Consider the following 111832-nt stretch of genomic DNA (forward strand, 5'->3'; position numbering starts at 1 on the left):
CGTGCTCGACGGCGGCCGCATCGTGGCCGAGGGCACGCCCGACGAGCTCAAGCGCCGCATCCCGGGCGGCCACCTCGAACTGCGATTCGCGGATGCTGCGCTGCTCGACGCCGGAGCCCGCCTGCTCGAGACGGCCGGCCGCGACGACGCCGCGCTCGCGCTGACCGTGCCCTCCGACGGGGGCGTCGCCGGGCTGCGTGGCGTGCTCAACCGCCTCGCCGACGCCGACGTCCCCGTGCTCGACGTCAGCATCCACACGCCCGATCTCGACGACGTGTTCTTCGCGCTCACCGGCAGCACGGCCACCGCAGGCCGAGCCGCCTCCCCCGCCGATCAGGAAGGAACCGCATCATGACCGCTCTCAGCGACACCCGACCACCGGCCCCGGGCCCGGCATCGCTCCCGCCGACCGCTCCGCGCTCCTCGCACGTGCTGGCCGACTCGGCCACGATGCTGCGGCGCAACCTGCTGCACCTCATCCGCTACCCCGGGCTGTCGGTCTTCACGATCCTCGGCCCGGTGGTGATGCTGCTGCTGTTCGTCTTCGTGTTCGGCGGCACGCTCGGAGCCGGCCTGCCGGGAGCCGCGCCGTCGGCAGGAGGGCCGGCCGACGGCCGCGAGGCCTACCTCGCCTACGTGATGCCCGGCATCCTCGCCATCACGATCGCGGGCAGCGCCGGCGGGATCGCCACCACGGTCGCCATGGACATGACCGAGGGCATCACCGCACGCTTCCGCTCCATGGCCATCTCGCGGGCGGCCGTACTGGCCGGCCACGTGCTCGGCAACACCGTCCAGGCGCTGATCGCCGTGGTGCTCGTACTGGGCGTGGGCCTGGCCATCGGGTTCCGGCCCACCGCCGGCCCGGCCGAGTGGCTCGCCGCCGCCGGCATCCTGACCCTGATCGCCTTCGCGATCAGCTGGCTCGGCGTGGCGATGGGCATGCAGGCCCGGTCGGTGGAGACGGCGAGCAACCTGCCCCTGGTGCTGCTGTTCCTGCCGTTCCTCGGCAGCGGCTTCGTGCCGACGGAGTCGATGCCCGGCTGGCTGCAGGGCTTCGCGCAGTACCAGCCGTTCACGCCGTTCATCGAGACGATCCGCGCGCTGCTGCTCGGCACGCCGCTCGGCTCGAGCGCCCTCTGGGGGATCGGCTGGTGCGTGCTGCTGACCGTCGCCGGCTACGCCTGGGCCCGCGCCCTGTACGAGCGCCGCTCGGTGCGCTGAGCCCGGACGGTTCAGCCGGCGCGACCGGCCAGCGCCGGATACAGCGCCTCGAGCGGACCCGAGAGCGCGCTCTTCACGTCGCGGCTCACCTGGTCGGCGAGCACCTCGTGGGCACCGGCCGCCACCGCGTCCCAGATGGCCGCCACGATGAGGGCGGGGTCGTTCTTCTCGGTGTCGAGGTGCGCGGTCATCGGCGTGTCGGTGTAGCCGAGGTGAGCGCCCACCACGAGCGTGCCCTGGGGAGCCAGCTCGAGCCGCAGCGAGTTGGTGATCGACCACAGCGCCGCCTTCGATGCCGAGTAGCCGCCCGCCAGGGCCAGCCAGCTGAGCACGGAGTGCACATCCACCAGTGCCCCGCCGCCGTTCGCGGCCAGCGCCGGCGCGAAGGCCTTGGCCACCCGCAGCGCACCGAAGACGTTGGTCGCGAACACGGCCTCCACCTCCTCGACCGGGGAGGCGAGCAAGGCGCCCGCTCCCCCGACCCCGGCGTTGTTGACCACGATCGAGACGTCGCCGGCCGCAGCCAGCGCGGCCCGCACGCTCGTCTCGTCGGTCACGTCCAGCGCCAGCGGAACCACCCGCGCATCAGCCCACTCCCGCGGGCTCCGCGCACTGGCGTACACCTTCGCCGCGCCGCGCTCGAGCGCCTGGCGCACGAACTCGCCGCCGAGCCCCCCGTTCGCTCCGGTGACGAGAACGGTGCTGCCGTCGATCTGCATGATGTCTCCTGGTGAGTCGTGGCCCGCTGCACGGCGGGCATTCTGAATTCGTGTTCCGAACCTAGCATGCTGGATCTGAGAACTGAACTCAGGTAGGATGAACGGATGCTCGGCATCCTCGGCGGCGACGACCGCTGCCCCATCGCCCGTTCCCTCGACGTGCTCGGCGAGAAGTGGAGCCTGATGATCGTGCGCGACTGCCTGGCCGGATCGACGCGGTTCAGTCGTCTGCAGGCCTCACTCGGCATTCCGCGCGAGGTGCTCACGGCGAGGCTGGCGTCGCTGGTCGAGGGCGGAGTGCTCCAACGGCACACCTACAAGCCCGAGTCGGGCCGGTCCCGCGAGGAGTACCTGCTCACCGAGGCGGGCCGCGATCTGGCGGTGGTGCTGCTGGCGCTCGGCGACTGGGCGGACCGGTATCGCCCCGCGACGCGCGAGCCTCTGCTGCGCTTCGTCGACAAGAGCGACGGTGAGGTGATCGGAGCCGCCGCCGTGCATCGCGACGGCCGCCTCGTGCCGCGCGAGCGCATCCGGGCCGAACTCACGCCCACCGCTCCCGCCTGACGAACGCGGCTCCGTCGGGTCAGTGCCGCCGGCCTATCTGGGCGAGCCGATTCATCCAGCGGAGCAACCGCCGGGTGCCGCGCCGGCCGACCACGCCCTCGCTCACCGTGGGGAACATCCGGAACGTCAGCTGCGCCACCACGTCCCCCGCAGCCGCATCGACCTCGTCGCCTGCGGGCGCGCCGAGCGTCTTCACGGCCTGCTTGCGGATGTAGGCGAACAGGATGCGGCCCACGGCCGACCGCTGCATCTCGCTGATCGCCGTGTCCAGCGTGTACGCCCCCGGCACCGCGGCCAGGTTCGGTGGCAGCACCCGGCCGAGCAGTCGTGCGAAGTCGTCGGCGGGAAATCCGCGCTCGACCGAGGGCGAGACGTACGCGGCGATCCCGCCATCGGCCTGCACGGCGACCGTCGCGTCCGCGTCCGCCCCGGCCGTCGGCACATCCAGTGCATCGGTGTCGCCGGCACCCGCCCCGGCATCCACCGTCTCGAGCGTGATCGTGCGCCGCCAGAGGATGTCCCGCGACGACCTCCCGAGACGCAGCTCGAAGGCTCCGGGCTCGAACTCCCACCCGTGCGTGGCCGTGTTCCAGAACGAGAAGTCCCGTGGCGTCAGCTGCAGCACCACGTCGTCGGTCTCCCCGGGTTCGAGCCGCACCTTGGCGAATCCGCGCAGCTCCTGCTCGGGCCGGAAGACAGAGCTGACCGGGTCGTGCACGTACAGCTGCACCACCTCCGATCCGGCGCGATCGCCGGTGTTGGTGACCGTCAGCCGCACCTCGATCCCCGCCGCGTCGTCGCTCTCGACCGCCGGCTCCGACCAGTCGAAGCTCGTGTACGAGAGTCCATGCCCGAACGGGAATGCGACCCGCTCGCCGGCCGAGTCGAAATACCGGTACCCCACGTACAGGCTCTCGCGGTACTCGACGGTCGCCGGCCCGTTGTGCAGCTGCGAGGCCGGATGCTCGGAGTACCGCACCGGGAAGGTCTCGGCCAGCCGGCCGCCCGGTTCCGTCGCGCCGAGCAGCACCTCCGCCATCGCGCTGCCCCCCGCCTGACCACCCAGGTACCCCTCGACGATCGCCGGCACCCGGTCGCTCCAGGGCAGCTCGACGGGCGATCCGTTCTGCAGCACCACCACGGTGTTCGGGTTCACGGCGGCGACGGCCTCGACGAGCCGGTCGTGCGCCTCGGGGAGTCGCAGATGCTCGCGATCGACACCCTCGGTCTCGAACGTCTCGGGCAGACCCACCACCACGATCGCGGCCGCCGCACCGCGGGCGAGTTCGACCGCCTCCGCGAGCTGCTCCGCGCTCGAGTCGTGCCGCACGCGGTCGTACCCGGGCGCGTAGGCCACCGTCGAGCCCGACGTCTCCCGCAGCGACTCGAGCAACGTGTCCACGCGCGTCGCCACCACGTGCGAGCTGCCCGCTCCCTGGAACCGCGGCTCCTCGGCCAGGGCGCCGATCAGCGCGAGGCGCGCGCCGGCCGGCGGCGGCGTGAGCGGCAGCACTCCCCCGTCGTTCTTCAGCAGAACCGTGCCGGCGGCCGCGGCCCGCCGTGCCAGCGCGTGATGCGCGTCGAGGTCGGCCTCGGCGGCCCCACCCGACGCCGCCGGCCCGTGCCGGTGCACGAGTTCCACGATCCGCCGCGCCGCGGCATCAAGCGCCGCGTGCGGCAGCCGGCCCGAGCGGGTGGCGTCGAGCACGTACCGGTCGTCGCCACGGCCGAGGCCGGGCATCGCGAGGTCGCTGCCCGCCGGGATCGACACCGTGCGGTCCCAGGTGGCTCCCCAATCCGACACCACCACGCCATCGAAGCCCCACTCCTCGCGCAGAACGCCCCTCAGCAGCCAGGCGTTCTCGGTGCAGTGCTCGCCGTTCAGGCGGTTGTAGGCGGCCATCACGGTGGCCGGATGCTCGTTCCGCACGATCGGCTCGAAACTCGCCAGGTAGACCTCCCGCAGTGCCCGCTCGTCCACGATCACATCGACCCCGTACCGCCGCGACTCGGTGTTGTTCGCCGCGAAGTGCTTGAGCGAGGCGCCGATCCCGGTGCTCTGCACACCGCGCACCCAGGCGGCACCCATCCGCGACGACAGCAGAGGGTCTTCGGCGAAGTACTCGAAGTTGCGCCCGCCGATCGGCGTGCGCTTGAGGTTCACACCGGGGCCGAGCAGCACCGCCACACCGTGGGCCGCGGCCTCGTGGCCGAGGGCCACTCCGATCTCGCGCACCAGCTCCGGGTCCCAACTCGAGCCGAGCGCCGCGGCGGTCGGGAAGCAGGTGGCCGGATGCGAGTCGAACATCGACATGCCCGAGCCGTCGTGGGGCTTGCGCACCCCGTGCGGCCCGTCACCCAGGCGGATCGACGGGAGGCCGACGCGGGGCACGGCGGTGGTGGTCCAGGCATCCGCCCCGGCCGTGAGCGCCACCTTCTCGGCGTCGGTCAACTGCGCGACGATTTCGGCGGGGGTCATCTCGGTCATGTCCGTCCATCGTAGAACTGCGAACCTCTGCAAGACTGACACCGTGACCGACACCCCCACCCTCCCCACCGTCTCGATCGTCATCCCCGCCTACAACGAGGAGGCCGGCATCCGGCACTGCCTGGTGGCGGCCATCGAGCAGACGGTGCCCGCGCACGAGATCATCGTGGTCGACAACAAGTCCACCGACGGCACCCGGGCGGCGGTTGAGGCGATGCAGGCGGCGTTCCCCGAGTCGAACATCCGCATCGTGGTGCAGGATGCCGAGCAGGGCATCACCCCCACCCGCAACGCGGGCTTCGACGCGGCGACGGGTACGGTGATCGGCCGCATCGACGCCGACTCGGCGCTGTCGCCGAACTGGGTCGAGCAGGTGCAGCTCGCCTTCGCCACGGGGGACTTCGTGGCGGCCAGCGGCCCGGTCGAGTACTACGACATGCCGATGCGCGCCTTCGGCCACCACGCCGACGACACCTTCCGGAAGCTCCAGGTGAAGCTGGCCGGCAAGTACGTGTTCCTGTTCGGCACCAACATGGCCCTCACCAGAGAGGCCTGGCTGGCCGTGCGCGACGAGGTCTGCCCCGACCGCGAAGACCTCATGCACGAAGACATCGACCTCGCCGTGCACCTCGCCCTGAAGGGCCTGAAGATCGGCTACGTCTCGGCGATGGTGGTGGGCATGTCGGCCCGGCGCCTCGACTCCGCCCCGAAGGACTACCTCTACTACGTCGAGCGCTTCAAGCGCACCTACGACGCCCACGGCATCCGGGATCTGCGCCTGCTCGCCCCGATGGCGGTGTTCCTCGGCATCTACCCCGCCCTGCACGCCGGACGCCGACTCACCGAGCGCCGCACCGCCCAGCAGTGGGGCGGCGCACCGAAGCCGGTCGCGGCCTCCGACGCCGACTGATCGAACACCGGGCACCTGGACCGGGAGCGGACCCGCACAGCATCGGGGTTTGCGCAATGGGGTGCGTATGCCGTATCCGGGTCCAGACTGGGGGACGGGCCATCGGGTCCGGGCCATCGAGGGGACAGCACGCATGCACTCTGATCGCCGCATCCTCTCGCGCGGTCGCGCGTTCCGGGCCATCACCTCGCTGCTCCCGGATGCCCCGACGATCGTGCTGCTGCACGGCATCGGGGCCTCGCACCGCTACCTGAGCCACCTGCACGACGAGCTGGCCCGCACGAACACCCTCCACTCCATCGATCTCCCGGGCTTCGCCGGCCTGCCCAAGCCCGATGAGGCTCCGGATGTGCCGGTCATGGCGGCGGCGCTGGCTCGCGTGCTCGACCGGCTCGGCGTGCGCCAGGCGGTCGTCGTCGGCCACTCGATGGGCGCCCAGTGGGCGGTCGAGCTCGCCGTGCAGCGGCCCGACCTCGCCCGGGCGGTGGTCGCGATCGGGCCGGTGTCCGATCGCGACCACCGCTCGCTCCTCGCGCAAGCGGCCGCCCTGGCCCGGGACATCCTCGGCGAGCCCCTCCGGGTGAACGCAGTGGTGTTCGCCGACTATCTGCGCTGCGGGCCGGTCTACTTCCTGCGCGAATCCGGCCCCATGATCCGCTATCCGATCGAGGACCGCGCGCGCGAACTCGAGGCCCCGCTGCTGGTCGTGCGGGGCGGGAACGATCCGATCGCCTCGACCGCCTGGTGCACACTCCTGAGCGATCGCGCCGCACAGGGCTCCGTTGTCGAGGTGCCCGGCCACCGGCACGTCGTGCAGCACACGGCCCCGCTCGAGGTCGCGGCGGCGATCCGCGCACTGATGGCCTCGATCCCCACCGCATCCGTCCCACCGAGGAGTGAACCATGAGCCACAAGAAGCCGGGCCAGAAGAACTCTGAGCGCAAGAGATACCGGAACGCGAACGCGCATCCGCACGACCGGATGCCCAAGCGCGCCTACGAGAAGGAGCTCCGCCGCCTGCAGATCGAGCTGGTGAGCCTGCAGCAGTGGGTGACGGCATCGGGAGCCCGCGTGCTGGTCATCTTCGAGGGCCGCGACGCCGCCGGCAAGGGCGGCGCGATCAAGCGGATCATGCAATATCTCAACCCGAGGACAGCGCGGGTCGTGGCGCTGCCGCAGCCGAGCGAGCGCGAGAAGGGGCAGTGGTACTTCCAGCGGTACATCGAGCGGCTGCCGGCCGCCGGGGAGATCGTGCTGATGGACCGCTCCTGGTACAACCGCGCCGGCGTCGAGCGGGTGATGGGCTACTGCACCGACGAGCAGTACGAACGCTTCCTGCGCCAGGTGCCGGTGGTCGAGCGGATGCTGGTCGACGACGGCGTGATCGTGCTGAAGTACTGGTACTCGGTGAGCGACACGGAGCAGGAGAAGCGCTTCCGCCGGCGCCTGAACGACCCGATGCGCCGCTGGAAGCTCTCCTCCACCGATCTGCTCTCGATCACCAAGTGGGAGGACTACTCCCGCGCGAAGGACGCCATGTTCGAGCGCACCGACATCGACGAGGCCCCGTGGTGGACGATCGAGAGCGACGACAAGCGCTCCTCCCGCATCAACACCATCCACCACCTGCTGAGCCGCATCCCCTACGACCACCTCGATCCCGAGCCCGTCGACTTCCCGGCGCGCCCCGACGCCGTCGACGCCGACCGCCCGCCGCAGGACGGCCATCGCTTCGTCCCCGACCACGCCGCGTCCGTGGCCTGAACCCCGACCATCGAGATACAGCGCCGCCAACGGGATCGGGCTGGTCCGGTCGTCACCGATATCGCCGCGGCACGGTCCAATGCCGCCCGAACTCCACGTCGAAGCTCGGCGGCTCGAACGGGCTGTCGCCACCGGCCGGGTAGCTGGTGAGCTCGCCGAACACGATGCGGTCGGGGAGCAGGTAGAGATCGACCCGCACGAAATCGGTCCCGTCGCCCAGGCTCTCCGCCACGGCGATCATCTCGCGCAGTCGCGCGGGCATCGGCCGCGGCGGGTCGGCCCACGCCGGCCCTCCGCTCATCGGAAGGTGCTGCCAGTCCGGCAGGTAGAAGTCCTGGGTGCGATTGGCGAAGCGGCCGGAGTCCGCCGTACGCCCACTCCCGGTTCGGCCCCTGACCGTAGAGCTGCGACACCCAGTGCCGAGCGATCGCGATCAGCTGGGCTCGGCCGGCCGCCTCGGGCCGGACGTGGCGGTACACCCAGCTCGCCTCGGCGGCCGGCAGCGTGGCGTCGCCCGGGGCCGTCGAGAACACCGTACGCCTGCGGGAGGTAGTGGGCGCCCACGCGAGCGGCGACGTGGTCCCGCACGGCCGCCTTGTCCGCGAAGGTGACCAGCACGGGCCGCCGGTCGCGCAGCATCTTGTAGCGCACCTTCTCGGTGAAGGTTCGAGGATGGCGGGTTCTGAGCAGGCGAATGGCTCTGACCAGCCGGCTCCGTTCGCGCAGCCGAGCGGCAATCACGTGCTTCTCCTCTCGTGGGCCGCGAGGTCGTGCAGCCGGCGGGGCGTCAGCTGGGCAGCACGACGATCCAGACGAACCAGACGATCATCGCGAGCCAGACGAGGGTGGCGGCGGCGGCGAGGGCCGCCGAGCCGCGACCGCCGAGGCGCCACACCGGGATCAGGCCGAAGAAGCCGACACCCAGCAGGATGCCCAGCCACGGCGTGATCGTCGGCACGCCGACGAGCGTGAAGCCGGGATAGCCGCCGAGCGTCGTGCTGATCAGGATCCAGATCGCCCCGAGGAACACCGCCCCGGTGACCGGCGCGATCCCGCTGGCCAGCAGCAGCCCGAAGGGCTCACGGCGCAGGGCCTGCACGAGCACCGCGATGATCCAGCCGATCAGCCACAGCGCCACGAACACCCCGAAGATCAGCGGGACCGTCAGCTCGAACGCGTTCTTCTGGTCGACGGCCGTCACCACCGAGGCGAAGCGGGACGTCGGATGCACCGAATCGGCGCTCACCAGCGGATACGCCGCGGCGGCATCCGCGCACGCCGGCTGCACCGCCGTGCCGGGGGCGGCCAGCCAGGTCGCCAGCTGGTCCATCGCGCAGGCATCCGCGGTGGCGCCGGCCCGGCCGTTGGCCCCGACGACCACGAGCTGGTTGGACGGGAAGGCCGCCTGGCCCGCCTGTGCCGCGCCGACCGAGATCAGCGGGTCGCTGTCGGAGGCGAAGATCAGCGCGGGCTGGGGCGCCGGTGCGGTGGCCCGGGTCTCGGTGGGCGAGGGCGGCAGCCCGAGCGATCCGCAGATCGCGTCGGCCGCCGTGAGGTAGGTGAGCACCGGCAGCGGCACCGGGTCGGTGCTCTCGGAGCCCTCCGGCGGCGCCACGGTGGGGTCGGCCGACCAGAACGGCTGCTCGTCGCGGCACGTCTCCAGCCAGTAGAGCCCGAGGCTCGTGTCGGCGAGGTGCTGCAGGGCGATGGGGATGAAGGGGTTCAGCGCACCGGTGTCGCCGTCGGCCAGGCGGGACAGCAGGTACGGCACCGCAGCGGCGGTACCCGGGTCGTACAGGGCCTGCTGCACGATCGTCACGACGTCCGAACCGGTGAGCGAGTAGTAGCGCTGCTTGCCGGTGATCGGGTTCGTCATCAGCCCGTTGACCGGCTCGTCGCTGAACAGCGCCGCGGCGGCCGCGAGATCGGCGTTGAGGTCGGGGTACTCCCCGCCGGATCGGGCCGACAGGGCCGTGAGCGTGTCGCTCAGAGCGAGGTAGGCGTCGCCCTTGAGGTCACGGTCGACGGGGCTGAATGCGTTCAGCACCACCGCATCCACTCCACCCGAGTCACGGGCGGCGACGAGCTGCATCACCTTGGTCGACCATGAGTCGCCGTACAGGGTCCAGGTGGGGTAGGCCAGAACCTGGCGCAGGTCGATCACGTCGGCCGCGGCATCCGCCTTCGTGTAGGCCGTGGGGTCACCGCCGGCCGTCGAGAACTCGGTCAGGCAGTCCTTGAGCGCGAGCCCGACGTCGGCCATCTCCGTCGACGGCGCGTCGTCGGTCGTGAAGGTGTTCACGTACGCCGAGGAGGCCGCGGGGCAGTCCAGCGGGTTGCTGGAGTCGACGCCGCCGCGCTGCCCCAGCACCACGATGTCGCGGGTTCCGCCGATCCGCGGGTCGGCCGCCAGAGCCAGCGCCGCATCCGTCGACGTCTGACCGGGGCCTCCCGCCATCGTGACGACGGGCGAGCCGGTGGCCGGCTGCGTCGAGGCCGGGATGACCACGTACGGCAGCTCGATGGCGCGACTGGAGGGGTTCGCCCGGGTCTCGGGAACGGCCAGGGTCGCGCACACCGCGGTGGACGGGAGTCCGGGATCGCAGGATCGCTCTGTGCTCGTGGCGGCGCCGGCGCCGGACACCGGACCGGCGACCAGAACGGCAGCTACGGCGGCACCCAACGCGAGCTGCGCAATAATTCGACGGCCCACGTCTCCCTTTCGACCTCGGGTCACGATTCACGCATTCGGGTTACGTGGTAGCCAACCTAACGCATCCGCGGAGCAACTCCGGGGAGGCCGGGCACCGGAGCACCGGAACCGGCCGGGATCACCGGAACTAGACTGGGCCCATGCCTGAGCAGACGACGCCGTCGGACAAGCCCGTCCCCAAGAGGGTTCGCACCCGTCACTTCCAGAACGCGAAGGAGACCGGGGTGAAGATCACCGGCCTCACCAGTTACGACATGCTCTCGGCGCAGATCTTCGACGAGGCGGGCATCGACTTCCTGCTCGTCGGCGACTCGGCCGGCAACAACGTGCTGGGCTACGACACGACCGTTCCCGTGACGGTCGACGAGTTGATCCCGCTGGCCCGCGGCGTGGCGGGCGCCGTCACGCGCGCCTTCGTGGTGGCCGACATGCCCTTCGGCTCGTACGAGAACAGCGCCGAGGAGGCCCTGCACACGGCCGTGCGGTTCATGAAGGAGTCCCGCGCGCACGCCGTGAAGCTCGAGGGCGGGGTACGCAGTGCCGACAAGATCCGCCGCATCGTCGACGCCGGCATCCCGGTGATGGCCCACATCGGCTTCACCCCGCAGAGCGAGCACGGCCTCGGCGGCCACATCATCCAGGGCCGGGGCGAGGGCGAAGAGCAGCTGCTGGCCGACGCGCTGGCCGTGGAGGAGGCCGGCGCCTTCGCCGTGGTGCTCGAGATGGTGCCCGCGAAGGCCGCCCAGCGGGTCACCGAGGCGATCGGCATCCCCACCATCGGGGTCGGTGCCGGGCCGCACGTCGACGGCCAGCTCCTGGTCTGGACCGACTTCGCCGGCTTCTCCACCGGCCGCATCCCCAAATTCGTCAAGCAGTACGCCGACCTGCGGGGTGCGCTGACGGATGCCGTGACCCGGTTCCGCGGCGACGTCGCCGATGCCCGATATCCTGGCCCCGAGCACAGCTACGAATGACCGAGGCGCTCCCGAAGACAGCAGCGCCACGATTGACGAAGGAACGATTGACATGAGCGAAGACCCGTCGACCCAGTACTGGTACAACACGAAGACCGGCGAGGTCGAGAAGGGGTACGTCACGAACTCCGCCGATCGTGTCGGGCCCTTCCCCACGCACGAGGAGGCCGAGCACGCCCTCGAGAAGCTCCGCGCCAACAGCGCGAAGTGGGCCGAGGAAGACGCGCGCGATGACCGCTGACGCCGCGCCCGAGGCTGTCGCCGTGGGCAAAGACGTGACCGGGGCCGACACGCACGAGCAGCCGAAGGAGCCGGGCACCGTCGCGGTGGGCATCGACATCGGCGGAACGGGCATCAAGGGCGCGATCGTCGACGTGGGCACCGGCGAGCTGCTCACCGAACGCAAGAAGATCGCCACGCCCGAGGGCGGTGAGCCGGATGCGATCGCCCAGACGGTGCTCGACCTGGTCGACTCGCTCGGCGAGATCCCCGCCTCCGCCTCGGTGGGCATCTGCTTCCCCGCCGTCGTGCGCCGTGGCGTCACCATGTCGGCGGCGAACGTCTCGAAGAAGTGGATCGGCTTCGAGGCCGAGAAGCTGTTCGAGAAGACCCTCGGCCGCGACATCACCTTCGTCAACGACGCGGATGCCGCCGGCTTCGGCGAGGTGCGCTACGGGGCGGCCGTGGGCCGTCAGGGCCTGGTGCTGATGACCACGCTCGGTACCGGCATCGGCACGGCCATCATCTACGACGGCGTGCTCATCCCGAACGCCGAGCTCGGGCACCTCGAGATCGGCGGGGTCGACTACGAGACGAAGGCCTCGTTCGCGGCGAAGGAGCGCGAAGACCTGAGCTGGAAGAAGTGGGCGCACCGCCTGCAGAAGTACTACGACCAGCTCGAGAAGCTCTTCTCCCCCGACCTGTTCATCGTGGGCGGTGGCGTCTCCAAGAGCTTCGAGGAGTTCATCCCGCTGCTGGAGCTGCAGACCGAGATCGTCCCGGCCACCCTGCGCAACAATGCGGGCATCCTCGGGGCGGCGTGCCTGTCGACGATGCGCACGAGCTTCCTGGAGTAGCCGTGCCGTAAGCTGGGCGCAGTGAATGGGCCGGCAGACGGTCGCGTCGTCGCATCCGGGGCTCCGGTCCCGGTGCGGCGCCGAGGAACGTCCGGGCTCCACAAAGCAGGGCGGTGGGTAACACCCACCCGGGGTAACCCGCGAGACAGTGCCACAGAAAGTAGACCGCCCCAGGCCGCAAGGCCTGGGGTAAGGGTGAAACGGTGGTGTAAGAGACCACCAGAGGCCGCGGTGACGCGGTCGGCTCGGTAAACCTCGCCCGGAGCAAGGTCAGACAGGATGCGCTAACGCTGCTCGCTCAGCATCCGGGTAGACCGCTCGAGGGTTGCGGCAACGCAACTCCTAGATAGATGGCCGTCAGGGAGCTCGCTCCCCCACAGAACCCGGCGTATCGCCGGCCCATTCACCTCAAATAATCGGACAGTTTGATCACTAGCGAATCGGCAACGGTGTCCTCACCACCTAAGACGACGATGCGAGACGGCTTCAAGCGCTCCAATTCGGCGCCTACTACGTCGGGGATCTCATGGCCGGTGACGAGCAGCACCGGCGAGTAAGTGAGGATAGCTGCGGCTGAACCGGACAGGGCATCGGGAAAGACGAGACCGGAAGCTACGTACACGGTCTCGGCACCGGTCCGATTTCTCCACGAATTCCGCGAGACGGCTGCGGACACGGCGAACCGGTCAGGCCCCTCGATCCGTGTCACGCGAGTCGCGGACGGCGCGTAAGCGGCGATTGCAGCGAAGGTGGAGTCACTGATCGAGTCTGTTCCGCCCAGAACGATGATCTCGAAGGTGTCCAGACGCTCCAGTTCCGCAGCCACAGGGCTAGGGATGGAGTCTCGAGTGACGAGCAGCATAGGGCCGCTCTCCGCACCGACGATGGCTGAGCCCGATAGGGCATCCGGGAAATGTTCTCCCGAGGAGACGTACACGGAGGGGACGAAATCCCCGGCGTACATTGTCGCTGAGACTGCCGCCGACACGGAGTAGCGATCAGCACCACCGACGCGCGTGATTGGTGCGAAACGAGCCAAAGCAGACTCGACGGCCGAACCAATGGAGTCGATGCCCCCCAGGATGAAGATCCGAGCCGGCTTAAGGCGTACCAGTTCCGCAGCCACGACTGCGGGAACGGTGTCGCGCGTGACGAGGAGTACAGGCCCGTGTCCACCTGCGCCGGCGGAGCCGGAGAGGGCGTCGGGAAACTTCTCACCCGAGGCTATATAGACGTTCGCCGCCCCGGATGCGAACCCCACCTCGGAGACGCCAGCGGAGACGGAATAGCGATCAGGGCCGCCGATCCGCGACACACCGGCGGGAACACCCGTTACAGGTCCGTCTTTCGCATCAGCCGCAGCGGCCGCGAGCGTGCCCGCAGTGCTCACAGAGCTGGCCAATAAAACTACCGCCGAAATTCGAAGACGCTGATGCATTCTCATTTAGTGATCTTATGAGATTTACGAACATTCCTCAATGGAGCTGGTGCTGACCCGTCGACGGGCGAGGTGGCCCATCGGCGATACTCGTCACAGCCCCGATTCGTCGGTGCGCACGAGGATGCAGGTGCCCTCGGGGTCGATCAACACCTCGTCGGGGTCGGCGGCGCGGATCGCGGCCAGATCGGTGCCGGTGAGCGCCACGTTGCTGCCCTTGGAGACGCCGTGCTGCAGCAGGGCGGCCCCGATGCCGTAGCGGCTGCGGATGCGCTCGTAGAGCTCCACGAGATCGGCCTGGATGCCGCCGGCGACGGCCGACCGCTCCGATTCCGCAACGGTGAGCTGGGAGGCGATGCGGCCCTTCTGCTCGTCGCGCTGGGCCACCAGGAGGCGCTCCTCGGTAGCGATGTCGTCGCGGCGCGCGGTGATCGCGGCCAGGCGCTCCTCGATCTCCTCCATCCGCTCCATCACGCCGAGCTCGATGTCCTCGAGGTTCGAGCGGCGCACGCGGAGCGATTCGAGCTCGTGCTCGAGACCCTGGATGTCCTTCGACGACGACGAGGCCTGAAGCCGCTCCCGGTCGCGCTTCTCGCGCGCGGCGACCGTCTGGATGTCGCCCTCGACGCGGCCGATCTCGGCCTTGGCGTCCTCCAGCTCGCCCGAGACACCGCCGAACTCCTGCCGGGCGGCGATCGAGTCGCGCTGCAGCTCGGCGAGCCGGGCCTCTTGCGGCAGCGTGCGCAGGGAGTGCTGCAGCTGCGCGATGCGGTTGTCGGCCGCCTGAAGGTCGAGCAGCTTCTTCTGTTCCAGGGCCGGAGCCTTCATCTGGTTCCTTCGTGTTCGATGCGGGCGCACGCCGGGTGCGCGGGAATGAGGTCGAGCGGGCGGTGACCGTGGTGCAGGTCGGCGCGGTGACGGTGGGCGCTCACTGCGTGACGGTGAAATCCCACGGATCGGTGCGCAGTTCGCTCACCACGAACTCCACCTCGGGCAGCAGCTCGGCGAGCTGCCGGGCCGCGGTGTCGAGCCAGAGCCATTCACTCGCCCAGTGTGACACGTCGACGAGGGCGGGCCCGCCGCCCAGCCGCGACTGCTCGCGGGATTCCGAGGCCGGGTGGTGCCGGAGGTCGGAGGTGATGTAGACATCGGATGCCCGCACGGCGGCGTCGCCGAGCAGCGAGTCCCCGGCCCCGCCGCAGAGGGCGACCGTCGACACCTCCTGCTCGAACTCCCCCGCCGCGCGGATGCCGGTGGCCGTGGCGGGCAGGATCTCACCGAGCGCGAGCGCCAGGCGTCCGAGCGTGGTGGGTTCGGGCAGCTGTCCGACCCGGCCGAGGCCGGTGCCGGGCCGCGTGCCCTGGACGATCGGCCGCTGCTCGATCAGGCCCAGCCGGCGGGCGATCACCGCCGAGGTCCCGTCGTCGACGATGTCGGCATTCGTGTGGGCCGCGATGAGCGCGCAGCGCGAGCGGATCAGCTTCGCGAGCAGCGCCCCCTTGTAGCCGGTCTCGGCCACGGTGGTGACGCCGCGCAGCAGCAGCGGATGGTGCACGAGCAGAACGTCCGCCCCGGTGGCGACGGCCTGGTCGATCGTCTCGGCCACGGCGTCGACCGCCAGCAGCACGCGGGAGACCTCGTCGTCCGGCGCACCGCTCAGAAGGCCGGGGGCATCCCAGCCCTCGGCGAACTCGGTCGGCCAGAGGTTCTCGACGGCGGCGTTGAATTCTGCGAGCGTGATGGGCACCCGTTCAGACTACTGGGCTCCTCGCCGGCGAACCCGGGCTCTTGCTCCGTCGACCTTCGGCGACCGTCGCGCCGAGGTCACGACCGGTCACGACAGCTCGGCCGGCAGTCCGGTGAGCTCGGCGCAGCGCTCCCAGAGCCGGCGCTGGAGATCGGTATCGGTCCCCTGCGAGGCGGTACGGCCCGCGGCGCGCATCCGGTCGAAGTACGTGCCGCTGGGTGCGGGGACCGGCGAGGCGGAGGCGAGGGCGATCAGCGGCGCGGCGCCCACCTCGGCGCTCACGCCCCACCGGCTGCCGGTGAGGGCGTTGCCGAGCCGGATGAGCGGCGAACTCGCGCCGAAGCTGGTGTTCACCGCGCCCGGATGCACCGAGTAGGCCTCCACGGCCGGAACACGCCGGGCCAGCTCGCGGGTGAACAGGATGACGGCGAGCTTCGCGGTGCCGTAGGCGCGCCAGCCGCCGAGCCAGCGATGACGGTCGAAGTCGAGGTCGTCGATGTCGAGCCGCCCGACCCGGTTGGCCACGCTGGAGGTGGTGATCACGCGGCCGTGCCCGGGCGTGTCCTCGGTGGCGGCGCGCTGCACGGTGGGCAGCACCAGGCGCGTGAGGAGGTAGTGCGAGAGGAGGTTGGTCTGGATCGTGGCCTCGTGGCCGTCGACCGTACGCATCCGCTTCGAGATCAGACCCCCGGCGTTGTTCAGCAGCACGTCGATGCGCTCGTGCCGTTCGGTGAGCACGGCGGCCAGGGCGCGCACGTCGTCGAAGCGGGCGAAGTCGGCGAGGTGGTACTCCGCTCCGAGCCGTCGGGCGATGCCCTTGGTGCGTTCGGGATCGCGCCCCACCACGACGACGGTGTCGCCCTGCTGGGCGAAGTGGGTGGCGGTGACGGCGCCGATTCCGGAGCTGGCGCCGGTGATCACGATCGTGCGGGGAGTGGTGGTCATGGTGTTCATCGTGGCATGGCCGGCTGCCGGGCACCCGGGGCGGGCGGGGATTCCCACCCGGCCCCGGGCATCCGTCGGCGGAGCCGGGCCCTACTGCTCGAGCTCGGCGTCGAGCGTGATGGTGACACCGGTGAGCGCCTTGCTCACGGGGCAGCTCGCCTTGGCCGCGTCGGCGGCCTCGGCGAACGCGGCGGCGTCGAGGCCGGAGACCTCTCCGCGCACGGTCAGCGCGATGCCGGAGAGGCGGAAGCCGCCGTCCGGGTCGGGCCCGAGGGTCACGTCGGCCTTCACGTCGAGGGCCTCGACCGTGCCGCCGGCCGCTCCGAGCAGGGCGGAGAACTGCATGGCGTAACAGGCGGAGTGCGCGGCCGCGAGCAGCTCTTCGGGGCTGGTCGATCCGTTGGCCTCGTCGGCGGCGCGCTTCGGGAACGAGACGTCGAAGGTGGCGAGCTTCGAGCTGGTGAGCTCGACCTGGCCTTCGCCGGTCTCCAGGCTGCCGTTCCAGGCGGTGCGGGCGGTGCGAGTGGGCATGATTCTCCTTGGGTTGAGGTGGATGGAAGGACGGATGGTCGTCAGCGGCTCGCAGGGTCGAGCGAGCCGCGCACGTTCTGGTTCAGCCGCGACACCTGCTCCCGCAGGGCGGCGATGTCGCCGAGCTCGAGCCCGGTGGCGGCGCAGAGGCGTTCGGGGATGTCGGCGGCCTGCTCGCGGAGCGCCCGGCCGGGCGCGGTGAGGTGCACGAGCACCGTCCGCTCGTCGGCGGTGGAGCGGCGGCGTTCGAGCAGCCCGGCCTTCTCCAGCCGGCGCAGCAGGGGCGACACGGTTCCGGTGTCGAGCTCGAGTCTTTCGCCCAGGGCGCCGACCGTGCTCGGTTCGCCCTGCCAGAGCAGCTGCATCACGAGGTACTGCGGATAGGTGAGGCCGAGGGGCGCCAGCAGGTCGCGGTAGAGCGCGGTGAGCGAGCGCGAGGCGCTGTACAGCGCGAAGCAGATCTGCTGATCGACGGGGATCGATCCGGATGTCGTGGTCTGCATGAGGTGAGCGTAGCACTGTTGTGCTCAATTAAGTTGTGCACAATGAAAAAGAGGATGCCCGTCCTGAAAGAAGGGGGCGCGGCATTATGGACGCACACCCCGACCGCAAAGATCGGAGCACATCATGACCGAGCTCCGGTCAGGCCGACGTCAAAGACGTACCGGCCGGTTCACACCCGGCCTTCCGGCGTCATCCTGAAACGCGGCGGTCGTGAGACGAGCGCGATCAGCCGCTCGAGGGGCCCTTGGCCGAGGGTGAGCCGCCAGACGGTGGCGAACACCAGGCTGCAGAGCGTGAGCACCACGAAGGGTTGCCAGGAGTCGTAGCCGGGGGCGCCGTAACTGTGCCACACGGTCAGGGCGAGCACGTGGCCGGTGTAGATCGTGAGCGGCATGGAGCCGACGGCCCGGAGCGGCCACAGCACGATGCCGAGCACCCGGGCGAGGGCATTCCGGCCGGAGGTGAGCAGCAGCAGCACGCCCACCACCAGGAGCGCGGCGCCGATCGCGGCGACGTGGCGCAGCAGCTCCTGCGGGAACGTCTGCGGAGCGGCCTGATCGGAGAGCAGGGCCGCCACCACGGCGATCGAGAGCACCGCGCCGGTGCCCGCGACGAGCGATTGGGTGCGCCGATCCGTCAGATCGAACCTCGACACCGCGTAACCGACGGCGAGGAAGGCCGCCCAGATCAGCACCGGGTAGCTGCCGGTCGTGAACCAGTCCGACACCTGCGCCAGCTCCGAGTGCTCGAGCACGAACGCGCTCGCGCGCCCCGACACGGCCACCCGGATGGCGGAGCCGGCCACCAGCAGCAGGATCGCGCCGATCAGCAGGGTGCGCGACTTCGTCACCAGGAACGGCAGCGCGATCAGGAAGAGCAGTCCCCAGGTGTCGAGCACGATCGACACCCCAGAGGACATGGTCTGCAGGAACAGCCCCAGCGCCAGCAGGAAGATGCCCCGGATGGCGACCGTGCGCCGCACCTCGCCCAGCAGCTGCCCCTCGCGCAGCCGGGAGGCCACGAAGAGCCCGAGCGCGATGCCGCCCGTGACGGCGAACAGGGTGCGCGGTCGCTCGCCTCCCCCGGCGACGGCCAGCAGCTTGCCGAGGAACCCGCCCTCGTCGTCGGGCTGGGTGTGCGCGATGAACATGGTCAGCACCGCCCAGCCGCGCGCGATGTCGATCGCCGGGATGCGGTGCGCCTGGATCGCTCTCATCGTCCCCATCCGAATCGGCCGTCACTGCGGTGTCCGGCTCAATCCTACGAGTCGTCTGCACGAACCCGTCCGGGGCAAGGGGTTGCCGCGATCCGGATCGGTCGTAGCGTCGGAGCATGGCAGTTCAGAGCGGTAACGACGAGGGGACGGTCCGCAAGGACGAGTCCTACAGCCCGGCCAGCGGCCGCGAGACCGAGCGGGCGCAGGAGGATCCGCGCGGTTCCGCGCACCTCGACGACCCCGACATCGACCAGGCGGCGGTGAAATCCGTTCCCGGCGAGGGCGGCCCCGACGACGCGGGCGACATCGAGGTCGACGACGAGGCCATCCGCGAGTCGATCGCGCAGCGGGCCCGAGACGTGGGCGACGTCCGCGACTGAGGCTACCGAGCGGATTCGGCGGGCCCGGTGAACTCGTCGGTCAGTTCGTCTCGCCCACGGACGCCGAGCTTCCGGTAGACCCGCTGGAGGTGCGTCTCGACCGTACGGACGGAGAGCACCAGGCGCTCTGCGATCTCGCGGTTGGACAGTCCCGACGCCGCCAATCCGGCCAGTTCGAGTTCACGAGCCGAGAGCAACGCCGACTGCCCGGGCCGCACCAGGGGCAACGAGGTCACCCCGCAGGCCGCGATCCGGGCGTCGCGTCGTCGCGCGGAGGCCGCTGCCGCGCGGGCAGCGCCGGCTCGGCGGTGGAGCTCGGCCGCCCGGTCGAAGGCCTCCGCCGCCACGATGTGCAGATCGATGCCCTGAGCGTCGTGCCCGACCCCGTCGAACTCGTCCGCGAGGAGTGACAGCGACTCCTCGTCCTCGCCCACCGCAGCCTCCCCGGCCGCGAGAGCGCGGACCAGGCGCAGCGTGACCACGACGTACTCGCCGTCCATGCCGACGGCGAGTCGCTCGATCCGGCCGACCAGGGCGGCGGCCGCACCCATCCTCGCGGCTTCCGCCAGAGCCGCCAGGGCGGGAAGCAGAAAACCGGCTGCCTCATGCGTGTCGGCCGAGCGGATGAGCGACGCCCGGGCCGGCTCCCGCTGCCCCGAGCTCGCGTGGATCCATCCCTGCACCTGCAGGAACTTGCCCGAGACACCGGCGCCGGCACCGTGGTCGTCCGGGCCCTCCCACGGAAGCCACGCGCGAGCTCCCTCGGGATCACCGGCCAACGCCGAGGCCAGGGCGAGATCGAGCTTCACCAGGGCCAGGGTGCGCCCCACGCCGGCGAGCTCCAGCACGACGGTCGTGGCGCGCAGTTCGTCCTGCGCCTCGCGCAGTCGGCCGGCGGAGAGCAGGAGGGTTCCGACGGCCCAGCCGAGCATCCCCTGCGGGACCGGTTGGCCGAAGGTCGCCACCAGGTCGCGCAGCGCGCGCACCTCGGGCAGCGAGTCGTCGACGCGACCGCGCGTCGCATTCAGATTCGCCCGGACCATGTGCACGTTCGAGGCATCCGCCCCGACGTCCGCGTAGGCGGCCTCGGCACGGTCCAGCGCCTCGGCGGCGAGTGCGAGGCGACCCCTGAAGAGATGGGCGGTGCCGACGAGGAAGAAGCCTTCGGCGCGTTCGAGTCCCTCGGCATCCGGCAGTGCCGTCTCGATGAGTTCCCTGCCCGCCTCGACCTCACCCAGATTGAAGAGCATGAAACCCCGCAGCATGTTCCGCCGGAGGTCGCTCAGAGCCAGTCGCTCCAGCGAGACCTCGTCGATGAGCTCCACCGACTGCACGGCGCTCTCACGCACGTGACGGGCCATCGCCTCGAGTGCGGCCATCCGCTGCACGTCGTCGGAGGCATCCTGCGCACTCCGGGCCAGCCGATCCAGAGCGTCGTCCGGTCGCCCCGCCTGCGACTCGGCGGCCGCCAAGGTCATCGCCGCGTCGAATCCCCCGCCGTTCGCCACAGCCGCCTCGGCGAGACGCACGGAGAGGTTCGCCTGCGCGGTGCCCAAGGAGACGCGCGCGGCCCTGATCAGGGTCTCCGGCGCGATCCACTCACCGAGGTCCAGCCCGAACCGGCCGAGGGCGAGCGCTTCGGCGCCGGTGAGCTCGGTCGGTGCCAGGTGTCCCAAGACGTCCACGAGGGCGGTCGCGAGCCGGCGGCGCCGCACGGCGCCGACCGCGAGAGCCGTCGTCGTCTCGTCGATGCCGTCGTGGATGCGCAGGGACGGGGCACCTGATCCGCCCTGCTCGTCGATCGCGATGACCTCTTCGCCCTCGAGCCACTCGAGCACGTCGAGGACGTCCTTCTCCGCCAGGCCCACCGCCTCCAGCACGGCGGTCACCACCGCGAGACCGAGCGACGGGGCGAGACTCAGCAGATCGAGCACGATCCCGGTGTCCGGATGCTCCGCGCGCACCCCGTGCCCGGCCCGGGTCGAGACCGCCGCGTCGAGCGCCGGCATGCTCGGCAGCGGGCTGATCGGGCGCCAGGTCCCGTCGTCGAGGGTCAACGCGCCGGCGGAGACCGAGTGGGAGAGCGCCCGGAGGAACGGGGCGATCTGCCGGCCCCCACGCGCGGGAACGAATTCCGGCACGGCGGACGGATGCAGGGGCGCGCCGAGGTGGGCCGTCGCCAGCGCGGTCAGCTCGCGAGCGGTCAGCGGGCCGAGGTCGACCTGCGTCAGCGTGCCCCGACGCACCAGACGCTCGATCCGTCGGGACGGCCCGGCGGCACCCACCGACGCGACGGGCAGGATCTCCCGTGCGGCGACCGCGCGCGTCCACCGCTCGGCGGCGTCGTCGTCGAGCCGCTCGAGATCGTGGCCCACCCACAGTCTCGACCGGCAACCGTCGTCCAGGCTGCCGACCAGTTCACGGATGAAGCGAGATCGCCCCGAGCCGGGACGCCCCGACACCAGCACTCCGACGCCGGCCAGCAGAGACCCACGCGCGCGGCCGAGATCCCTCTGCCGCCCCGTGTACGGGGTGGAGTCGTCCTCCGGATGGTCCATCCCCGCTCCCACCGCTGATCCGCCCGTGCGGTCGATCAGCCCTCCGGGCCGGGCGCCCCGACGGCTTCGTCGAGTGGGCCCTACCGGGCTCGAACCGATGACATCCACGGTGTAAACGTGGCGCTCTACCAACTGAGCTAAAGGCCCGTCGCGGTGGCGACGCGTGAAAAGCATACAGGCCGGCGAGGGGCGCCCGGGGAATCCCGGCCTAGACTTCGGACGTGACACAGGATGACGCGGCGACGAGCGGCGCGGCCCGGCAGGACGCGCCCGAGGACGACTCCCCGTCGGTGAAGAAGGAACGCGCCGAGGCCGAGCACCGCTGGCCGGCCGCGATCGGCGTGCTGGTCATCCTGGTGAGCTATGCCACGCTGCCGCCGGAGTTCTTCGGGTCGGTGCGCTACGGCGTGGTCGCGGTGTGCCTGGTGCTGCTGGTGCCGGTGATCGTGATCAACCCGCACCGCCTGCGCCGGCAGACCACCTGGTCGCGCCGGGTGAGCGTGGCGCTCGTGCTGCTGATCGGCATCACCAACCAGGTGCTGCTCGTGACGCTCGTGCAGCTCCTGGTGGCCAACACCTCGGACGGTCCGAGCGTGCTGCTGGCGGCGCTGCAGGTGTGGATCACCAACGTCATCGGCTTCGCCCTGCTCTACTGGGAGCTCGATCGCGGCGGCCCCGTGGTGCGCACGCAGCGCACGCGGCACACCCTGCCACCCGCCGACTTCCGCTTCCCGCAGGACGAGGACCACGACGCCTCCCCCGAGGTCGCCGCCCACTCCTCGCGCACCAGCAACTGGCTCCCGGGCTTCGTCGACTACTTCTACTTCTCGCTGTCCGACTCGATGGCGTTCAGCCCCACCGACGTCATGCCGCTGACCCACCGCGCCAAGCTGCTGATGGGCCTGGAGGCCTTCGCCGGCTTCGTGCTGCTCGCCCTGGTCATAGCCCGGGGCGTCAGCCTCCTCGGCTGAGCCCGGCTGCGCGATGCCCGGCCGCGCGATGCCCGTCTGCGCGGTGACCGCTCAGACGCGGGCGGGCACCAGGTCTTCGAGGGCGGCGCGGTAGGCGGCGATCGAGCGCGCCTCACCGGGGGCCGTGATGAACGAGGCGCGGATGATGCGGTTCTCGTCGATCAGGAAGGTGGCGCGGTTCGCGAAGCCCTTCTCGTCGAGGAACACCCCGTAGTCCTTCGCCACGTCGCCGTGCGGCCAGAAGTCGGCCACGAGCGTGAAGTCGTAACCCTCCTTCTCGGCCCAGGCGCGCAGGGTGGCCTTCGAGTCGACCGAGATGCCGATGAGTTCGACGTTCGCATCCTTGAACAGGGCGAGGTTGTCCTCGAGCGTGCAGAGCTCGCTCGTGCACACGCCCGAGAAGGCGAGCGGGAAGAAGACGAGTGCGACGGGCTTCTTGCCCTGGAACTGACTCAGGCGGATCCGCTCCCCGTACTGGTTGGGAAGATCGAAGTCGGGTGCCAGAGTGTCGTTCTCCAAAGCCATGGAGGCTTCCTTTCCACTGCCGGGACGTCTTTCCGGCAAACGCCCCGCAATCATAGACCTGATACGACCCTGCACCAAGCGTGGGGCCGCCGACGCACAGCCGGCGCCCAGCGGAAACCTCCAGCGAGCTGGCGCGTTCGTGGTGGAAATAGTCACTAGGCTTGACTGTGGCGTTCGCCACCCCATCCCCGGTGCCGGCGCCTGACATCCAACGATCTGTGTACAACAGACAACAGAATGAGAGGTCGCCGGTGACTGTCAACGACCAGGACCCGTACTCGGCTGGACACGTGGATTCCGATCCGGAGGAGACCGCCGAGTGGAATGAATCACTCGACGCCCTCGTCGCCGCTCAGGGCCACGGCCGCGCGCGCGACATCATGTTGAGCCTGCTCAAGCGCTCGAAAGAACTGCACCTGAACGTGCCGATGGTTCCGACGACGGACTACCTCAACACGATCGCCCCCGAGAACGAGCCCGAGTTCCCGGGCGACGAGAACCTCGAGCGCAAGTACCGTGCCTGGATCCGCTGGAACGCGGCCATGCTCGTGCACCGCGCCCAGCGCCCCGGCATCGCGGTCGGTGGCCACATCAGCACCTACGCCTCCAGCGCCGCCCTCTACGAGGTGGGCTTCAACCACTTCTTCCGCGGCCAGGACCACCCGGGCGGCGGCGACCAGATCTTCATCCAGGGCCACGCCTCCCCCGGCACCTACGCCCGTGCCTTCCTCGAGGGCCGCCTGAGCGCCAACCAGCTCGACGGCTTCCGTCAGGAGAAGTCGCACATCGGCGGCGGCCTGAGCTCCTACCCGCACCCGCGGCTCATGCCCGAGTTCTGGCAGTTCCCCACGGTGTCGATGGGTCTCGGCCCGATCAACGCGATCTACCAGGCCCAGCTCAACAAGTACCTCACCAACCGCGGCATCAAGGATGCGTCCGACCAGCAGGTCTGGGCCTTCCTCGGCGACGGCGAGATGGACGAGGTGGAGAGCCGCGGCCAGCTGCAGGTGGCCGCGAACGACGGCCTCGACAACCTCAACTTCGTCATCAACTGCAACCTGCAGCGCCTCGACGGCCCGGTGCGCGGCAACGGCAAGATCATCCAGGAGCTCGAGAGCTTCTTCCGCGGCGCCGGCTGGAACGTCATCAAGGTGGTCTGGGGCCGCGAGTGGGACGACCTGCTCTCCCGCGACACCGAGGGCGCCCTGCTGAACCTGATGAACACGGTTCCGGATGGCGACTTCCAGACGTACAAGGCCGAGTCGGGCGCGTACGTGCGCGAGAACTTCTTCGGCCGCGATCCGCGTGCCCTGGAGCTGGTGAAGGATTACACCGACGACCAGATCTGGAACCTCAAGCGCGGCGGCCACGACTACCGCAAGGTCTACGCGGCCTTCAAGGCGGCCAGCGAGCACAAGGGCCAGCCCACTGTCATCCTGGCGCACACCATCAAGGGCTACGGGCTCGGCCCGTCGTTCGAGGGCCGCAACGCGACCCACCAGATGAAGAAGATGACGCTGGACAACCTCAAGACGTTCCGCGACGAGATGCACATCCCCATCACGGATGCCCAGCTCGAGGAGAACCCGTACCTCCCGCCGTACTACAACCCCGGCGAGAACGACGAGGCCATCCAGTACCTCCACGAGCGCCGCCGCGCGCTCGGCGGCTACGTGCCGGAGCGCCGCACGAAGCACACGGCCTTCACGCTGCCCGACGACTCCAGCTACCAGACCCTGAAGAAGGGCTCCGGCACGCAGGAGATCGCCACCACCATGGCCTTCGTGCGTCTGCTGAAAGACCTCACGCGCGCCAAGGACTTCGGCAACCGCGTGGTGCCGATCATCCCCGACGAGGCGCGCACCTTCGGCATGGACGCCTTCTTCCCGTCGAACAAGATCTACAACCCCAAGGGCCAGACCTACACCAGTGTCGACCGCGAGCTGCTGCTGGCCTACAAGGAGAGCCCTCAGGGGCAGATCATCCACGTGGGCATCAACGAGGCGGGCGCCCTCGCGGCGTTCACCGCGGTGGGCACGAGCTACTCCACGCAGGGCGAGCCGCTCATCCCGATCTACGTGTTCTACTCGATGTTCGGCTTCCAGCGCACGGGCGACGCCCTGTGGGCGGCGGGCGACCAGATGGCGCGCGGCTTCGTGATCGGTGCCACCGCCGGCCGCACCACCCTCACGGGTGAGGGCCTGCAGCACGCCGACGGCCACTCGCACCTGCTCGCGGCCACCAACCCCGCGGTCGTCTCCTACGACCCGGCCTACGGCTACGAGCTCAACCACATCGTGCGCGACGGCCTCGAGCGGATGTACGGCGGATCGCACAGCGACCCGAACGTCATGTACTACCTCACGGTGTACAACGAGCCGCACGTGCAGCCGGCCGAGCCCGAGGGTCTCGACGTCGACGGCCTGGTCAAGGGCATCTACAAGCTCAAGTCGGGCTGGACCGAGGGCCCCAAGGCCCAGATCCTCTCCTCCGGCGTCGCCGTGCCGTGGGCCCTCGAGGCCCAGGAGCTGCTGGCGAACGACTGGGGCGTCTCGGCAGACGTCTGGTCGGTCACCTCGTGGACCGAGCTCCGCCGCGACGGCCTGCGCGCCGAGGAGCACAACTTCCTGCACCCGACCGAGGAGCGCCACGTGCCCTACCTCACCTCGAAGCTGCAGGATGCTCCCGGCCCGTTCATCGCGGTCTCCGACTACATGCACGCGGTCACCGACCAGATCCGTCAGTTCGTGCCCGGTGAGTACGCCACGCTCGGCGCCGACGACTTCGGCTTCTCGGACACCCGCGCCGCGGCCCGTCGATTCTTCAAGATCGATGGCCCCTCCGTGGTGGTGCGCGTGCTCGAGCAGCTCGCCGCCCGTGGCGAGGTCGACCAGAACGCCCCCTCCTGGGCGATCGAGAAGTACCGCCTCTACGACGTGACGGCCGGCACCTCCGGTTCGGCGGGCGGCGAGAGCTGACGCCGACGCGCGGGAACACATCGATGATCGTGGTCGGGGCGGCGTCGCTCCGGAGGCCGGGCCCTCGGAGGTCGTTCTGATGGCTGCCAAGACGAAGGCGCAGACCCTCGCCTGGTTGCGCACCATCCAGGGCGAGCTCTCCACGGCCACGATCAAGCGTCTCGACGCGACGCTGCCCTGGTACGGCGACATGCCACCGGGGCGGCGTTCGGCGGTCGGCCTGGTGGCGCAGGCCGGCATCAAGTCGTTCATCCAGTGGTACGACGACCCGACCACCACCACCTGGATCGCCGCCGACGTGTTCGGCTCGGCGCCCCGGGAGCTGTTGCGCTCGGTCAGCCTGCAGCAGACGCTGCAGCTGATCCGCGTGGTCGTCGAGGTGGTCGAAGACCGCGTGGCGGGGTCCGACCCCTCGCTGCGGGAAGCGATGCTGCTGTACTCCCGCGAGATCGCCTTCGCGGCCGCCGACGTGTACGCCCGCGCCGCCGAGGCCCGCGGTCTCTGGGACGCCCGGCTCGAGGCCCTCGTGGTCGACAGCATCCTGAGCGGGGAGTACGACGACGAGCTGCCGAGCCGGATCGCGGCCCTGGGCTGGCACGGGCACGGCGAGGTGAGCGTGCTGGTGGGCACGACGCCCCGCCAGGTCGACGTCGACCAGCTGCGCCGCACGGCGCGGCACCTCAACGCCGACCTGCTGATCGGCGTGCAGGGTGGCCGGCTGGTGCTCGTGATCGGCCGGGCGCAGCCCGCCAACGGCCTGAACCCGCTCGATGCCGCCGTGCCTGAGGAGGAGACCTCCACGGTCGCGGCCGAGCCGGCCCTGTCGTTCCTGGACATCGCCACGCAGCTGGAGCCGGGGTTCGGTCCCGGCTACCTCGTGCTCGGCCACGAGGTGCCGAGCCTCGTCGACGCCTCACGCAGCGCGAAGGCCGCCCTCGCGGGCTTCGCCGTGGCGCGCGCCTGGCGCAACGCCCCGCGCCCGATGCTCGCCGACGACCTCCTGCCCGAGCGCGCCCTGGCAGGAGATCCGCTGGCGCGCTCCACCCTCGTCAACCGGGTGTACCGGCCGCTGCAAGACCAGTCCCCCGAGCTGATGACGACGCTGTGGTGCTACCTCGACAACGGCCGCTCGCTCGAGGCGACGGCCCGCGAACTGTTCGTGCATCCGAACACCGTGCGCTATCGCCTGAAGCGGGTCACGCAGGTGATCGGCTGGGATGCGACGGGCGCCCGGGAGGCCCTCATCCTGCAGTCGGCGCTCATCCTCGGGTCGATGAACGACCACGACTCGCCGGGCCATCGCCGATGACCTGCACCCCATCCGCTTGTCGCATTCCTCCAGTGTCTTTCGAGATCTCTTGGTCACGCTCGACACAGCACCCGTCCGAACTCTTGGGAGACTGAAGTCATGATCGTCGTCGTATGCCCCGGCCAGGGGTCGCAGACCCCGGGCTTCCTCGAACCCTGGATCGCTGAAGCCTCGTTCCGCGACACGCTCGTCGAGCTCGGCGACAGCGCCGGTGTCGACCTGGTGGCGCACGGCACCACGAGCGACGCCGACACCATCCGCGACACCAAGGTGGCGCAGCCGCTGATCGTGGCGGCCGGCATCCTCACCCTCGACGCGCTGTTCGCCGAGGGTCGTCGCGATCGCGTCGGCGGCATCGCCGGCCACTCGGTGGGCGAGATCGCCGCGGCCGCCGGAGCCGGAATCCTCACCAACCCGGATGCGATGCGCCTCGTGGGCGAACGCGGCCGGGCGATGGCGGATGCCGCGGCCCTCACCTCCACCGGCATGAGCGCGGTCGTCGGCGGCGACCAGACCGAGCTGCTGGCCCTCTTCGAGGAGCACGGCGTGCTGCCCGCGAACTACAACGGCGGCGGGCAGACCGTGGTGGCCGGTGCTCCGGATGCGCTGGCCCGGCTCGCCGAGGCCGCCCCGCGCGGCGTGCGGGTCATCCCGTTGCAGGTCGCCGGCGCGTTCCACACGCACTACATGGCCCCCGCGGTCGACCGGCTCGCGGCCGTCGCCGAGACGCTGCACCCGAGCGACCCGACGCTGCCGATCTGGACCAACCGCGACGGATCACTCGTCAGCAGCGGCGCCGAGTTCGTTCAGCTGCTCGTCGGCCAGGTCTCCAACCCGGTTCGCTGGGACCTCTGCATGGAGTCCTTCGCCGCCGCGGGCGTGACCGGCCTGATCGAGGTCGCCCCCGCGGGCGCCCTCACCGGTCTCGCCAAGCGCGGCCTCAAGGGCGTGCCCGCCGTCGCGGTCAAGACGCCCGACGACCTGCCCGCCGCCTTCGACCTGCTCGACCAGGCCGCCTGAGCGACCGCTGCATCCGACACCCCCTACGACCACGGAAGGCCCCGCGGAACACGCCATGACCAAGCCCTCACTCAAGCAGTCCACCGGACCGGAGTTCACCCGCATCTACGCCATCGGCGCCGCCCGCGGCGACCTCTCGGTCGTCAACGACGACCTGGTGGGCCCGATCGACTCCTCCGACGAGTGGATCCGCCAGCGCACCGGCATCGTCGAGCGCAAGCGCGCCTCGCACGACGTGTTCGCGGTCGACCTGGCCGAGGCCGCGGCCAAGGAGGCCATCGAGGGGGCGGGCATCCTCCCCTCGCAGATCGGCGCCATCCTGGTCTCCACCATCTCCAACCCGGTGATCACGCCCTCGCTGGCCACGCACGTGGCCGAGCGGATCGGGGCCCCCTTCGCCGCCGCCTACGACATCAGCGCGGCCTGCGCCGGCTACGCCTACGGCATCGGCCAGGCCGACGCCCTGATCCGCTCCGGCATGGCCGAGTACGTGCTCGTGATCGGCGCCGAGAAGCTCTCGGAGTACGTCGAGCCCACCGACCGCTCCATCTCGTTCCTGCTGGGCGACGGTGCGGGCGCCGCAGTGGTCGGCCCGAGCGACACGGTGGGCATCGGCCCGACGGTGTGGGGCTCGGATGCCACGAAGCGCGACGAGATCCACATGACCGGCACCAGCCTCCAGTTCCGCGACCAGGAGGCGGAGTGGCCGACGCTCTGGCAGAACGGCCAGGCCGTGTTCCGCTGGGCCGTGTGGGAGATGGTGAAGGTGGCCAAGCAGGCCCTCGAGGCCGCCGGTGTGACGGTCGAAGACCTCGCCGCGTTCATCCCTCACCAGGCGAACATGCGCATCATCGACGAGTTCGCCAAGCAGCTGAAGCTGCCGGAGTCGGTCGTCATCGGCCGCGACATCGAGACCACCGGGAACACCTCGGCGGCATCGATCCCGCTGGCCACCCACCGGCTCCTGAACGAGCGTCCGGAGCTTTCGGGCGGCCTCGCCCTGCAGATCGGCTTCGGCGCGGGCCTCGTGTTCGGCGCGCAGGTCGTCGTTCTGCCATGAGCAACCCTCTAAACTAAGTCTCGGTCAAACACACCCCAAGGAGAGAACAATGGCATTGTCCACCGAAGAAGTACTGGCCGGACTGGCTGAGCTCATCAACGACGAGACCGGCATCGCGACCGACACTGTCGAGCTGGACAAGTCCTTCACCGACGACCTCGACATCGACAGCATCTCGATGATGACGATCGTCGTGAACGCCGAAGAGAAGTTCGACGTCAAGATCCCCGACGAAGAGGTCAAGAACCTGAAGACCGTCGGCGACGCCGTCACCTTCATCGTCGCCGCCCAGGCCTAGGACGCAGTTCCCGCCCACCCGCGGATGGTCGGCAGGATCGCGGCCCGAGAGCACTGATCCTGCCGACCCCACAGCACATCCCGTGCACACGGCGCCATCCCGGCGCACCTGGACTGACCACCCACAGAAAGTTTCACCATGAGCAAGAAGATCGTCGTCACCGGTATCGGTGCCACCTCGCCCCTGGGCGGAACCGCTGCCGAGAGCTGGAAGAACCTGCTCGCCGGTGAGTCCGGAGCGACCACGCTCACGCAGGACTGGGTGGCCGAGCGCGAACTGCCCGTCACCTTCGCCGCACAGGCCCGCGTGGCCGCCTCCGAGGTGCTGGAGCGCATCGAGACCAAGCGCCTCGACCCGGGCAGCCAGTTCGCCCTGATCGCCGCGCGCGACGCGTGGGCGGACGCCGGCTCCCCCGAGGTCGTGCCCGAGCGCTTCGGCGTCGACTGGGCTACCGGCATCGGCGGCGTCTGGACGCTGCTGGACGCCTGGGACACCCTGCGCGAGAAGGGCCCGCGCCGCGTTCTGCCGATGACGGTGCCGATGCTCATGCCCAACGGCCCCGCGGCCGCCATCGAGATGTCGCTCGGCGCCCGCGCCGGCGCCCGTACGGTCGTCTCGGCCTGCGCCTCGAGCACCGAGTCGATCGTCAACGCCTACGAGCACCTGCAGGCCGGCTACGCCGACATCATCATCGCCGGCGGCTCCGAGGCCGCCATCCACCCGCTGCCGATCGCCGCGTTCGCCTCGATGCAGGCGCTCTCCAAGCGCAACGACGACCCGGCCACGGCCTCCCGCCCCTATGACCTCACCCGCGACGGCTTCGTGCTCGGCGAGGGCGCGGCCGCCCTCGTGCTCGAGACCGAGGAGCACGCCCTGGCCCGCGGCGCGAAGATCTACGCCGAGCTGCTCGGCGGTGCGGTCACCAGCGACGCGTACCACATCACCGCTCCCGACCCCGAGGGATCGGCTGCCGCGCGTGCCATGATCGCGGCGGTCGAGAGCTCGGGCTTCGAGCTCTCCGACGTCGCCCACATCAACGCGCACGCCACGTCGACGCCCGTCGGTGACATCGCCGAATACAAGGCGCTGCTGCACGTGTTCGGCGACCGCCTGCACGACATCCCCGTCTCGGCCACGAAGGCCTCCACGGGGCACCTGCTGGGCGGTGCGGGCGCGATCGAGGCGATCTTCACGGTGCTCGCGCTGCACGAGCGCACCGCTCCCCCCACGATCAACCTGTCCGAGCAAGACCCGGACATCCCGCTCGACGTGGTGCGCGAGCCACGGCAGCTTCCTGAGGGGGAGCTTGTGGCGATCTCGAACTCGTTCGGGTTCGGTGGCCACAACGCGGTAGTAGCTTTCAAAACCGCCTGATCGGGCGGTACAAGACCGAACGCAACGGGCCCTACTCGACGACCCAGGGTGAGCGTGGAGGCCGAGCGTAGCCCGGCCCCCACCTAACCCACCCGGTGGAGGTAGATGACCGGGGACATGTCGGAGGCGTAGCGGAAGGGCTCGAGTTCGTCGTCCCAGGCCTGGCCGAGGGCCAGGCGGAGTTCGCGGTGCAGCTCGAGGGCGTTGGTGCCGGCCGCCTCCATGGCGTTGCGGATGCGGTCCTCGGGGATGACCGTGTTGCCCGAGGCGTCGACCTGGGCGTAGAAGATGCCGAGGTCGGGCGTGTGCATCCAGCGGCCGCCGTCGGTGCCCTCACTGGCGTCTTCGGTGACCTCGTAGCGCAAGTGCTCCCAGCCGCGCAGTGCGGAGGCGATCGCCGCGCCGGTTCCCGGAGCACCTTCCCAGTAGAAGTCGGCACGCTGGGCGCCGCGCAGCACGGGCTGCTCGATCCAATCGAAGTTCACGGCACGACCGATAGCGCGACCTGCGGCCCACTCGACGTGGGGGCAGAGCGCGCGGGGCGCGGAGTGGACGTAGACCACCCCGCGAGCAACGATTGCCGCCATAATTCTCTCCATTCGTGAGGTACGTCTTCCCCAACGACCTGTGAACGGAATGCAATGGCGTTATTCGGTTGTGCTCACATTATGCCGCCGCCCCCGAGGGAATCACAACCGTGTCATCCCGGGTGTCGGGAACTCACAGACGTATACTCAGAGAGTATTTTCCGGCCGCACCGCGCGGGCCGAGGGAGGATGGGCGATGTCGATCCGATCCGGCATCCTGTTCCTGCTCGGCACTGCGGATGCCTACGGTCTGCAGATCCACGGCGAGCTCGAGGAGCGCACCGACCGGATCGGCCGCATCAACGTCGGCCAGATCTACTCCACCCTCGACCGGTTGAGCACGGCGGGCCTGGTGCGCATCGCGGGAAGCACCGACGACGGGCTCCCCCTCTACGGGCTCACGGCCGACGGGCGGCTCGGGTGCGACGCCTGGCTGGCCGAGACGGCGGTCGACACGGCCTCCGCGTGGCCGGACATGGTGTTCAAGGTGCTGCTGGTCACCAGCCTCGACGAGGCGGCCGGCGCCGCCCTGCTCGCACGGTACCGTCACGCCTGGCACGCGCACGGCGACGAGGCGGGGCCGAACTCGCCGGTCACGCAGAACTCCCCCGCCGCCCTGGCGCACGGCCGTCTGGCGGATGCGGCGCTCGGCTGGATCGACGACCTGGAGTCGCTTCCCGGCGGCCTGGCCACGCTGGGCCGTCCGCTACGGAACGAGCGACCCCGTCGAGGACGCCGTCCGGCCCCGACGACCGCGGAGCCGGCCGAGCAGTGAGGACGGCAGGAACCGGGCGCGAGAACGCTCCCCGGTGCTCGCACCGGCTTCCAGCGCCCTGATCAGCGCCTCGAGATCGCTCCGGATGCCGCCCCGCCGCACCGCATCCGTGCTCGCGGGATGCGCGTACTGCTCGAACTCCACGCGCAGCCGCAGCCGCTCGAGGGCGTCCTCGGGCAGCGTGAGCTCCTCCCGCACACGCCGGTCGAGATCGTGCAGCGTGTCGCCCGCCGAGCGCTGCACCCGGTAGTCGTCGAGAGCGTCTTCGAGCTCCGTCCAGGCCAGCGTGCCCGGCAGGGCCCCGGTGTCGATCTCCCGCATCCGGCGTCGCCGGATCAGTCGTCGCACCGTGAAGGGCGCGAGGCCGATCACGGCGATGCCACCCAGGATCGCGGCGAAGACGCCCCACCCGCGCAGCTGGCCGAGCGCGACCTGCTCGGGGCTGAGCGGCCCCTGCCCGTCGAGGATGTCGGGGCGCTCGTTGGGCGCGGCCGTCGAGGTGCTGCTCGGAGCGGGTGTCGAGGCGCTGCCGGGAGCACCGGCCTGGGCGTAGTCGGGAAGGCTGTAGTCGGGCGGGGTGATGTCCAGGCCCGGCGTCGGTTCGAAGGGCAGCCAGCCGATGCCGTCGAAGTACAGCTCCGGCCAGGTGTGCAGCTGGTCGGTGTAGACCTCGTAGACGGGTCCGGCCTGGCCGACCGAGTCGGCCTGCCGCCCCGGTGCGTAGCCGACGGCGATCCGGGAGGGGATGCCCAGGGTACGTGCCATCACCGCCATCGCACCGGCGAAGTGCACGCAGTAGCCCTCCTTCTGCGCCAGGAAGTCGGCGAGGGCCAGGGCGTTGTCGCTGTCGTAGCCGTTGGTGACCGGGGCCGTGAGCGAGTAGCGGAACTCCCCCGAGCGGAAGTACTCCTGCAGGGCGACCGCCTGGTCGTAGTTCGTGGCCGCCCCACCGGCGACGGCCGCGGCGGTCTCGGCGATCACGGGCGGCAGATCCGGCGGCAGCGCCAGGAAGCCGCTGATCGCATCCGGCACCACGGCACCCGCCGCCGCCAGCTGCTCGGCGGTCGGCTGGATGTCGAGACCGGTCACCTGATAGTTCAGCCCCCTGGTGTCGCCCCGCAGGTCGGTGACGGTGAAGGTGCCCGGCGTCAGGAGCCAGTCGCCGCTCAGCTCGTCCACCCGCTGCGTCGGGTACGGCAGAGGCAGCCAGTCGCTGCGCAATGCCGCGATCGACACGGAGGTCTCGGACTGCACGGTGGGCACATCGGGTGCCAGACCCGGGGGCGTGCCGAAATCCTGGCCGTCGTAGCCCACCGCGTCGAAGGGCGACTCCGGCTCCCACAGACCGGTGGAGAAGTCGCCCAGGTTGACCATCTTGAGGTACAGCCCCTCCTCCGAGGTGGTGCTGTACGTCAGGGAGAGCAGCGGGGCGCTGCGCCGCAGATCACGGCCCAGCTGGATGGTGGGGTCGACGCCGGTGGCGTACACCGTGGGGAACCGGCCGCTGCCGGAGTCCTCGGCGAGCGAATCGGCCGTCAGGCCCGGGGTGATCGTCGGCAGCACGACCATCGCCGCGATCGCGGCCACCGCCATCCCGGCGGCGAGAAGCGGGTTGCGGCCGCCTGCACCGCGCAGCCGTGGGCCACGGGGGCGGTCGGCGCCGATCCGGGAGGCGCACCAGAGCATCAGCAGGAAGGCTAGGGCCACGACCACGTACACCGGCACGTTCGGCGCGACGTGCCGCACGAGCGGCGCCACCGCGAGCACCGCCAGCGGGCCGAGCCCGCCGAGCACCGGCGCCCGCAGCCCGGTGGCGAGCTCGTCCGACACGATGGCGATGAGGCCGACCGCCATCACCATCAGCTGCAGGATGGGACCGTCGGCCACCGCCGGCACCTCCTGTTGGGCGATGGAGAGCCCGGCATCCGCGAGATCGCCCGAGAGATCCGGGATTGTGCCGGAGGTCGGGAAGACGAACCAGAGACTGTCACCGGCGTACAGCACCAGCACCAGCGCGGCCCAGACCACCGCGCCGCCCGCGATCACGGCGAGCTCGGGAGCACCCCAGGCCCTCAAGGCGGTCATCACGCCCAGCAGCACCAGCACGACGCTCATCGTGGCGAACCACCACCCGAGGCCCTGCAGCACCGGGGCGAGGCCGAGCAGCGCGGCGCCGAGACAGACGGCGACCGCCAGCGAACTCTTCCAGGCGCCGCTGCGGTTCTCTCGGCGCCGCTGCGGCGCGGGACGGCGGGCGCTCGTGGGCACACCGGAGGCGAACGGCCGGGCGGATCGTCGGGGGCTCATCCGATCCCCCTCGCCTCGCCGAGCGACCGCCACAGCTCCGGGAGGCGGTCGGCCGCGGCCACAGGGACGACGGTCCAGCCGGCCTGCCGCAGTTCGACGCCGACGGGTCCCGGCCGGCCGAGCACGAAGGCGACCGGATGCGACGACATCGCCGCGAGATCGCGCAGGCGGGCCGCGGCCGCCGGGCCGGGGCCGGAACCGACTCCCCTTCCGCGGCCATCGTCGTCGGATGCGTCGCCCTCGGCCACCAGGGCGAACACGGGCGGCGCGTCGGGCGAGGTGAGCGAAGCCTCCGCGACGGCGGCACGGAACCCGTCGGCGTCGTCGGCCCCGTCGCTGCGGGCGAATGCCAGCTCGCGCACCAGCGCCGACTGACCGTGCGGGGCGAGGAACGAGCCGTCCGCCTGCGGCTCGTGCCGACCCAGGGAGTGCCCGACGATCCGCACGCCGTAGCCCTCGGTGACCAGGTGCACGCCGATCGACGCGGCGGCGCTCACGGCCCACTCGAACGCCGGGTCCGGCTCGCCGGGGCCCCGCCGGGAGCGCCCCGCCGCACTCTCGCGACCGGCGAAGGATGCGGCGTCGAGCAGCACGACCGCGTCCTGGTCGTTGCGCTGGTCGTCTTGCCGCACCATCAGCTCGCCGTGCTTGGCGGTGGCGGGCCAGTGCACGCGCCGGATGGAGTCGCCGGGAAGGTACTTGCGGGCGATCACGTCTTGCTCGCCGGCGCCGATGAGACGCCGGGAGACCTGCTCGGCACCGTCGCCGGTGGCCAGCCGCAGGTCGATCCGGGCGAGCTCGAACACCTCGGGCGTCACCAGCACGGTGTCGGTCGAGCCGAAGGTCAGGCGTCGCACGGCGCAGCCGAAGGGATCGCTCAGCGCGAGGGTGAACGGCCCGATCTCGTGAGCACCCCGCACCCGCGTGTCGAGCCGGTACCGCAGCCGCTGCACCGCGGGTTCGTCCAGCGCCGAGGAGAGGTAGGCGGGGAGCGCGTCCAGCGCGGCCGGGGGGCTGGGCCGCAGCGGGGCGGAGGCACCCTCCGACCAGACGGCGGCGGGGGTGCGCAGGCTCCCCCAGTTCTGCAGGAAGGTGTTCACCACCACCAGCTGGCCGACCGACCCCGACTCGGGGGCGAAGCGGCGGCGCACCGAGATCGAGATGCGGCGAAGGGCCACCCAGGCGAACGAGAACACGGGCACGGCGAGCAGGAAGCACGCGAGGTAGGCGAGCTCCTGGCGCCGGAACACCTGCGTGAGCACGAACACCACGATCGCGGCCGCGATCAAGCCCCAGCCGCGCGCGGTGGGCCGCGGAACGGATCGGGGTGGGCGGGGAGCGGCCATCGGCGCCGGATCAGCTCGTGCGGGTTCGGCTGAGCGGCACCGGGGTGGCCGCCACGATCGCCCGGAGCACCGTGGCGATGGCCTCGGCTCCGCCTCCGCGGGCGTCGCTCGCCGCGCGCCGGGTGGCGACGATGCGGTGGGCGAGCACGGGCACCACGAGCTGGTTCACGTCGTCGGGCACCACGAACTCGCGGCCGCTCAGGGCGGCCAGCACCTTGGCGGCACGCACCAGGTGCAGGGTGCCGCGCGGGCTCGACCCCAGCCGGAACTCCGGATGCCCCCGTGTGGCCTGCACGATCGACACCACGTACGACTCCACCGCACGGCTGACGTAGATGGAGCGGGCGGTGAGGATCATCGCCGCGAGCTGCGATTTGTCGACGACCGGCCGCAGGGCGTCCAGAGGGCTGACGCTCTCGCGGTTGTGCAGCATGGTGAGTTCGGCCGCGGCATCCGGGTACCCCATCGAGAGGCGGGCCATGAAGCGGTCGCGCTGCGCCTCGGGCAGGGCGTAGGTGCCCTCCATCTCGATCGGGTTCTGCGTGGCCACCACGATGAACGGGGGTTCGAGCGGATGCGTGGTGCCGTCGATCGACACCTGCCCCTCTTCCATGCACTCCAGCAGCGCCGACTGGGTCTTGGGCGAGGCGCGGTTGATCTCGTCGGCGATGACGATGTTGGCGAACACCGCACCGCGCTTGAACTCGAAGGCGTGGTCGACCTGGTTGTAGATCGAGACGCCCGTGACGTCGGAGGGAAGCAGGTCGGGGGTGAACTGGATGCGGCTGACGGTGCATCCGACGCTCGTCGCCAGCGCCTTGGCCAAGGTCGTCTTGCCCACGCCCGGCACGTCTTCGACCAGCAGGTGCCCCTCGGCGATCAACACGATCAGGGCGAGCGTGGCGGCCTCGGTCTTGCCGTCGATCACGCTCTCCAGGTTGCCCATGATGGCACCGGTGAGCTCGCGGAACTCCTCCAGAGAGAGCGGGGCGGCGGAGCGCAGGGCCTCCGCCTCGGCGGACGCGGGCATCTCGGGGCTCACGAGCGGCGCTCCGTGCGCCGGTCGGACCGCACGGCCACGAGGAAGAGGCTGCCCACGAGAGTGGCGATGCCCACGACGATCAGCCACGGCGAGAACTGCATCGCGAGGATGGCCAAGTAGTCGGGACCACCCCCGGAGACGCCGTAGTAGGAGCTGGCGCTCGCGAACATTCCACCGAAGCCGAGCACGACGATGCCCACGCCCACCGCCCAGATGGCCACCAGGAACCGGTCGACGAGCCGCGCGGGACGCAGGGGGACTCCGGCGCCGGACTCGGCCTCCGCCCCGAGGTCGCCGCCCAGCGTGTCGAAGCCGAACGGATCGTGGTCGGCCGGAGCCGGCATCCGATCGTCGAAGCCCGGCTGGAACGCGGCGTCGAACCGCGAGTCGAACGTCTGCTCCTGCTCCGTTCTGCCGCCCTCGCGCATGGCACACTCCTCAGCTGTCCGGACGAACTGCGTCGTCGCGCTCCCACACTATTCGGAGCGCCGCCCCGCAGCGACTGCCGGGCGCACCTGCACACGGAATGCACACGAGAATCAGGCGGCGAACCTCGTCATGGCCAGTCCCACGAGCAGCACCGTGGCCGCGAGCAGCAGCGTCCAGAAGGCCACCTGCACGACGCGGTTGCCGACGATGCGTTCCCACGAGCTGTGCAGCTCGGGCCGGTAGAACCGCCCGCGCTTGCCCGCAGCCGGCTTCGGCTCGGGCCGCAGGCGCTCGACGCTGACGTGACGCTGTGCGGCCACGGGCTCCGGGCCCCGCTCGGCGCGCGCCTCGAACTCCAGCAGATCGTCGAACGTCAGCTCGCCGGCGCTCGTCTCTTCGGTCGTGGACATGCTTCTCCCCCTGCGAAGACGCGCGGCGCATCCGGGTCGACTCGACCGTGCTGTTCTTCGACTGTCGAATATACACGATCCGTTCATCGTCGTGCGTTCCCGGGGCGGTCGGCTTGCGCAGATCGAGGTTTCGAGCTAGCTTCTCTGATGTAAACGTTTACAAGAACGTTTACAGACGCCCGCCGGGCGCCTTCCGATGACGTGAGGATTGCCGTGCCCCCCACCAAGAAGTCCACGTTGGTGCTGGTCGCCGAGCGTGCGGGCGTCTCCATCGCATCCGTGTCGCGGGTGATGAACGGCCTGCCCGCCTCGCAGCAGGTGATCGACCGCGTGCGCCTGGCCGCCGACGAACTCGGCTACGTGCCGGATGCGACGGCCCGTTCCCTCAAGGCCGGCAAGACCGAGCAGATCGCCCTGGCCGTGGCCGACGTCGGCAACCCGGTCTACGTCGGCATGATGCACGAGATCTCCCGGGTGATGACCAAGGCCGGCTACCGCGTGGTCATCTCCTCGACCGGCAGCGACCCGCAAGACCAGATCGACCTGCTCACGGGCCTCAACCGCGGCTTCGCCGACGGCCTCATCCTGAGCCCCCTGCGCGTGACCGACGAGCTCGGCGTGCAGCTGCGTGCCAGCCGCCTGCCGATCGTGATCATCGGTTCGCTCCCCCCGGGCGTGCAGCTGGACAACGTGCGCGCCGACTCGGTGCGCGGCATCGCCCTCGCGGTCGACCACCTGATCGAGCAGGGCCGCCAGCGCATCGCCTTCGTCAACGGTCCGGTCGACACCGTTCCGGGCGCCGCACGGTTGAACGGCTACCTGCGCGCCCTCACCGAGCAGGGCCGGCCGCTGAACGCCGACGCCCAGGTGAACGCGAGCGACTTCACCTACCGTGCCGGGCTCGACGCCGCCGCCGCCCTCCTCGACCAGACCTCCCCCGACGCCATCGTGTGCGCCAACGACCTGCTCGCGGTGGCGGCGATGAAGGTCGTCTCCAAGCGCGGCCTGCGGGTGCCCGACGACATCGCCATCGTGGGGATGGACGACACCGACATCGCCGACCTGGCGCAGCCCGCCATCACGAGCGTCGACCTGCGCTCCACCAAGCGCGCCCGGGTGGCTGCCAAGCTGCTGCTGCGCCGGCTGGACGATCCGCAGGCCCCCGTCGAACAGGTGGTGATCGAGCCGCGGCTCGTGGTGCGCGGTTCGTCGGTGAACGGATACGCGGAGGAGGAGCTGTGACCACGACGGCCCAGTCGGTGCTCATCCCGACCACACCCGACGGCGGCGGGAGCAACGGCGGCAGACGCCGCAAGCGCCCCAAGGTCGGCGGCATCCACCGCGGCGGGCGCGACGCCTGGCTGCTGGTGCTGCCCGCGCTCATCCCGGTGCTGCTGTTCAGCGTGTACCCCCTGGCCCAGGGCATCCTGCTCGGGTTCACGGACGCGAAGGCCGGGCTCAACCAGGCCGTCACCTTCAACGGGCTCGACAACTACGGCCAGCTGCTCGGCAACGAGCTGTTCTGGAACTCGTTCCGGATCGGGCTGATCTGGGCCTTCGGCGTGACCATCCTGCAGTTCTTCTGCGCCCTCGGTCTCGCGCTGCTGCTCAACCTCGACCTCAAGCTGCGCTGGCTCGCCCGCACCCTCGCGCTCGTGCCTTGGGCCATGCCGCCGGTGATCATCGCGATCATGTGGCGCCTCATGCTCAACCCCACCTACGGCCCGATCAACGGCTTCCTGCGGGGCGTGGGGCTGCCGGGCGACACGAACTGGCTCGGCGACTTCTCCACCGCGCTGCCCGCGGTCATCGTGGTGGGCGTCTGGGCCGGCATGCCGCAGACCACCATCACCCTGCTGGCGGGCCTGCAGAACGTGTCGGCCGATCTGCACGAGGCGGCGGCCATCGACGGCGCCAGCACCTGGCAGCGTTTCCGTCACATCACCCTGCCGGCGCTCCGGCCCGTGATCGTGGCCATCACAACCCTCGACCTGATCTGGAACTTCAACTCCTTCGCCCTGGTGTACGTGCTGACGGCGGGCGGGCCGGGAGGCCAGACCATGCTGCCGATGCTCTTCGCCTACAACGAGGCCTTCCGCTACGGCAACTTCGGCTACGCGGCGGCCATGGGCAACGTGATGGTGATCCTGATCGCGGCGTTCCTCTTCTTCTATCTGCGCAGCCAGGCAAGGAGCCGCCTCTCATGACGACCGTCAACCTCGCCGGCACCCGTTCGCGCCGCGTCACCCGGCCGCTGCAGTACGTCGCCCTCGCCGCCTACGTGGTGTTCCTCGGGTTCCCGTTGCTGTTCCTGCTCATCACGGCCTTCAAGACGCCGCAGGAGCTGCAGTCGCCCACCCCGGCGTTCCTGCCGCAACAGCTGAACTTCGACAACTTCGCCGCGGCGATCGAGAAGGCCAACCTCATCCAGGCCGCCGGCAACAGCCTCTTCGTGGCCGTGCTCACCACCGTGATCGTGACCGCGATCTCGCTCCCGGCCGCCTACGCGCTGGCCCGGTTCCGCACCAAGCTGCGGGGCGTGGCCACCGGCTGGATCCTGCTCAGCCAGGTGTTCCCCTTCATCCTGATCATCATCCCGCTCTTCCTGGTGCTGAAGCAGATCGGGCTGATCAACAACCTGTTCGGGCTGGTGCTGGTCTACACGGTGTGGTCGCTGCCCTTCGCGCTCTGGATGCTGCAGGGCTACGTGGCCGGGGTGCCCGCCGAGCTGGAGGAGGCGGGTGCGATGGACGGCGCCTCGCGGTTCCGGGTGCTGCGCTCGATCGTGCTGCCGCTGCTCGCTCCCGGACTCGTCGCGACGAGCCTGTTCACCTTCATCTCCTCCTGGAACGAGTTCTTCTTCGCACTCGTGCTCATCCAGGATCCCTCGCTGCAGACGCTGCCGCTCACCCTGGCGCGTTTCGTGGGCGCGGAGGGGCAGGTGCAGCTGGGGCAGCTGGCCGCGGCCTCGCTGCTCGCCACCATCCCCAGCCTGATCTTCTTCGCCCTCATCCAGCGCCGGCTCACCTCGGGCCTGATGAGCGGCGCTGTGAAGGGCTGAGCGGCTCATCCGCCCGCCCGCACCCGCATCACCACCACCACCACCACTGAGAAGACCTCGACCCCTCGACGAAAGAGAGAGAACCATGAAGAGAAAGGCACTGCTGGGCATCGGAGCCCTCGCGGTCGCCGGCCTGCTGGGCGGCTGCGCGTTCGGCGGCGGAGGCACCACCACGGCGAGCACCCCCGACGGACCGGTCACCCTCACCTTCCAGAGCCTGGCCTACCAGGACTCCACGGTCGCCGCGACGAAGAAGATCGTCGACGACTGGAACGCCGACCACCCCGACATCCAGATCGACCTGGTGCAGGGCAGCTGGGACAACGTGCACGACCAGCTCGTGACGCAGTTCCAGGGAGACACGGCACCCGACATCATCCACGACGAGTCCAGCGACATCATGGGCTTCGCCAACCAGGGCTACCTCGCCGACCTCTCCCCGTACCTCAGCGACGACGTGAAGAACGCCGTCTCCGACGACGTGTGGGAGACGGTCACCACGCCCGACGGGAAGATCGTGGCGGCCCCGACGCTGCTGCAGACCTACGTGGTGTTCGCCAACACCGACGCCTTCTCGGCGGCCGGCGTGCCGGTTCCGGCGGGCGACTCGCTCAGCTGGGACGACCTGCAGGCCGATGCGAAACAGCTCACCACCGGCGGCAGCTTCGGCGTGGGCTGGGGCCTGAAGCAGCCCACGGCGGCCGTGATGAACACCGCTCTCGGCTTCGACGGCACCTTCTTCGACGTCTCCGACGACGGATCGGCCACGATCGACGTGGGCGAGGGCGAGCTGGCCGTGCCCGAGAAGATCCACGCCATGGCCTACGACGACGCCTCGCTCGACCCGGTGACGCTCACCCAGTCGGGCTCGGACGTGCTGCCCGGCTTCCTCGGCGGCAAGTACGCCATGTACATCGGCGGCAACTTCCTCGCCCAGCAGATCACCGAATCCGCTCCCGAGGGCTTCAACTGGACCGTGCTGCCGCCCCTCGCGGGCAGCGACGGACCGGTGCAGGCGGCGAACCCGCAGACCATGTCGGTCTCGGCCCAGAGCGAGTACCCCGAGCAGGCCGCGGAGTTCATCGACTACTTCATGGGCGCCGACAACCAGGCCGCGCTGGCCCAGGGCGACTGGCTGATCCCCACCTCCTCGGACGCCCGCGACGTGGTGGCCGAGCAGACGGCCGACGTGCCGGTGTGGGCCCCGATCCTGAAGACCGGTGAAGACCTCTCGGGCGCGCCGTTCCAGAAGGCGACGGACTACCCGCAGTGGAAGGACCAGTACGCCACCCCGGGCCTGCAGCAGTACTTCGCGAACTCGATCAGCCTCGACGAGCTGAAGAAGCAGCTCACCGACGGCTGGTCGTCGATCGGCGGCTGACCGGATGCGGCGGCCCTCCCCCACGGATCGGCCGCCGCATCCCCTCCGCACCAGATCGCACTCACACCATCCCCTCACGAAGGAGAACATCCATGGACCTGCTCGAGGACAAGGCAACGGGCGCACTCGCCGGGGCGGCCGTGGGAGACTCCCTCGGTGGAGCGGCCGAGGGCAACACCCCGGAGGCCATCCAGGAGCGCTATTCGGGGTTCATCGAGGGCATCGTGCCACCGTTCCTGGACGACTGGCGCCGGGCCCGGCCGATCGCGCCGTACCACAAGGGCGACGGGCACATCACCGACGACACCCTGATGACCAACGCCCTCGTGGAGGTCTACGACGGCCTGCGCGAGCATCTCGACGCGCACGCCATCGCCTCGCACCTGGTGCCGCTGCTGATCGGCGAGCGACGCTGGATCCCCGAGCTCGAGACCGACGCCATCCTGCTGCAGCGGCTGTTCCTGGCCGAGAAGTGGCTGGTGGCGCGCCTGCACTACGGGCACATCGACCCGCGTGAGGCCGGGGTGGGCAACATCGTGAACTGCGGCGCCACCATGTACATGGCGCCGGTCGGCATCGCGAACGCGGGCTCGCCGCAGGGCGCGTACGCCGAGGCGATCGACGTGGCCGGCGCCCATCAGTCCAGCTACGGGCGGGAGGCCGCCGGGGTGTACGCGGCGTGCGTGGCCGAGGCCATGCGGCCCGGAGCATCCGTCTCCTCGGTGATCGAGGTGGCGCTCTCGCTGGCCAAGGACGGCACGCGCGATGCGATCGACGCGGTCGTCTCGGCCGCCTCCTCGCTCGGCGACTGGCGCTCGTCGCTGGCCGGCATCCGGGCCGCCGTCGAACCCTTCGACACCGTGGGGCCCGACTACCGGGCCCCGGCCCGGGACGCGCGCATCCCGAGCCGCACCAAGTCGATCGAGGAGCTGCCCGTGGCGCTCGGCATGCTGGTGCTGGCCGGCGGCGACTACCGCGAGACCGTGCTGGGTGCGGTGAACTACGGGCGCGACTCCGACTCGATCGCCGTGATGGGCGGATCGATCGCCGGCGCCCTCGGCGGCCGGGCCGTGGTTCCGGATGCCTGGGTGCAGGAGATCGGCGCAGCCAGCCGGCTCGACCTCGACGCCACCGGCCCGGTGATGGCCTCGGTGGCCCGCGACCTCTGGGGGAAGGACCGCGCCCGCTTCGAGCAGCGCGCCCGCGCCTTCGACGAGCTCGTGGGCGCGGGCCTCGGCGCCGATGCGAGCGCCGGTGCCGGCGTCGGAGCGAAGTGATGGGGGTGCGCCTCAGCTGGAGCCAGCCCGAAGACCTCGTGCCGCACGCGTTCCGCGCCGCGGACCTCGACGGGGTGCCGGTGGACGATCTGCGGGAGCGGTGGACGGCCGCCGGCGGATCGCTGCTCGCACCGGTGAGCGGTGCCACGCCCGAACCGGCCCCGGAGCACCTGCGGGAGCTCGGGCGGAGCATCCTGACGCAGCTCGACGAGCGGCCGGTGCCGGATGCGCTGCGGCGCGCGGAGCCCGACGAGCTGGCCGAGATCCTGGCGCGGGCGCCACGCCACGGCGAGCCGTCGATCTCGTCCCGGCCCGCACCCGAGGACTTCGCCGACCGCGTGCACGGCGCCTGGCTCGGCCGGGCCGCCGGCTGCCTGCTCGGCAAGCCCGTGGAGAAGATCCCGCGCGAGGGCATCCGTGCCATCGCGCAGAACACGGGCAATTGGCCGATCGCCTCCTACTTCACCGAGGTCGGGCTCGATCCGGAGCTCGGGGCGCGGTATCCGTGGAACCGCCGCAGCCGGCCCACCAGCCTGGTGGAGAACATCGACGGCATGCCGGAGGACGACGACCTGAACTTCCCGCTGATCGCCCTCGACCTGCTCGAGCGCCTCGGCTCCTCCTTCGGCACCGACGACGTGGCCCAGTCGTGGCTGGCCAACCTGCCCGGCGGCCGGGTGTTCACGGCCGAGCGGATCGCCTACCGCAACCTGCTCGACGGCTACGAGCCCGAGCAGGCCGGAGCGGTGCGCAACCCGTTCCGGGACTGGATCGGGGCGCAGATCCGCACGGATGTCTACGGCTGGGCGAACCCGGGCGATCCGGTCGCCGCGGCCCGGCTCGCGTACACCGACGCGGTGCTCAGTCACGGCCGCAACGGCGTCTACGGCGCGTTGTTCGCGGCGGCGGCGAGCGCGGCGGCCGTCGTGGCCGGGGGCGTCGACGAGGTGATCGAGGCGGGACTCTCGGTGGTGCCGGCGGACAGCCGGTACGCGCGGGCCGTCCTGTTCGGCGCCTCCCTCGGCCGGCAGTCTCCTCGCGCGCTCGACTCGGAGACCGCACTGGACCGTATCCACGCCGAGTACGGCTCGCTGCACTGGGTGCACGTGCTCAACAACGCCGCCGTGCTCGTCTTCGCCCTCACCCGCGGGGACGGCGACTACGAGGCCACCATCACGCACGCGGTGACGGGAGGTTGGGACACCGATTCGGTGGGCGCGACCGCGGGGTCGATCGCGGGGGCGCTGCTCGGGGCATCCGCTCTGCCGCCGGCCTGGATCGCGCCACTGCACAACCGGCTCGCCTCGAGCATCCCCGGGTTCGACGGCATCGGCTTCGACGAGCTGGCGCGCCGCACGGTCGCCGTGGCGGCTCCGGTGCCGGTTCCTGACCGCGAGGTCGCCCGATGAGCACCGACCTGCACAGCGGCACTCCCGTCGACGTCGACGAGCAAAACACCAACGAGCTGAATCCACTCGTGCCGCGGCCGATCGATCAGCCCACCGCGCTGCCGGCCGGCGGAGCGCTCGCGCCCGAGATCGGCGACGTGGCGAAGATCTTCGCCGCGCCCGACGACCCGGCCGACTGGCCGGCCTGGCGGGAGGATCTCGCCCGCTGGCGCGAGGCATCCCGTGCCCGCCTCGACTACGACGGCGGGCTCTACGACCGGCCGGCCGGCGCCTGGACGCGCTCCGCCTATTCGGTCGCGCTCGTCTGGCTGTGGGACGAGCGGCTGTTCGACCGGGCCGCGCGGCGCTTCGACGTGGACGGCTTCCTCACCCGCACCGCCGACCACGGCGGCTTCGACGGGGTCGTGCTCTGGCACGCCTACCCGGTGATCGGCATCGACGGCCGCAACCAGTTCGACTTCTACCGCGAGGTGCCCGGGATCGGCGAGCTCGTGGCCGCGTTCCAGGCCCGGGGCATCCGGGTGTTCGTCGACTACAACCCGTGGGACATCGGCACCCGCCGCGCGGCGCACGACGACGCCACCGAGCTCGCCCTGCTCGTGGCAGAGCTCGGGGTCGACGGGGTGTTCCTCGACACGATGAAGGAGGGCGACTCCCACCTCATCCGCTCGCTGCTCAGCGCCACTCCCCCGCAGGTGCTCGAGGGCGAGTCGCGTGTGCCGAACGCGCGCATCCACGACCATCAGCTCAGCTGGGCGCAGTGGTTCGCCGACAGCGAGGCGCCGGGCGTGATGCGCGCCCACTGGTTCGAGCGGCGGCACATGATGCACTCCACCCGGCGCTGGAACCGCGACCACAGCGCCGAACTGCAGTCGGCCTTCATGAACGGCACCGGCATGCTGGTGTGGGACACGGTCTTCGGCGTGTGGGTGGGCTGGAACGAGCGCGACAAAGCGACCCTGCGCCGGATGCTGCGGGTGCAGCGCTCGCTCACCGAGGTGCTGGTCGAGGGCGAGTGGATGCCGCTCGCCGACGCCTCGGCCGAGGCCCTCGCCTCACGGGTGTACGTCTCGCGCTTCGAGCTCGGCGGCCTGACGCTCTGGACCGCCATCAACCGCTCCGACGCGGACTACACGGGCGCCCTGCTGGACAGCGCAACGAGCATGCCGGATGGGGAATACGTCGATTTCACGGCCGGGATGCGCCTGGGATCCGGCTCTGCGGGTGAGGTCACCGTGCCGGCTCGCGGGGTCGCGGCGGTGCTCCGGGTGCGCGGGGAGGAGCCGGCGTGGCTGGCGCCCCTGCTGGCCGAGGCCGCCGCGGATACGCCGGCTCCGGATGCGCCGGCTCCGGATGCGACCTTCCCGGCACGCGCGGCCGAACGCCGCATCCCGGCCCGCACGATCGGCGAACCGGCGGCCGACGCCGTGCGCGTCGCCGCGGGCGAGCGCGACCTGACAATGACGTTCCGGCGCCGCGAGACCGGCGGCTACCAGGGCGCACCGTACGTGGAGGAGTGGAAGCCGCTGGCGCCACGGCTGCACGACGCACGGAGCGAGCAGCACCGGGTCGCGCTCGACGCGGTGGCGGTGGCGGCCCGGGAGGTGACGAACGCGGAGTTCGCCGAGTTCCTCGCGGCGACCGGCTACCGGCCGGCCGTGAGCAACCGCTTCCTGCCCGACTGGCGGGCGGCAGCCGCAGTCGCAGCCGACGCAGACGCCCAGGCCGCACTCGTTCCGGCTACCGGCACGGACGCGCAGCCCGTGACCTCGATCGACCTCGACGACGCCCGCGCTTACGCGGGGTGGGCCGGCGCGCGCCTGCCCACCGAATGGGAGTGGCAGGCGGCCGCGACCGAGCCCGGCTTCGACCGCGCGCATCCGCTGGTCTGGAACTGGACGGAGAGCGAGCACGACGACGGGATCACCCGGTTCGTGATGCTGAAGGGCGGCAGCGAGCACCGCAGCCTCGGCTCGGAGTGGTACACCGACGGCGGTCGGCGCGAGCCGGAGTTCGGTCTGAAGTTCGTGCTCCCCGGCCTCGGGCTCGATCGCTCGCCGAGCATCGGCTTCCGGCTGGCCTGGGACCTGGCGGGCCCGAGCGGCACCGGCGGCGACGCCGCCGCGACTACCGGCGGCACCCTCGGCACCGGGGGTGCGCGATGACCGCGGCCGGGGCATCCGCGGGCCCCCCGCTGACGGGTCTGCGCGTGCTCGACGTCTCGACGCTGTTCGCAGGGCCGCTCGCCGCCACCTTCCTCGGCGACTTCGGGGCCGACGTGATCAAGGTGGAGCATCCGCGGAAGCCCGATGCCGCCCGCGGCCACGGCCCCGCGAAGGACGGCGTGAACCTGTGGTGGAAGACGCTCGGGCGCAACAAGCGCACGGTGACGATCGACCTCAGCAGTCCCGACGGTGCCGAGCTGCTCCTCGCACTGGCCGAGCACGCCGATGTGCTGATCGAGAATTTCCGGCCCGGCACCCTGGAGCGCTGGGGGCTCGGCCCCGAGCAGCTGCACGCCGCGAACAAGGAGCTCGTGATCGCGCGGGTGACCGCCTTCGGGCAGGTGGGGCCGTACTCGGGGCGGCCGGGATTCGGCAGCCTCGCCGAGGCGATGAGCGGCTTCGCGGCCCTGACCGGTGAGCCGGACGGGCCGCCGACCCTGCCCCCGTTCGGTCTGGCCGACGGCGTCGCGGCCCTCGCCACGGCCTACGCCGTGATGGTGGCCGTGCGCGGCGTGCAGCGCTCGGGCGCCGGGCAGGTGATCGACATGGCGATCATCGAGCCGATCCTGATGCTGCTCGGCGGCCAGATCACGGCCTACGACCAGCTCGGGCTGGTGCAGCCGCGCAGCGGGAACCGATCGGTCAACAACGCCCCACGCAACGTCTACCGCACCGCCGACGGCGACTGGGTGGCGGTGTCGACGAGCTCGCAGTCCATCGCGGAGCGGGTGATGACACTGGTGGGCCGGGCCGACCTGATCGGCGAGCCGTGGTTCGCCGGCGGGCACACCCGCGCTCAGCACGCCGACGAGCTCGACGAGCCCGTCGCCGCCTGGATCGCAGCGCGCGGCACCGACGAGGTGGTCGAGCGCTTCGAGCAGGCCCAGGCAGCGATCTCGCGGGTGTACGACGTGCGCGGGGTGCTGGGCGATCCACAGTACGCCGCCATCGGCACCGTGCAGACCGTCGACGACGAGCAGCTCGGGCCGATCAAGATGCAGAACGTGCTGTTCCGCCTGTCGGAGACGCCGGGGGCCATCCGCTGGACCGGCCGAGACCACGGGGCCGACAGCGCCGACGTGCTCGCCGAGATCGGCGTCACGCCGGAGCAGCTGGCCGCGCTGCGCGAGCGGGGAGTCGTCTGATGCGGGCGGACGGATCTGCGGACGGCGTGCTGACGACCGGGCTCTACGTGCCCGGCGACCGGCCCGAGCGCTTCACCAAGGCCGTGGCCACGGGGGCCGACCTGGTGATCCTCGATCTGGAGGACGCCGTGGCGCCCGCGGCCAAAGCGGCGGCGCGTGCGGCCGTGACCGCCTGGCTGCGGGAGACCGGGGCTGGGACGGGGGCGGGGTTGTGTCCCGTGCTGCAGGTGCGGGTGAACGGGGGCGACGAGGGCGACCTCGCGGCCTTGGCCGAGGTGGCCGCCGGGCCGGATGCGAGGGCGTTCGAGGTGCGCCTGCCCAAAGCCGAGACGCTCGACCAGCTCGATCGGGTGGCGACGACGATCCCCGGTGTCCCCGTCACCGTGCTGATCGAGAGCTCTCTCGGGCTCGAGCGGTCGGCCGAGCTGGCCGCGCATCCGGCGGTCACCCGGGTGGCGCTGGGCGAATCCGACCTCGCGAGCGAACTCGGCACGCGCTCCCCGGCGGTGCTGCAGTACGCCCGCATCCGGCTGCTCGTCGCCGCGCGCTCGGCGGGACTGCCCGCACCCATGCTCTCGGCCTACCCGGCGATCGCCGACCTCGACGGCCTGCGGAGCGACACGCAGGCCGGGCGGGAACTCGGCTGGTGGGGACGCACGGCGATCCATCCCTCCCAGCTGCCGGTCATCGCCGAGGCCTTCGCCCCGCGCCCGGAGGAGATCGGCTGGGCACGGGACGTGCTCGCGGCCGTCGAGGCCGGCGGCGTGGCGACCCTCCCGAACGGCGAGATGGTCGACGCGGCGATGCTGCCGCGGGCGCGCGCCATAATCGACCGCGCCGGCGGCTCGCACCGCGCCGGCTGACGCACCCTGACATCACGCAGCACCCCCTGAGGAACGGAGCCACGATGACGTGGATCAGAACGACCACCGCCACCGCCGCGACCACGGCCCTGGTGGCAGCGAGCCTGCTCGCCGGAGCCGCCGGAGCATCCGCCGAACCGGCAGCCGGCACCGCACCCGCCGGCGCCGCACTCGCACCCAGTGCCGCAGCGCCGGCCGGGCAGCTGATACCCGGGCGGCTGCAGAGCGACGCGATCGGCGGCCCGATCGACTACACCGCCTACCTCCCGGCGGGCTACGACCCGGCGGCCGCCACGCGCTATCCGTCGGTGTACCTCCTGCACGGTCGCGGCGACAGCCAGTCGGCCTGGCAGCAGGTGGCCGGCGACCTCGACGAGATGATCGCCGACGGCAGCATCCCGCCGGTGGTGGTGATCATGCCGGATGCCCCGTGGAGCGGCCGCGGCAGCTACTACGTCGACTCGCAGTACACCGGCACCGCGCCCGGCACGACCCCGGGGGTCGCGGTCGAGACCGCCTTCACCACCGAGCTGATCGACTGGGTCGACTCGCACTACGCCACCCTCGACGACCGCTCGGCGCGGGTCGTGGGCGGGTACTCGATGGGCGGGGCCGGTGCGCTGCGCTTCGCCACGGCGCATCCCGACCTCTTCTCGGCCGGTCTGGTGCTGAGCCCCGCGGTGTACTACCCGAGCACTCCGGTCGACTCCTCGACGCGCGAGTTCGGCGCCTACGGCGTCGGCGACGCCCTGTACGACGAGGCCCGCTACCAGGCGCTGAACTACCCCGCGACCTTCGCGGCGTTCGATCCGGCCGAGCCCGTCCACCTGTTCATCGCGGTCGGCGACGACGAGTACGTGAACCCGGCGCCGGAGGATGCGATCCACGACCTCGACTACGAAGCGGCCACGCTCTACAACCAGGCCAAGCGCGTGCCCGGCATCACGGCCGAGCTGCGGGTCTACGACGGAGGCCACGACTGGGGTGTGTGGGAGCAGGGCTTCCGGGAGGGGATGCGCGACATCGCCGGCCGACTCGCCACGGAACCCGTCGAGCCGCTCACCGGCGTGCAGACCGGGTCGGCGGGCGACGACTTCGCGGGCGGCGTGCTCGGGCGGGCCGACGGCAGCGTCGTGCAGGCCGTGACCGTGGCGGGCGACGCGCTCGGTCACACCGGAGCGGGAGGATCGGACGTGCTCGTGCAGCAGCTCGCCGCCGACGGCAGCTCGAGCTGGGTGACCCCTCTCGCCACCGCGCTGAACGAGCGGATGTACGGGGTCGTGTCCGGCGGGGACGACGGCTCGGCGATCACCGCCGGCTACCAGCGCGGCGACCACGACGGGGCCCAGAACGACGACGTCTTCGCGGCGAAACTCGGGCCCGACGGCACGGTGCTCTGGAGCACGACGCTCGGCGATCCGGTGGCGGCCGACCGGGCGTACGGCGTGACCGCCGACGGCGCGGGCGGCGCCTTCCTCGCGGGCTACACCTCGGGCACCGTCGGCGACGGAGTGCCGGCGGGCGACAAGGACATCCTGATCGCCCACCTGGACGCCTCGGGCGAAGTGGCCTGGACGAGTCGGTTCGGCAGTCCCGGTGAGGACAAGGCCTTCGCGGCCGCCCCGGCTCCGGATGGCGGTGTCTACGTCGGCGGCACCGCGGGCGGCACGATGCCGGGTGCCGACTCGGCGGGCGGCTACGACGCCTGGGTGGCCCGGTACTCGGCCGACGGCGAGCAGCTGTGGCTGCAGCAGTTCGGCACGACGGAGACCGACCAGGTCTCGGCGCTCACCGCGACCGCCTCCGGGGTGGCGGCGGCCGGCTTCACCGGCGGCACCCTCGGCTCGGCCTCGGCGGGCGGCAACGACGCCTTCGTGGCCGCGTTCGGCGCCGACGGGTCGACGCAGTGGCTCACGCAGGCCGGCACCGCGGGCGACGACCGCGCGGCCGGTGTGCTGACCGGTGCCGACGGCGGGCTGCTCGTGGCCGGGCACACCGGCGGGGCCTTCGGATCGCCGGCCGGCGGTGTGGACGTGTTCACCCTCCCGGTCGCGGCCGACGGCACCGCGGGCGAAGCGCACCAGTTCGGCACCCCGCAGCGCGACGGCGCCGACGTGTACGACGAGGCCAACGTCTTCGTCTCGCCCGGCGCATCCGGCGCATCCGGCGCACCCGGAACGGCCTGGGTGCAGGCCGTGACGTACGGCGCCCTCGCCGGCGCCACGAACGCCGGCGGCGCGGACGTGCTGCTCATCTCGGTTCCGTTCGACGGGGCGTCGCCCGGGGAGCCGGGCACCGGCACACCCGGCGAACCGGGCACGGGCGGCGGCGGCGCGGGCGCGGATCCGGCCTCACCGGATGGCGCGGGCACCGGTGCCGGAGCCCTCCCGGGCGCTCTCGGCGCCACCGGCCTCGAGGTGGCCCGCTGGCTCGCCATCGCCCTCCTCGTGCTCGGTGCGGGAGCCGGGGTGATCGTCGTGCGCCGCCGGCTGCATCCGCACGCCTGAGGCGAGGCCGGGCCGCTCCCCCGCCGGATGGCGGTCGAGCGGTCCCCATCCGCGCGGTCCTGGCGGTTGAGCCGGGCGCGGCACCCTCCCAGGATGGGAGCAGGCCACAACGCCGTGGCCGCGACCGATGGAGGTCAGAATGACGAAAACCACCCACCCCGCTCCCCCGTTCGACGTCGAGCTGCAGGCCGTGCTCGCCGCCGTCGGCGAGATGCTCCCGTCCACCCTCACACCCGAGATGATCGGCCCGTTGCGGCAGGGCGGGTTCGCGGCCCCGCCGATCGCCGACCTCATCGGTGACCGTCCGATCCATCACGAGGAGCGCACGGTGCCGGGGCCGGAGGGAGCTCCCGACATCACGCTGTCGATCTTCCGCCGCACCGACCACGTCGCCGGGGGCCCGGGCATCTTCCACACGCACGGCGGCGGGATGATCATCGGCGATCGCTTCACCGGGGCAGAGGAGTACCTCACCTGGGTGCTCGAGTTCGATGCCGTGGTCGTCTCGGTCGAATACCGGCTGGCACCCGAGAACCCCGATCCGGCACCCGTCGACGACTCCTACGCCGGCCTGGTCTGGTTCGCCGGACACGCCGAGGAGCTCGGAGTGGATCCGCTGCGCATCGTCATCGGCGGAGGCAGCGCCGGCGGCGGGCTCGCGGCCGGCGTGGCACTGAAGGCCCGTGACCTCGGCGGGCCCGCGCTGGCCGGGCAGCTCCTGATCTACCCGATGCTCGACGACCGCAACGAGACGGTCTCGAGCCACCAGGTCGACGGCTTCGGCGTGTGGGACCGCGGGAGCAACGACACCGGCTGGGACGCCCTGCTCGGCGATCGCCGCAAGACCGACGAGGTCTCGGTCTACGCCGCCCCGGCGCGCGCCGCCGATCTCAGCGGTCTGCCGCCCGCCTTCATCGACGTCGCCACGGCCGAGGTGTTCCGTGACGAGGACGTCGCCTACGCCACGCGCATCTGGGAGCAGGGCGGGGTCGCCGAACTGCACGTGTGGCCGGGAGGCTTCCACGGTTTCGATGCCATGGCACCGCAGGCGGCGCTCTCGCGGGAGGCGAGGGCCGCTCGCGTGGCCTGGTTGCGGCGCATCCTCGGAGCCTGAGCCGATTCTCCGCCCCGCCCTCGCTCCTGGCGTTGCTCCAGGAGTTAGGGTGGGGCAGACGACAGCTACCCGGGAACGGCGACGATGCAGGAACTCGTGGGTCGACTGACGGCGCTCGACGCCACAGCGACGGAATCACTCAAGGTCATCGCGTACTTCGACGCGCTCGTCGACGGCCACGCGAACGTCGACGTGCTGCTGCGCGGTGCCGCGATCCTGAGCGGATGCGCGGCCGGCTTCCGCGCGGACGGCCGCACCGTGCGCGTCGACGCCTCGGGGGCGCGCCGACCGGGCTCGGCCGACGCCGAATGGCCGTCCCACTCCTTCGGCGACGGCGGCCACGCCTGGATCGAACGCGAGGGCGCGGCCCACACCAACGACGCCATGATCCTGGAACGGCTGGCCCTTGCGCTGGACATCGCTCTCGAGCGCACCTCCCCCTCGGCGGCCTCCCGTCGCGCCCTGGAGGTGGTTCTGGATGCCGACTCCCCGGCCGAGGCGCGCTCGGCCGCCCTCGCGCGCCTGCGCCTGGACGGCGGCTCGAGCTATCGCGCGGTCGCCGTGCCGGCCGCCACGGTGTGGACCTCCGCCGCCGAGCCCAGCGTCGTGCTGCGGACGCCGGCCGGCTCGGTGCGCGCGGTGGTAGTGGGCGCGCGGGCCGCGGAGGCGCTGAACCGATCGAGCGACGGACGGATGGGCATCGGTCTCGCCGTCGCGCCGGATGCGCTCGACGCGTCGTGGGCATCCGCTCTGGTGGCGCTGCGTCTCACGTCGCCGCGCGAACCCGTGCAGGAGGCCGATCGGCTCGGCGTCGTCCTCGCGCTGGCGGCATCGGCGGAGACGGCTCGCACCGCTCCCGATGTGGTGGCGATGGCGGAGCTGATCCGTGCGCAGCCCCACCTCGAGCAGTTCCTCGAGGTGCTGGCCGATGCGGAGAGCGTGCGTGCCGCCGCGCAGCAGCTGCGCCTGCACCACTCCACCGTTCAGGCCAAGCTGACCTCCCTCGAGCACGCGCTCGGCTTCGACCCCCGAACCCCCCGAGGCCGCGTGCGCCTCGCGCTGACGCTCGCACTCCACCGTCTGTGCCACGCCCGCTTCGACTCGAACGGACCCTCGACGGACTTGTAGAGCCCACGACACCACGGCTGCCACGACGGCCGACGGAAGGGTGAGCAACGTAGGGCGGACGGGACTTGAACCCGTGACCGACGGATTATGAGTCCGCTGCTCTAACCAGCTGAGCTACCGCCCCGTGGGCGCAGCATCCGGAGACCGGCGCGCGACCGCGAGACCACGATACCGTGTCGGGCAGCTCGTGCCGGGCAACGGGGCCGGTCAGGACGAGGGTGCGTCGGTGTCGCGCACGTGCGACGGCGGGACGACGCGCGGATCGGTGACGGGCTCGCCGCGGTACAGGTGCTCGAACGTCGTCAGGGTGCGGTCGATGTCGTGGGCGGCCACGATCGAGAGCGACTCGTTCTTCATCGCGTCGAACTCGTCGTGCGGGGCGCGGAGCACCGTCTCGAGCTTGGCCGCCAGATCCTTCGCATCGCCCGGCGTGAACAGGTAGCCGTTCTGGCCGTCGTGCACGAGGTGCGGGAGGGCCATCGCGTTCGCGGCCACCACGGGCAGTCCGCTGGCCATGGCCTCCATCGTGGCGATGCTCTGCAGTTCGGCGATCGAGGGCATGGCGAACACCGTCGATCGTGTGTAGGCGCGGCGCAGTTCCTCTTCGGTGACGTAGCCCGTGAAGGTGGTGCGGTCGCCGATGCCGAGCTGGTTGGCCATGGCCTGCAGGTTCTTGAGCTGATCGCCGCCGCCCACGATCTCCACCTGCACGTTCAGGTCGGCCGGCAGCAGCTTCACGGCGTTGAGCAGCACGTCGATGTGCTTCTCGCCGGTCACGCGGCCGACGAACAGGATGCGGTTCTCGGTGCGCGGCGTGAAGTCGGCCTGGTAGTTGTCGACGTTGATGCCGCAGGAGATGGCGTAGATGTTCTCGATGCCGGTGGCCTTCTCGAAGAAGTCGGCCGCGCGGCGGGTCGGCGCGGTCACCGCATCCGCCCGGATGAACGACCGGCGGGCGGCCGCCCAGGCCAGACCGATCGCCCAGTTCTGCAGGAACTTCGGGATGCCGGTGAAGGCCATCATGTTCTCGGGCATCACGTGGTTGGTGCCGACGATGCGGATGCCGCGCTTCTTCGCCTCGCTCGACACACCGCGGCCAACGATGATGTGGGACTGGAAGTGCACCACGTCGGGCTTCACCTCGTCGATGATGCGCGCGCTGTTCTGCTGGATGCGCCACGGCAGGGCGAAGGTGAGCCAGTCGTGCGGGTACCAGCGCCAGCTGTAGAGCCGGTGCACGGTGATCTCCTGGCCGTCGTAGACCTCGGTGCGAGTGCCCACGGGCTGCTTCGACGACGGCGACACGACGTGCACCTCGTGCCCGCGCGACGCGAGGCCGGAGGCGAGGTGCTCGGCGAAACGGGCGGAGCCGTTCACGTCGGGCGAGAACGTGTCCGCGCCGATCAGGATGCGGAGCGGTCGGGAGTCTGTCAAACCGTGTCTTTCTCAGGGGAAGGGGCTCAGGGAGGTCTGGCGGCGATTCGCCGAGGGCGTGCTACGAAACTACCTCAACGCTGGGCCTGAGGGTGGTAACGGGCCAGTCCGAACACGCCCAGGATGGCCACCGCCCCGAAGGCGAGGTAGGCGAACAGAGCCCACGGCGGCGCCTGCGAGGCCTCGCCGAGCACCAGGATGCCGATGCCGACCGCCACCAGGGGGTCGATGACGGTGAGGCCGGCGATGACCAGGTCGGGCGGGCCCGAGCTGTAGGCGTTCTGCACGAAGTAGCCGCCGAGCGCGAAGGCGGCGATCAGGCCGATGAGGGCGAGGATGGTGAGCGCGTCGAACTGGCCCTGGAACAGCCGCGAGATGAGCACCTTGGCGAGCGTGGCGACGAAGCCGTAGAGCACGCCCGCGCCCACGATGTACGCGATCGCCTTGAAGCTCTTGCCGAGCACGACGAAGGCCACGGCGAACAGCACCAGCACGACCGCGAGGATGATCAGGATGGTCACCAGGTTGCCCGCGGTGACCGGCTTGTCGACCGCGGTGAAGGCCGCGACGAGCACGAACAGGCCCACGCCCCCGACACACAGCACGATCGAGATCACCGAGCTGCGGTTGAGCCTCACCTTGCTGATGCGGGAGTTGAGCACCGCCGTGATCACGAGCGCCACCGCGCCGAGCGGCTGCACCACGATGATCGGCGAGAAGCCGAGGCTGGTGAGCTGGAACACCACGGCCAGGCCCAGCATGAGCGTGCCGAGCACCCACGAGGGGCGCGCGAGCAGCGCGAACATCTGCCGGGAGCTCAAGCCCTTGACCGCGTCGCCGTGCTTGGCCTCGACCTTGGCGACACCGCGATGCTGGAACTGGGCCCCGAGGCTGAGGAAGACGGCGCCGATCAGCGCGATCGGGATGCCGATGAACTGCTTGGGGTCGAGAGCTGTGGGCTCGCTGACGAGCAGCAGGTCGGGATGCACCCGACGACACTACCCCGCCGGCCTCGTGGATAGGCTTAGCGAATGGCCGTTCTCCCGATCCGGATCTCCGGAGACCCCGTCCTGCACTCCCCCGCCTCGCCGGTCGTCGAGATCGACGACGACCTGCGCACCCTCGTGGCCGACATGTTCGACACGATGGATGCCGCTCCCGGCGTGGGCCTGGCCGGCCCCCAGGTGGGCGTGGGCCTTCGCGTCTTCGTCTACGGCTGGACCGACGACGACGACGTCGAGTACCGCGGCGTCGCCATCAACCCGGAGCTGTTCATCACGCCCACCCGGCCCGAGCCGGCCGATCCCGACGAGGAGTCCGAGGGCTGCCTCTCGTTCCCCGGCGAGCGGTTCCCCCTCGTGCGCGGCGACAAGGCCCTGCTGCGCGCCACCGACCTCGAGGGCCGGCGGTACGAGATCGAGGCCTCCGGATGGCTGGCCCGCATCTTCCAGCACGAGTACGACCACCTCGACGGGCTGCTCTATGTCGACCGGATCGACCGGCCCTATGCCAAGGTCGCCGAGAAGATCGAGCGCAAGCGCGGCTGGGGCGTTCCCGGCTCCAGCTGGACGCCGGGCGTCGACGACGTCGAGGCCTGAACCAGTAGGTCAGGTGACCAATCGGATGAGCGCCGCCACGGCCGCCGCCGCGATCACCACCACCACGAACGGCACCTTCAGCGCGTACAGGCCCGCGGCCACGACCACCGCCGGCAGGCGGGCGTCGAACTGGATGGCCTGTCCGGCTCCGAAGGTCTGCACGGCGATCAGCGCCGAGAGCAGCGCCACGGTGAGCAGGCTCGCGATGCGGGCCACCGTGGGGTGCGAGAACGCGCGCTCCGGCACGATGTAGCCGACGGTCTTCAGCGCCACGCAGATCACGGCGGCGAGGATGACGATGTTCCAGGCGCTCACGGGGTCGCCTCCGCACTGCCGCCGGGCGCGGCATCCGGAGCACCTTTCCGGCCCAGGATGTTGAAGCCGCCGACCACGATCGCGACTCCGGCGGCAACGAGCACGGGCAGGCCGGGCACCAGCACGGGCGTCAGCAGCGTCGCCACCAGCGCGGCGGCCACGGCCACCGCCTGCGTCTGCCGTTCCTTCAGGCGCGGCCACAGCAGCCCGAGGAAGGCGGCCGCGGCCGCCGCATCCAGGCCGTACGCGCTCACATCGCCGATCAGGTCGCCGATCAGCGCTCCGATCAGCGTGGTGAGGTTCCAGCCGAGGTAGATCGCGATCCCGGTCACCCAGAAACCCATGCGCTGCGCCGCGAGGGTGGGCTGGGCGATCGCCACGGCGGTCGACTCGTCGATGGTGAGCTGGGCCGCGGCCGCCCGCTTGAACAGGCCCGGGCCCACGATCGGGGCCATCCGGATCGAATAGAACACGTTGCGGGTGCCGAGCAGGGCCGCGCTCGTGATGGCGGCGGGGCCGGCCGCGAGGCCGCCCGAGGCGAGCACCCCGATCAGCGCGAACTGCGATCCCCCGGTGAACATCACCAGGCTCAGGAAGCAGGTCTGCCAGACGTCGAGCCCCGAGAGCGTGGCCAGGGCGCCGAACGAGACCCCGTAGGCGGCGGTCGCGAGACCGACGGCGAGGCCGTTGCGCAGGGCCGCTCTTTCGGCGGGAGTGCGCTCGGTCATCATCCGATGATGCCAGATGGCATATGCCGCAGCGGGTGCCACCCGGATGGTAGTGGCCTCAGGGGCCGGCGACCCTCCGACGACCGCAGCACGGCCACCGGCCGGAAACGAAAAAGACCCGGAGGGTGGAGCCTCCGGGCCTTCGCTCCCCGACTTGGACTCGAACCAAGAACCTGCCGGTTAACAGCCGGCTGCTCTGCCAATTGAGCTATCGAGGAATGCTGCTGAATGAGCGTCAATACACTATCACGGAGTTCGGGGCCCCTTTGTCACGGCGACGGCCCCGAGCCGTCGACGCCCGGTTCCGGAAGTCGGTCAGTAGCCGGCCCCGGGGTCGACGCGGCCCGTGAATTCGCCGGAGTCGAGGAAGGCGCGCACGTTCCGCCGGATCCGCTCCGCGAGCATCGGGGCGGTCATCTCGGGCGTGTCCGCCGAGTGCGGCGTGATGATCGCGTTCGGCGACGACCAGAGCGGATGCCCGTCGGGCAGCGGCTCCGGATCGGTGACGTCGAGACCGGCCCCGGCGATCGCGCCCGCGTCGAGGGCGGCCACCAGAGCGTCGGTGTCGACCAGTCCTCCGCGAGCGACATTGACCAGGAGCGCCGACCGCTTCATGCGCTCGAACTCGGCGGCCCCGAACATCCGGGCCGTGCCCTCGGTGAAGGCGGCGGCGACCATGACGAGATCGGCGTCGGGGAGCACCTCGTGCAGCCGGTCGGCGGTCACCGTGCGATCGGCGCCGGGCACCGCGGCATCCCGGCGCCGCACGACGGTGCTGCGCACCTGGAACGGTTCGAGCAGGCGCAGCAGTTCGAGCGCGATGCCGCCCGCGCCGACGATCACCACATCGAGCCCGTACAGCGAGGTCCCGGCTTTGCCACCCCAGCTCGTGGCCCGCAGTCGGGCCGGCAGCTGCCGCAGCAGGGCGAGCGAGAGCGTGAGCGCGTGCTCGGCCACCGGCCGGGCGAAGGCGCCCTTCGCGCTGGTCCAGACCAGGCCGGGGCGAGACTGCTCGCCGATGATCTCGGCGAAGGCGTCGACGCCCGCCCAGGGCAGTTGCACCCATCCGATCGACGGATGCGCGCGCAGGATCTTGCGGAACCCCTCCGGATCGCGATAGCTCAGCCAAACCAGGCCCCGGGTCTCGGCCGAGAGCGGCGCGACCGTTCCGCCGGCCGACTCGACGGCCTCGGTGAACATCCGGTCGGCCTGTGGGAGCACGGCGATCGGCCCCGGGGTGGGGCGATCAGGCATGGCGGGTGTCGTCGCCGTCGCCTTCGCCGTACTCGACGTCGCCCTCGGTGCCGTCGCCGACTCCGTCCTCAGTACCGTCGTCCTCGTCCTCGTCCTCGACCTCGTCGAACTCGCCTTCGATGTCGTCGTCTTCGTCCTCGTAGTCGTCCTCGTCGTCCTCGACCTCGTCGTCGTCGATCTCGTCGGCGTGCAGCTCCCGGGCGAGCCCGGCGACGTACGGATGCCGCGGATCCCCCAGCACCTCGTCGATCGTGCCGAGCCCCACCACGACACCCTCGTGGATGACCGCGATGCGGTCGACCGAGCGCCGCAGGGCGTCGAGGTCGTGGCTCACGATCAGCGCGCTCGCGCCACGGGATCGTTGAAGCCCCGCGATCACGTCGATGACCGCACCGCGCACCGAGACATCGACGCCGGCGGTGGGCTCGTCGGCGATCAGCAGCACCGGGTCGAGGATGAGCCCCCGCGCCACGGCCACGCGCTGGCGCTGGCCGCTGGAGAGCTCGTGCGGCTGCTTCAGCATCGTGCCGACGGGCAGCAGGAGCGCGTCGACGAGGGTGGCGGCCTTCAGGCCCGCCTCCCGCCGGTCGAAGCGGCGATCGCGCAGGAAGAGCGGTTCGGCGACCAGCTCGGCGACCGTCATGTTCGAGGTGAGCTTGGAGCCGGCATCCTGAGCCACGTACCCCACGCCCGCGGTGAGCTTGCTCACCTTCGAGCGTTTGATGCCGCGCATCGGGAAGCCGAGCACGTCGAGCGTGCCACCGACGATACGCGGCGAGTTGTCCTTCGAGGTGCGCAGAGCCGCCTGACCCGAGGCCACGTGGGCGAGGGTCGACTTGCCCGAACCGCTGGAGCCGACCAGGCCCACGATCTCGCCGGGCGCGAGTGTGAGCGTGAAGCCCTTGACCGCGGTGTAGGCCGAGCTGACGCTGTGTGCCGGGTATTCGATCGTCACGTCCGAAGCCGTGATCACATTTCGATCAACCATGAGGCTTCGAGCCTATGCGGAAGGTCTCATTCCGCTCGTAGGGCGCGGCGGTCGGCCTCGACTTGCACCAGTTGCACCGCGATCTCGCGATAGGCGACGGGCTCGGCCACCGCATCCGTGCGCTGCAGACGGCCCTGCAGCTCCTCTTTGCGGCGGCGCAGGTGCCGCTCGATCAGCGAGATCGTGATGCTGCGCAGGTAGTTCTCCGGCGCCCGCTCCGGGCGCTCGGGGATCGGCGCCACGGCCAGCTGCTCCACCAGCGAGCGGTACTCCTCGGGCACGTCGGCCTGCACGGTGCTCACCCAGTCGGGGCGGTCGAAGGCCTCGATGTTGCGCCCGATCGAGTCGCGCACGGCGGCCAGCGCCGCGTGGCTGAAGCCGCAGCCGCTGGCCCGTTCGAGCAGGTCGCGGCCGACGATCGTGGGCGACTGCAGCATCGCCATCAGCGCGTCGCGCTCGGTGCGCACGGCCGTGGTGCCGGGCAGCTGGGTGATCGAGACCGGCTGGCGGGGCGGCGCCGCCGGGGGGCCGTCGAGCGGTGCAGGGCCGGAGCCCTCGCGAGACCCGGGTGCGCCGGCGCCGCCGGGCGCACCCGAACCAGCGGATGCGCCGTTTCCGCCCGGCTGTGAATCCGATCGCGACGAGCGGCGCTCCTCGGGGGTGCTCGCCGAGCGGGTGCCGCCGCGCGCGACCGCCCGCTGCACCTCGTCGAGGTCCATGCCGAGCATGCCGGCGAGCTGCCGGGTGTACCCGGGGCGCAGCGACGGGTCGCGGATGTCGGCCACGATCGGCGCCGCATCCCGAAGCGCCGCCACCCGGCCCTCGACGGTCTCGAGGTTGTAGGCCGCGAGCTTCTGGCGGATCACGAACTCGAACATCGGCTTCTTGCCCTTGACCAGGCGGCGCACCGCGTCGTCGCCCTTGGCCAGGCGCAGGTCGCAGGGGTCGAGACCGTCGGTGCCGACCGCGACGTAGGTCTGCGCCGCGAAGCGCTGCTCCTCGCTGAAGGCGCGCAGGGCGGCCTTCTGGCCGGCCGCATCCGGATCGAAGGTGAAGATCACCTCGCCGAGGCCCGCCGCGTCGTCGGAGAGCACCCGGCGCATGATCTTGATGTGGTCGACCCCGAAGGAGGTGCCGCAGGTGGCCACCGCCGTGGTGACACCGGCGAGGTGACAGGCCATGACGTCGGTGTAACCCTCGACCACGACGACCTGGCGGCTGCGGGCGATGTCGCGCTTGGCGAGGTCGAGCCCGTAGAGCACCTGGGCCTTGTGGTAGACGACCGTCTCGGGAGTGTTGAGGTACTTGGGGCCCTTGTCGTCGTCGAAGAGGCGGCGCGCGCCGAATCCGACGGTCTGGCCGGTCTGGTCGCGGATCGGCCAGATCAGGCGGCCCCGGAAGCGGTCGTAGGTGCCGCGGTCGCCCGCGCTGAGCAGGCCGGCGGCGGTGAGCTCGGCCTCGGTGAAGCCGCGGCCCTTGAGGTGCTTGCCCAGGTTGTCCCAGCCCTGGGGCGCGTAGCCCACCCCGAAGTGGGCGGCCACGGAGGCGTCGAAGCCGCGCTCACCGAGGAAGGCGCGGCCTGCGTCGGCCCCGGGGGCGACGAGCTGCTCGGCGAAGTACTCGCGGGCGGCCTCGTTGGCGGCCAGCAGACGGGCCCGGTTGCCCTGGTCGGCCGCCGCTCCCCCGTCTTCGTAGTGCAGCTGGAAGCCGATCTTGGCGGCCAGGCGCTCGACGGCCTCCGAGAAGGTGACGTGGTCCATCTTCTGCAGGAAGGTGAACACGTCGCCGCCCTCGCCGCAGCCGAAGCAGTGGTAGTAGCCCACCTGGGGCCGCACGTGGAAGCTCGGCGACCGCTCGTCGTGGAACGGGCAGAGGCCCTTCATCGAGCCCACACCGGCGCTCTTCAGGGTGACGAAATCACCCACCACATCGGCGATGTTGATCCGCGACCGGACTTCGTCGATGTCGCCCCGACGGATCAGTCCTGCCATCTCTCTAGGATACGTTCCCGTTGTCGGAGCCGGTCACGGAGACGGACATCCGTGCGGGCTCCCCGCAGAGGAAGTCGTGCCGGGCCACGGCGGTCTGGTCGGTCAGGCTCGCCACCTGGTCGACGACCACGCGCTTGCGGGCCACGTCGTCGCCCGCCTCGCGCCAGTCGCTCGCGAAGGCCGTGTCGAGCGCCTGCCCGTCGGACTCCCAGAGCGCGTCGGCGAGCTCGGAGAGCAGGCCGCGCTGGGTGGAGTAGAGGGGCTGCCGCGCATCGTTGCTCATCACGAACACCGAGACGATGCCCTTGAGGGTGGCGATCTCGGCGGCCACCCACTCGGGCACCACGACGTTCGCCTTGTAGCGGGTGATGCTGGGGGTGGGATAGGCCTCGCGGGTGGCCCGGGTGGCGGCGCCGGCGAAGCGGCCGATCAGCTGACTCGTGAGGTTCTTCAACCGGGCGTGGTCGCGACGCGAGTCGTCCCACTCCGAGAGCCACACCTTCAGCGAGTCGAGGCGATCGAAGGCCTCGGTGAGCGCGTCGAGCGAGAAGCCGCCTCCGGCCCGGGCGTGGATGCGCTGCACCAGATCGGCGTGGTCGACGCGCTCGCCGAGCACGCGCACATCGATGTAGCCGTTCAGCACCGCGTCTTCGAAGTCGTGCACCGAGTAGGCGATGTCGTCGGAGAGGTCCATCACCTGCGCCTCGACGCAGAGGGTGCGCTCGGGGGCGCCGATCCGCAGCCAGCGGAACACCTCCACGTCGTCGTCGTACACCCCGTACTTGAGGCGGCCGCTCGGGTCTTCGACCGGGTCGTCATGCGCCCACGGGTATTTGCAGCTGGCGTCGAGGCTCGCCCGGGTGAGGTTGAGGCCCACGCTGCGCCCGCTCTCGTCGAACACCTTCGGCTCGAGCCGGCTGAGGATGCGCAGACTCTGCGCGTTGCCCTCGAAGCCGCCGATGTCGGAAGCCCAGTCGTTGAGCGCGCGCTCGCCGTTGTGCCCGAATGGCGGATGCCCCAGGTCGTGGGCGAGGCACGCGCTGTCGACCACGTCCGGATCGAGATCCAGACTGGTGGCGAGCTCGCGGCCCACCTGGGCCACCTCGAGCGAGTGCGTGAGCCGGTTGCGCGCGAAGTCGGCCACGACGGCCGGGCTCAGCACCTGCGTCTTCGCGGCCAGCCGGCGCAACGAGGAGGAGTGCAGGATGCGGGCACGGTCGCGCGCGAAGTCGCTGCGGCGGGTGTAGTGCTCTTCGGGCAGCAGACGCTCGGCGTCGGAATCGGAGTAGCCCTTGGTGGGCGCGAAGGTGGAGAGGTCGAGCGCGTCAGCCACCGCTGTGTTCCAGTTCCGCCCCGGCGAGCTCGGCCCGGCCCGCGGCGTCGGCGAGCGAGCGCGAGTCGAGCCAGTGCTCGGGCAGCGCCGTCTTCTTCGGGCTGCCGGCGCGGCCCCGCGGGCCCTCGGCATCGGCACCCGGATACGGCAGCGACCAGTCGAGGGTGGCGAGGATCTCGTCCATCGCCTCCAGCGTCTTGACCGTGCTGAGCGCGGCCCGCACCTCGTGCCCGGCCGGGTAGCCCTTGAGGTACCAGGCCACGTGCTTGCGGATGTCGCGGCAGGCGCGGTCTTCGTCGCCGAAGAACTCGGCGAGCAGCTCGGTGTGGCGGCGCAGCGTGCGGGCGACGTCGCCGAGCGACGGCGCGGCGCGCAGCGCGACCGCCTCCTCGGCGGAGAGCTCACCGGCCCGCACACGGAAGGCGGCGGCGAGATCGCCGAACAACCAGGGCCGGCCGAGGCAGCCGCGGCCGACGACCACGCCGTCGCAGCCCGTCTCGTCCATCATCCGCACGCCGTCTTCGCCCGACCAGATGTCGCCGTTGCCGAGCACGGGAACGCTCGTGATGGTCTCTTTGAGGGTGGTGATGGCCGACCAGTCGGCCTGCCCGCTGTAGAAGTCGGAGGCCGTGCGCGCGTGCAGTGCGATGGCCGCGACGCCCGCGCCCTCGGCCGCCCGGGCCGCCTCGAGGTAGGTGAGGTGGTCGGAGTCGATGCCCTTGCGCATCTTGACCGTCACCGGGATGGGGCCGGCGGCCTCCACCACCTGCTCGACGATCTCGCGGAACAGATCGAGCTTCCAGGGAAGGGCCGCCCCGCCACCCTTGCGGGTGACCTTGGGCACGGGGCATCCGAAGTTCATGTCGATGTGGTCGGTGCGGTCTTCCTCCACCAGGATGCGCGCGGCCTGAGCCATGGTGGCCGGGTCGACGCCGTAGAGCTGGATGGAGCGCGGGGTCTCGGAAGGGTGGTGCGTGATGAGCCGCATGGTCTCGGGCGTGCGCTCGACGAGCGCCCGAGAGGTGATCATCTCGCTGACGTAGAGACCGGCGCCGAACTCCCGGCACAGCCGCCGGAACGCGGTGTTGGTGATTCCCGCCATCGGCGCGAGCACCACGGGCACGTCGAGCCGGATCGGCCCGATCGCGAGCTTGGGCTCCGGAGCGGTGAGGGTTGAAGAGGACATCGTGCGTCAATTCTCCCAGACGGATGCCGCACATCCGTCACCGACGGGAATCCTGTGGAGAGATCGCCGGTTGTGGAGGAATGTGAGTGACAAAAGCGGCCTCGACCGCATGCAGCAGGATGCCACCGACCGCGGGCTCGAGGTGGAGGTGGTGCAGCGCCCCGCCGCCGGCTCCCTCGAGGAGGCCGCCGCACTGCTCGGGCTGACCCCGGGCACGGTCGTGAAGAGCCTCGTGGTGAAGCGGCACGACGGCGACTTCGTGTTCGCCCTGATCCCCGGCGACCGGCAGATCAGCTGGCCGAAGCTGCGTTCCGTGGTCGGTGTGAACCGGCTTTCGATGCCGCACCAGGACGTCGCGCTCGAGGCCACCGGCTACGAGCGCGGCACGATCACCCCGATCGGCAGCAGCACCGCGTGGCCGGTCTACCTCGACGAGTCGGTGGCCGGCCGGCGGGTGGCGCTCGGCGCCGGCGCGCACGGGCACAGCGCCTTCGTCGACGCCGATGCGCTGGCCGCGGCCTACGGCGCGGTGGTGGCCGACATCTCCGAGCCGCTCACGCCGAAGGCCTGATCCGGGATCTCGCAGGAGTCGCCCTCGCAGACGACACCGGCGGGGCCGATCAGGGTCAGCGTAGCGACGGCCGGAGCACCGTCGGCGACCGCGCTCACGCGCCCACCTCGGTTCGCTCACCGGCGACCTGCTCGAGCACCTGCACGAACGCGGCCGCATCCTGGGCCCCGGAGACGCCGTACCGGCCGTCGATCACGAAGAACGGGACGCCCTGGATGCCGTAGGCCTGCGCCTGCCGCTGGTCGGCGTGCACCGCGTCGAGAAATTCGTCGGCTTCGAGCGAACGCACCACGTCGTCGCGGTCGAGCCCGACCTCGGCGGCCAGATCGGCCAGATCCGCGACGCGCCCCACGTGCTGCCCGTCGACGAAGTAGGCCTTCAGCAGGCGCTCCTTCATCTCCAGCTGCAGCCCCCGCGCCTTGGCGTAGTGGATGAGCTGGTGCGCCTTGACCGTGTTGGTGTGCTTCACCGTGTCGAAGTCGTAGTCCAGGCCCACCGAGGCAGCGATTCCCGTCACCCGCTCGAGCATCTGCTCGACCTGCGCGACCGGCATGCCCTTGCGCTCGGCGAGGTAGCTGGTGGTGCTGCCTTCGAAGTCGACCGGCGTGTCGGGCGACAGCTCGAAGCTGTGGTACTCGATCTCGACGGGCACGGAGCCCTCGATCGAGGCGAACTGCTCGAGCCCGTCTTCGAGCTTGCGCTTGCCGATGTAGCACCATGGGCAGGCGATGTCGGACCAGATGTCGATCTTGATGGCGTCACTCACGACAGGTGCAACGAGGCCATCCGCCGGATCATTCCGAATCCGCAGTCGGCGCGTCGACCGCTCCGCCGAAGCGGCGCGACCGCCCGGCGTAGTGCTCGATGGCCTGCCACAGGTCGACCCGCGTGAAGTCGGGCCACAGCCTGTCCAGGAACACCATCTCGGCGTACGCCGACTGCCACGGCAGGAAGTTGCTCGTGCGCTGCTCCCCCGAGCTGCGCAGGAAGAGATCCACGTCCGGCAGGTCCGGCACGTACAGGTGCTTCTGGATCAGCTTCTCCGACACGGCGGAGGGACGGATGCGCCCGGCCGCCACCTCGTCGGCGATCGCACGCACGGCATCCGTGATCTCGTTGCGGCCGCCGTAGTTCACGCACATCGTGAGCGTCAGCGTGGAGTTCGCAGCGGTGAAGCGCTCGGCGAACTGCAGCTCCTTGATCACCGAGGCCCACAGCCGGGGCTTGCGCCCGGCCCAGCGGATGCGCACACCCCATTCGTTCAGCTGGTCGCGCCGGCGGTGCAGCACCTCGCGGTTGAAGCCCATCAGGAAGCGCACCTCGTCGGGCGAGCGTTTCCAGTTCTCGGTCGAGAAGGCGTACACCGAGAGGTGCTTGACGCCGATCTGCACGGCTCCCGCCACCACGTCGAGCAGGGCGGCCTCGCCGGCGCGGTGCCCCTCCACCCGGGTGAGGCCGCGCTGGTTGGCCCAGCGGCCGTTGCCGTCCATCACGATCGCGACGTGCTCGGGAACCGAGCCGCGGGGCAGCGACGGCGGCTGCAGCCCCGTCCAGTCCAGCGGCCGGAACGGTTCCGCGGCGGGCGAGGGGGTGCGAGGGCTCACGGGGCTCGGACTTTCTTCGTCTGCGACCTCTCCACGTGCTCCAGGGATCGGAGCCCGCGCTCGAGGTGCCATTGGGTGTACGCGGCAACGATACCGCTCGCCCTGGAGCGCACGCCGGGGTCGGATGCATCCGCGAACGCCCAGTCGCCGGTCAGCAGCGCCGACAGCAGTTCGAGGGTGCCCGGGTCGAGCCGCGGTGTGCCGGGGGGCGCCACCTCGTCGGCCACCACCCCGCCCAGCTGCACCACGAACGCCGAGTGCGGGCCGGCCTCACCCGTCACCGCGCAGTCGAAGAAGCTCGGCGCCCAGCCCGCCATCGACAGGGCTCTCAGAAGATAGGAGTCCAGCGTCATCCCGGAGCCGTGCTCCCCGCGTGAGAGCGAGCGCAGCGCGCCCACCAGCAGCAGGTACTGCTGCAGCGAGGGCTCGTGCTCGGTGAGCTTGTCGGCGGTCTCCACCATGGCGCTGGCCGCCGTGTAGCTGGCGTAGTCGGCGGTGATCTCGGCCCCGTAGGAGCCGATCGTCACCGCCTGCGTGATGGTGTCGAGGGTGCGGCCCTCGTAGAACTGCACGTCGGCCACCATGAACGGCTCGAGCCGTGCGCCGAACTTCGAGGCCGTGCGCCGCACCCCGCGGGCGACGGCGCGCACCTTGCCGTGCTGGCGGGTGAGCAGGGTGACGATCCGGTCGGCCTCGCCCAGCTTGTGGGTGCGCAGCACGACGGCTTCATCACGGTAGACGGGCATCCATCAAGTATCCGCTCAGAACGCCTCGAACGCCTTCCCCAGCTGCAGCGCGCCGAGAATCACGAACAGCACGGCCATGATCAGGTTGTTGTGCCGGATGAGCGAGGTCTTCGCCGAGGCCAGTGCCTCGGTCACCCTCGCTCCCCCGCTGCCGCCGACGAGCGTGAGCACGATCAGGCCGAGCGAGGAGACGATCGCGAACACCGCCGAGCACACGAACACCAGCGACCAGGCCAGATCCGCACTGCCGATCTGCGCGCCCGCCGCGATGGCGATCGGCACGTTCTTCACGTTGGCGACGCCCAGCAGCACGCCGAGACCCGCCGACTTCACCGCACCGAAGGAGTCGACGGCCGCCAGCCACTTGGGCTCCACCGGCTTCTCGTCCTTCTTGGGCCGCTTCTGCCAGCTGCGGAAGGCGAGGTAGAAGAACAGCGCCGCGAAGGCGAAGCCGAGCACGATGTGCAGCACCTGGGCGAAGAACGAGTCGCTCTGCGTGGTGCCCTTGGACCCGGATGCCAGGCCCAGCGTGAGCGCGAAGAACGCCACCGCGAAGGCGGCCATGAACACCACCGCGTTGCCGCGCCCCTTCGGGCCCAGCAGCAGCGTGATCACGGCCACCAGCGGAAGCGGCGAGATGATCACCGCGAACGCGAGAGGAAGCACCTCTCCGAACACATGCCACACGACCATGTGCTCACCCTATCCGTCAGGCCGAGACGAGCTCCCGGTCGGCGTCCTTGACGCGGATGGCGCGGTTCACGGCGGAGACCACGGCCTTGAGGCTCGCCGTCGAGATGTCGCCGTCGATGCCCACGCCCCACAGGCGGTTGCCGTCGACCTGCAGCTCCACGTAGGCGGCGGCCTGTGCGTCGCCGGAGGCGCTGAGGGTGTGCTCGACGTAGTCGTAGAGCTTCACGTCGACGCCCTGCTCGCTCATCACGTTCAGGAACGCGGCGATCGGGCCGTTGCCCGTGCCGCCGGTCTCGATCACGTCGTCGCCCACGCGCAGCTCCACCTCGAGCGAGACGGATCCCGACAGGTCGCTCGCCGTGCGGGTGCGGGTGAGCTCGAAGCGGCCCCACTTGTCCTCGGCGTGGTCGGCGGGCGCCGGCAGGTACTCGTCGTTGAAGATCGACCAGATCTGGTCGCTCGTGACCTCGCCGCCCTCGGCATCCGTCTTGGCCTGCACCACGCCGGAGAACTCGATCTGCAGCTTGCGGGGCAGATCCAGCGCGTGGTCGGTCTTCAGCAGGTAGGCCACACCGCCCTTGCCCGACTGCGAGTTGACGCGGATGACCGCCTCGTAGGAGCGGCCCAGGTCTTTCGGGTCGATCGGCAGGTAGGGAACGGCCCACAGCAGTTCGTCGACGTCTTTGCCCTGCGCGGCGGCGTCGGCGGCCATCGCCTCGAAGCCCTTCTTGATGGCATCCTGGTGCGAGCCGCTGAAGGCGGTGTACACCAGGTCGCCGGCCCAGGGGCTGCGCTCGTGCACCTTCAGCTGGTTGCAGTACTCGGCGGTGCGGCGCACCTGGTCGAGGTCGCTGAAGTCGATCTGCGGGTCGATGCCCTGCGTGAACAGGTTGATGCCGAGCGCCACCAGGTCGACGTTGCCGGTGCGCTCGCCGTTGCCGAACAGGCAGCCCTCGATGCGGTCGGCGCCGGCCAGGTAGCCCAGTTCGGCGGCGGCCACCGCGGTGCCGCGGTCGTTGTGCGGGTGCAGCGAGATGAGCACGTTCTCGCGGTTCTCGATGTGCCGCCCCATCCACTCGATCGAGTCGGCGTAGACGTTGGGCGAGGCCATCTCGACCGTGGAGGGCAGGTTGACGATCACCTTGCGCTCGGGTGTGGGCTCGAACACCTCGAGCACCTGGTTCACGATGTCGACCGCGAACTCCAGCTCGGTGCCGGTGTAGCTCTCGGGCGAGTACTCGTAGTAGACCGTCGTCTCGGGAATGGTCTTCTCGGCTTCCTTGCACAGCCGCGCGCCTTCGAGGGCGATGTCGATGATGCCCTGCTTGTCGGTGCGGAACACCACGTCGCGCTGCAGCACGCTGGTGGAGTTGTAGAGGTGCACGATCGCCTGCTTGGCGCCCTTGATCGACTCGTAGGTGCGGTTGATCAGGTGCTCGCGCGCCTGGGTGAGCACCTGGATGGTGACGTCGTCGGGGATCGCGTTCTCCTCGATCAGCGAGCGTACGAAGTCGAAGTCGGTCTGCGAGGCGCTCGGGAAGCCGACCTCGATCTCCTTGTAACCCATGCTCACCAGCAGGTCGAACATGATGCGCTTGCGCTCGGGGCTCATCGGGTCGATCAGCGCCTGGTTGCCGTCGCGCAGGTCGACGGCGCACCAGCGGGGCGCCTCCGTGATGCGCTTCGCGGGCCAGGTGCGGTCGGGCAGGTCGACGGCGATCTGCTCGTGGTAGGGCCGGTACTTGTGGATCGGCATGGCCGAAGCGGCCTGGTTGTTCTTCATGACGTGTAGTCCCTCGTGCGTGTGGGCGATGGTGCCCAGTGATGGTCAGCCGACGGCGAACTCCGCGACGAGGGAGGCCTGGGAACTAGGACTCGTCGCGGCAGCTAAGAAGGAGCAGACCGAAAAACACGTGATCAGGCTAGCACGCCTCTCAGGGGGCGACTCGGCCGTCGGCGTCGAAGGCGTCGTGGGTGGGGGGCGTCAGAGCCGCCCAGAGGTCTTCCCTCTTCTCGGCTTCTCGGCGCACATCTCGATCTCGCGCTGCGGAAAGCTCGGGAACCGCGTGGCCGGTGCGTTTTGGTGGGGCACGCCCTAGTCTGGAACGACGCGACAGTGAGGACCACCCATGACTGTGACCAGCGAAGCCACCACACTGTGGCACGGCGACCTGAGCAGCGGATCGGGCACCACCACCCTCGACAGCTCCGGCGCGGCGAGTTTCGCCGTGAGCTGGCGGGCGCGCTCCGAGGGTTCGTCCGGCGTGGCCACGCCCGAGGAACTGCTCGGCGCGGCGCATGCCTCCTGCTTCTCGATGGCGCTCTCCTCGGCGCTGGCCGCGAACGGCACGCCGCCGGCCTCGCTGCAGACCACGGCGGCCGTCACCTTCGATCCGGCCGAGGGCATCACCGGATCCCACCTGCTGGTCAGCGGCGACGTCCCCGGCATCGCCGACGGCGACTTCCAGCGCATCGCCGAAGAGGCCAAATCGGGATGCCCGGTCTCCCGGGCGCTCGCCGGCATCCCGATCACGCTCGAAGCGAGCCTCGCATGAGCGCGCCGCTGACCGTGCTGATCGCTGGGGGATCCGGCTTCATCGGCACCGAGCTCACCCGCCAGCTGACCGCCGACGGGCATACGGTGCTCACCCTGGTGCGACGCCCGGCCCGCACGGCCACCGAGAGGAGCTGGGATCCGGAGGCGCGCTGGCTCAAGACCTCGATCGTCGACGGCGCGGACGCGATCATCAACCTCTCCGGCGCCTCCATCTCGCGACTGCCGTGGACGCTGCCCTACAAGCGCGAGATCCTGCAGTCGCGGGTGCTGGCCACTTCCACCATCGCCGAGGCGATCCTGCGCTCCGACTCGCCGCCCGACGTGCTGCTGAGCGGATCGGCGGTCGGCTTCTACGGCGACCGCCCCGGGGAGGTGCTCACGGAGAGCTCCCCGCAGGGCGCCGGCTTCCTCGCCAAGGTCACCGAGGCGTGGGAGCGCGCGGCCGCTCCCGCCGCGTCCCGCAGCCGGGTCGTCACCCTGCGCACGGGCCTCGTGGTCGGCAAGGGCGGCGGAGCGCTCAAGCCGCTGACACTCCTCACGAAGGTCGGCGTCTCCGGGCCGCTCGGTTCGGGCGAGCAGATCTGGCCCTGGATCGGCCTCTACGACGAGGCGGCCGCCATCCGTCACCTGCTCACCTCTTCGCTGGCGGGGCCCGTGAACCTGGCCGGGCCGCGCCCGGTGCCGGCCGAGGTCGTCGGGCGCGAGCTCGCCGAGCGCCTGCACCGTCCCTACTGGCTGCCGGCCCCCGCCTGGGCGCTCAAGGCGGCGCTGGCGGATGCGGGCCGCGACCTGCTGCTGTCGTCCCAAGACGTCTCCAGCCAGAAGCTGATCGCCGACGGCTTCGCCTTCCGCGACGACACCTTCGAGAAGGCCCTGACCGCCCTTTGACCCGCGCTCCCCGCCCTCCTCGCGAGCCGTCGATCTTGTCCCTTACGCGCGCGTTTCAGGGCCGAAATCGACGGCTCGCGACGAGTGACGGAGGGCGGGGCGGCGCGGGGGTTGCGGGGATGGGGCAGGGTCAGGGGCGGTGGGCGTCGCGGGCGGCGCGGCGGGCCGTGCGCTCGAGGCGGATGGCGGTGTTGAGGGCGCCGCGGGCGCGTCGGCGGTCGCCGCTGGCGTCGTAGGCGAGGCCCAGCCGGAACCAGGCGCGCCAGTCGGCGTCATCCGCCTCGACGGCCTCGCGGTACTGCTCGAACGAGGCGTCGGCGGCCTCGCGCACCGGGCGGCCGCTGGGGCGCTTGGGCAGGTCGTCGACGGGCAGCTCGTCTTCCCGCTCGAGCTGCTGCACGAGCGCCTGCGTGCGGAAGCCGAACTGCAGTTCGCGCCAGAGCGCCCAGGCGCCGACGATCGGCAGGATGATCAGCGCGGCACCGATCCCGATGCCGATCGGCTCCCCCGTGCCCATGAACTGGAACGCCCGCTGAGCCACGAGCACGATGTAGACGGCGAGCAGCACCGCCATGATCAGCGCGGCGACACGGCCTTTCACGGGCGCACGCTCGTGGCGGTGGCGGCCTGGCCGGAGACGTTCTCCGGGGCATCCGGAGCGTCGGCGTCGGAGGTCGTCGCGCTCGCGAACGCTTCGGAGCCGGCCCCGAGGTCGAGCATCTTGTCGAGCCCCACGGTCACCCCGCGCGCGGTCACCGCGGCGGCCAGCGCCACGCGGATGCCCGCCGCGTACGCGCTCGGCGAGATCGTCTCGTGCGTGATGGTGAGCACCTCGCCCACGCCGCCGAAGACCACGTCCTGCTTCGCCACGACGCCGTTCAGCCGCAGGCTGTGCACCGGGATGCTCGCCACCTGCTGGCCTCGGGCGCGCTGGTCGGAGTGCGGTGCCGACACCGGGCCGAGTGCGGCGCGGGCCGCCTGCATCAGCTCGGCGGTGCGCACGGCCGTGCCCGAGGGCGAATCGACCTTCGAGGCGGCGTGCGCCTCGATCACCTCGATGGAGTCGTAGAACCGTGCGGCCATCGCGGCGAACGAGGTGGCCAGCACCGAGCCGAGCGAGAAGTTGGGCACGATCACCACGCCGGTCTCCGGATGCTCGCCGAGCTTGCGCGACAGCGCCGTGATGCGTTCGGCCGACCAGCCCGAGGTGCCGATCAGCACGTTCTTGCCGTTCGCCACCGCGAACTCGACGACCTTCGGACTGACGCCCGGTACGGTGACATCGACCACGAGGTCGGCGGCCAGCATGTCGGAGAGCTCGCTGCGCGAGTCGAGGGAGGCGACGAGTTCGTAGTCGTCCGACTCCTCGAGGATGCCCGCGAACAGCCGCCCCATCTTCCCTGTCGCACCGACGATGGCAACCTTCGTAGTCATGCGTCCAATCTACCCGCCGCGACCTGTGCGCCCGGCGGTGCCGGCCCCGCGCCCCTGTCTAGGCTGGAGGCATGCGCATCCGGCCCGGCGACGTCACCTCCCCCGAGGTGCACGACCTGCTCACCACCTACTTCGCGTTCCGGGCCGAGGCCTTCCCCGAGAAGGACCGCGACTACGCCGTGACCTTCCCCGACCCGGCGGCCTTCACCGGCACGGCCGGCGTCTTCCTGGTCGTCGAAGACGACGAGGGCCGCGCGGTCGGCTGCGGCGGCATCCGGATGCTCGCCGCCCCCTCCGAGGGAACCGTCCGCTACGAGGTCAAGAACATCTGGCTCGATCCCTCGACCCGAGGCCGTGGCTGGGCGGGCGACCTGATGGCCGAGCTGGAGTCCCGCGCCCGTGCTTTCGGGGCCACCGAGCTCGTCCTCGACACGCACGACAGCCTCACGGCCGCCGCACGCCTCTACGCCCGCCTCGGCTTCGAGCCCACCGCCCCCTACAACGACAACCCCAACGCCACCCGCTGGTACCGCAAAGCCCTACTCCGCTAGGCCCGGCAGGGCGGCGGCGCCCAACAGCCCAGCCGGGCTGAATGCGGCGGCGTGTACGTCGCATTCAGCCCTGAGGGCGCCCAACACGCAGGCACCGAAAAGTCATCGCACCTAGGCGCCGCAGGGGCGGCGGCGCCTAATAGGGCTGCGGGTCGTTCACGCCGGTGCGGAGCTCTACCGGGAGGTGTCCCAGGTCGTTGTGGGCGACGAGCTCGGGGAGGCGGCCGGCCTTGTAGCGGATGATGGTGAGGCCGCAGTGGGCCTGGTTGATTCCGGCCCAGCGCCACTCGGGGGCGCTGACCGCCTCGCGCACGAACCAGGCGATCACGAAGTTGTGCGTGATGAGGAGGTCGTGCGTGGTGTCACGGGCCGGGGTGAGGAACTCGGCCACGGCATCCGACATCTGTGCCTGGCCGGCCTCGAGCTCGGCCTCGGAGACCGAGTTGAAGTAGGCCTCGAAGGTGTGCGGCATCTGCGGCGAGTAGCCGGTGGGCACGCAGTCGAACAGCAGCGCGCTCGGCTGCGGGTCGAGAGCCGGCAGATGCTCCGACATGATCGCCGCGGTCTGTTCGGCGCGCTGGAGGGGCGAGTGCCAGACGTTGTCGAAGGGCACGCCGCCCAGCCGGTCGGCGATCAGCCGGGCCTGGCGCTGGCCACGCGGCGACAGCGGGCCGTCGTCGACGCCGTGCTCGGCGTCGAGCTGCTCGCCGTGCCGCACGAGATAGAGGGTGTGCGCCATCAGGTGCCCACCACTTCGAGGAAGGCGTCGTCGGCCAGCGGCCCCACGGCGGCGATGCTCACCGGGCCCTCGAGAAGCTCGCGGGCGAGCTCCTGCACATCGTCGCGAGTGACGGCCATCAGGCGGCGCACGCTCTCGTCGAGGTCGATGAACTCGCCCAGGGTCAGTTCGGCGCGGCCGAGTCGCGACATCCGGGTGTCGCTGTCCTCCAGAGCGAGGGCGGCGGATCCGGAGAGCTGGCCGTGCGCGCGCGTGAGCTCCTCGGGGGTGATGCCGTCGTCGGCGAGGCGGCGCAGTTCGGAGAGCATGAGGTCGGTCACCGACCGCTCGCGGCCCGGCGTGCAGCCCGCGTACATGGCGAAGATGCCCGCATCCGAGTAGCTGGGGGCGAAGGAGTAGACCGAGTAGGCGAGGCCGCGCTTCTCGCGCACCTCCTGGAAGAGGCGCGACGACATGCCGCCGCCGAACACCGAGTTGAGCACGCCCATGGTGGTGCGGCGGTCGTCGGAGGCCACGATGCCGGGCATGCCCACCATGATGCTGGCCTGCTCGGTGGGCTTCTGGGTTATCGAGACCGGCTGCCCGGCGGCCGGCACCGACGATCCCTCGAGCGCGGCGAGGGGGCGCCGGGAGCGCGGGGTGGCGGGCAGGTCGAGGTCCCAGGTGGAGGCCGACAGCGCGGCGGTGACCTGCTGCACGATCACGTCGTGGTCGACGGCGCCGGCGGCGGTCACCACGAGGTCGTTGGGCCGGTAGGAGGCGAGATAGTGCTCCCACACCGCGTCGCGCGTGACGGCGCGGATGGCCTCGGGGGTGCCGCCCACGGGACGGCCGAGCGGATGCCCGCCCAGCACGGCCTCGAACAGGCGCTCCCCCACCACGTCGCCCGGGTCGTCTTCGGCCATCGCGAGTTCTTCGAGGATGACGCCGCGCTCGGTCTCGAACTCGTCGCGATCCAGCACCGAGGAGGTGAGCATGTCGCAGAGCACGTCGACCGCCATCGGCAGGTCGGCGTCGCGCACCTTCGCGTAGTAGCAGGTGTACTCCTTGCTGGTGACGGCGTTGTGCTCGCCGCCCACGGAGTCGAACGAGATCGCGATGTCCAGCGCCGAGCGCGTGGGTGTGCCCTTGAACAGCAGGTGCTCGAGGAAGTGGGTCGACCCGTACCGCGAGGGCATCCCGTCGACCGCACCGAGCTCGTCACGCGACCCCGCGGCGACCCAGTACCCGATGGTCGCGCTGCGCGACCCCGGAATGTGCTCGGTGAGGATGCGCACACCGCTCGGCAAGATCGTTCGACGTACCAGTCCCTCGGCGACGGTGCCGATGGACAGCTCAGGAAGATCAAGAGGAAGAGATACAGCGCCGTTCGTCATCGTCTCAACCATAGTCTGCAAGCCAAGAGCCCCGTCCCGGCAAACTGCCAGGCACGTGCCGCAGGACCACGCAAAAAAGGCCCGTCGCCCCCGAACCCACAAAAGTGAATTCAAAAGCAACGGGCCTTTCTCAATGACCCAAGGTGCCGAGCGAAGCCCGGCGCCCTCGGCAGCCAGCTCAGCCTTCGGCGGGAGCCTCGGGGCCCTCGCTGTGCGCGGCGGAACCCTCGGTGTCGGCGGCTTCGGCGAGCACCGGAGCGAGCGACAGCTTTCCGCGGTCGTCGATCTTGGTGATCTCGACCAGGATCTTCTGGCCGACGCCGAGCACGTCTTCGACGTTCTCGACGCGCTTGCCACCGGCGAGCTTGCGCACCTCGGAGATGTGCAGCAGGCCGTCCTTGCCCGGGAGCAGGGAGACGAACGCGCCGAACGTGGCGAGCTTGACGACGGTTCCGAGGAACTGCTCGCCGATCTCGGGGTTCTGCGGGTTCGCGATGGCGTTGACCTGGGCGCGGGCCGCCTCGGCGGAGGGACCGTCGACGGCGCCGATGTACACGGTGCCGTCTTCCTCGATCGAGATGTCGGCGCCGGTCTCGTCCTGGATGGCGTTGATCGTCTTGCCCTTGGGGCCGATCAGCTCGCCGATCTTGTCGACGGGGATGTTGACCGAGATCACGCGGGGCGCGGTCGGGGCCATCTCATCCGGAGCGTCGATCGCCGAGTTGAGCACGGAGAGGATCGCGTCGCGCGCGGCCTTCGCCTGCTTCAGGGCGCCGTCCAGCACCGAGGTGGGGATGCCGTCGAGCTTGGTGTCGAGCTGGATCGCGGTGATGAACTCGCTGGTTCCGGCCACCTTGAAGTCCATGTCGCCCAGGGCGTCTTCGGCGCCGAGGATGTCGGTGAGAGCCGCGTAACGGGTCTCGCCGTCGACCTCGTCGGAGACCAGGCCCATGGCGATACCGGCGACCGGGGCGCGCAGCGGCACACCGGCGTTCAGCAGCGACAGGGTGCTGGCGCAGACGGAGCCCATCGAGGTGGAGCCGTTTGACCCGAGGGCCTCGGACACCTGACGGATGGCGTAGGGGAATTCCTCACGCGAGGGCAGCACCGGCACGAGGGCGCGCTCGGCCAGGAAGCCGTGCCCGATCTCGCGACGCTTCGGCGAACCCACGCGGCCGGTCTCACCGGTCGAGTAGGGCGGGAAGTTGTAGTGGTGCAGGTAGCGCTTCTTCGTGATGGGCGAGAGCGAGTCGATCTGCTGCTCCATCTTGAGCATGTTCAGCGTGGTGACGCCCAGGATCTGGGTCTCACCGCGCTGGAAGATCGCCGAACCGTGCACGCGGGGGATGACCGCGACCTCGGCGTCGAGCGGACGGATGTCCGCCAGCCCACGACCGTCGATGCGCACGCCCTCCTTCAGGATGCGACCGCGCACGACCACCTTGGTGACCGACTTGTACGCGGCCGAGACCTGGCCGAGCACCGAGGCGTCGAGCGTTCCCGCTTCGACCTTCGCGGCGAGGGCGGCCTTGACGCGGTCCTTGAGGGCGTCGTCGGCGTTCTGGCGCTCGATCTTGTCAGCGATCTGGTAGATGCCCACCAGCTCGTCGTAGGCGAGCTCGGCGACGGCGTCGTAGGCGGCCGAGGTGTACGGCGGGAACACCGGGTACTCCTGCACGGCCTTGTTCGCCTGCTGGGCCATCGAGGCCTGCGCCTCGACGAGCTGCTTGATGAAGGGCTTCGAGGCCTCGAGGCCCTCGGCCACGACGGCCTCGTTGGGCTTGGTGGCGCCGGCCTTGATCAGGTTCCAGGAACCCTCGGTCGCTTCGGCCTCCACCATCATGATGGCGACGTCCTGCGAACCGTCGGCCGCGGTCACGACGCGACCGGCGACGACGATGTCGAAGACGGCCTCCTCGAGCTGCGAGGCCTTCGGGAAGGCGATCCACTGGTCCTTCTCGGTGCCGTAGCCGGGCATGAGCGCGAGGCGCACCGCACCGATCGGGCCCGAGAAGGGGATGCCGGAGATCTGCGACGAGGCGGATGCCGCGTTGATCGCGAGCGAGTCGTAGAACTCGTCGGGAGCGATCGACAGAACGGTGATGACGACCTGGACCTCGTTGCGGAGGCCGGTGACGAACGACGGGCGCAGCGGCCGGTCGATCAGACGGCAGACCAGGATGGCCTCGGTCGAGGGGCGTCCCTCACGGCGGAAGAACGAGCCGGGGATCTTGCCGGCGGCGTAGGACCGCTCTTCGACGTCGATCGTCAGCGGGAAGAAGTCGAAGTTGTCTTTCGGGTGCTTCGAGACGCTCGTGGCGCTCAGCAGCATGGTGTCTTCGTCGAGGTACGCGGCGACGGCGCCCTGAGCCTGCTGCGCGAGGCGGCCGGTCTCGAAGCGGACGGTGCGGGTGCCGTACTTGCCGTTGTCGAGAACGGCTTCGGCGAATTTGATTTCAGGACCTTCCAAGAGGTCTTTCTCCTTTGTTTAGCGTCGCGGCCCCGTGTGGGCGTGCGACTCCTCGCGTGGGAGCAGGCGTGTTCGGCAGGGAGTTTCGACGTTCCCTGAAAGTCTGTTCGTACAGCTTCGTCGTGGGGCGTGTGTGCTGGCCACCAGTAGACAATCTCCGAACGCATGTCATAGGTTCGGAAATCCACCACCGAGGACCAGCTTCCTGCCAGCCTGCTCACAACGTGCCCATGCTACCAGCACAACCTGCGAGAACCGAGGATGGCTCCGCTACCCCACCAGCGTGTCGAGCAGCACCTCGACCCGGAACGGTCGCTCGGTGCCCACGATCCGCGCCTGCACCTCCGCGGCGGCGTGCTCGGAGGCCAGTGGCAGCAGCCGTGCGTTCCAGGCCGACTCCAGCTCGGGCGGCAGGAACCCGGCCCGGTAGAGCTGCCCGTCGCCGGCCCGCAGGTCGACCGCGATCCGCAACCGGAGGCCCAGCCAGCGGCTCGCATCCGGAGTCAGGATGGCGGTGGGCTCGCCGTCGGTCTTGGCGCGCGCCGCCTCGATGCCGTACTGACGACGCTCCGACTCCAGCACGCGCACGGTGTGCACCGGCGCGATCTCGACGAGCTCGAGGCCCTCGAGGCTCCGGCGGGTGTTCTCGCTGTCGCGGCCCTTCGGCCGGAGCAGGGGAACGATCAGCAGCAGCGCCGCCACGATCGCCAGCACCAGCAGGGCGAGGGAGAGCACGGCCCCGGGCACGCCGCCGATCCGCGAGACCAGGCTCGCGGCCATCGCGAGCACGAGCACCACCGCGAACAGGAACACCTCCCAGCGCCAGAGGGGCTTCCGTCTCCGCGCGTGGTCCATGCCTCCCATTCTGCCGTGCCCGGGTGACCGTCCCTGCCGCGCCCTGCCCGCACGACCGCCCCTGCCGCGCCCGGACGCCCGTCCTTCAGCGTCCGTGCATCGTGAAGGCGCGGGCGAGGCCACGGCCGAGCGGTGGCAGGGCGGCGGTCGCGATCACAGCGCGTCGCAGGGCGAAGCCCGCGCCCGACGTGGGCCGGCCCATGGCCATGTTGAACTCGGACAGCCGCGCCGCCGCCCGGGCGGAGCGCAGACGGGTGCGTTCGAGATCGCGCAGCATCGCAGATGCTGCACGCTGAGTCGACTCGAGATCCGCCAGCAACGACGGCACCCGCTCGGCCAGCGCCTCCGCGTCGAGCCAGCCGAGGTTCATGCCCTGGCCGCCGATCGGGCTCACCTCGTGCGCGGCGTCGCCGATCACCACGAGGCGCCCGTCGTCCGAGGCCATCCGGGGAAGGATGCGCCGGTGCACGTCGAAGGCGCTGGTCATCGTGGCGGTGGCGGGGTCGGGAGGCACCCCGGGCGCGGTGCGCTCGGCGATCAACCGCGCGAGAAGGCCCGCGTCGAGGCTCTCACCGCCCAGGCCCACCGGCAGGTGCGTCACCCAGCGCCGCCGCCCGTCCGGCAACGGGAACGACTCCACGATCCCGCGCGGGTGCAGGTGCAGCACCGCGAGAGCGCCGTCGCCCGTCGTGTCGGCGAAGTCGCCCATCAGAAAGCGGTGCGGGTAGGTGCGGCCGGCAGCCGGGTGCCCGAGCGCCCGCGCGACGACCCCCGACGGGCCATCCGCCCCCACCACGAGCCGGGCGCGCAAGGACGCGGCCTCTCCGCCGAGCTCGAGGAGCACCGACCCGGCCCGCCGCTCCACCCGGCGCACCTCGACACCGGTGCGCAGCGCATCCGGAGCGAGGGCGGCCAGACGCGCGCGGAGGATGCGCTCGGTCACGCGCTGCGGCAACGACACCACGAACGGCAGGCGCGCTCCCGTGGAGCCGAACTCGAGCCGTGCCCGCTCGCGGCCGCGGATGCGCAGCACGCCACGATCGATCCGCACGCCCGACCCCACGATATCCTCGAGCACGCCCAGCCGCTCGAGCGCGGCGAGCGACGGCGGATGGATGCCGATCGCCCGGGAGTGCCGGTGCGCCCGTGTGCGCTTCTCGAGCACCACGACGTCGATCCCGCGCTGAGCCAGAGCCACTGCCAGGAAGACGCCCACCGGCCCCGCGCCCACGATGGCGACGTCGTGCAGCGGTCCGTCGGGCATCCGCCCTCCGTCAGGCATCCGCCCTCCGTCAAGCATCCGCTGGGGGCACCGTGTCCCGAGCCGCCGCACTGGCGGCGTAACTCAGGAGGTTGCGGTACGGCGCCTGCGTCTCCACCACCCAGTCGCGGCGCGCGGCCACCCGCAACTCGGCCTCGGTGTAGCTGCGGCGGATGGAGGTGAGCCCGTCTTCACGGATGAAGGAGTTGCGCAGCGGCAGCGTCGCCACCGAGAACGCCGCGTAGGCGATCGGGCTGCGCCGGATGTCGCTGTGGATCGACAGACCGCGGCACAGCAGCTCGCAGTCGATCAGCAGGTCGGAGAGCTGAGCGGCGTCGAGATGGTGCAGCACGTGATTGGAGATCACGAAGTCGAAGCGCACCGCGATGCCGACCAGCGCGGCACTCGTGGTGCGCAGGAACCGCACGCCGTCGGGGTTGGGGGCGCGCTCCGCGAAGTCCAGGGCGCGCGGGTCGGGGTCGATGGCCGTGACCTCGAGCAGCAGGCGGTCTTTCGCCGCCCAGCGGGCGAGCGCCCGGGCGACGTCTCCCCCGCCGCATCCGATGTCCAGCAGCGTCGACGGCTCGGTGCGCGACAGGAGCGGGCGGATGCGCTGACGGTAGGTGTCCCGCCAGCCCGCCACGACCGCGTTCACGAGCCGGAACTGCTCATAGGTGCGGTTGAGCGTGAGGAGGTTGCAGTCGGGCTCGTCCATGCGCTCGCGCGCATCGACCGCACGTTTGCGCATCGAGGGGATGCCGAACGCCACGCTCTAGGCCTCCCGTGCGGGCCGGAGCGTCATCAGTCCCGTCTCGACGGTGAGGCCCGGGCCGAAGGCCATGGCGCACACGCGGTCTCCGGATGCGGTGTCCGCGCCCGGCCCGGCGTCCATGATCGCCTTCAGCACGAACAGGATGGTGGCGCTGGACATGTTGCCGTACTCCCGAAGCACTCCCCGCGAGGGCACGAGCTGCGCCTCGGAGAGCTGCAGCTTCGCCTCCACCTTGTCGAGGATGCTCCGGCCGCCGGGGTGGATGGCCCAGTGCGCGATCGTGTCCTGCGGTGCGTCGCCGAGGCCGGGCTCGCGGGCCAGTAGCGGTTCGAGCGCTGCGGAGATGTGCTGGTCGATGATCTTCGGCACGTAGGAGCTGAGGATCATCTCGAAGCCCTCGTCGCCGATCTTCCAGGCCATGTCCTCTTCGCCCACCGGGGTGAGCACGCTCTCGAAGGCGTCGAGGTCGAGCACGGGAGACGAGGACGGCAGGTCGCGCGCCGTCACGATCGCCGCCGCGGCGCCGTCGGCGAAGACCGACGAGGCGACGATCTGGTCGGGCTCGTTCGAGGAGCGCACGTGCAGGGTGCACAGCTCCGCGCTCACGACCAGGACGACGGCATCCGGATCCGCCTCGCAGAACGACTTCGCCATCCGCAGGGCCGGGAAGGCCGCGTAGCAGCCCATGAAGCCGACGTGGTAGCGGAGGGTGCTCGGCGCGAGGCCGAGCTGCCGCACGAGCACGTAGTCCGGGCCCGGGGCGAAGAACCCGGTGCACGAGACGGTCACGACATGCGTGATGTCGGCGGCGGTGATCCCCTCGGCCGCCTCGAGCGCCCGGCGGCCGGCCTCCACGTAGAGGGCGCTGGCACGCTCGATGTAGAGCTCGTTGCGCACCTTCGTGGAGGGGGCGAGCAGGTGGCCGCTGGCGAGGTCGAAGAACTGCGGATGCTCGGTCTGCGTGTCGAGGGTGAGCTCGTCGATCGCCGTGTACCGGGTGTCGATCCCCGATCCGTCGAAGGAGGCGGAGACCAGTCGCGTGCCGAGCCGGGTGAGACCGGGCTGCGACGCGAACACGTCGCGCACCTGGGGCTGCCGGAGGACTGTGGCCGGTATCGCGGTCTGGATGGTTCGCACGCTCACTGCCATAGGCCCATGTAAGCACGATCGTGTGCCGGCGGGGTCCGATCGCGGCAATGTCCCACCGGCGGCCCGGAAAGCCTCGGCCTACTGCGCTCCGTAGCCGCCGACGGGGCTGAACGATGCGTCCAGATCGAACGGGTCGTTCACCTCGGTGGAGCGGGTCGAGACCGCCACCACGGCGGCGAGCTCGCCCGCGGCCCGGCGGATGCGGTCGGGCAGGGTGGGGAAGCCGTCGTCGGCCGAGCCGCTCCCCCAGTCCTCGGTGGCCGCGAACACGCTGGTCGGCAGCACCGGGGCGCGCAGGTAGCTGAACAGCGGGCGCAGGGCGTGATCGAGCGCGAGCGAGTGCCTCGGGGTTCCGCCGGTCGCCGCGATGAGGGTCGGCAGACCGGTGAGGGCGGTGTTGTCGATCACGTCGAAGAACGACTTGAACAGGCCGCTGTAGCTGGCCGTGAAGATCGGCGTCACCGCGATCAGTCCGTCGGCCGTGGTCACGGCGTCGAGCGCCGACTGGAGCGCGGTGCTCGGGAAGCCGGTGATCAGGTTGTTCGTGATGTCGTGCGCGAGGTCGCGCAGGTCGATCACGGTGAGCTCGGCGCCGACCCCGCGATCGGCGAGGTCGACCACCGTCGCCTCGGCGAGGCGGTCGGCCAGCAGCCGCGTCGACGACGGCTGGCTGAGCCCCGCCGAGACGGCGACGAGCTTCTTGGTGGAGGTGGCATCCGGGGTCATGGTCAGGCTCCCTGCAGGCCGAAAGCGGCGCCGGTGTGGGCGGCAGCCGACCCCGAGCGGGCGGCCTCGGCCGCGACGGCGGACTGGGCCTCCGCATCCTGAACGGCCTTCGCGGTCCGGCGGGCCGCCATCCGCTCGATCTCGCTCTGATGGGTGGGGCCGTCCGGAACGTGCGCCGGGCGCAGGGCGTCCATCTCCTTGCGGAGCACGGGCACGACGAGCTCGCCGAGCAGGTCGAGCTGCTCGAGCACGGTCTTCAGCGGCAGGCCGGCGTGGTCCATCAGGAACAGCTGGCGCTGGTAGTCGCCGAAGGTCTCGCGGAAGCCGAGCGTGCGGTCGATGACCTCCTGCGGGCTGCCCACGGTGAGCGGGGTCTGCGAGGTGAAGTCCTCCAGCGACGGGCCGTGGCCGTACACCGGGGCCTTGTCGAAGTACGGGCGGAACCGGTTCACCGCGTCCTGCGAGTTCTTGGCCATGAAGACCTGTCCGCCGAGGCCCACGTAGGCCTGGTCGGCGCGGCCGTGGCCGTAGTGCTCGAAGCGCTGGCGGTAGTAGTTCACCAGGCGGGCGAAGTGCTCCTTGGGCCAGAAGATGTGGTTGGCGAAGAATCCGTCGCCGTAATAGGCGGCCTGCTCGGCGATCTCCGGGCTGCGGATGCTGCCGTGCCACACGAACGGCGCCACGTCGTCCAGCGGCCGGGGCGTGCTGGTGAAGCCCTGCAGCGGGGTGCGGAACTGGCCCTCCCAGTCGACGACCTTCTCGTCCCAGAGGCGGCGCAGCAGCGCGTAGTTCTCGATGGCGAGCGGGATGCCCTGGCGGATGTCCTTGCCGAACCAGGGGTACACCGGCCCGGTGTTGCCGCGGCCCATCATCAGGTCGACGCGGCCGTCGGCCACGTGCTGCAGCATCGCGTAGTCCTCGGCGATCTTCACCGGGTCGTTCGTGGTGATCAGCGTGGTGGCGGTGCTGAGCAGCAGCTTCTCGGTCTTGGCCGCGACGTAGCCGAGCATCGTCGTGGGGCTGCTGGGCACGAAGGGCTCATTGTGGTGCTCGCCGAGGGCGAAGACGTCCAGGCCCACCTCTTCGGCCTTCTGCGCGATGGTCAGGATGGCCTTGATGCGCTCGTTCTCGGTGGGGGTGGTGCCGGTGGTCGGGTCGGTGGTGACGTCTCCGACGGTGAAGATTCCGAACTGCATGTCGACCTCGCTTGTGGCGGTTCCTACTCCATGCGTTTGCATGGATATCCGATACAACGCTCCTGTCGGTGATCTATTCCCGCCGCGTCACGGGAACGACGAAGGCCGCCACCCCGGAGGATGACGGCCTTCGTGAAGAAGATCGCGGTGTCAGCGGAGAGCTGCCGCCTGATCGACTGTGTCGCCTGGAAGGCGAACTATCGGCGCAGGCCGAGGCGCTCGATGAGCGAACGGTAGCGGTCGATGTCGATGTCCTGGAGGTAGCCCAGGAGGCGGCGACGCTGGCCCACCAGGAGCAGCAGACCACGACGCGAGTGGTGGTCGTGCTTGTGCTCTTTGAGGTGCTCGGTGAGATCCTTGATGCGACGGGTCATCATTGCGACCTGCACTTCGGGGGATCCGGTGTCACCGGGGTGGGTTGCGTACTCTTCGATGATCGCCTTCTTGACGTCTGACTCGAGTGCCATAGATGGGATCCCCTTTCTCTCGTTGCGCGGTGCCGGCCAGCCTGATGCTGCGGCTCTCTTTATCCGCGGCCGTTCTCACGGCAACCTGTAGAGCTTACCAGAAACACGGCCGTAACAATCCCGGCGACCGGTTCGACGAGGGATCGGGAACAGTCCATAGTGGAGAGGCGTTGCACGACGGCGGAATGGATACCTCAATGACCCCCAATACGACTGCAGGCACGACGACTGCGGGCACGCTCGACGCGGCCACCCTCCCCGTGCTCGACCTCTCCCGGCTCGGCGCCGGCGACGCGGAGGCCGAGGCCTTCCGCATCGACCTGCGCGAGGCCACGCACGAGTACGGCTTCTTCTACCTCACCGGGCACGGCGTACCGCACGAGCTGATCGAGCGCGTGATGACCACGGCCCGGCAGTTCTTCGACCTGCCCGAGGCCGACAAGCTGGCCATCGAGAACCTCAAGAGCCCGCACTTCCGCGGTTACACCCGCGTCGGCGGCGAGCTCACCCAGGGCAAGGTCGACTGGCGCGAGCAGATCGACATCGGCGTGGAGCGCGAACCGGTGGAGCGCACCGCCGGCACCCCCGACGCTGTGATCCCCGACTACATGCGCCTCGACGGCCCGAACCAGTGGCCGGATGCTCTCCCCGAGCTCCAGCAGGTCGTCGCCGAATGGTACGACGCGCTCAGCCGGGTGGCCCTCACGCTGCTGCGGGCCTGGGCGGTCTCGCTCGGCGCCTCCGAAGACGTCTTCGACGCCGCCTTCGCCGAGCGCCCCTCCACCCTGATCAAGATCGTGCGCTACCCCGGCAAGAGCGACCCCGAGCCCAAGCAGGGCGTGGGCGCCCACAAGGACTCCGGCGTGCTCACCCTGCTGCTCGTGGAGCCCGGCAAGGGCGGCCTGCAGGTGGAGAAGGACGGCGCGTGGATCGACGCCCCGCCGCGGGAGGACGCCTTCGTGGTCAACATCGGCGAGCTGCTCGAGGTGGCGACCGACGGCTACCTCAAGGCCACCGTGCACCGGGTGATCTCGCCCCGCATCGGCGACGACCGCATCTCGATCCCGTTCTTCTACGCCCCGGCTCTGGATGCGACCGTGCCCGTGCTCGAACTCCCCGAGGCTCTGGCCGCCCACACCCGCGGCGTGACGACCGATCCGGGCAACCCGATCTTCACCACCTACGGCGAGAACTCGCTCAAGAGCCGGCTGCGCGCGCATCCGGATGTCGCCGCGATCCACCACGCCGACCTGGTCGAGAAGATCGCGGCCGCGGCCGCCCAGAACAACCAGGCGTGAGCGACTCGCCCGAGACACCCGCACAGCCCGGGGCGCCCACGCGGTCCGGGCCGCCCGAGCGACGGCGCAATCCGTTCGCCGACCTGACCCCGCTGCGGGAGAGCCCGGCCTTCGCGCGCCTCTGGGCCGGCCAGGCGATCTCGGGCATCGGCAGCCAGATGACGATCGTCGCGGTGGGCCTCGACATCTACCGCCTCACCTCCTCCACGCTCGCCGTCTCGGGGGTGGCGCTGTTCGCGCTGCTGCCGATGATCGTGGCGGGCCTCTACGGCGGCATGCTCGCCGACGCCTTCGATCGCCGCAAGGTGGCCCTGATCGCCGCGATCGTGGCCTGGGTGTCGACCGCCGTGCTCGCCGCTCTCGCCTGGACCGGCGCCGACAGCGTGGCGGCCCTCTACGCCCTCGCCACCGTGAACGCGGTCTCCGCCACCGTGGTGGGGGCGACCCGCTCGGCGATCTACCCGCGCATCCTGCCGCGCGAGCTGCTTCCGGCCGCCGCGGCGCTGAACGGCATCACGATCGGGGTGATGGTGACGCTCGGCCCCGCCCTCGCGGGCGTGCTGGTGGCGACCGTCGGCTTCGGCTGGACCTATTCGATCGACGTCATCCTGTTCGTCGCCGCCTTCGTGGGCATCGCGAGCCTGCCGCGCATCCTGCCCGAGGGCGAGGTGCAGCGGCCTGGGCTCGCCTCGCTGAAGTACGGGCTGTCGTTCCTGAAGCACGCGCCGAACATCCGGGCGCAGTTCCTGATCGACATCGCGGCCATGACGTTCGGGCAGCCGCGCGTGCTGTTCCCCGCCATCGGCGTGCTCGTGCTCGGCGGCGGGCCCATCACCGTGGGCATCCTCACCGCGGCCTCGGCGGTCGGCACGATGCTCGCGAGCGTGTTCTCGGGGCGGCTCGGCGGCGTGCGCTGGCAGGGCCGGGCGATCGCCCGAGCGGTGCAGGCCTACGGCTTCTTCGTGGCGCTGTTCGGCGTGGTCGTCCTCGTGGCGACGCTGTCGGGTGCCCCCGCCTCGCAGGAGCTCGCCGACGCGAACGTGGTCGGCATCGTATTGGCCTCGCTGGCGCTGGCCGCGACCGGCGCGGCGGACGAGATCAGCGCGATCTTCCGCACCACCATGATGCAGGCCGCCGTGCCCGACAACATGCGCGGCCGGCTGCAGGGCGTGTTCACCGTCGTGGTGGCGGGCGGGCCACGGATCGGCGACCTCTACGTCGGCGTGCTCTCGGTGTTCGCTGCGCTCTGGTTCCCGCCGCTGCTCGGAGGCCTGCTCGTCATCCTGGCGGCCACGCTCATCCTGCGCCTCGTGCACACCTTCCGCGCCTACGACGCGCTCGACCCGCGCCCCTGACCCCTCGCCGACCCGTCACTTTCTCCCGCTATTCGACCCTCAAAGCGGGAGAAAGTGACGGGTCGGCGGGGTGGGGGTCAGAGGCCCGCGGGAGGGTGCTCGCCGGGGGCAAGGACCAGCGTGAGGCGCTGGGTGGGGCGGGTCATCGCCACGTAGAGAGCGGATGCTCCGCGCGTGTTCTCGGCGATCAGGCCGGCGGGCGAGACCACCAGCACCGAGTCGAACTCGAGACCCTTGGCATCGGCGGGCGTGAGCAGGGCGGCGCTCCGCGAGAGACCGTTCACGCCGACGCCGAGCTGCTCGCCGAACTCCGCCGAGAGCACCTCGCGCATCCGCTCGAAGCGGGACGCCGGAGCGATCACCGCGCTCGTGCCACCCGAGGCGATCATCTCGCCGAGCTGCGCGGTCACCACCGCCGCCAGGTCGGCCTCGTCGGCGCTCGGCAGCGCCGCGACCGGCCACGGCGTGGTGCGCACGGAGCGCGACCGCGTGACCGAGAGGCCGTTGGCCTCGGCCACGCGCTCGGCGGCATCCACGATCTGCGAGGGCGTGCGGTAGTTCACCGTCAGCTCCTCGAGCCGCCAGTTCTCGCCGATCAGCGGCGAGAGCGTCGCCTCCCAGCTCGTGGAGGAGGCGGCTGAGCTCGCCTGCGCCACATCGCCCACGATCGTGAACGAGCGCAGCGGGGCGCGGCGCAGCAGCACGCGCCACTGCATCGGCGAGAGCTCCTGGGCCTCGTCCACGACGATGTGACCGTAGGTCCAGCTGCGGTCGGAGGCGGCCCGCTCGGCGGTGGTCAGCGATGCGGCCGACTCGGCGAATCCGGCGACCACCGACTCGGCCGAGACCTGGCCCTCCACGTCCATGTTGCGGATGGCGTTCCTGGCGTTCTCGAGGTCGCGCTTGCGCTGCGCCTTCTCGGCGCGCTTCTGCGCCGAGTCGACCGCGTCGAGCTCGCCGAGCAGCTCGGCGGCCTCGTCGAGCAGCGGGATGTCGGAGACGGTGAGTTCTGAGCCGCGCTCGCGCCGCAGCAGCTCGCGCTTGGCCTTCGACCAGTGCGAGGTGAGCGACGCCAGCCACTGCGGGCGGGCGTAGAGGTCTTCGAGCAGCTTCTCGGGCGTCAGTGGGATCCACGCCGTGTTGAGGGCGACCCGCACGTCGTAGGAGGTGCGGATGTCTTCGCGCAGGTAGGCCTGATCGGCCTCGTCGACCGTGCTGCCGCGCCGGCGCAGCTGGTCGGCCAGCTGACGGGTGAGCTGACCCAGCACGTTCTTCACGAACGACACCCGGCCCTCGTTGTAGGGCTTGCCGGATTCGCGCGCCTTCGCCATGGCCTCGGCGATGGTGGCGGGCTGCAGCACGAGCGTCTCGCCGTTGATCTCCAACGTCTGCGGCTCGTCGGGCACGCGCTGGCGCGATCGCACCGCCCGGCGGATGAGCGCGGCCATCTCGGCCGATCCCTTCAGCGCCGCGACGGCGGGAACGTCTTCGGCGGTGACGTCGAGACCGGGGTAGAGCTGCCCGAGGCTCGCGAGCACCACACCGGTCTCGCCGAGGCTCGGCAGCACGGCGTTGATGTACTGCAGGAACGCGCGGCTGGGGCCGACGACGAGCACACCGCTGGAGCCGAGACGCTCCCGGTGCGTGTAGAGCAGATAGGCGGCGCGGTGCAGCGCCACGGCGGTCTTGCCGGTGCCCGGCCCGCCCTGCACGACCAGCACGCCGGCGAGGTCGGAGCGGATCACGCGGTCCTGCTCGGCCTGGATGGTGGAGACGATGTCGTGCATCTGACCGGTGCGCTGGGCGGTGAGCGCGGCCAGCAGGGCGCCCTCGCCCTGCAACTGGGTGCCGTCCTCCTCGAGCAGGGAGGCGTCGAAGACCTCGTCCTCGATCCGCACGACCTCGCGGCCGCGCGTGGTGAGGTGCCGGCGCGCGCGGGCGCCGAGGGGGGTGGCGGCGGTGGCCTGGTAGAAGGCGCGCGCCTGCGGTGCCCGCCAGTCGAGCAGCAGCGGTTCGAGGTTCTCGTCGCGCAGGCCGATCCGGCCGATGTAGCGCAGCGTGGAGCTGCCGGCTCCCGGCTCCGGATCGGGTTCGATCAGTTCGAGGCGGCCGAAGGCCAGCCGCTCGCCCACCTCGCGGAGCTGGTGGATGCGATCCTCGTAGACGCGGGCGAAGGCATCCCGCTCGGATCGCGACTGATGGTTGCCGCCGACGTCGTCGCGCCGCACCACGGTGAGCTCGCGTTCCGCTTCTTCGCGCAGGCCGTCGAGCCGCTCGTACAGCCCCCCGACGTACTCCCGTTCGCGTTCGAGCTCAGACCCAGCCACGCCACCTCCCGAATCACCGGCAAGCAATTCTACTCGCGGAATCCGACGCGGAAGTCACCACCGGACGGCCAGGTGAAAGAGTGCCGTGCACCTGCACGATTTGTCGAAGCAACCCGAACGCGACGAACGGACGCGGCGGCGTGTACGTCGCGTCCGTTCGTGAGAGCGCCCAGAAGCCGGCGGCAGCTGCAACTCCACCGCAAGGCACGCCGCAGGGGCGGCGGCGTGCCGACTTGGTCTCGGGGCCTACGGCACCGCGACCAAGTCGATGACGAAAATCAACGTCTTGCCGGCCAGGAAGTGGCCGCTGCCGGCGGGGCCGTAGGCCAGGTGCGGCGGGATGGTGAGCTTGCGGCGTCCGCCCGCCTTCATGCCGGGGATGCCCTCCTGCCAGCCGGCGATGAGGCCGTTGAGGGGGAAGCTGATGGTCTCGCCGCGGTTCCAGGAGGAGTCGAACTCGTCGCCGGTCTCGTACTCGACGCCGAGGTAGTGCACCTCGACGGTGGCGCCCGGGGTCGCCTCCGCGCCGGTTCCCTCGACGATGTCGACGATCTCCAGCTCGGTGGGGGCGGGGCCCTCGGGGAAGTCGATCTCGGGCTTGGTGCCGATTGGTTCAGTCATGGTCCCATCCAAGCCGACCGGGGCGGCCAGGTCAAAAGACGGGCGCGGATCCCGCGGGGGCCGAGGGGCCTCCCGCCGCGCTCGCCAGCGCCAGGCGGTCGCCGAGCAGAGCATCCAGCAGCTCCGCCTCGTCGTGCCGCGGGCCGATCGCCGAGCGCCCGGAGAGCAGCCGCTGCCGCACGAAGGCGAGCCGCGTGGCGTGCCGGGTGAACGACCTCATCGCCGCGCGGCCGTCTCCCGGCATCGACTTGGCCCAGCGCAGCGCCTGTTTGCGGGTCGACGCCGAGGAGAGCATCTCGACCTCGGCCTCGCTGAACCAGCCCGCCTCGGCGTACTCCGTCAGCCGCGCCCGCGTGAGCCGCGTCTCGGATCGCCGCAACAGCACCACGAACACCACGGCCAGCGCGAACAGCGGCACCTGCACCGCGAAGTAGAGCAGGAAGAAGCCGCCCTCCCCTTCCACGATGAACGTGGAGCCGTTCCAGAACGCGTGCAGCCCCATGGCCAGGACGAGCCCGAGCAGGAAGACGCCGATGCCCGCGAACGCGTTCGTGCGGCGCACGGCGAAGCCCAGCGCGATGCCCGTGCAGGCCGTGAACATGACGTGCGCGAAGGGCGACAGGATGCCGCGCAGCACGAAGGTGAAGCCGAGACCCACACCGCCCGACTCGATCAGCGACTGCCCGAAGTAGAGGATGTTCTCGGTGAACGCGAACCCCGCGGCCACCGTGGCACCGTAGACCAGGCCGTCGACCGGACCGTCGAACTGCTTGCGGAAGAACAGCAGCAGGATCAGGATGCCGGCCGCCTTGGCCCCTTCCTCGACGACGGGCGCCTGGATGACCGAGCCCCACAGGTCGCTGGTGGTGTTGCGCCCGTCGCTGGCCACCTCGACGATCAGCTGCACGCTGAAGTCGACGATCAGGGCGATGGCGATGGAGGCCGCCGCGCCCCACAGGAAGGCGAACCACAGCGCGGGCCGCGGCTCGGGCTCCCACCGGTCGATCAGCGTGATGGCCGTGATGACCACCGCCAGCGGCACCAGGGCCAGGATGCCGCAGATCACGAACGCGGCCGGGCCGAGCCCCAGCACGAGATAGCCCACGACCGCCAGGAAGACGAAGCCGAGCACCAGGATGCCGACGATCGCGAGCACCTGCGAGGCGGTGGAGGAGCGTCGCGGCGGCGCCCCGGCGGGCACCGCCGGCAGCGGCGGCAGGGCGTGCTCGACCTGATGCGGCACCGCGGGCGGGGGCGCGACGGGCGACATCACCGTGCGCGGGTCGATCGGATGCTGCGCATCCGGGGAATACTGCGTAGGGTTCGCCAAGAGCAATCCTCACCTTCTCGCTCGGGATCAGCGTAGTGCACACCGGCGACGCGCGCCGCTCAGTACACCTTCCCGGGGTTCATGATCCCCTGCGGATCGAAGACCGCCTTGATGCGCCGCTGCAGATCCAGTCCCCCGGTTGTGAGCTCCCCCTCGAGCCAGCGCCGCTTCAGCACCCCGACACCGTGCTCACCCGTGAGGGTGCCGCCGAGTCGCACGCAGGCCTGGAACAGCTCGTCCGCCGCCCGCCAGACGATCTCGGGCACCTCGCCCTCGGCCGCTCCCGCAGTCACCACGCCATCCGCCCCGCCGACGCCGCCGGTGGCGCCCCCCGCCGCCGGCAGCACGAAGTTCGGATGCAGGTTGCCGTCACCGGCATGCGCCACGGTCGGGATGGCGAGGCCGTAGGCGGAGCCGATCCGCTCGATCTCGGCGAACATGGCCGGCAACGCCGAGCGGGGCACGCAGACGTCTTCGATCAGCACCTCGCCGAGCACCTCGAGGGCGGGGTGGAAGCTGCGGCGGTACGCCAGGAGCGCCTCCCCCTCCGCGGGATCGTGCGACTGCCCGAGCGAGAACGCCCCGCCGGCCCGCAGCACGGCGACGGCGGCCTCGGCCTCGGCGCGGGCACCCGCGCCATCGGTCTGCAGCAGCACGTAGGCCGCGCCGGGAGCGACCGCCGCCCGGCCGAGGTACCGGTTCGCCGCGGCCACGGCCGCCCCGTCCATCAGCTCCATCACGGCGGGGCGGATGCGGGCGGCGGTGATCGCCGCGCAGGCCCTCGCGGCCGCGGTGACGTCGGCGAAGAAGGCTCCGATCGTCACCACCTCGCCGACCGCGATCGGCCGGATCTTCACGACCGCGCGCACGATCACGCCCAGCGTGCCCTCCGAGCCCGTGAGCAGCGCGGTGAGGTCGTAGCCCGTGACGCCCTTGACCGTGCGCCGGCCGGTCTCCAGCAGCGATCCGTCGGGCAGCACGACCGTGAGGCCGAGGACGGCCTCACGGGTCACCCCGTACTTCGCGCAGAGCAGGCCGCCCGCGTTCGTGGCGATGTTGCCGCCGATGGTCGAGATGGCCTTGCTGGCCGGATCGGGCGAGAACACGTACCCGTGCGGTGCGAGCTCATCGCTGAGGTGCTGATTGATCACGCCGGGCTCCACCACGGCGAGCTCGTCCTCCAGCGCGATCTCGAGGATGCGGTTCATCCGCGCGACGCCGAGCACGATCGCGCCCGCGGAGGCGGTGGCTCCCCCGGCCAGACCCGTGCCGGCACCCCGCGGCACGAGGGGAACCGCGTGCCGGGCGGCGATCCGCACGACCGCCTGCACCTCCTCGACGCTCTCGGCCTCCACGAACGCGAGTGCGTGCTCGGGCGACCACCAGCCCGACTTGTCGGTGCGCACGGCCTCCAGCGCCGGCCCCTCGGTGACCACGCGCTCCCCCGCCACCGCCCGCAGCTCCGCGAGCACGGCGGCGTCGGACTCCCGCGAGGTCATCGACGAGGGTCCAGCGGCTCTGCGGCGAGCTGCTCCGCGTCGATCACCGGGATGGCCTGCGTGATGGCCTCGATGCCCGAGAGCCGGGCGGGCGAGGTGAGCTTCAGCACGCGCTCGCGGCTCATCAGCTTGGCCTCCACCACCAGGTCGACGATGTTGCGGCCGGTCAGCAGCGCGGTCTTCGCCAGCGCCGAGGCCGCCGCGTAGCCGATGTACGGCGTGAGGGCCGTGACGACGCCCACGGATGTCGCCACCATCGTGTCGAGGCGATCGAGGTTGGCCGTGATCCCGTCGATGCAGTTGACGCGAAGCGTGCGGCATCCGCCGGTCATCCAGGCCAGGCTCTGCAGCAGCGAGTGCGCGATCACCGGCTCGAAGGCGTTCAGCTGCAGCTGGCCGCCCTCGGCCGCCATCGTGATGGTCACGTCGGCGCCGGCCACCGCGAAGGCCACCTGGTTGACCACCTCGGGGATGACCGGGTTCACCTTTCCGGGCATGATGCTGGATCCTGCCTGGCGCGGCGGGAGGTTGATCTCGCCGAAACCCGCCTGAGGGCCGCTGGAGAGCAGGCGCAGGTCGTTGCAGATCTTCGAGAGCTTGATGGCCGAACGCTTCAGCACGCCCGAGAGCGTCATGAACACCCCCGCGTCGCTGGTGGCCTCCACGAGGTCGGCCGCGGTCACGTGCTCGAAGCCGGTGAGCTCGCGCAGCTCCCGGCACACGGTGGCCGCGTAGTTCGGGTCGGCCGTGATGCCGGTGCCGATCGCGGTGGCGCCGAGGTTGATCTCCCAGAGCAGCGGCAGGGTGTGCCGCATCCGCTCGAGGTCTTCGGTGAGGGTGGTGGCGAAACCGTGGAACTCCTGGCCGAGCGTCATCGGCACGGCATCCTGCAACTGCGTGCGGCCCACCTTGAGCACGTGCCCGAACTCCACGCCCTTGGCGCCGAACGAGTCGCGCAGCAGCGCATGCTCGGCCATCAGCCGGTCGAGCGAGAAGCACATCGCGAGCTTCACGGCGGTGGGGTACACGTCGTTGGTCGACTGGCTGCGGTTCACGTCGTCGAGCGGATGCAGCACGTCGTACGCACCCTGCGGATGCCCGTGGGCCACGAGGGCGACGTTGGCGATCACCTCGTTGGCGTTCATGTTGGTGGACGTGCCGGCGCCGCCCTGGATGACGCCCACCACGAACTGGTCGTGGAACTCCCCCGCCCGGATGCGCTCGCAGGCCTCGTCGATCCACTCGGCCTTCCAGGCGTCGAGCACGCCGATCTCGCGGTTCGCGCGCGCCGCGGCCTGCTTGACGATCGCCAGGGCGTTCACGAGGTCGGGATAGACCGAGATCGGACGGCGGCTGATCGGGAAGTTCTCCTGCGCCCGGGCGGTGTGGATGCCCCAGTAGACGTCGGCGGGGATCTCGATGCTGCCGAGGCTGTCGGTCTCGGTGCGGGTCGCCCCGGGCGCGGATGGAAAGGCCGGTGAGGATGTCACGTACTGCTCCGTTGCTGTCGTTCGCTTGTGGCTGACGCCGTCGACTCTAGTCCGCACGGGACCATCCGGCCCGGCGCTCGTCAGCTCAGTTTGCGCAGCAGCCCGCGGATGAAACCGTCCTTCTTCGCGGTGAACGGCGGATACACCAGCTTGAGCGTGTCGGGCGCGAGCCGCTTGGTGAGCACCGACTTCTCGTGGCTGAAGGTCTCGAGCCCGCGGCGCCCGTGGTACGAGCCCATGCCGCTGCCGCCCACGCCGCCGAACGGCAGTCCGGGAACGCTGAGGTGCGCCACCGGCGCGCCGAAGCCGACCGCCCCCGAGGAGGTCTCGGTCAGGATGCGCCGGGCCGTCTCGCGCGACGACGTGAAGGCGTAGAGCGCGAGCGGCTTCTCACCCGAACGGATGAACGCCAGCGCGTCGTCTAGGCCGTCGACGGTGACGATCGGCAGGATGGGGCCGAAGATCTCCTGCTGCATCACCGGGGCGTCCCGCGAGACGTCGCACAGCACCGTCGGCGCGATGTAGCGCGTGCGGTCGTCGGTGCGGCCACCGGTGAACACGTCCTCTCCCTCGAGGAGCGCCACCAGACGGGTGTACTGCTTCTCGTTGACGATGCGGCCGTAACTCGAGCTGGAACGCGGATCGCCGTCGTACAGCTCGGCGACGGCGTCGACCAGGTGCGGGGCCAGCCGGTCGGCCACGGCCTTCGTGGCGAGCAGGTAGTCCGGTGCCACGCAGGTCTGGCCGGCGTTCATGAACTTGCCCCAGGCGATCCGCCGTGCCGCCGCGGCGAGGTCGACGCTGTCGTCGATGTACACCGGCGACTTGCCGCCGAGTTCGAGGGTGACCGGCGTGAGGTGCTTGGCCGCGGCCTCCATCACGATCCGCCCCACGGTGCCGTTGCCGGTGTAGAAGATGTGGTCGAAGCGCTCGGCGAGCAGGTCGGTGGTGACCTCGACGCCACCCTCGACCACCGCGACCGCGCGCTCGTCGAGGTACTCCGGCACCAGCTCGGCCATCAGGGCCGAGGTGGCCGGTGCCAGCTCGCTCGGCTTCAGCAGCACGGCGTTGCCGGCGGCCAGCGCGCCCGCCACGGGGGCGAGCAGCAGTTGCAGCGGGTAGTTCCACGGGGCGATGACGAGCACGACGCCGAGCGGCTCGAGCATCGTGGATGCCGTGGCCGGCGCCAGCCCGATCGGCACGCCCACGCGCTTGGGCCGCAGCCATCCGCGCAGGTGCCGCAGCGTGTGCTCGATCTCGCTCAGCACGACGCCGATCTCGGTCAGCTGCGTCTCGGCCGGGTTCTTGCCCAGGTCTTGGAAGAGCGCGTCCTCGAAATCGGCCGAACGCTCCTCGAGCATCCGCTGCAGGGCCTTCAGCTGGGCGAGCCGCCACGCCAGCGGCCGGCTGACACCGCGGTCGAAGCCGGCGCGCAACGCGAGCACGACGGGGCTGGCAGGGATGACGGGTGACGTCGACTCCAGGGTCATCTCCCCATCGTAGAAGCGCCGGAGCGCGCGAGGAAGAGCGATCAGCCGTGCAAGAAGGGCACGATCAGGTAGATGCCGAAGAGCACGGCGCCGATGCTGAGGGCGAAGCAGAGGTAGGCCAGCACGGTCGCGTAGAACGGGCGCGCCTGTTCGCCGGTGGAGGCGTCGGTGCGCGTGAGGCCCTGGAAGCGCAGGCCGAACGAGTACAGGCTCACCACGACCGCTGTGGAGATCAGCGACGCGGCGGCCACGATGAGGAACGCGCCCCAGTCGATCACTTCTGCACCTGCTTCCGCTTGCGGCGCGTGGCCTTGGGGCTGCGCACGGCGATGGTGGCGGCATCCACCTCGCTGATGGCGTTGTTCGAGTCGACCCTGTTGCGGCGCGAGAGCACGAAGATCGTGACGATCACGGCGATGCCGGCGATCAGGTCGATCACGATCCCCGTGGTGCCGAGGGTGGCGACGAGCGCGGCCAGCGCTCCGACGATCGCCGAGGCGGGCAGGGTGATCAGCCAGCCGAGGCCGATCCGGCCGGCGGTGCGCCAGCGCACGGACGCGCCGCGGCGGCCGAGGCCCGATCCGATCACCGATCCGGAGGCGACCTGGGTGGTGGACAGCGCGAAGCCGAGGTGGCTGGAGGCGAGGATGGTGGCCGCCGTGCTGGTCTCGGCGGCGAAGCCCTGCGCGGGCTTGACCTCGGTGAGGCCGGCGCCGAGGGTGCGGATGATCCGCCAGCCGCCCGAGTAGGTGCCGATGGCGATGGCCAGGGCGCAGGCCACGATGATCCAGAGCTCGGGGCCGCTGCCGGTGGGGAGCAGTCCCGCCGAGATGAGGGTGAGCGTGATCACGCCCATCGTCTTCTGGGCGTCGTTCGTGCCGTGCGCGAGCGCCACCAGGGAGGAGGAGAAGATCTGGCCGTACCGGAACCGCCCGCGCACGCCCGACTGCGCGCTGGAGGCGGGCATCCGGGTGATGGCGTAGGCCAGCCGGGTGGCGATGAAGGCGACCAGGCCCGCCACGAGCGGGGCCACGAGGGCCGGCAGGACGACCTTGCTGACGAGGACCGAGTAGTCGACCACCCCGAACCCGGCGCCCACGATGGCCGCGCCGATCAGGCCCCCGAACAGCGCGTGCGAGGAGCTCGAGGGCAGGCCGAACAGCCAGGTGACGAGGTTCCAGATGATCGCGCCGATCAGCCCGGCGAAGATCATCTCGGGCAGGATCTGCACCCCGCCGTCGCCCTCCTTGATCAGCCCGTTGGAGATGGTCTTGGCCACCTCGGTGCTGAGGAAGGCCCCGACCAGGTTCAGGACGGCGGCCAGGGCGACGGCCACCTTGGGCTTCAGCGCCCCGGTCGCGATCGGCGTGGCCATGGCGTTCGCCGTGTCGTGGAACCCGTTCGTGAAGTCGAAGAACAGGGCCAGTGCGATCACGAGCACGACGATGACGGTGAGATCCACCCGTGCCTTCTCCAGACTGATGTTCGCGTGCGGCACGCATCCGGATGTTCACGGCCCGTTCATGCGCAGTGGGTGGCGCCGATGAGGAGCCGTGACGATGATCGCACCCGGGTCACCCGAGGTCAACTCGACGGCGCGGCGCTCTACGCTGGAGGGATGAGCGCCCTCCTGCCCGAGAACCCGCCCCTGGCCGCCCGCAAGCCGATCGAGCGCGTGCACCACGGCGACACCGTGATCGACGCCTTCGAATGGCTGCGCGACAAGGAGGATCCCGAGGTGATCGCCTACCTCGAGGCCGAGAACGCCTACACCGAGACGGCGACCGCGCACCTCGAGGGTCTTCGCCGGAACGTCTTCGACGAGATCAAGGGCCGCACCCAGGAGACCGACCTCTCGGTGCCCGTGCGCGACGGCGGATTCTGGTACTTCACCCGCACCGCCGAGGGTTCGCAGTACGGCGTGCACTGCCGCGCCCCGATCCGTTCGGCCGACGACTGGACGCCGCCCGCGATCGTGGCGGGCACGGATGACGCGTCCCGCCTGCCCGGCGAGCAGGTGGTGCTCGACGACAACCGCGAGGCCGAGGGCCACGAGTTCTACTCGCTCGGCAGCTTCGACGTGAGCCCCGACGGTGGGCTGCTGCTCTACGCCGTCGACACGGTCGGCGACGAGCGCTACACGCTGCGCATCCGCGATCTGTCCACCGGATCCGACCTCGCCGACGTGGTGTCGAACACCGCCTCGGGCGCGGTCTTCTCCGGCGACGGGGCCACCGTCTACTACCTCACCGTCGACGAGGCCTGGCGCCCCGACACGGTCTGGCGGCACCGGGTGGGAACGGATGCGGCCGCCGACGAGGTGGTGTTCACCGAACCCGACGAGCGCTACTGGGTGGGCGTGGGCCTCACCCGCAGCAAGAAGTACCTCGAGATCGCACTGGGGTCGAAGATCACCAGCGAGGTGCACCTGCTCGACACGACCGATCCTTCGGCCACCTTCGAGGTGGTGTGGCCGCGCCGGGAGGGCGTCGAGTACTCCGTCGAACACGCCGTGGTGGGCGGGCAGGACAGGCTGCTCATCCTGCACAACGACGGCGCCCTGAACTTCGAGCTGATCGCGGCCGACCCGGCACGACCGGCGGATGCCGCGGGCTGGCAGACCGTGCTCCCCCACGACCCGGCGGTGCGGCTGGAAGACGTGGACGCCTTCGCGAGGCACCTCACGATCGACTACCGCCGCGACGGGCTGACCCGCGTGGCCGTGCTGCCGCTGGCATCCGGAACCGCCGCCGACGCCGACGGTGTCGCCGTGATCGACGGCTCGGCCTTCACCGAGCTCGCCTTCGACGAGCCGCTGTTCTCGGTGGGCACCGGCGGCAACCCCGAGTGGGAGCAGCCCACCGTGCGCTACGGGTACACCTCGTTCGTGACCCCCTCCTCGGTCTTCGACTACGACGTCACGACGGGCGCCTCGACGCTGCTGAAGCAGCAGCCGGTGCTCGGCGGCTACGACGCCTCGGCCTACGAACAGCGCCGCGAGTGGGCCACGGCGGCCGACGGCACGCGCGTTCCGATCTCGCTGGTCGCCCGGCGCGGAGTGCTCGACGCCGCCTCTCCCGCGCCCCTCGTGCTCTACGGCTACGGCTCGTACGAAGCGTCGATCGACCCCGGGTTCTCGGTCGCCCGCCTCTCGTTGCTCGATCGGGGCGCCGCGTTCGCGATCGCCCACGTGCGCGGCGGCGGCGAGCTCGGCCGCCACTGGTACGAGACCGGCAAGACGCTCACGAAGAAGAACACCTTCACCGACTTCGTGGCGGCCGCCGCGCACCTCGTCGCCACAGGCCTGACCGCTCCGGATCGCCTGGTCGCGCAGGGCGGCAGTGCGGGCGGCCTGCTGATGGGCGCGGTCGCCAACCTCGCCCCGCAGTTGTTCGCGGGCATCCTGGCCCAGGTGCCGTTCGTCGATGCGCTGACGTCGATCCTCGACCCGGATCTTCCGCTCACGGTCATCGAGTGGGACGAGTGGGGCGATCCGCTGCACGACCCCGAGGTGTACGCCTACATGAAGTCGTACACGCCCTACGAGAACGTGACGTCCCAGGCCTATCCGCGCATCCTCGCCATCACGAGCCTCAACGACACCCGCGTGCTCTATGTGGAGCCCGCCAAGTGGACGGCGCGCCTGCGCGAGGTAGGTGCCCCCGTGCTGCTGAAGACCGAGATGTCGGCCGGCCACGGCGGTGTCTCGGGCCGCTACGCCCGTTGGCACGAGACCGCCCACGACTACGCCTGGGTGCTCGACGTGCTCGCCCTGGCGGGAGTGCGGCCGGCCTCGTGAGCGATGCCCACACCACACGTCACCGTGTGGACACCGCCCACACGTCAGGTCAGAAGCTGCCGCCGGCTCCCGAGCCGGTGCGGTCGGAGTAGCGCGCCGCAGCGACGGTCTGCGCGTCCTCGGGCTTCTGCGCGCGGTCCCGCGCGTCCAGGTGGTCGGTATAGTCGCCGCTCCGACGCCGGCGGAGCCCGATGGCAACCCCCAGCGCCACGATGATCACGGCGACCACGATCAAGCTGATCCAGATAGCGTCCATGAACCCATCCTCAACGCCTGTCGACCAGAATTCCCCGACTCACACCCCACACCCAGCCCTCACCCTCGTTGACCCCGGCAGAACCTACGACTCCAAGGCCGACCGGAGCAGCGAGACGAGAGCGTCGACCTGCACGGAATCCGACGACCCGACGGCGACATCCGACCCGTCGAGCGCCCGAGCCGCCAGCCCCTGCTTCGAATCGATCAGCTCCGAGATGCGCGTGTCGATGGTCTGAGCGGCGATGATCCGCCAGGCCGTGACCGGCTCCTCCTGACCGATCCGGTGCACCCGGTCGATCGCCTGCGTCTGCTCCGCGGCCGTCCACGACAGCTCCGCCAGCACCACGTTCGACGCGGCCTGCAGGTTCAGCCCCACGCCGGCGGCCGTCAGCGAGCACACCGCCACCGACACGTCCGGGTCGTTGTTGAAGTCGTCGATCGAGCGCTGGCGCAGTGTCGCCGACTGGTCGCCGCGGATCGACACCGTCTTCAGCTCGCGCTTCGCGAACAGCTCCTCCGCGGCGTCCATCACGTCGATGTGCTTGGCGAAGAACACCACCTTGCCCACCGATCGCGCCAGCTGGGCGGCGTAGTCGGCGGCGAGCCCGGCCTTGGCCGTACCGATCCGCCGCACCATCGTGAACACGTTGAGCCCGTCTTCTGTGGCCTTGGTGTCTTCGAGCTCCTGGCGCGCCACGAGACGCATCAGGTCGTCATCCGGGATCTCGTCCACGTCTTCACCGCGCGAGTTGGCACGGGCGGCGATCAGGCGGCGGTACCGCGTGACCAGGCGCGCACCGAGTTCGCGTTCGGCGTCGCGGATGCTGCGGCCGAGGTCGTCGTCGAGCTCCACGGGCAGGTCGACGATGCGCTTGGAGGGCAGGTCGGCGGCCACGTCGATCTTGCGGCGGCGCACGATGCCCATGTCGATCACGGCTTCGCGGGCTTCGGAGAAGAAGCCGGCGTCGGCGGGCGTGAGCCCCACCTCTTCGAGCCGCTCCATCAGCACCGGCGTCGGCTTCGCGCCGTCGATCCAGCCGAGGAACTGCCAGATGGCACGGAAGTCGTCGACGTCGTTGATCAGCGGCGTTCCGGTGAGCGCCATCATCAGCGGGTTGCCGCCGGGCGCGGTGTGCCGGATGCGGTCGGCCAGCGCCAGCACGTTGCGCGAGCGCAGCGACGACATGTTCTTGATGAAGTGCGCCTCGTCGACCACCATGCCGCGGAAGCCCATGGTGCCGAGCCACGACAGGTGCCGGTCGAGCACTTCGTAGTTCACCACCACGACGTCGGCGAAGGCGTCGAGGTTCTCGCCGTCGCCGTGCACCACGGTGGCGCGGCGGTGCGGGGTCCAGATCTCCACCTCGCGGGCCCAGTTCATCTTCACGACGTTCGGCACCACGGCCAGCAGCGGATAGGCATCGGCGACGGATGCGGCCAGCAGCGACTGCGCGGTCTTCCCGAGACCGGGCTCGTCGGCCAGCAGGAAGGTGCGGTGCCCGGCCTGCACGCTCTGCAGGAAGCGGGACTGGTGCACCATCAGCTCGCGGCCGGAGGGCGAGAGCCGGTCGATCGTGGGCGCCTCGGGCAACTCCATGCTGGCGGCACGGCCGCCGGCGCCGTACTCGAAGGCGCGGTACAGCGGGCCGAGCAGCTCCCAGTTGCTGAGGCGGCCGACGCCGTGCGGCTTCGCCGGCGTGAGGTCGGGGGCCATGAACGGGTTCGCCAGCTGCCGCGACTTCACCGAGGTGGGCACGACCTGGCGCTCGGCGAGCTCGGGCGGCACCACGGTGGCGTTGGACGGGACCAGCACCTCGGGCTCCTCGTCGGGCACGTCGTAGCCGGCGTCTTCGAGGTACTCGCGGCGCAGCTTCTTGGCGGCCGGCGAGAGGCCCGCCGCGTCGGTCTCCAGCAGCGCGATCAGCGAGGTGTCGCGGGCGGCCGTGCGGGCCAGGATCGAGGCGATGCCGTCGAGCCGTTTCAGCTGCTCGGCGCGCTCGGCGTCGGCGAGACCGGCGTCCGTCTTCAGCGACGCCCTCTCCTCGCGCATCAGCAGCGCCACCACGAGGAACTTGGTGCGGTTGGCCGGAGCGACCTTGCCGCGTTGCGCCGCCGCTTCGACCTCGCGCACCTTGCGGGCGAGGATGGGGATGAGGCCGGTGTTGTCGGCGGTGCGTGTACGGCGGTTGCCGGACCTTGACATCGTTCTCCTGGGGAGTAGTGGCGGGGCCTCGTCTTCGCCGGAGGTCACGCGGCCAGCCGGATCGGCGGCACCGGATCGGTGCAACCTCACGACTGCGAACAGTTCGAACGGGAGCCTGGGCCGAGCAACGCGAGGTGAGTCGCGGTCGGCACGAAGAGCGGGATACCCCGTTGCCTGCTCAGTCTACGCGATGCACCTTGATCAGGAGGCCACTGGCCACGAACACGACCGCGCCGACCACGTGCGCGGCCTGCCAGGCCACCAGCGGGAGGTCGATCGGCAGCACCGGGTTCCACAGCACGGCGATCGCCGCGAGCGGGGCGATCCACCACCACTGCTTCGCCTGGCCGGCGAACACGCACATGATGAGGGCGAGGATGCTCACCACATAGCGCGCGATGGTGAACCAGTCGGTGTCGACCACGGCGATGAACGCCATCAGAGCGATCGCGCCGAGGAGGCCGGGGGCCAGGGCCGGCCGGGTGAACGCCGGGGTGGTCTGTCGCGTGCTCATGTCGGGACGATTCTAGTGCCCGGGCCCGCGTCCCGGCCGCCCGGAGCTCGTGTCTGGCCTTTCCCGGGCGCTGCTCGGTAGGGTGAATCCATGACATTCTCCTCGGCTGCTCCGACTCCCCTGTTCGCCGGCCCCGAAGGCCTCTGGACCGCCGATCCCGACGAGCTGGCGGCCCGCCTGTTCGTCACCGTGTTCGCCGGTCAGGGCGCGGTTCCGCTGCCGCAGAAGGATGTCTCCGAGGTCTACTCCACGCTCGCCGGTCTCGGCGGCTACTCGCTGCCCGACGTGCGCTCGGGCAACACGCAGCCGCTCGGCCTCACCGTGCAGCTCGCGCAGGAGTCGATCCTCATCTGGGAGCGCGCGACCGTGGCGACCCGCCTCTCGGCCGGTCAGGGCCCGGTGGCCCACACCATCACGATGCTGCGCTTCGGGCCGGGGCTGCTGACCGCCGCCGACCCCGTGGCCGCCCTCAAAGCGCGTCTGCGCTGAGCCGGCCCGCCCGATGGCTACGCCCTTCACCGTCTCCCCCGACGTCGCCTCCGCTCTGGCTGACGGCCGCCCCGTGGTCGCACTCGAGTCGACCATCATCTCGCACGGGCTTCCGCAGCCCCGCAATCTCGAGGCGGCACGCGAGTTCGAGGGCATCCTGCGCTCGGCCGGTGTGACGCCCGCCACGATCGCCGTGCTCGACGGCGTGCCGCAGATCGGCCTCGACGAGGAGGGCGTGCGCCGCATCGCCGAGGAGCCGATGGCCAAGGCCAGCGTGCGCGACCTGCCGATCCTCGCCGCCAAGGGGGCCAGCGGTGCCACCACCGTCGCCGCCACCGCGTACCTCGCGGGCAAGGCCGGCGTGCGGGTGTTCGCCACGGGCGGCCTCGGCGGCGTGCATCGCGGGGCCTCCGAGTCGTTCGACGAGTCGGCCGACCTGAGCGCTCTCGCCATCTCGGCCGTCACGGTGGTCTCCGCCGGCGTCAAGTCGGTGCTCGACATCCCCGCCACCCTCGAACGCCTCGAGACGCTCAGCGTGCCGGTGCTCGGCTACCGCACCACCGACTTCCCGAGCTTCTGGCTGAGCACCTCGGGGTACAGCATCGACTGGCAGGTCGAGGATGCCGCCGAGATCGCGCGGGTGATGCGCAGTCAGGACGAGCTCGGCCACGGCCAGGGCATCGTGGTGGCGAACCCGCTGCCGCAGGATCAGCAGTGGGATCCGGCCGAGCACGATCGCGTGCTGGCCACCGCGTTCGCCGCGGCCTCGGAGGCCGGGGTCACGGGCAAGGCCGTCACGCCCTTCCTGCTGGGCTACATCGTCGACGCGTCCGGCGGCCGCAGCCTCGAGGTGAACCTCGACATCGCGCGCAACAACGTGCGGCTGGCCGGCGAGATCGCGGTGGCGTGGAGCGCGCTCACCTCCGCCACAGCCGGATCCGGCGCCTGATCGGTGTCGGCGTCCGTCGTGCCGGCAGCCGGCCCCTGGGTCGTCGTCTTCGGCGACGTGATCGACGACGTGATCGTGACGCCCTCGGGCCCGATCCGTCCTGACACCGACACGACCGCGCGCATCGAGCGCCGCCCGGGCGGATCGGCCGCGAACGCCGCCGCCTGGTTCGGGCACCTCGGGCACCGCACCCACTTCGCGGGCCGCGTGGCGGTCGACGACCTGCAGCGCCACGAAGACGAGTTGCGGCGCACCGGCGTGACGCCGTCCCTCCGGGCCACGGCCGACCTGCCGACGGGCACGATCGTGGTCATCCTGCAGCACGATCGCACCCGCACGATGCTCACCGAGCGCGGAGCGAATGCGCTCACGACGGTGCGCGACGTCGACCACGCCCTCTTCTCCCCCGGCGGGCACCTGCACTTCACCGGGTACTCGCTGTTCAGCGACCCGGGTGACTCGCGGGCGCTCGAGCTGGCCGCGCTCACCCGGGCGGCTCAGGATGCGGGGTCGTCGGTCTCGGTGAACCCCGGATCGGCCGGCTTCATCGCCGATCACGGTGCCGAGCGCATCCTGGCTGCGATGGCGGGCGCCGACATCGTCATCCCGAACCTCGACGAGGGGCGCGCGCTCACCGGGCGGGACGACCCGGAGTACATCGCCGAGCAGCTGCTGGAGCGGCATCCGCTGGTCGTGCTCACGATGGGCCGCGCCGGTGTGCTGGTCGCCGGCCGTGCTCACGGGATGCTGCGCCGGGAGGCCGTGCCCGTCGCCCCCGTCGACACCACGGGCGCCGGCGACGCCTTCAGCGCCGGCTTCGTCGGCGCCCTGCTCACCGGCTGCGCCGGCGCGGCCACGCCCGGCCCGCTGCACGACGCCCCGCCCGAACTCCTCTCCGCCGCCGCGGATGCCGGCCTGAGCGCGGCCTCGCAGGCGGTCACCCGGCTGGGCGGCCGTCCCTAGGATCGGATGCCATGAACGCACAGCACACCCTGCCCGAGCCCGGTGCCGATGAGGCCTCGCTCGAGCGGCTGCGGGCGCTGCTTCGCATTCCGACGATGTCGCACCTCGACGAGGCGGAGGTGGACTGGGCGGCCTTCGACCGCTTCGGGGCGCTCATCGAGGAGCTCTACCCGCTGCTGCACGGCGCGCTCGAGCGCGAGCTCGTCGCCGGGCACACGCTGCTGTACCGCTGGCGCGGCGCGTCCGCGTCGGCGACCGCCGGCACCGCCCCCGTCTGCATCCTGATGGCGCACTACGACGTGGTGGCCGCCACCGACGAGGGCTGGACGCATCCGCCGTTCGACGCCGTCGTCACCGGCCGCGGCGCCGACCGCGTGCTCTGGGGCCGCGGAACGCTCGACGACAAGGGCTCGGTCGTCAGCATCCTCGAGGCCGTCGAACGCTCGCTCGCCGCCGGGCACGCACCCGAGAACGACGTCTACCTACTGTTCGGCCACGACGAGGAGACCGACGGCACCGGCGCCGAAGCCGCTGCCGCCCTGTTCGCCGAGCGCGGCATCCGGATCGGCCTCGTGCTCGACGAGGGCGGCGCCGTGGTCGAGAAGCTGTTCCCCACGGTCGACGTGCCGATCGCCGTCGTGGGCGTGAGCGAGAAGGGCACGACGAGCTTCACCCTCACCGCCGAGCAGGCCGGCGGTCACGCCTCCACTCCCCCGCCCGACACGGCCACGAACCGCTTGGCGCGGGCGATCGTGCGGCTGTCGAAGCGACCGTTCCGGGCGCGGATCAACGACGTCACGGCCACCATGATCCGCACGGTCGGCGCGCACGGTCGCGGGCCGCTGAAGTTCGTGTTCACCCGCGTGGGCGTGTTCCGGCCGCTGCTGGTGGCCGTGTTCGCCCGGATGAGCGCGGAGACGGCCGCGATCGTGCGCACCACGACCGCCGTGACGCAGCTCTCGGGGTCGCTCGCCGCCAACGCCCTGGCCGAGCGCGCGCAGGCCGTGGTGAACGTGCGGATCGCGATCGGGTCGACGGTCGACGAGACCCGGCGCCACCTCGAGCGGGCGATCGCCGACCCGCTCGTGCGCGTGGAGGCGATCAGCGCCAACGAGCCCGCCGCGGTGTCGGAGATGTCCGGCCCGCGCTGGGACCTGCTGGCCGACACGATCACCTCGGCCTACCCCACCGCGGTCGTCACGCCGTACGTGCAGACCGGCGCCACCGACTCCCGCCGGTTCGCGCCGCTCAGCCGGAACGTCTACCGCTTCAGCCCCTTCGAGATGTCCGCCGACGAGCGGGCCACCCTGCACGCGAAGAACGAGCGCATCCGCGTGGCCACCTGGTTCACCGGCATCCGCTTCTTCGAGACCCTGCTCCGCCGCCTCTGAGCGGAGCGGCTGCTACTCGACGCCGCCGAGCTGCGGGAGACGGATGGCGCGGCTCGACGGCGGCAGGTCGTGCACGCGCTCGAGGGCCGGCACCAGCTCGGAGAGCCAGGCGTCGTACCCGGCGGTGTTCAGGTGCAGGCGGTCTTCGGTATAGGCGGGGTTGAGCTCGCCGTCCTCCATCGCCATGACGGGCCACAGGTCGAGGTAGTGCGCCTTCACCGTGGCGGCGAACTGCCAGACGTGCCGGTTGATCTCCTTCACGTACTCGGCGTACTCCGCCCCGCGGGGCAGCACCGACTGCACGAGGATGCGCGCATCCGGCGAGTCGGCCCGCAGCGTGACCAGAATGGTCTCGATGTTTCGCACGATCTGCTCGACGGCGCGCCGGTTGGCGATGTCGTTGGTGCCGATCAGCAGCACCACGGTGTCGGGGTCTTCGGCGGCCACCGAATCGAGGCGCTCGATCAGGCCTTCGGTGGTGTCACCCCCCACGCCGAGGTTGACGGTCTCGTCGCCGGGGAACCAGTCCTGCCAGCTCCCGCCCTCGGTCAAGCTGTCTCCGACGAAGACGGTCTTGGGCTTTCCAGTCATCTGATCCTCCTGGTGAAGTCCCTGTCCATGTTACCCGGCGACGGGCGCGGCGGCCGTTCCGGTGCTCCCGTCCTCCGTGTGGGAGGCCAGCGCGGTCGCCGTGATGCGGTTCGCCATGCCGTTGAAGATGACCCCGTGGAAGGGCAGGATGGCGAACCAGTACAGCCGCCCGCCGAGCCCGCGCGGGAAGAAGATGGCGCGCTGCTCGTAGCGCGAGCGGCCGCCCTCGAGCGGTCGAGCGCGCATCTCGAGCCAGGCCCGTCCCGGCACGCGCATCTCGGCACGCAACCGCAGGAACTCGCCGCGGTCGATCTCCTCCACCCGCCAGAAGTCGAGCGCGTCGCCCTGGTTCAGCCGGGTCGCGCTCCGGCGCCCACGGCGGAGGCCGACGCCGCCCACGATCTTGTCCATCCAGCCGCGCACGGCCCAGGCCAGTGGGAAGGAGTACCAGCCGTTCTGCCCGCCGATGCCCTCGATCACGCGCCAGAGATCTTCGGGTCGGGCATCCGTCTCCCGCTGCTTCTCGTCGAGGAACACGGTGTGGCCGGCCCAGTCGGGGTCGCTCGGCAGCGGATCGCTCACGGCGCCGTCGACGAGCGAGTCCTGCCAGCTGGTCTCCACCTCGCCGGCCTTCTCCTTCTCCAGCGCCAGGCTCACCGCGCGCCGGTAGCGGGTCAGGCCGCCCTCGGGGTCGGGGATGTACTGCCGGATGTCGTGCTCGTGCGTGATGCAGTCGAACTGCAGCGACGCGATGATCGGGATGGCGAGGGAGCGAGGGATCGGCGTCACGAGATTGACCCACTGCGAGGCGAGCCACGGAGTGAACACCGGCAGCGACGCGATCGGCCGCTGCTTGAGGCCCGCCTCGAGGGCGTACCCGTTCATCATCTGCCCGTAGCGCAGCACGTCGGGGCCGCCGATGTCGAAGGTGCGGTTGACGTCGTCGGGCAGATCGGCCGACCTCACCAGGTAGTACAGCACGTCGCGCACGGCGATCGGCTGGATGCGGTTGCGCACCCACTTCGGCGCCGGCATGTAGGGCAGCACGTCGGTGAGGTGCCGGATCATCTCGAACGAGGTCGATCCCGATCCGATCACCACCCCGGCCTGCAGAGCGGCCGTCGGCACGCCCGAGTCGAGCAGCACGCGGCCCACCGCCACGCGGGAGCGCAGGTGCGGTGAGAGCTCACCGGTCTGCGGATGCAGCCCGCCGAGGTAGACGACCCGCTTCACACCCGCAGCCTTCACGGCCGCCGCCACGTTCTGCGCAGCCTGCTTCTCGGGTTCCTCGAAGTCCTTCTTGCCGCCCATCGAGTGCACCAGGTAGTAGAACACGTCAACGCCCTGGCTGGCGGCCTCGATCGACGCGCGGTCGTCGAGGTCGCCCTCCACGATGTCGACGGATCCGGCCCACGGCACATCGCGCAGCTTGTCGGGGCTGCGGACCAGCACACGCACGGCGAAGCCGGCCTCCAGCAGTCGCGGCACCAGCCGCCCGCCGATGTAGCCGGTCGCCCCGGTCACCAGCGCAAGTCGTTCGTTCTCGGTCATGCTTTCACGCTATGCCGAACCCGCCCGAGCCGCCCGCCCGAGCCCTCGACTCCCAGCCAGCCTCCCACCCCACCCCCGACACCCTCCTCGCGACCCGTCGATTCTGGCCCTGAAAGTGCCGGGGGAAGGGCCGAAATCGACGGCTCGAGAGGAGGTGGGGTGGGTGGGTGGGTCAGAGCAGGGACTTGGTGTGCCAGACCGTCTTGAGTTCGGTGAAGGCCGTGATGCGGGCGAGGGCGGGGGCCGCGGCATCCGGGCCCTCCTCGGGCGGGAGCACGCGCTTGAGGGTCTGCGCGGCCTCGATCTCGAGGTCGACCCAGTCCAGAGCGGATGCGCCGACCAGGTCGAGCGCGTTCACGTCGGCGTGCGCGGCGAGCCACGGCGCCATCTCGGCGGCCGAGCCGGTGAGCACGTTCACCACGCCCTTGGGCAGGTCGCTCGTGGCGAGCACCTCGGCCAGCGTGACGGCCGAGAGCGGATAGGCCTCGCTCGCGATCACCACGACGGTGTTGCCGGGCACCAGCGCCGGGGCGATGGCGCTGACCAGGCCCAGCAGCGAGGAGTCCTGCGGCGCGACGACGGCCACGACACCGGTCGGCTCGGGCACCGAGAGGTTGAAGTACGGGCCGGACACCGGGTTCGCGTTGCCCGTCACCTGGGCGTACTTGTCGGTCCAGCCGGCGTACCAGACCCAGCGGTCGATCGCCTCGTCCACCTGGGCGCGCGCGGCCGAGGCCGAGACGCCCTCCTGGCGCACGATCTCGTCCTCGAACTGCGCGCGGCGCCCCTCGAGCACCTCGGCGACACGGTAGAGCACCTGCCCTCGGTTGTAGGCGGTGGCGCCGGCCCAGCCGCTCACCGCGGCCCGCGCGGCCACGACAGCATCCCGGGCATCCTTCCGCGACGCCTTCGCTGCGTTCGCGAGGAACACGCCCTTGGGCGTGGTCACCTCGTAGACCCGCCCGGATTCACTGCGCGGAAAAGCCCCGCCGATGAACAGCTTGTACGTCTTGGGAACGCTGACGTGGCTCATTTCGATCCTTTCAGGTAGGCGGCGAGACCGTGGCGGCCGCCCTCGCGGCCGTAGCCCGACTCCTTGAAGCCGCCGAACGGCGAGGCCGGGTCGAAGCGGTTGAAGGTGTTCGCCCAGATCACGCCGGCGCGCAGCTTGTCGGCCACGGCCAGCACCTTCGAGCCCTTGTCGCTCCAGATGCCCGCCGACAGCCCGTACGGGGTGTTGTTGGCCTTGGCGATCGCTTCGGCCGGCGTGCGGAAGGTGAGCACCGACAGCACCGGCCCGAAGATCTCCTCACGCGCGATACGGTGCGAGGTCGAGACGTTGGTGAAGATGGTCGGCGCGAACCAGAAGCCCTCGGCGGGCAGCTCGCAGGCGGGGCTCCAGCGCTCGGCGCCCTCGTCCTCCCCCACCGCCGACAGCTCCCGGATGCGGGCGAGCTGCTCGGCCGAGTTGATCGCCCCGACGTCGGTGTTCTTGTCCAGCGGATCGCCCACGCGCAGCGTCGACAGCCGCGACTTCAGGCGCTCCACGACCTCGTCGTGCACGTTCTCCTGCACCAGCAGGCGCGATCCGGCGCAGCAGACGTGCCCCTGGTTGAAGAAGATGCCGTTGACGATGCCCTCGATCGCCTGGTCGATCGGCGCGTCGTCGAACACGATGTTCGCCGCCTTTCCGCCGAGCTCCAGGGTGAGCTTCTTGCCCGATCCGGCGGTCGAGCGCGCGATCTCGCGGCCCACGCTCGTCGAGCCGGTGAAGGCGACCTTGTTCACGTCGGGGTGGTTCACGAGGGCGCGCCCGGTGTCCCCGGCGCCGGTGAGGATGTTCACCACGCCGGCCGGCAGGTCGGCCTGCTGCAGGATCTCGGCGAACAGCAGCGCCGTCAGCGGCGTCGTCTCGGCGGGCTTCAGAACCACGGTGTTGCCGGCGGCCAGAGCCGGCGCGATCTTCCACGCCAGCATCAGCAGCGGGAAGTTCCACGGGATGACCTGAGCGGCCACGCCGAGCGAGCGCGGGTTCGCCCCGAGGCCGGCGTGATCGAGCTTGTCGGCCCAGCCGGCGTAGTAGAAGAACCAGGCCGCCACGAGCGGCACGTCCACGTCGCGGCTCTCCTTGATCGGCTTGCCGTTGTCCAGCGACTCGGCGACGGCCAGTTCGCGGGCCCGCTCCTGCACGAGTCGCGCGATCCGGAACAGGTACTTGCCGCGGTCACGGCCCGAGAGCTTCGACCAGGTCTTGTCGTAGGCGCGGCGGGCGGCGGCCACCGCGCGGTCGACGTCACCCGAGTCGGCGTTCGCGATCAGCGCGATCGGCTTCTCGGTGGCGGGCGAGATGGTGCGGAACGCCTCCCCGCCGCCGGCGACGAACTCGCCGCCGATGAACAGGCCGTACTCGTTCTTCAGGTTCAGGATGGCCGTCGACTCGGGAGCCGGCGCGTATTCCAGGAATGACATCAGGGGTCCGTTCTCAGTCGATCGTCACGTAGTCGGCGCCGGAGTAGTGCCCGGTCGACAGCTTCTGCCGC

General features: G+C 70.8%; 103 protein-coding genes, 3 tRNA genes, 1 other RNA gene and 1 pseudogene (2 of these 108 cut by a window edge). 43 read left to right on the forward strand and 65 right to left on the reverse strand.

What is annotated here, in order from left to right:
* Together ACN4JJ_RS16020 and ACN4JJ_RS16025 are read left to right on the forward strand one after the other, a co-directional pair.
* Positions 1–355 carry the 3' end of an ATP-binding cassette domain-containing protein gene (locus tag ACN4JJ_RS16020; RefSeq protein ID WP_440710900.1) on the forward strand. 680 nt of this gene lie to the left of the window's left edge, so 355 of the gene's 1035 nt are visible here — the last part of the coding sequence; its start codon lies off the left edge, out of view; it ends in the stop codon at positions 353–355.
* Complete coding sequence (locus tag ACN4JJ_RS16025; RefSeq protein ID WP_440710901.1) at positions 352–1224, forward strand: ABC transporter permease; 873 nt, start codon at positions 352–354, stop codon at positions 1222–1224. Before ACN4JJ_RS16020 ends, ACN4JJ_RS16025 begins: the two co-directional genes overlap by 4 nt.
* Before the next feature lie 11 nt (positions 1225–1235).
* Here ACN4JJ_RS16025 and ACN4JJ_RS16030 read toward each other — a convergent pair whose 3' ends face one another.
* Positions 1236–1943, reverse strand: a complete 708-nt coding sequence (locus ACN4JJ_RS16030; protein ID WP_440710902.1) for an SDR family oxidoreductase — start codon at positions 1941–1943, stop codon at positions 1236–1238.
* 105 nt (positions 1944–2048) lie between these two features.
* Between ACN4JJ_RS16030 and ACN4JJ_RS16035 the strand changes: the two genes are divergently transcribed.
* A complete protein-coding gene (locus ACN4JJ_RS16035; RefSeq protein ID WP_440710903.1) occupies positions 2049–2507 on the forward strand; it encodes a winged helix-turn-helix transcriptional regulator in 459 nt (152 codons plus the stop codon).
* A 19-nt stretch (positions 2508–2526) separates the two neighbouring features.
* Here the strand turns inward: ACN4JJ_RS16035 and ACN4JJ_RS16040 are convergent, their stop codons facing one another.
* A complete protein-coding gene (locus tag ACN4JJ_RS16040) occupies positions 2527–4995 on the reverse strand; it encodes a glycoside hydrolase family 3 C-terminal domain-containing protein (protein WP_440710904.1) in 2469 nt (822 codons plus the stop codon).
* On the opposite strand from ACN4JJ_RS16040, the gene ACN4JJ_RS16045 reads away from it, so the two are divergent.
* The 3 genes from ACN4JJ_RS16045 to ppk2 all read left to right on the forward strand — a co-directional run bounded on the left by ACN4JJ_RS16045 (position 4994) and on the right by ppk2 (position 7669).
* On the forward strand, positions 4994–5905 hold the full coding sequence (locus ACN4JJ_RS16045) for a glycosyltransferase family 2 protein (RefSeq protein WP_440710905.1): 912 nt from the start codon (positions 4994–4996) through the stop codon (positions 5903–5905). The two genes, ACN4JJ_RS16040 and ACN4JJ_RS16045, sit on opposite strands and share 2 nt — an antisense overlap.
* Before the next feature lie 133 nt (positions 5906–6038).
* Positions 6039–6812 (forward strand): alpha/beta fold hydrolase, encoded by a 774-nt coding sequence (locus ACN4JJ_RS16050; RefSeq protein ID WP_440710906.1) that lies wholly within the window; start codon positions 6039–6041, stop codon positions 6810–6812.
* Positions 6813–6886: 74 nt separating this feature from the next.
* Complete coding sequence (gene ppk2 / locus ACN4JJ_RS16055; protein ID WP_440711067.1) at positions 6887–7669, forward strand: polyphosphate kinase 2; 783 nt, start codon at positions 6887–6889, stop codon at positions 7667–7669.
* 52 nt (positions 7670–7721) lie between these two features.
* On the opposite strand, the pseudogene ACN4JJ_RS16060 reads toward ppk2, so the two are convergent.
* Together ACN4JJ_RS16060 and ACN4JJ_RS16065 are read right to left on the reverse strand one after the other, a co-directional pair.
* Positions 7722–8021: pseudogene (locus ACN4JJ_RS16060) on the reverse strand (ATP-grasp fold amidoligase family protein); the annotation flags it as partial.
* A 435-nt stretch (positions 8022–8456) separates the two neighbouring features.
* Positions 8457–10406, reverse strand: coding sequence for a hypothetical protein (locus ACN4JJ_RS16065; RefSeq protein WP_440710907.1), 1950 nt, complete (start codon positions 10404–10406; stop codon positions 8457–8459).
* Positions 10407–10522: 116 nt separating this feature from the next.
* On the opposite strand from ACN4JJ_RS16065, the gene panB reads away from it, so the two are divergent.
* The 4 genes from panB to rnpB all read left to right on the forward strand — a co-directional run bounded on the left by panB (position 10523) and on the right by rnpB (position 12839).
* Positions 10523–11356 carry a 3-methyl-2-oxobutanoate hydroxymethyltransferase gene (gene panB, locus ACN4JJ_RS16070; protein ID WP_440710908.1) on the forward strand — a complete coding sequence of 278 codons (834 nt, stop codon included), beginning with the start codon at positions 10523–10525 and terminating at the stop codon, positions 11354–11356.
* Between the two features lie 52 nt (positions 11357–11408).
* Positions 11409–11597 carry an SPOR domain-containing protein gene (locus tag ACN4JJ_RS16075; RefSeq protein ID WP_440710909.1) on the forward strand — a complete coding sequence of 63 codons (189 nt, stop codon included), beginning with the start codon at positions 11409–11411 and terminating at the stop codon, positions 11595–11597.
* Positions 11587–12432: a polyphosphate--glucose phosphotransferase gene (ppgK, locus tag ACN4JJ_RS16080; RefSeq protein WP_440710910.1), complete on the forward strand. Its 846-nt coding sequence runs from the start codon at positions 11587–11589 to the stop codon at positions 12430–12432. Before ACN4JJ_RS16075 ends, ppgK begins: the two co-directional genes overlap by 11 nt.
* A gap of 25 nt (positions 12433–12457) precedes the next feature.
* Positions 12458–12839, forward strand: an RNA gene (gene rnpB, locus ACN4JJ_RS16085) — RNase P RNA component class A.
* Here rnpB and ACN4JJ_RS16090 read toward each other — a convergent pair.
* From ACN4JJ_RS16090 to ACN4JJ_RS16120, 7 genes are all read right to left on the reverse strand, one after another.
* On the reverse strand, positions 12836–13876 hold the full coding sequence (locus tag ACN4JJ_RS16090) for a cell wall-binding repeat-containing protein (protein WP_440710911.1): 1041 nt from the start codon (positions 13874–13876) through the stop codon (positions 12836–12838). The genes rnpB and ACN4JJ_RS16090 overlap by 4 nt on opposite strands.
* Before the next feature lie 87 nt (positions 13877–13963).
* Positions 13964–14698 carry a zinc ribbon domain-containing protein gene (locus ACN4JJ_RS16095; RefSeq protein WP_440710912.1) on the reverse strand — a complete coding sequence of 245 codons (735 nt, stop codon included), beginning with the start codon at positions 14696–14698 and terminating at the stop codon, positions 13964–13966.
* Between the two features lie 100 nt (positions 14699–14798).
* On the reverse strand, positions 14799–15617 hold the full coding sequence (locus tag ACN4JJ_RS16100) for a Nif3-like dinuclear metal center hexameric protein (RefSeq protein WP_440710913.1): 819 nt from the start codon (positions 15615–15617) through the stop codon (positions 14799–14801).
* An 87-nt stretch (positions 15618–15704) separates the two neighbouring features.
* On the reverse strand, positions 15705–16562 hold the full coding sequence (locus ACN4JJ_RS16105; protein ID WP_440710914.1) for an SDR family NAD(P)-dependent oxidoreductase: 858 nt from the start codon (positions 16560–16562) through the stop codon (positions 15705–15707).
* Between the two features lie 90 nt (positions 16563–16652).
* On the reverse strand, positions 16653–17093 hold the full coding sequence (locus tag ACN4JJ_RS16110) for an OsmC family peroxiredoxin (RefSeq protein ID WP_440710915.1): 441 nt from the start codon (positions 17091–17093) through the stop codon (positions 16653–16655).
* Positions 17094–17134: 41 nt separating this feature from the next.
* Positions 17135–17596, reverse strand: coding sequence for a MarR family winged helix-turn-helix transcriptional regulator (locus ACN4JJ_RS16115; RefSeq protein ID WP_440710916.1), 462 nt, complete (start codon positions 17594–17596; stop codon positions 17135–17137).
* A gap of 170 nt (positions 17597–17766) precedes the next feature.
* Entirely contained in the window at positions 17767–18813 is a 1047-nt protein-coding gene (locus ACN4JJ_RS16120) for a DUF418 domain-containing protein (RefSeq protein ID WP_440710917.1), read from the reverse strand.
* A gap of 116 nt (positions 18814–18929) precedes the next feature.
* Here ACN4JJ_RS16120 and ACN4JJ_RS16125 point away from each other — a divergent pair, with 116 nt between their 5' ends.
* Positions 18930–19193, forward strand: a complete 264-nt coding sequence (locus tag ACN4JJ_RS16125) for a hypothetical protein (protein WP_440710918.1) — start codon at positions 18930–18932, stop codon at positions 19191–19193.
* 2 nt (positions 19194–19195) lie between these two features.
* Here ACN4JJ_RS16125 and ACN4JJ_RS16130 read toward each other — a convergent pair whose 3' ends face one another.
* Positions 19196–21751: a helix-turn-helix transcriptional regulator gene (locus ACN4JJ_RS16130; protein ID WP_440710919.1), complete on the reverse strand. Its 2556-nt coding sequence runs from the start codon at positions 21749–21751 to the stop codon at positions 19196–19198.
* Between the two features lie 74 nt (positions 21752–21825).
* Positions 21826–21898, reverse strand: a tRNA-Val gene (locus ACN4JJ_RS16135).
* A gap of 74 nt (positions 21899–21972) precedes the next feature.
* On the opposite strand from ACN4JJ_RS16135, the gene ACN4JJ_RS16140 reads away from it, so the two are divergent.
* Positions 21973–22722 (forward strand): hypothetical protein, encoded by a 750-nt coding sequence (locus ACN4JJ_RS16140; RefSeq protein ID WP_440710920.1) that lies wholly within the window; start codon positions 21973–21975, stop codon positions 22720–22722.
* A 51-nt stretch (positions 22723–22773) separates the two neighbouring features.
* On the opposite strand, the gene ACN4JJ_RS16145 is transcribed toward ACN4JJ_RS16140, so the two are convergent.
* Entirely contained in the window at positions 22774–23247 is a 474-nt protein-coding gene (locus ACN4JJ_RS16145) for a peroxiredoxin (protein WP_291052613.1), read from the reverse strand.
* A 251-nt stretch (positions 23248–23498) separates the two neighbouring features.
* On the opposite strand from ACN4JJ_RS16145, the gene aceE reads away from it, so the two are divergent.
* From aceE to ACN4JJ_RS16175, 6 genes are all read left to right on the forward strand, one after another.
* Positions 23499–26225 carry a pyruvate dehydrogenase (acetyl-transferring), homodimeric type gene (gene aceE, locus ACN4JJ_RS16150; RefSeq protein WP_440710921.1) on the forward strand — a complete coding sequence of 909 codons (2727 nt, stop codon included), beginning with the start codon at positions 23499–23501 and terminating at the stop codon, positions 26223–26225.
* Positions 26226–26304: 79 nt separating this feature from the next.
* Positions 26305–27534, forward strand: coding sequence for a PucR family transcriptional regulator (locus tag ACN4JJ_RS16155; protein WP_440710922.1), 1230 nt, complete (start codon positions 26305–26307; stop codon positions 27532–27534).
* A gap of 99 nt (positions 27535–27633) precedes the next feature.
* Positions 27634–28554 (forward strand): ACP S-malonyltransferase, encoded by a 921-nt coding sequence (locus ACN4JJ_RS16160; protein ID WP_440710923.1) that lies wholly within the window; start codon positions 27634–27636, stop codon positions 28552–28554.
* A gap of 55 nt (positions 28555–28609) precedes the next feature.
* Positions 28610–29614 (forward strand): beta-ketoacyl-ACP synthase III, encoded by a 1005-nt coding sequence (locus ACN4JJ_RS16165; RefSeq protein WP_440710924.1) that lies wholly within the window; start codon positions 28610–28612, stop codon positions 29612–29614.
* A gap of 49 nt (positions 29615–29663) precedes the next feature.
* Entirely contained in the window at positions 29664–29912 is a 249-nt protein-coding gene (locus tag ACN4JJ_RS16170) for an acyl carrier protein (protein WP_137837315.1), read from the forward strand.
* 138 nt (positions 29913–30050) lie between these two features.
* Positions 30051–31286 carry a beta-ketoacyl-[acyl-carrier-protein] synthase family protein gene (locus ACN4JJ_RS16175; RefSeq protein WP_440710925.1) on the forward strand — a complete coding sequence of 412 codons (1236 nt, stop codon included), beginning with the start codon at positions 30051–30053 and terminating at the stop codon, positions 31284–31286.
* Between the two features lie 83 nt (positions 31287–31369).
* On the opposite strand, the gene ACN4JJ_RS16180 is transcribed toward ACN4JJ_RS16175, so the two are convergent.
* Positions 31370–31873 (reverse strand): DUF3145 domain-containing protein, encoded by a 504-nt coding sequence (locus ACN4JJ_RS16180; protein ID WP_440710926.1) that lies wholly within the window; start codon positions 31871–31873, stop codon positions 31370–31372.
* A 196-nt stretch (positions 31874–32069) separates the two neighbouring features.
* Between ACN4JJ_RS16180 and ACN4JJ_RS16185 the strand changes: the two genes are divergently transcribed.
* Positions 32070–32648, forward strand: a complete 579-nt coding sequence (locus ACN4JJ_RS16185) for a PadR family transcriptional regulator (RefSeq protein ID WP_440710927.1) — start codon at positions 32070–32072, stop codon at positions 32646–32648.
* On the opposite strand, the gene ACN4JJ_RS16190 is transcribed toward ACN4JJ_RS16185, so the two are convergent.
* The 5 genes from ACN4JJ_RS16190 to ACN4JJ_RS16210 all read right to left on the reverse strand — a co-directional run bounded on the left by ACN4JJ_RS16190 (position 32580) and on the right by ACN4JJ_RS16210 (position 38182).
* Positions 32580–34955 (reverse strand): transglutaminase TgpA family protein, encoded by a 2376-nt coding sequence (locus ACN4JJ_RS16190; protein WP_440710928.1) that lies wholly within the window; start codon positions 34953–34955, stop codon positions 32580–32582. The two genes, ACN4JJ_RS16185 and ACN4JJ_RS16190, sit on opposite strands and share 69 nt — an antisense overlap.
* Entirely contained in the window at positions 34952–36301 is a 1350-nt protein-coding gene (locus ACN4JJ_RS16195) for a DUF58 domain-containing protein (protein WP_440710929.1), read from the reverse strand. Before ACN4JJ_RS16195 ends, ACN4JJ_RS16190 begins: the two co-directional genes overlap by 4 nt.
* A gap of 10 nt (positions 36302–36311) precedes the next feature.
* Positions 36312–37331: an AAA family ATPase gene (locus ACN4JJ_RS16200; protein WP_440711068.1), complete on the reverse strand. Its 1020-nt coding sequence runs from the start codon at positions 37329–37331 to the stop codon at positions 36312–36314.
* An 8-nt stretch (positions 37332–37339) separates the two neighbouring features.
* A complete protein-coding gene (locus tag ACN4JJ_RS16205) occupies positions 37340–37771 on the reverse strand; it encodes a hypothetical protein (RefSeq protein ID WP_440710930.1) in 432 nt (143 codons plus the stop codon).
* A 111-nt stretch (positions 37772–37882) separates the two neighbouring features.
* Entirely contained in the window at positions 37883–38182 is a 300-nt protein-coding gene (locus ACN4JJ_RS16210; protein ID WP_440710931.1) for a hypothetical protein, read from the reverse strand.
* A gap of 213 nt (positions 38183–38395) precedes the next feature.
* On the opposite strand from ACN4JJ_RS16210, the gene ACN4JJ_RS16215 reads away from it, so the two are divergent.
* The 12 genes from ACN4JJ_RS16215 (at position 38396) to ACN4JJ_RS16270 (ending at position 54292) form a co-directional block, all read left to right on the forward strand.
* The gene (locus tag ACN4JJ_RS16215) at positions 38396–39424 is read left to right on the forward strand and encodes a LacI family DNA-binding transcriptional regulator (RefSeq protein WP_440710932.1); all 1029 of its coding nucleotides are present in this window, start codon (positions 38396–38398) and stop codon (positions 39422–39424) included.
* Entirely contained in the window at positions 39421–40389 is a 969-nt protein-coding gene (locus ACN4JJ_RS16220) for a carbohydrate ABC transporter permease (protein WP_440710933.1), read from the forward strand. The genes ACN4JJ_RS16215 and ACN4JJ_RS16220 overlap by 4 nt, the downstream gene beginning before the upstream one ends.
* A complete protein-coding gene (locus tag ACN4JJ_RS16225; protein WP_440710934.1) occupies positions 40386–41243 on the forward strand; it encodes a carbohydrate ABC transporter permease in 858 nt (285 codons plus the stop codon). The genes ACN4JJ_RS16220 and ACN4JJ_RS16225 overlap by 4 nt, the downstream gene beginning before the upstream one ends.
* An 85-nt stretch (positions 41244–41328) precedes the next feature.
* Entirely contained in the window at positions 41329–42624 is a 1296-nt protein-coding gene (locus ACN4JJ_RS16230; RefSeq protein WP_440710935.1) for an ABC transporter substrate-binding protein, read from the forward strand.
* A gap of 92 nt (positions 42625–42716) precedes the next feature.
* Positions 42717–43901: an ADP-ribosylglycohydrolase family protein gene (locus tag ACN4JJ_RS16235; RefSeq protein ID WP_440710936.1), complete on the forward strand. Its 1185-nt coding sequence runs from the start codon at positions 42717–42719 to the stop codon at positions 43899–43901.
* Entirely contained in the window at positions 43901–45310 is a 1410-nt protein-coding gene (locus ACN4JJ_RS16240; protein WP_440710937.1) for an ADP-ribosylglycohydrolase family protein, read from the forward strand. The genes ACN4JJ_RS16235 and ACN4JJ_RS16240 overlap by 1 nt, the downstream gene beginning before the upstream one ends.
* On the forward strand, positions 45307–47475 hold the full coding sequence (locus ACN4JJ_RS16245; RefSeq protein WP_440710938.1) for an SUMF1/EgtB/PvdO family nonheme iron enzyme: 2169 nt from the start codon (positions 45307–45309) through the stop codon (positions 47473–47475). Before ACN4JJ_RS16240 ends, ACN4JJ_RS16245 begins: the two co-directional genes overlap by 4 nt.
* Positions 47472–48680, forward strand: a complete 1209-nt coding sequence (locus ACN4JJ_RS16250) for a CaiB/BaiF CoA transferase family protein (RefSeq protein WP_440710939.1) — start codon at positions 47472–47474, stop codon at positions 48678–48680. The genes ACN4JJ_RS16245 and ACN4JJ_RS16250 overlap by 4 nt, the downstream gene beginning before the upstream one ends.
* Positions 48680–49543, forward strand: a complete 864-nt coding sequence (locus tag ACN4JJ_RS16255) for an HpcH/HpaI aldolase/citrate lyase family protein (RefSeq protein ID WP_440710940.1) — start codon at positions 48680–48682, stop codon at positions 49541–49543. The genes ACN4JJ_RS16250 and ACN4JJ_RS16255 overlap by 1 nt, the downstream gene beginning before the upstream one ends.
* 44 nt (positions 49544–49587) lie before the next feature.
* Positions 49588–52050: an alpha/beta hydrolase-fold protein gene (locus ACN4JJ_RS16260; RefSeq protein ID WP_440710941.1), complete on the forward strand. Its 2463-nt coding sequence runs from the start codon at positions 49588–49590 to the stop codon at positions 52048–52050.
* Positions 52051–52189: 139 nt separating this feature from the next.
* Positions 52190–53164 carry an alpha/beta hydrolase gene (locus ACN4JJ_RS16265; protein WP_440710942.1) on the forward strand — a complete coding sequence of 325 codons (975 nt, stop codon included), beginning with the start codon at positions 52190–52192 and terminating at the stop codon, positions 53162–53164.
* Between the two features lie 96 nt (positions 53165–53260).
* Entirely contained in the window at positions 53261–54292 is a 1032-nt protein-coding gene (locus ACN4JJ_RS16270; protein WP_440710943.1) for a helix-turn-helix domain-containing protein, read from the forward strand.
* A 50-nt stretch (positions 54293–54342) separates the two neighbouring features.
* On the opposite strand, the gene ACN4JJ_RS16275 is transcribed toward ACN4JJ_RS16270, so the two are convergent.
* The 3 genes from ACN4JJ_RS16275 to ACN4JJ_RS16285 form a co-directional block, all read right to left on the reverse strand.
* A tRNA-Ile gene (locus ACN4JJ_RS16275) sits at positions 54343–54416 on the reverse strand.
* Between the two features lie 83 nt (positions 54417–54499).
* Positions 54500–55726 carry a glycosyltransferase gene (locus ACN4JJ_RS16280; RefSeq protein WP_440710944.1) on the reverse strand — a complete coding sequence of 409 codons (1227 nt, stop codon included), beginning with the start codon at positions 55724–55726 and terminating at the stop codon, positions 54500–54502.
* A 74-nt stretch (positions 55727–55800) separates the two neighbouring features.
* On the reverse strand, positions 55801–56715 hold the full coding sequence (locus tag ACN4JJ_RS16285) for a DMT family transporter (protein WP_440710945.1): 915 nt from the start codon (positions 56713–56715) through the stop codon (positions 55801–55803).
* Positions 56716–56757: 42 nt separating this feature from the next.
* Between ACN4JJ_RS16285 and def the strand changes: the two genes are divergently transcribed.
* Positions 56758–57324, forward strand: a complete 567-nt coding sequence (gene def / locus ACN4JJ_RS16290) for a peptide deformylase (RefSeq protein WP_440710946.1) — start codon at positions 56758–56760, stop codon at positions 57322–57324.
* 9 nt (positions 57325–57333) lie between these two features.
* Here the strand turns inward: def and ACN4JJ_RS16295 are convergent, their stop codons facing one another.
* From ACN4JJ_RS16295 to dusB, 8 genes are all read right to left on the reverse strand, one after another.
* On the reverse strand, positions 57334–57639 hold the full coding sequence (locus ACN4JJ_RS16295; protein WP_440710947.1) for an AzlD domain-containing protein: 306 nt from the start codon (positions 57637–57639) through the stop codon (positions 57334–57336).
* Positions 57636–58370 carry an AzlC family ABC transporter permease gene (locus ACN4JJ_RS16300; protein WP_440710948.1) on the reverse strand — a complete coding sequence of 245 codons (735 nt, stop codon included), beginning with the start codon at positions 58368–58370 and terminating at the stop codon, positions 57636–57638. The genes ACN4JJ_RS16295 and ACN4JJ_RS16300 overlap by 4 nt, the downstream gene beginning before the upstream one ends.
* A gap of 142 nt (positions 58371–58512) precedes the next feature.
* A tRNA-Asn gene (locus tag ACN4JJ_RS16305) sits at positions 58513–58585 on the reverse strand.
* 97 nt (positions 58586–58682) lie between these two features.
* A complete protein-coding gene (locus ACN4JJ_RS16310; protein WP_440710949.1) occupies positions 58683–59621 on the reverse strand; it encodes a D-isomer specific 2-hydroxyacid dehydrogenase family protein in 939 nt (312 codons plus the stop codon).
* On the reverse strand, positions 59614–60609 hold the full coding sequence (locus tag ACN4JJ_RS16315; protein WP_440710950.1) for an ATP-binding cassette domain-containing protein: 996 nt from the start codon (positions 60607–60609) through the stop codon (positions 59614–59616). The genes ACN4JJ_RS16310 and ACN4JJ_RS16315 overlap by 8 nt, the downstream gene beginning before the upstream one ends.
* 26 nt (positions 60610–60635) lie before the next feature.
* Positions 60636–62600, reverse strand: a complete 1965-nt coding sequence (gene dnaG / locus ACN4JJ_RS16320; protein WP_440710951.1) for a DNA primase — start codon at positions 62598–62600, stop codon at positions 60636–60638.
* 4 nt (positions 62601–62604) lie between these two features.
* Positions 62605–63933 carry a deoxyguanosinetriphosphate triphosphohydrolase gene (locus ACN4JJ_RS16325; protein WP_440710952.1) on the reverse strand — a complete coding sequence of 443 codons (1329 nt, stop codon included), beginning with the start codon at positions 63931–63933 and terminating at the stop codon, positions 62605–62607.
* The gene (dusB, locus tag ACN4JJ_RS16330; protein WP_440710953.1) at positions 63926–65119 is read right to left on the reverse strand and encodes a tRNA dihydrouridine synthase DusB; all 1194 of its coding nucleotides are present in this window, start codon (positions 65117–65119) and stop codon (positions 63926–63928) included. The genes ACN4JJ_RS16325 and dusB overlap by 8 nt, the downstream gene beginning before the upstream one ends.
* A gap of 109 nt (positions 65120–65228) precedes the next feature.
* Here dusB and ACN4JJ_RS16335 point away from each other — a divergent pair, with 109 nt between their 5' ends.
* Positions 65229–65690: an aminoacyl-tRNA deacylase gene (locus ACN4JJ_RS16335; RefSeq protein WP_440711069.1), complete on the forward strand. Its 462-nt coding sequence runs from the start codon at positions 65229–65231 to the stop codon at positions 65688–65690.
* Here ACN4JJ_RS16335 and ACN4JJ_RS16340 read toward each other — a convergent pair.
* The 6 genes from ACN4JJ_RS16340 to leuA are packed head-to-tail and all read right to left on the reverse strand — an operon-like array spanning position 65639 to position 70516.
* Entirely contained in the window at positions 65639–65788 is a 150-nt protein-coding gene (locus tag ACN4JJ_RS16340) for a hypothetical protein (RefSeq protein WP_440710954.1), read from the reverse strand. The genes ACN4JJ_RS16335 and ACN4JJ_RS16340 overlap by 52 nt on opposite strands.
* On the reverse strand, positions 65785–66456 hold the full coding sequence (locus ACN4JJ_RS16345; protein WP_440710955.1) for a DsbA family oxidoreductase: 672 nt from the start codon (positions 66454–66456) through the stop codon (positions 65785–65787). The genes ACN4JJ_RS16340 and ACN4JJ_RS16345 overlap by 4 nt, the downstream gene beginning before the upstream one ends.
* 28 nt (positions 66457–66484) lie before the next feature.
* The gene (locus ACN4JJ_RS16350) at positions 66485–67294 is read right to left on the reverse strand and encodes an isoprenyl transferase (RefSeq protein WP_440710956.1); all 810 of its coding nucleotides are present in this window, start codon (positions 67292–67294) and stop codon (positions 66485–66487) included.
* The gene (gene recO / locus ACN4JJ_RS16355; RefSeq protein ID WP_440710957.1) at positions 67291–68040 is read right to left on the reverse strand and encodes a DNA repair protein RecO; all 750 of its coding nucleotides are present in this window, start codon (positions 68038–68040) and stop codon (positions 67291–67293) included. Before recO ends, ACN4JJ_RS16350 begins: the two co-directional genes overlap by 4 nt.
* Positions 68041–68055: 15 nt before the next feature.
* Positions 68056–68733, reverse strand: coding sequence for a GAP family protein (locus tag ACN4JJ_RS16360; RefSeq protein WP_440710958.1), 678 nt, complete (start codon positions 68731–68733; stop codon positions 68056–68058).
* A 16-nt stretch (positions 68734–68749) separates the two neighbouring features.
* Positions 68750–70516, reverse strand: coding sequence for a 2-isopropylmalate synthase (leuA, locus tag ACN4JJ_RS16365; protein WP_440710959.1), 1767 nt, complete (start codon positions 70514–70516; stop codon positions 68750–68752).
* A 346-nt stretch (positions 70517–70862) separates the two neighbouring features.
* Here leuA and ACN4JJ_RS16370 point away from each other — a divergent pair, with 346 nt between their 5' ends.
* Entirely contained in the window at positions 70863–71288 is a 426-nt protein-coding gene (locus ACN4JJ_RS16370) for an OsmC family peroxiredoxin (protein ID WP_440710960.1), read from the forward strand.
* Positions 71285–72178: a TIGR01777 family oxidoreductase gene (locus ACN4JJ_RS16375; RefSeq protein ID WP_440710961.1), complete on the forward strand. Its 894-nt coding sequence runs from the start codon at positions 71285–71287 to the stop codon at positions 72176–72178. Before ACN4JJ_RS16370 ends, ACN4JJ_RS16375 begins: the two co-directional genes overlap by 4 nt.
* 130 nt (positions 72179–72308) lie before the next feature.
* Here the strand turns inward: ACN4JJ_RS16375 and ACN4JJ_RS16380 are convergent, their stop codons facing one another.
* Together ACN4JJ_RS16380 and dapB are read right to left on the reverse strand one after the other, a co-directional pair.
* The gene (locus ACN4JJ_RS16380; protein ID WP_440710962.1) at positions 72309–72779 is read right to left on the reverse strand and encodes a hypothetical protein; all 471 of its coding nucleotides are present in this window, start codon (positions 72777–72779) and stop codon (positions 72309–72311) included.
* On the reverse strand, positions 72776–73612 hold the full coding sequence (dapB, locus tag ACN4JJ_RS16385; RefSeq protein WP_440710963.1) for a 4-hydroxy-tetrahydrodipicolinate reductase: 837 nt from the start codon (positions 73610–73612) through the stop codon (positions 72776–72778). Before dapB ends, ACN4JJ_RS16380 begins: the two co-directional genes overlap by 4 nt.
* A 71-nt stretch (positions 73613–73683) precedes the next feature.
* Between dapB and ACN4JJ_RS16390 the strand changes: the two genes are divergently transcribed.
* On the forward strand, positions 73684–74163 hold the full coding sequence (locus ACN4JJ_RS16390; RefSeq protein WP_440710964.1) for a GNAT family N-acetyltransferase: 480 nt from the start codon (positions 73684–73686) through the stop codon (positions 74161–74163).
* Positions 74164–74299: 136 nt separating this feature from the next.
* On the opposite strand, the gene ACN4JJ_RS16395 is transcribed toward ACN4JJ_RS16390, so the two are convergent.
* From ACN4JJ_RS16395 to rpsO, 10 genes are all read right to left on the reverse strand, one after another.
* Positions 74300–74902: a histidine phosphatase family protein gene (locus tag ACN4JJ_RS16395; protein ID WP_440710965.1), complete on the reverse strand. Its 603-nt coding sequence runs from the start codon at positions 74900–74902 to the stop codon at positions 74300–74302.
* The gene (locus ACN4JJ_RS16400; RefSeq protein WP_440710966.1) at positions 74902–76278 is read right to left on the reverse strand and encodes a M16 family metallopeptidase; all 1377 of its coding nucleotides are present in this window, start codon (positions 76276–76278) and stop codon (positions 74902–74904) included. Before ACN4JJ_RS16400 ends, ACN4JJ_RS16395 begins: the two co-directional genes overlap by 1 nt.
* 178 nt (positions 76279–76456) lie before the next feature.
* Positions 76457–78748, reverse strand: coding sequence for a polyribonucleotide nucleotidyltransferase (locus ACN4JJ_RS16405; RefSeq protein ID WP_440710967.1), 2292 nt, complete (start codon positions 78746–78748; stop codon positions 76457–76459).
* 270 nt (positions 78749–79018) lie between these two features.
* Positions 79019–79603 carry a hypothetical protein gene (locus ACN4JJ_RS16410; RefSeq protein WP_440710968.1) on the reverse strand — a complete coding sequence of 195 codons (585 nt, stop codon included), beginning with the start codon at positions 79601–79603 and terminating at the stop codon, positions 79019–79021.
* A gap of 85 nt (positions 79604–79688) precedes the next feature.
* Positions 79689–80885 (reverse strand): FAD-dependent oxidoreductase, encoded by a 1197-nt coding sequence (locus tag ACN4JJ_RS16415; protein ID WP_440710969.1) that lies wholly within the window; start codon positions 80883–80885, stop codon positions 79689–79691.
* Between the two features lie 10 nt (positions 80886–80895).
* Entirely contained in the window at positions 80896–81633 is a 738-nt protein-coding gene (locus ACN4JJ_RS16420; RefSeq protein ID WP_440710970.1) for a class I SAM-dependent methyltransferase, read from the reverse strand.
* A 3-nt stretch (positions 81634–81636) separates the two neighbouring features.
* The gene (locus ACN4JJ_RS16425; RefSeq protein WP_440710971.1) at positions 81637–82785 is read right to left on the reverse strand and encodes a type III polyketide synthase; all 1149 of its coding nucleotides are present in this window, start codon (positions 82783–82785) and stop codon (positions 81637–81639) included.
* Between the two features lie 78 nt (positions 82786–82863).
* Positions 82864–83511: an FMN reductase gene (locus tag ACN4JJ_RS16430; protein ID WP_440710972.1), complete on the reverse strand. Its 648-nt coding sequence runs from the start codon at positions 83509–83511 to the stop codon at positions 82864–82866.
* 2 nt (positions 83512–83513) lie between these two features.
* Positions 83514–84707: an LLM class flavin-dependent oxidoreductase gene (locus tag ACN4JJ_RS16435; protein ID WP_440710973.1), complete on the reverse strand. Its 1194-nt coding sequence runs from the start codon at positions 84705–84707 to the stop codon at positions 83514–83516.
* A 197-nt stretch (positions 84708–84904) separates the two neighbouring features.
* Positions 84905–85174, reverse strand: a complete 270-nt coding sequence (rpsO, locus tag ACN4JJ_RS16440) for a 30S ribosomal protein S15 (protein WP_259527083.1) — start codon at positions 85172–85174, stop codon at positions 84905–84907.
* 197 nt (positions 85175–85371) lie between these two features.
* Here rpsO and ACN4JJ_RS16445 point away from each other — a divergent pair, with 197 nt between their 5' ends.
* Together ACN4JJ_RS16445 and ACN4JJ_RS16450 are read left to right on the forward strand one after the other, a co-directional pair.
* Entirely contained in the window at positions 85372–86472 is a 1101-nt protein-coding gene (locus ACN4JJ_RS16445) for an isopenicillin N synthase family dioxygenase (RefSeq protein ID WP_440710974.1), read from the forward strand.
* Positions 86469–87827: an MFS transporter gene (locus ACN4JJ_RS16450; RefSeq protein WP_440710975.1), complete on the forward strand. Its 1359-nt coding sequence runs from the start codon at positions 86469–86471 to the stop codon at positions 87825–87827. Before ACN4JJ_RS16445 ends, ACN4JJ_RS16450 begins: the two co-directional genes overlap by 4 nt.
* A 77-nt stretch (positions 87828–87904) precedes the next feature.
* Here the strand turns inward: ACN4JJ_RS16450 and ACN4JJ_RS16455 are convergent, their stop codons facing one another.
* The 8 genes from ACN4JJ_RS16455 to ACN4JJ_RS16490 form a co-directional block, all read right to left on the reverse strand.
* Positions 87905–90154: a HelD family protein gene (locus tag ACN4JJ_RS16455; RefSeq protein WP_440710976.1), complete on the reverse strand. Its 2250-nt coding sequence runs from the start codon at positions 90152–90154 to the stop codon at positions 87905–87907.
* 246 nt (positions 90155–90400) lie between these two features.
* Entirely contained in the window at positions 90401–90775 is a 375-nt protein-coding gene (locus ACN4JJ_RS16460) for an FKBP-type peptidyl-prolyl cis-trans isomerase (RefSeq protein WP_440710977.1), read from the reverse strand.
* A gap of 31 nt (positions 90776–90806) precedes the next feature.
* Positions 90807–92105: a PrsW family intramembrane metalloprotease gene (locus ACN4JJ_RS16465; protein WP_440710978.1), complete on the reverse strand. Its 1299-nt coding sequence runs from the start codon at positions 92103–92105 to the stop codon at positions 90807–90809.
* 59 nt (positions 92106–92164) lie between these two features.
* Positions 92165–93604: an FAD-binding oxidoreductase gene (locus tag ACN4JJ_RS16470; RefSeq protein ID WP_440710979.1), complete on the reverse strand. Its 1440-nt coding sequence runs from the start codon at positions 93602–93604 to the stop codon at positions 92165–92167.
* Positions 93601–95094, reverse strand: a complete 1494-nt coding sequence (locus ACN4JJ_RS16475; RefSeq protein WP_440710980.1) for an aspartate ammonia-lyase — start codon at positions 95092–95094, stop codon at positions 93601–93603. Before ACN4JJ_RS16475 ends, ACN4JJ_RS16470 begins: the two co-directional genes overlap by 4 nt.
* Before the next feature lie 80 nt (positions 95095–95174).
* Positions 95175–96584, reverse strand: a complete 1410-nt coding sequence (locus tag ACN4JJ_RS16480) for an aldehyde dehydrogenase family protein (RefSeq protein ID WP_440710981.1) — start codon at positions 96582–96584, stop codon at positions 95175–95177.
* Positions 96585–96625: 41 nt separating this feature from the next.
* On the reverse strand, positions 96626–96862 hold the full coding sequence (locus ACN4JJ_RS16485; RefSeq protein WP_440710982.1) for a hypothetical protein: 237 nt from the start codon (positions 96860–96862) through the stop codon (positions 96626–96628).
* Positions 96859–98046 (reverse strand): inorganic phosphate transporter, encoded by a 1188-nt coding sequence (locus tag ACN4JJ_RS16490; protein ID WP_440710983.1) that lies wholly within the window; start codon positions 98044–98046, stop codon positions 96859–96861. The genes ACN4JJ_RS16485 and ACN4JJ_RS16490 overlap by 4 nt, the downstream gene beginning before the upstream one ends.
* 156 nt (positions 98047–98202) lie before the next feature.
* Between ACN4JJ_RS16490 and ACN4JJ_RS16495 the strand changes: the two genes are divergently transcribed.
* Positions 98203–100383 (forward strand): S9 family peptidase, encoded by a 2181-nt coding sequence (locus ACN4JJ_RS16495; RefSeq protein ID WP_440710984.1) that lies wholly within the window; start codon positions 98203–98205, stop codon positions 100381–100383.
* Between the two features lie 49 nt (positions 100384–100432).
* Here the strand turns inward: ACN4JJ_RS16495 and ACN4JJ_RS16500 are convergent, their stop codons facing one another.
* From ACN4JJ_RS16500 to ACN4JJ_RS16510, 3 genes are all read right to left on the reverse strand, one after another.
* Entirely contained in the window at positions 100433–100639 is a 207-nt protein-coding gene (locus ACN4JJ_RS16500; protein ID WP_440710985.1) for a hypothetical protein, read from the reverse strand.
* Positions 100640–100723: 84 nt separating this feature from the next.
* Positions 100724–102844 (reverse strand): DEAD/DEAH box helicase, encoded by a 2121-nt coding sequence (locus tag ACN4JJ_RS16505; RefSeq protein WP_440710986.1) that lies wholly within the window; start codon positions 102842–102844, stop codon positions 100724–100726.
* Positions 102845–103022: 178 nt separating this feature from the next.
* The gene (locus tag ACN4JJ_RS16510; RefSeq protein ID WP_440710987.1) at positions 103023–103358 is read right to left on the reverse strand and encodes a DUF6804 family protein; all 336 of its coding nucleotides are present in this window, start codon (positions 103356–103358) and stop codon (positions 103023–103025) included.
* A gap of 90 nt (positions 103359–103448) precedes the next feature.
* On the opposite strand from ACN4JJ_RS16510, the gene ACN4JJ_RS16515 reads away from it, so the two are divergent.
* Genes ACN4JJ_RS16515 through ACN4JJ_RS16530 form a run of 4 tightly spaced genes read left to right on the forward strand, consistent with a single transcriptional unit; the run spans position 103449 to position 107150 of the window.
* Entirely contained in the window at positions 103449–103847 is a 399-nt protein-coding gene (locus ACN4JJ_RS16515) for a hypothetical protein (RefSeq protein ID WP_440710988.1), read from the forward strand.
* A 13-nt stretch (positions 103848–103860) separates the two neighbouring features.
* Positions 103861–104796 (forward strand): pseudouridine-5'-phosphate glycosidase, encoded by a 936-nt coding sequence (locus ACN4JJ_RS16520; protein WP_440710989.1) that lies wholly within the window; start codon positions 103861–103863, stop codon positions 104794–104796.
* An 18-nt stretch (positions 104797–104814) separates the two neighbouring features.
* Positions 104815–105759: a carbohydrate kinase family protein gene (locus ACN4JJ_RS16525; protein WP_440710990.1), complete on the forward strand. Its 945-nt coding sequence runs from the start codon at positions 104815–104817 to the stop codon at positions 105757–105759.
* A gap of 11 nt (positions 105760–105770) precedes the next feature.
* Positions 105771–107150: a M20/M25/M40 family metallo-hydrolase gene (locus ACN4JJ_RS16530; protein ID WP_440710991.1), complete on the forward strand. Its 1380-nt coding sequence runs from the start codon at positions 105771–105773 to the stop codon at positions 107148–107150.
* A 12-nt stretch (positions 107151–107162) separates the two neighbouring features.
* On the opposite strand, the gene ACN4JJ_RS16535 is transcribed toward ACN4JJ_RS16530, so the two are convergent.
* From ACN4JJ_RS16535 to deoC, 5 genes are all read right to left on the reverse strand, one after another.
* Entirely contained in the window at positions 107163–107741 is a 579-nt protein-coding gene (locus ACN4JJ_RS16535) for a GDSL-type esterase/lipase family protein (RefSeq protein WP_440710992.1), read from the reverse strand.
* A 30-nt stretch (positions 107742–107771) separates the two neighbouring features.
* Positions 107772–109292: an SDR family oxidoreductase gene (locus tag ACN4JJ_RS16540; protein ID WP_440710993.1), complete on the reverse strand. Its 1521-nt coding sequence runs from the start codon at positions 109290–109292 to the stop codon at positions 107772–107774.
* A 172-nt stretch (positions 109293–109464) separates the two neighbouring features.
* Positions 109465–110325, reverse strand: coding sequence for an aldehyde dehydrogenase family protein (locus ACN4JJ_RS16545; RefSeq protein ID WP_440710994.1), 861 nt, complete (start codon positions 110323–110325; stop codon positions 109465–109467).
* Entirely contained in the window at positions 110322–111761 is a 1440-nt protein-coding gene (locus ACN4JJ_RS16550; RefSeq protein ID WP_440710995.1) for an aldehyde dehydrogenase family protein, read from the reverse strand. The genes ACN4JJ_RS16545 and ACN4JJ_RS16550 overlap by 4 nt, the downstream gene beginning before the upstream one ends.
* Positions 111762–111774: 13 nt before the next feature.
* Positions 111775–111832, reverse strand: the end of a protein-coding gene (deoC, locus tag ACN4JJ_RS16555; RefSeq protein WP_440710996.1) for a deoxyribose-phosphate aldolase. 950 nt of this gene lie beyond the right edge of the window; the window shows 58 of its 1008 coding nt (coding positions 951–1008); its start codon lies off the right edge, out of view; its stop codon occupies positions 111775–111777.

The organism is Herbiconiux dendrobii (assembly GCF_052048175.1).
In the GTDB taxonomy this organism is placed as follows: Bacteria; Actinomycetota; Actinomycetes; order Actinomycetales; family Microbacteriaceae; genus Herbiconiux.

Excerpts from the sequence above, each read along its gene's own strand:
- ACN4JJ_RS16445 (WP_440710974.1), top strand. The coding sequence starts at position 85,372 with ATGACCCCCAATACGACTGCAGGCACGACGACTGCGGGCACGCTCGAC.
- ACN4JJ_RS16375 (WP_440710961.1), top strand. The coding sequence starts at position 71,285 with ATGAGCGCGCCGCTGACCGTGCTGATCGCTGGGGGATCCGGCTTCATC.
- ACN4JJ_RS16310 (WP_440710949.1), bottom strand. The coding sequence starts at position 59,621 with ATGCCTGATCGCCCCACCCCGGGGCCGATCGCCGTGCTCCCACAGGCC.
- ACN4JJ_RS16075 (WP_440710909.1), top strand. The coding sequence starts at position 11,409 with ATGAGCGAAGACCCGTCGACCCAGTACTGGTACAACACGAAGACCGGC.
- ACN4JJ_RS16180 (WP_440710926.1), bottom strand. The coding sequence starts at position 31,873 with ATGGCGGCAATCGTTGCTCGCGGGGTGGTCTACGTCCACTCCGCGCCC.
- ACN4JJ_RS16260 (WP_440710941.1), top strand. The coding sequence starts at position 49,588 with ATGACGTGGATCAGAACGACCACCGCCACCGCCGCGACCACGGCCCTG.
- ACN4JJ_RS16090 (WP_440710911.1), bottom strand. The coding sequence starts at position 13,876 with ATGAGAATGCATCAGCGTCTTCGAATTTCGGCGGTAGTTTTATTGGCC.
- ACN4JJ_RS16250 (WP_440710939.1), top strand. The coding sequence starts at position 47,472 with ATGACCGCGGCCGGGGCATCCGCGGGCCCCCCGCTGACGGGTCTGCGC.
- ACN4JJ_RS16040 (WP_440710904.1), bottom strand. The coding sequence starts at position 4,995 with ATGACCGAGATGACCCCCGCCGAAATCGTCGCGCAGTTGACCGACGCC.
- ACN4JJ_RS16165 (WP_440710924.1), top strand. The coding sequence starts at position 28,610 with ATGACCAAGCCCTCACTCAAGCAGTCCACCGGACCGGAGTTCACCCGC.
- ACN4JJ_RS16520 (WP_440710989.1), top strand. The coding sequence starts at position 103,861 with ATGGCTACGCCCTTCACCGTCTCCCCCGACGTCGCCTCCGCTCTGGCT.
- ACN4JJ_RS16390 (WP_440710964.1), top strand. The coding sequence starts at position 73,684 with ATGCGCATCCGGCCCGGCGACGTCACCTCCCCCGAGGTGCACGACCTG.
- ACN4JJ_RS16515 (WP_440710988.1), top strand. The coding sequence starts at position 103,449 with ATGACATTCTCCTCGGCTGCTCCGACTCCCCTGTTCGCCGGCCCCGAA.
- ACN4JJ_RS16540 (WP_440710993.1), bottom strand. The coding sequence starts at position 109,292 with ATGACCGAGAACGAACGACTTGCGCTGGTGACCGGGGCGACCGGCTAC.
- dusB (WP_440710953.1), bottom strand. The coding sequence starts at position 65,119 with ATGTCCTCTTCAACCCTCACCGCTCCGGAGCCCAAGCTCGCGATCGGG.
- ACN4JJ_RS16265 (WP_440710942.1), top strand. The coding sequence starts at position 52,190 with ATGACGAAAACCACCCACCCCGCTCCCCCGTTCGACGTCGAGCTGCAG.
- ACN4JJ_RS16430 (WP_440710972.1), bottom strand. The coding sequence starts at position 83,511 with ATGACCCCGGATGCCACCTCCACCAAGAAGCTCGTCGCCGTCTCGGCG.
- recO (WP_440710957.1), bottom strand. The coding sequence starts at position 68,040 with ATGCCCGTCTACCGTGATGAAGCCGTCGTGCTGCGCACCCACAAGCTG.
- ACN4JJ_RS16255 (WP_440710940.1), top strand. The coding sequence starts at position 48,680 with ATGCGGGCGGACGGATCTGCGGACGGCGTGCTGACGACCGGGCTCTAC.
- ACN4JJ_RS16230 (WP_440710935.1), top strand. The coding sequence starts at position 41,329 with ATGAAGAGAAAGGCACTGCTGGGCATCGGAGCCCTCGCGGTCGCCGGC.
- ACN4JJ_RS16545 (WP_440710994.1), bottom strand. The coding sequence starts at position 110,325 with ATGAGCCACGTCAGCGTTCCCAAGACGTACAAGCTGTTCATCGGCGGG.
- leuA (WP_440710959.1), bottom strand. The coding sequence starts at position 70,516 with ATGAAGAACAACCAGGCCGCTTCGGCCATGCCGATCCACAAGTACCGG.
- ACN4JJ_RS16190 (WP_440710928.1), bottom strand. The coding sequence starts at position 34,955 with ATGAGCCCCCGACGATCCGCCCGGCCGTTCGCCTCCGGTGTGCCCACG.
- ACN4JJ_RS16030 (WP_440710902.1), bottom strand. The coding sequence starts at position 1,943 with ATGCAGATCGACGGCAGCACCGTTCTCGTCACCGGAGCGAACGGGGGG.
- ACN4JJ_RS16245 (WP_440710938.1), top strand. The coding sequence starts at position 45,307 with ATGAGCACCGACCTGCACAGCGGCACTCCCGTCGACGTCGACGAGCAA.
- ACN4JJ_RS16195 (WP_440710929.1), bottom strand. The coding sequence starts at position 36,301 with ATGGCCGCTCCCCGCCCACCCCGATCCGTTCCGCGGCCCACCGCGCGC.
- ACN4JJ_RS16235 (WP_440710936.1), top strand. The coding sequence starts at position 42,717 with ATGGACCTGCTCGAGGACAAGGCAACGGGCGCACTCGCCGGGGCGGCC.
- ACN4JJ_RS16095 (WP_440710912.1), bottom strand. The coding sequence starts at position 14,698 with ATGAAGGCTCCGGCCCTGGAACAGAAGAAGCTGCTCGACCTTCAGGCG.
- ppgK (WP_440710910.1), top strand. The coding sequence starts at position 11,587 with ATGACCGCTGACGCCGCGCCCGAGGCTGTCGCCGTGGGCAAAGACGTG.
- ACN4JJ_RS16550 (WP_440710995.1), bottom strand. The coding sequence starts at position 111,761 with ATGTCATTCCTGGAATACGCGCCGGCTCCCGAGTCGACGGCCATCCTG.
- dapB (WP_440710963.1), bottom strand. The coding sequence starts at position 73,612 with ATGACTACGAAGGTTGCCATCGTCGGTGCGACAGGGAAGATGGGGCGG.
- ACN4JJ_RS16120 (WP_440710917.1), bottom strand. The coding sequence starts at position 18,813 with ATGAGAGCGATCCAGGCGCACCGCATCCCGGCGATCGACATCGCGCGC.
- ACN4JJ_RS16045 (WP_440710905.1), top strand. The coding sequence starts at position 4,994 with ATGTCCGTCCATCGTAGAACTGCGAACCTCTGCAAGACTGACACCGTG.
- ACN4JJ_RS16050 (WP_440710906.1), top strand. The coding sequence starts at position 6,039 with ATGCACTCTGATCGCCGCATCCTCTCGCGCGGTCGCGCGTTCCGGGCC.
- ACN4JJ_RS16025 (WP_440710901.1), top strand. The coding sequence starts at position 352 with ATGACCGCTCTCAGCGACACCCGACCACCGGCCCCGGGCCCGGCATCG.
- ACN4JJ_RS16500 (WP_440710985.1), bottom strand. The coding sequence starts at position 100,639 with ATGGACGCTATCTGGATCAGCTTGATCGTGGTCGCCGTGATCATCGTG.
- ACN4JJ_RS16225 (WP_440710934.1), top strand. The coding sequence starts at position 40,386 with ATGACGACCGTCAACCTCGCCGGCACCCGTTCGCGCCGCGTCACCCGG.
- ACN4JJ_RS16115 (WP_440710916.1), bottom strand. The coding sequence starts at position 17,596 with ATGCAGACCACGACATCCGGATCGATCCCCGTCGATCAGCAGATCTGC.
- panB (WP_440710908.1), top strand. The coding sequence starts at position 10,523 with ATGCCTGAGCAGACGACGCCGTCGGACAAGCCCGTCCCCAAGAGGGTT.
- ACN4JJ_RS16460 (WP_440710977.1), bottom strand. The coding sequence starts at position 90,775 with ATGACTGAACCAATCGGCACCAAGCCCGAGATCGACTTCCCCGAGGGC.
- dnaG (WP_440710951.1), bottom strand. The coding sequence starts at position 62,600 with ATGGCAGGACTGATCCGTCGGGGCGACATCGACGAAGTCCGGTCGCGG.
- ACN4JJ_RS16370 (WP_440710960.1), top strand. The coding sequence starts at position 70,863 with ATGACTGTGACCAGCGAAGCCACCACACTGTGGCACGGCGACCTGAGC.
- ACN4JJ_RS16145 (WP_291052613.1), bottom strand. The coding sequence starts at position 23,247 with ATGGCTTTGGAGAACGACACTCTGGCACCCGACTTCGATCTTCCCAAC.
- ACN4JJ_RS16360 (WP_440710958.1), bottom strand. The coding sequence starts at position 68,733 with ATGGTCGTGTGGCATGTGTTCGGAGAGGTGCTTCCTCTCGCGTTCGCG.
- ACN4JJ_RS16210 (WP_440710931.1), bottom strand. The coding sequence starts at position 38,182 with ATGTCCACGACCGAAGAGACGAGCGCCGGCGAGCTGACGTTCGACGAT.
- ACN4JJ_RS16315 (WP_440710950.1), bottom strand. The coding sequence starts at position 60,609 with ATGGTTGATCGAAATGTGATCACGGCTTCGGACGTGACGATCGAATAC.
- ACN4JJ_RS16035 (WP_440710903.1), top strand. The coding sequence starts at position 2,049 with ATGCTCGGCATCCTCGGCGGCGACGACCGCTGCCCCATCGCCCGTTCC.
- def (WP_440710946.1), top strand. The coding sequence starts at position 56,758 with ATGGCCGTTCTCCCGATCCGGATCTCCGGAGACCCCGTCCTGCACTCC.
- ACN4JJ_RS16470 (WP_440710979.1), bottom strand. The coding sequence starts at position 93,604 with ATGACCTCGCGGGAGTCCGACGCCGCCGTGCTCGCGGAGCTGCGGGCG.
- ACN4JJ_RS16335 (WP_440711069.1), top strand. The coding sequence starts at position 65,229 with ATGCAGCAGGATGCCACCGACCGCGGGCTCGAGGTGGAGGTGGTGCAG.
- ACN4JJ_RS16480 (WP_440710981.1), bottom strand. The coding sequence starts at position 96,584 with ATGACCCTGGAGTCGACGTCACCCGTCATCCCTGCCAGCCCCGTCGTG.
- ACN4JJ_RS16495 (WP_440710984.1), top strand. The coding sequence starts at position 98,203 with ATGAGCGCCCTCCTGCCCGAGAACCCGCCCCTGGCCGCCCGCAAGCCG.
- ppk2 (WP_440711067.1), top strand. The coding sequence starts at position 6,887 with ATGCCCAAGCGCGCCTACGAGAAGGAGCTCCGCCGCCTGCAGATCGAG.
- ACN4JJ_RS16175 (WP_440710925.1), top strand. The coding sequence starts at position 30,051 with ATGAGCAAGAAGATCGTCGTCACCGGTATCGGTGCCACCTCGCCCCTG.
- ACN4JJ_RS16130 (WP_440710919.1), bottom strand. The coding sequence starts at position 21,751 with ATGGACCATCCGGAGGACGACTCCACCCCGTACACGGGGCGGCAGAGG.
- ACN4JJ_RS16395 (WP_440710965.1), bottom strand. The coding sequence starts at position 74,902 with ATGGCGCACACCCTCTATCTCGTGCGGCACGGCGAGCAGCTCGACGCC.
- ACN4JJ_RS16400 (WP_440710966.1), bottom strand. The coding sequence starts at position 76,278 with ATGACGAACGGCGCTGTATCTCTTCCTCTTGATCTTCCTGAGCTGTCC.
- ACN4JJ_RS16425 (WP_440710971.1), bottom strand. The coding sequence starts at position 82,785 with ATGGCAGTGAGCGTGCGAACCATCCAGACCGCGATACCGGCCACAGTC.
- ACN4JJ_RS16530 (WP_440710991.1), top strand. The coding sequence starts at position 105,771 with ATGAACGCACAGCACACCCTGCCCGAGCCCGGTGCCGATGAGGCCTCG.
- ACN4JJ_RS16170 (WP_137837315.1), top strand. The coding sequence starts at position 29,664 with ATGGCATTGTCCACCGAAGAAGTACTGGCCGGACTGGCTGAGCTCATC.
- ACN4JJ_RS16185 (WP_440710927.1), top strand. The coding sequence starts at position 32,070 with ATGTCGATCCGATCCGGCATCCTGTTCCTGCTCGGCACTGCGGATGCC.
- ACN4JJ_RS16160 (WP_440710923.1), top strand. The coding sequence starts at position 27,634 with ATGATCGTCGTCGTATGCCCCGGCCAGGGGTCGCAGACCCCGGGCTTC.
- ACN4JJ_RS16205 (WP_440710930.1), bottom strand. The coding sequence starts at position 37,771 with ATGCGCGAGGGCGGCAGAACGGAGCAGGAGCAGACGTTCGACTCGCGG.
- ACN4JJ_RS16505 (WP_440710986.1), bottom strand. The coding sequence starts at position 102,844 with ATGTCAAGGTCCGGCAACCGCCGTACACGCACCGCCGACAACACCGGC.
- ACN4JJ_RS16155 (WP_440710922.1), top strand. The coding sequence starts at position 26,305 with ATGGCTGCCAAGACGAAGGCGCAGACCCTCGCCTGGTTGCGCACCATC.
- ACN4JJ_RS16415 (WP_440710969.1), bottom strand. The coding sequence starts at position 80,885 with ATGCCTGACGGAGGGCGGATGCCCGACGGACCGCTGCACGACGTCGCC.
- ACN4JJ_RS16300 (WP_440710948.1), bottom strand. The coding sequence starts at position 58,370 with ATGATGACCGAGCGCACTCCCGCCGAAAGAGCGGCCCTGCGCAACGGC.
- ACN4JJ_RS16435 (WP_440710973.1), bottom strand. The coding sequence starts at position 84,707 with ATGCAGTTCGGAATCTTCACCGTCGGAGACGTCACCACCGACCCGACC.
- ACN4JJ_RS16105 (WP_440710914.1), bottom strand. The coding sequence starts at position 16,562 with ATGACCACCACTCCCCGCACGATCGTGATCACCGGCGCCAGCTCCGGA.
- ACN4JJ_RS16125 (WP_440710918.1), top strand. The coding sequence starts at position 18,930 with ATGGCAGTTCAGAGCGGTAACGACGAGGGGACGGTCCGCAAGGACGAG.
- ACN4JJ_RS16110 (WP_440710915.1), bottom strand. The coding sequence starts at position 17,093 with ATGCCCACTCGCACCGCCCGCACCGCCTGGAACGGCAGCCTGGAGACC.
- ACN4JJ_RS16535 (WP_440710992.1), bottom strand. The coding sequence starts at position 107,741 with ATGACTGGAAAGCCCAAGACCGTCTTCGTCGGAGACAGCTTGACCGAG.
- ACN4JJ_RS16410 (WP_440710968.1), bottom strand. The coding sequence starts at position 79,603 with ATGGACCACGCGCGGAGACGGAAGCCCCTCTGGCGCTGGGAGGTGTTC.
- ACN4JJ_RS16240 (WP_440710937.1), top strand. The coding sequence starts at position 43,901 with ATGGGGGTGCGCCTCAGCTGGAGCCAGCCCGAAGACCTCGTGCCGCAC.
- ACN4JJ_RS16200 (WP_440711068.1), bottom strand. The coding sequence starts at position 37,331 with ATGCCCGCGTCCGCCGAGGCGGAGGCCCTGCGCTCCGCCGCCCCGCTC.
- ACN4JJ_RS16510 (WP_440710987.1), bottom strand. The coding sequence starts at position 103,358 with ATGAGCACGCGACAGACCACCCCGGCGTTCACCCGGCCGGCCCTGGCC.
- rpsO (WP_259527083.1), bottom strand. The coding sequence starts at position 85,174 with ATGGCACTCGAGTCAGACGTCAAGAAGGCGATCATCGAAGAGTACGCA.